We start from the raw sequence: 115,343 nt of genomic DNA, 5'->3' as shown, positions 1-115,343 counted from the left end.
ATGCCCCCAGAAAAGCCATGAATTTGCCTGTAATTTCATCAGGGCAACCTGCTGATTTATTACGCTGGCATTGGGATAAAACTACCAAAGAACTCACTTGGCAGCGATTATAGATAGAGGCAAGCTGTTAAACATTTAAGAAAGCACATGAAAGCCGCTCCTAAATGATTTATCAGCATCTCTCTTCCTTGTCTCCCTTATCTCCCTTGTCTTTGTTGTTCACATATCAACTAGGACTGCTATATTCACAGCTTGATTGAATTGACTTGCCCCGACATACTCCCATAAAAAAAGAGTGGGAGGAGGCATACCAATCGCCTCATTCTCCCACTCAACATTTGCTGCTGTAGCGTCCAGGATAATGTATGAACATTGCCGTTTTATTTAGGGGGCTAAGTTGTGCGAAAATGGCAATATCTATACATTTTTAACCCTGGTTGCAGCAAATGTGAAGCCTGATTTATTCATCTATATTTTACAAATTAATTATCTATGATTTGCTATTAAATATATATAGCAATCAACAGTAAAATCGGTGTTTCATTTGCTAGGTAGACCCTGATAACAAAACCCTTGAAGTCGTTTATCTTTTATAAATTTAGCGTAGTTAATTAGAGTCAGGTTGCCATTTTGGCAGGTTTTTCAGCATTAACCAAAAACTTTGAGTGTTAATCACTCCAAAGCAGAATACATCAAATTTCCTGCTGAATCAGAATCAAAATTCATCGCAACCCGACTGGGAATCAAAAACGCGATCGCACAATATTTTTTCAACTCAGCAATCAAGCTTGATCAGAACTCTCAAAAACTATGCGCTGGTTTAACGGCTGAATTGGACGTGCATTATGGGGAAATAACTGGGAAAATTTAGCTATCTGTTCACTGGATACCTCAACGGGAGTTTCCATGATGTACCATGACACATTTTCGGAACAGGGTGGAGTTGTAAGAGAACCAGAATAAGTGAGAAATCTGCGTTCTGTTGGTAAAAGTTCAGCAGCGTTGATGATGGTATCTTTTAGCTGATTTTCCTTTCCCTGGGTTTGGGGTACAGCATCCCAAATTTTTTGCAGATGGGGGTGAAACTCTCCGGCTTTTAAGAATACGCCAACCACTGCTAAATTACCTGCTTGACTGCGGTGAACGAAATGCAGTTCCATATTGTATTCTGCGCCATTGAGGTGGTGTTCGCTGGGGTGGTGGAAATGGAACTGAAGCAGCTGATAAACTTGGCGATCGCTTTCTATATAACTTCCTGGTTGATAATTAATTTGAATCGTTTTACCGTTATTAATTAAACTTAAGGGTGTTGGCTGATATTTAACTATTAATAAATCTTGATTATTTTTAGCAAGACTTTTAACACTATCAAATTGTAAATTAATTGGTGTTTGTCTTTTACCTGTATAACAAAGTTGAAAATCTGGTGAAAGTTTACCCCAATATTCTGGCCCTTGTTTGCCGATATATCCCCAATTTGTTGCGGCTGCTGCTGGGGAAGTTAAACAACTAGAAACAGAAGTTCCCACAGCAGTCATCCCCATTAATTGTAGTAGCCGCCGTCTGTTGAAAATCTTACTCATACCAATTTTTGGATGTGGGATTAACAGCGTTGATTAATTTTTAGTACTTAGCCAATTGCTAGGGTAGCCAGAAATTAGGCAAGATAGACTTACTTACATTACGTACAGTTTCGTTGAGCGATCGCCCAATTTTAATATGTACTTCATCTTCATGTACAGGTAAAATTTCAGCAGATTGACCCTCCCCTAAATAAGACATCACAAAATTCGCCGCTTCTAAACCTGTAACATAAGCTTTTTCTTGCGACCATGAACCGTGACGGTTAATAATCCAATCACCACTCATGAATACATTGGCAAAACTTGTCCTAGCTGGCAACATATAACGATAACTACCCGGTGCAAAGTGCGTGACCGCATTTGGTAAGCGAATTACACTGCTATCAATTACTTTCGCTTGTTTGAATCCAGGTACACAAGTTGCTAAATAATTCTGCACAATTGGAATTATTTCTTCATCACTCAAACCAATAAACTGATTAGCATGATAAAAATCTGCTTCAATTACCGTTCCTGGTTCATCGTGATATTCATCATGTAAAGCATTCAAATCAAAAAATGTCCATCCAGTAGTTGCATCAAAACCAAAGCAAGCATTAGAAGGACGGGGAATATCAATTTTCCGGTCAAACCATAAGCGTGTTGCTAAAACATCAATTGCACCTAAATTATTCAGATTCCGAAACTCTTCTCGGTTTTGCAAACTAGGACTAGAAGAAACAATTTTCTTCATTCCAGTTACCCCAACCGCAAAAATTACCGCATCAGCGTTAAATACTTCATCACCACAAACTACACCAGTGGCGCGATTTTGCTCATCAATAATTAAGTCAGTTACACGATGTTTTGCGAATACTTTACCGCCAGCTTTTTCAATTTTTTCTACCCAAGGACGGAAGATTTTTTCGCCTACAGTTCCGCGACACCAAACCACATCAAAATTCGGCTGATGCGCCAAAATAAAATAATAAAGCATTCCTAATGTGGCGGCGGCAGAACATTGTTCACCAGGGGCGAATAAGCCTACTAACAACATCGGCTCAAAGGCATCACGATAAAGTCTAGCAGATACACCAAAATCTTTGAACAATTCCCGCGCGGTAACAGAATCATAACGCCGCCAAGCTGCATCGGAATTATCAAAATCAACCACAGCATACAGTAAAGGTAAGGCGCTGAGACGGTCAATTAATGGCAATCGCTGAAAGTGCGTATAGAGAAATGTGCCAAGAGGTGCGGGTAGTTGGGGTAATTCTTGAAAAATGGGTGATTCTACTTCTAAGCCGGCGGGTGAATATTGAGCAGAACGAGTCCAGGTAGTGAAGGGGTTAATATCTAATTCGTTGATTAGGGCAAAAATATTTTTGTAAGGATACCAAAAACCATGAATCCCAGCTTCTACAGATTTCCCCCCAGGAGTTTTCCAACCTGCAACAAGTCCGCCAGGATAGGGGCCTGCTTCCAGAAGTGTCACATTGTATCCTTGCTTGGCTAAATGGTAGGTTGCGCCTAAACCAGCCCAACCCGCACCCACGACTACTACATTTTTTTGTTGTGACGCTTCTACCATTTTGCTCTCCAATTGTTGCAGCCCATCAATAATGTATACGAACTTGCGTTCAGAGGGAGAGGGAAGAGAAGATTAATTCAGCTAATCACCGATTTTTGATGATGCCAAAATTTGAGGAACAACTAGAATTTATTTATGCCAGCGATCGCAACCAATGGCGGGAGTGGTTAGGCAAAAATCATCTCACTTCCCCTGGTATCTGGTTAGTTTATTACAAAGTCAAAAGTGGTCAACCCAGCGTCAGATATAGCGAAGCAGTTCAAGAAGCTTTATGTTTTGGGTGGATTGATAGTAAAGTTAAATCTTTAGATGAAAACCGCTATCAGCAAATTTTTACACCACGCAAACCCAAAAGCGTTTGGTCAAAATTAAATAAGCAATACATTGAAGAGTTAATTGCAGCAGGTTTAATGACAGAATTTGGTCTGGCTAAAATTGCTGATGCGAAAGAAGATGGCTCATGGACTTCTTTAGATGCGATCGAAGCATTAATCATTCCTCTAGATTTGCAACAAGCTTTAGCAGCCAACTCTTGGGCTAACCTCAATTTTGCAGCCTTTAGTAATTCCACCAAGAAAAACATTCTTTTTTGGATTGAAAATGCCAAACGTCCAGAAACTAGGTTAAAGAGAATTGAGCAAACCGTAACTTCAGCCACGCAAAACAGAAATCCATTGAGCCGTTAGTTTAAAATTTGTAGCTTAAAACTTGAATCACCTTATCTTCTGGTAACTTGCCAGGAGTGATGGTAATGGTGTCACTGTTGCTACGGCGGACGGTGATCCCTTGCACCAAATTGAGAAATTCATCCAAAGGTGATATGTCACAAGCATTTGCATCAGCAGCTTGGGTGCGGTAGTGAGTCGGAATTACCACTTTGGGATTTAACACCTCTATTGCTTGTTTAGCTTCCTCGGCATTATAAGCTTTCGCACTACCGCCTACAGGAATAAACACCACATCAGGACGACCCATGAGAATTTTTTGTTCAAGGGTAATGGGTGCAGCAATTCCGCCTAGATGTAAGATATTAATTCCTGCTTGTTGCCAACTCCAGGCGGTATTTTTGCCGAATTGTCTTCCACCTTTGCGATCGTGATCTGTGGAAATTCCTTGAAATTTTATCCCCTGAAAATCATAAACGCCAGCTTCGTATACTAGTTTAGGATTCCCTGGTAAATCTTCTACTGCGCCTTCGTCTAATAATTGACTGCTAATTAAGACCAAGTTTGCACTCACTTTTGGCGCACGATAACCAGCAGTACAACCAACTGTGCGGAAGGGATTGGCAAGAATTTTTACTCCGCCACCAGAAATTAGAAAGCAAGTATGACCCAACCACTGAACTGATAAACCGCCAGACTGTGCGTCAGCTTCAGAGTGAGAACCTAAAGTAGAAACTAAAGCTGTGACTAACCCCGCCCCAGCATAGCCCATCAATTGTCGCCGTTTCATTAATCACTCTCTCGTCGGTAATTGTTCCAGAAAGTTTCGCAATAACTGTTTTCCTGAAGAAGTTAGCACACTTTCTGGGTGAAACTGGACTCCTTGGATGTGAGGATAGTTCCGATGGCGCACTCCCATAATTGTGCCATCTTCAACCCAAGCCGTGATTTCTAACACTTCGGGGCAAGTTTCGCGGTCAATCACCAAACTATGATATCTGGTGGCGGTCATCGGATTTTCTATTCCTTGAAAAACTCCCACATCAGTGTGTGTTACCTGGGAAGTTTTGCCGTGCATTAACTCTGGAGCAGAGACGATTTTACCACCAAATACTTGACCAATACTTTGATGCCCCAAGCACACACCTAAAATTGGCAAGCTTGGTCCGAGTTTTTCAATCAAATCCAGCGATATACCCGCATCTTCTGGGCGGCCAGGCCCAGGTGAAATTACCACAAGGTCGGGTTGTAAATCTTGGATTTCTACGATGGTAATTTTATCGTTGCGAAAAACTTGAATGTCTGATGCTATGGGAAACTCTGCTGCTAGTTCTCCTAAATACTGCACCAAATTGTATGTAAAACTGTCGTAATTATCAATGACTACAATCACGGCCTAGACTCCTGGTGATCATTACCAGATTCTAGCCGTCAGCGTCAGTAATTATGTCATTCAAGGTTGAGAAATTTTTATGGATAAGTTTGACTAATATCTAAACTTAAAACTTGGACATAATTAATATGATTAATGGCGGTAGCAATAAGGTACAAGCTACTAAGATAGCGACTAAAGCAGAAACAAGCACCGCACCCGCCGCACAGTCTTTAGCTACTTTGGCTAATTCGTGGTAGGTCTGCTTGACTGTTAAATCTACCAAAGATTCGATCGCAGTGTTGAGTAGTTCGAGTGCGAGAACTAAGCCGCTAGTAATCCCAATGACAGCGATTTCCACAGGTGACAAATGCAAGAATATGCTTAATGCGATCGCCAAAGCACAAAAACTCACATGAATCCGAAAATTGCGTTGAGTCTGAAAACTGTAAGTAATACCAGCCCAAGCATACTTAAAGCTCACAAATAAATTAGCAGCAACTTGCCACGAAAATTCCCTTTCCTTAGTGATCAGTGATGATAACTTGTTTGGCGGTGGAGGAGAAACTTGTTGGGACATAAGCTAAAAAATAGAACAATATGTTGAGGTCAACTGGGAATTTTTGCTGATTGTACTCATCCAATCAACTTTTCGGCAATTTTCTACACGAGTATTATAAAAGGATGCCTAAAAATTAACATCGACAGACATAAAAACTTTAATATTCTATGTCAATATCAATACCCACTGTCTCCAGTAATATTACCTGCTGCTTTAGCATTTGCATTAAACTCTCATCATCAGGATGATCCCAGCCCAAAAGGTGTAACAGCCCATGCGCGGCTAACCAAGTTAACTCAGTTAATAAACTATGCCCTTGTTGTTGGGCTTGGCGTTGGGCGGTAGTTACCGAAATCACAATATCACCTAAATACACAGGTTCATCCTCCATTTCCGCATAGTCTGGAAAATCCGTTTCTAATGCAGCGAAGGCTAACACATCTGTAGGTTTATCTTGATGTCGATATTGAGCATTTAATGATTGAATTTCTGCATCGTCTGTTAAACGCAGCCCTATTTCATAGCTTGGTGCTGGCGGTAAATCAGATTGAAGATTTTCTAACCAGCGATGAAACCAATTCTCCCAAGTTTCCGCCTCAACATTGACAGCCAATTCGGGGGAAGAATCAGAAAAAATATCTTGTAAATTTAGTTCAACTTGTACCAAGTACAAACACTCCTCAGCAATGCAGGATTTTGCTTGGCCTTTAACGGGTCAGGTAAGCAAGACCAATTAAAACAGCTAATAGCCCCACAGTCGATAACAAAAAATGTTTTATGGAAGTACCGCCCTTGCGTACCATATTCCGCATCGCAAGTTTGACGTAGCTTGGTTGGGGTTCCGTTGAGGGAGAGTCACTCATAATAATTTCGTAACCAACTCTTTTATATATAAATGTAACAGTTTCCTTACATTTCTCTTGCCATTTTGTCTATTTTCGGTTGACTAGGTGTCAGGGTGCAATATATTGCACCCAGCGACTGAAGTCGCGGCTACACAAACAAAACCCGCTTACGCGGGTTACAAACCATTGATTGTGCTAGTCCGAGGACTTAGTTTGTGTAGCTACGAATTCCATTCATTGGGGTTAGGTTGCAAGATATGTGCTTACACCCCTGCACCCTTTCACCCTTACCCCCAACAGTTCATTAACCAGAACTACTATCGACTAGCTGATTTTCTTGCCGCAGGTAGGCTTGGATGAACATATCGAGGTCGCCGTTCATCACATCAGCGATCGCAGTTGTTTCGGAATTGGTACGCAAATCCTTTACCATCTGGTAAGGATGAAATACGTAGTTGCGAATTTGATTACCCCAGGAAGCTTCCACCATATCACCACGAATTTGGGCAATTTCTTGCGCCTTTTGTTCACGGGCGATAACTAACAGCTTGGCTTTGAGACGGGCGAGGGCTTTTTCTTTATTTTGCAGCTGCGATCGCTCTTCTGTACAGCGCACAGCCAGACCAGTGGGTAAATGCACAATTCGGACTGCCGTTTCTACTTTGTTAACGTTCTGTCCACCTTTACCACCAGCCCTGGATGTGGTAACTTCCAAATCTTTTTCTGGAATATCCAACTGCACAGAATTATCTATTTGGGGCATGACTTCCACCCCAGCAAAACTAGTTTGCCGTTTGCCATTGGCATTAAAAGGTGAAATCCGCACTAAGCGATGTGTACCTGTTTCTGACCGCAGATAGCCATAGGCATAACGCCCAGTAATTTCTAAAGTTGCTGATTTAATCCCCGCTTCATCACCCTCAGATTCTTCACTGAGTGCTACTTTATAACCATGTGCTTCTGCCCAACGGGTGTACATCCGCAGTAGCATAAATGCCCAATCTTGAGCATCTGTACCCCCCGCACCAGCGTTAATTGTCAACACTGCCCCTTCCGCATCGTAAGGGCCAGAAAGTAGCTGTTGTAACTCCCACTGGTCAAGGTCACGGTTGAGCTTAGTGATAGTAGATTCCGCTTCTTGCAGTAGAGACTCGTCGGTTTCTAACTCCAACAGTTCCACCACTGCTTTAGTATCTTCTAAACTGGCTCGCCACTGGTTGTAAGTATCCAAGTGGGATTTGAGTTCGTTAAGTTCTTGCAGGGTTTTTTGGGCTTCCGATTGATTTTCCCAAAATTCTGGCTGTGCTGAAATTTGTTCTAAGTCGTGAATTTTCGCTGTCAGTGCAGGTACGTCAAAGATAGTCCTGAGTTTTACCCAGGCGGCTAGACAACGTTTCGATTTCGCGTTTGAGTTCTAAGACTTCCATAGTGCTTGCTAATTTAGAGCTACTTGGATAGATTTCCTAAGTTTGCTCTTGAGATTTTATTTGTTTTTTTGATTTTAGCGGCAGTTGAGCAAATTCTCTTGCTGTGACCAAATATTTACATTGCACAGCAATGAAAAAACCGTGGCTAGTAATTTTGCACCACGGTTAAAAATTTATTAAATTTTTCTATTTATCGTTACTTAATCACGACCATTGAGGGCAATCAGCAACCGTAAGATAAAGACAAACAAGTTGATGTAAGTCAAATACATCGACAAAGCCGCAGGCAGGTATTGGTCGTTGCGGTAAGTACGGGGCAGAATATAGAAGTCTACAACTGATACGCCCACAAACAAAAATACGCCTAAACCAGAAATACCAATTTCTAGCCAAGTTGGGGTATAAACACCAAACAAAGCAAAGAGAAATTGGACTGCACAAACCACAATCAAGGCGATAACACCGAGACTGATGGTTTTTGTCAAAGCCATTCCGTCTTGTTCAGACAAATTTGAACCAACTTGACGGGCAACAATAAAGGTGACACCGCAACCAAGGGCGGCTAACCCGATGCCTTGAATACCAACACCTTGGGTTCTTAAAGCGACAAATACTAAACCACTGAGAGTATAACCCGACAAAAGGCTATAGGTTGCCAATAAAGGCAGGGCAATACCCTTATTGCCTTTTTCCGCAACATTTTGGGCAACGAAGAACAGAATTAATTCTAAAATTACCGCACCAATAAAGGTCGGGAAGAAAATTTCAGGGTTAGTACGGATAACGCCTAAACCACCGTAGGTTCCCAAGGCAGTTAGAACAAGACCACCACCAACGTAAGGTAAGGCATTGGCGATGACATTGGGGCCGATGAGGGCTTGGGTTCTAGCGTCTCGGATAGCTTCACGAAAGTTACTTGTATTGCTCATACTTGAGTTTTTCGCGCAAAAAAGTTCTGTATATTCCTATTCTTACCAAGATTTTCATTTATCAGCTAGGGGATTTTGTGCTTAACCTTAGCCTGCATCATTGTTACAAAATAATTCAGCCGTCGAAATTCAGAATCCGGAAGCAATTGTTGATGAGACTTCAGTTTACAAACTTAGCTGTGGTTAGGTTTGAGGAATTTCATTAGTTTTTGTAATCAACAATTTGTGAGATAAATATTAATTTTAATATTTTGCAATATTTTTATTTTTCAGGAGAAATATAGTTAAATCAAAAATTTCAACTGCTGATTTTTGGGATATTGCCGACTATGGCTAAATATTTCTGGATAAGTCCAGCATTTAACTACAAAAATATCTAGGTTTGCTACAAAAAATAAATATTAATTAACTCAGCAAGTTCATAGATAAAACACTAATCACCTGCAACAACTGAGTTAGGAAAATCATGCGTAAAAACACTGAATACCAGAGATAGAGCCGAATTAAGTTCAGTGGAACGACGATGGTTTAATCAGCGTGGTCTAAGGAAAATAATTACAGCTTTGAAGAACTATATACGCAACTCCGTTTTTCTAGGAAAAGGAGTTAATACAAAGGAATTGATATGGCAGCAATTGAGTCTTCTATGCGAATTGATGGGATAGAGTTATTACACTTATACCACCAGAACCCCTCAATTAAACTTCGTAATCAACTTGTACAGTTACATACTGGCTTAGTGCGAAAGATGGCTCATAAATTTAGCCATCAATGTAATGAACCTTATGAAGATTTAGAGCAAATCGGTTATTTTGGTTTAATTAGAGCAATTGAGCGTTTTGATCCCAGTCAAGGATATGCGTTTAGTTCCTTTGCTGTACCATATATTCGTGGCGAGATGCTACATTTCTTGCGCGATCGCAGTACACTGTTAAAAATTCCTCGTCGTTGGCAAGAATTGTACAATGAAGGCCAAAAAATTCGCAAAGAATTAGCATTATCTTTAGGTCGTCCTCCCAAAGATTCAGAAATTGCTAAGATACTGAAGGTTTCTGTACAAGAATGGCAAGAGACAAAGTTAGCTGCCCAAAATCGGATGCCTTTGAGTTTGGATGCGACAGCAGTTCACTATGTTGATTGTCAAATTACTTTAGGTGAAGCATTACCTTGTCCTCGTTCTGCGGTGATGCAGCAACAAGAAGAAGAACGCCAACAACTCCAAGGGGCAATTAATATGCTAGAAGATAAACCCCGGATGGCAGTAGAAATGGTCTTCTTAAAAGAACTTTCACGCAAAGATGCCGCTAAAAACATTGGTACTAGTCCAATGACCGTGACACGGTATCTGCAAAAGGGCATTAATGATTTGATTAATTATTTGCAGCCTCAAGCTGTAGCTTCAGGGTCTTGATGTTTGCTACTACCAAATTACTGACAGGAAAACTCTATAACTCCGATCGCTTCTAACTAATAAACCAAGTTCTGGATTTAAGTACTTAGACAAGATTAATTAATAACATTGTTTTCCTGTTAAATATTCTCTATCTCAACACATAAATTTAATCTTGCCCAACCACTTATCGCTATCCCTAAACTGGTGAAGTACAGCCATATAGATTTAACCGCCAATTGAAGAGGATAAATGCAGATGAGGAAACACGATATTACTCTAGATGTTTAGTAGTAGTTGTCATGGGCATATAAATCAGGGTGCAGTCTCTCAAAAGAATTTCATCTATTCAAATAAATTTTAGGAATTTAAGCCTGCACGTTGAAAGATAACGTTAGGGCTAATTTCCAACTCTGGGAACAAGTCATCAGTAATTAATTGATGATGGCGGTATGTGATAGGTAAGGAAGCTGGGACAAATACAGTGATAGTTCTGGCTTTTGTATCGACTACCCAAACACGCGAAACACCTGCGTTGAGATAATCTGTGGCTTTTTCGGCCATGTCTCCAAAAGTTTGTCCGGGTGAGATAATTTCAATCACTAATTCGGGCGCAACCGGACAAGCTTCATCTTGCAACCAATCAGCAGCAAGGCGGTTGTAAGAAATATATGTCAAATCAGGTATAGGTATCCAATCTTGTTGATTTCGGGTTAATTTGATTGCCCACTCAACTACTACTCGCCCTTTTTTTTCTGCCCATATAGACAATATTATAAATAAAGCGCCAGTCGTCGCACCATGAAAAAATTTTGGTGACATTTCATCATTTTTATATTTCGGAACAGCTTGACCATCAATAAGTTCGTATGTAACATCACCTTCAGGAAGTGCGAGAAACTCTTCCACAGTTAGGCTTTGATTAGAAGACTGAACCATAGGTTTAAAAAGTGCTGAGTTTAAATGGCTGCGGTGTATACACAAATCTGGGTTGAGTGCATCTATCCCGCCTCGGAATTAATTCCGAGTCTTACAGCACAAGTCCTCTGAAGAGGACTCAACTAGAAATTTATTCCAGTCCACGCTTTGTGGACTTTGGCTATGAGCCTGGAACTTTAGTTCAAGGCGGGATAGGCTTTCATACTACAAATTTTTGACTTGTATGTACACGGCAGGTTAGATGGGGAGTGATCAATGACCATTGATCATTGACTAACTACCGTGATTTTAGATCAGCGATCGCACCTCTGGTCATGGCGGCAATGGCTTTATCTGTGGCTTTCGGCAAATGATAATATTTACCGCCGGCTGTTTGGGCTAATTCTTTGGCAAAGCCGGTGGAAACAAACTTACTTTCCGTATCAATTACCAATAGTTGCATTCCCAAAGCCCGAAATCTGCCAGCAATTTCTAATAACTCGCCTTTAATATCCGGTTTTTCTCCTGGTTCCTGGGGTTCGCCTAAAGAACGCCCTAACGGAATATTACCCCGGCCATCAGTGATGGCTACCACTACAACTTGCCCAATATCGCCACTCATCTGGGCGTTCAAACCAACACGTACAGCTTGGGTCAAACCATGCGCCAAGGGTGAACCGCCACCACAAGGTAATCTTTCTAAACGGTTTTTTGCTAAAGCGATAGAACGTGTTGGGGGTAATAACACTTCCGCCTGTTCTCCCCGGAAAGGAATCAAGGCTACTTGGTCACGGTTTTGGTAAGCCTCAGTTAACAGTTGCATAACTGCACCCTTAGCTGACTGCATCCGGTTCAAAGCCATCGAGCCAGAAGCATCTACTACAAATACTACCAATGCCCCGGCTTTGCGAACCAAGCGTTTTGAGCGAATATCACCTTGCTCAACAATTACTTTTCTGTTTGGTTGTCGCTCACGCCGTGCTTTTTGATAAGGTGCAGCAGCTCGCAGGGTAGCATCTACGGCGATGCGCCGGACTTTGCCTTTGGGTAACATCGGTTTGACGTAACGTCCCCGGTCTTCGGAGAAAATTAAGCTGCGACTTCCAGATTTACCTTGACGTTGGGACATTTGGGCAAAATACAGCACGCTTTCATCCAGAATTACACCTTCTGGGTCAAAGATAAATTCTTCGGGGATGCTTGGTGGTTCTTGGTTTTCTGGTTCTTCGGGTTGGTCTTCTTCTTTGTCTTCCTCTTCCTCTTGTTGGTCTTGTTCTGACTCGTCTTGGTTTTGTGGTGGTGGTGGGGGAGGAGGTGGCGGTGGTTGGTCGGGTGGTGGTGTTTGGACTACAGTTGCCCTTGGTACAATTACTAACTCAACAGCGCGACGTAAATCATCGGCGTTAACGGTGGTGCGTCCTTCTAAGGCGGCGGCGGCTTTGGCGACGCGCACTGCAAATAATTCAGCGCGGTGTCCTTGGACACCACCGCGAATGGCTTCATTAACTAAGTAAGCGATTTGGTCGTGGGTGATGGTGACTTCCTTTAACCATTCCCGCGCCAGGATAATTTGGGTTTTCAGTCCGTCGAGGTCTTCGCTGTACTGCTGAAGAAATTCTTGGGGAGATTTGGAAAACGCGATCGCTTGTTCTACTGCTTCTACTCGTTGATCTAAACCGAGTACACCATCAGCCGAGAGGGCGATCGCAATTCTATCCAGTAAATGTTCCCGTAATGCGCCTTCTTCGGGGTTGTAGGTAGCAATAAATAATGCTCTGCAAGGATGTTGAACACTAATACCTTCGCGCTCAATTTGGTTGCGACCTTCAGATAATACTGTTAAAAGTTGATTGGAAATTTGGTCATCTAATAAATTGATTTCGTCTACATACAGCACACCCCGGTTAGCAGAGGCGAGTAACCCAGGCTGAAAAACTGTATCCCCTTGCTTCACCGATTGTTCCACATCTACAGAACCTAAAAGTCGGTCTTCTGTAACACCGAGAGGAATCTGGACAAAGGGCGCAGGAATAATTTGTGTAGGGATATCCTGAATATCTTTCTCGGCGTATTCGGCTAACAGTAAATCGTCCCATTCTTCGGGGCGGGTGGGATCACAGTTGCTAATCGAATCAGGAACAACTTCAATTGGCGGGAGTAAGGCGTGAATAGCACGCGCCATGACAGATTTTGCCGTACCGCGACGACCTGCGATCGCCACTCCTCCCAAACCAGGATCGACTGCTGCTAACAGCAAGGCTAATTTTATCGCTTCTTGACCGACTACGGCAGTCAAGGGAAAAGAGGCGATCGTTGGAGTGATAGTAGGCGCAGGCATTGTTTGCAAAAATGATTATGAAGGCAGGAGGTTACTGAGCGTAGCCGAAGTAAGGCAGGAGGCAGGAGGTAAGATTTTCTAATATTATTTCTGCTTTGCTTCACTGGTCTCGGTTTTTAGCATATCAATTTCTGGCGCTATCTTGCCGATTCCCTAATCTAAACTAAATGGGGCAAATTCTATTTGTCCGAATAGCATATTTTTGTCTACTGCTGACAAAATTTTATTATTGGTGCGATTGTTATTTAAACAACGACATACCCATTGCGCCACATCCGCACGATGGATACTGCCAACAATGCTTGTATCTTCAGTTAAAACGCCATTACCCGTGGCTGGTTCTGTTTTCAATCCACCAGGACGAATAATAGTATATGTGAGTCCACTGGCAATTAAATATTGTTCAGCTTTGTCTTTTTCGACTAAAACTGATTGCAGCGCCGCCAATGCTTGGGGAGATAATGCGCCAACACTATTACCAGTCCCAATGGAAGTCACTAAAATAAATTTTTGGACTTTGGCTTTGATGGCTGCATCAATGAGATTTTTATTCGCTGGGTAATCTGGTTTTTCTGTATCTGTCGGTAAACCGCCAATAGTACTAATAACAGTGTGGATGGGTTCATTAGTGAGCATAGCTGCTTCCACATCACTAACATTCATCGCATCACCCAAAATTGTCTTCACACCCGTTGCTTGTAATTCAGTCGCAGCCGTTTCAGTTCTCAACAGTGCTTTGACTTTGAGTTGTTGTGCTGTTAAACAGTTGGCGATTTCTCTGCCAACACCACGACTTGCCCCAGCCAGAAAAATATATGATTCACTTGTCATAACGAATTGCGGAACTACTAAATTACTTCTGCTCCAGGGATTGTATCAAATTGTGAACATTCTTGAGGCTGAGATGAAACCGCAACTCAGTATGTATCCTCAATGATTGACAAACATCTCTACCTTGTCTTCCTTGTCCCCCTTGTCTCCCCTATCTCCGTTATTCACACATCAAATAGGACTGCTATATCTTCATCTTGTTGGATTTCGCTATCGCTCCACCCAACCTACTTTTATATTGGAGTTATTTTTAATACTTAAAATGCAGTAGAGTATTTTTACTTAATCCCATCGTAGGAGGTATTTTTGCTGGCGATCGTGCGATTCTAGCAAGTAACTCTATATAGAGAACGACAGATGACCAACACATCGCAAGATATCAGAGTAATATCTACCACGAGAATTTGGGGAATCACAGTGTGTATTTTAACAGTTTGTATTCCGCTTTCGGCTGTGACGAGAAGTGGAGCGTTGTTACCTTTAGCTGCTCTTGGGAGTGCTACAGCCGGAACGATCGCTATTTGGCGGAATGATGAGAAAAAATCGCCTGCTGGTGCTTTGCAACCACAGCAATTAGAACTATTAGAGCAAAGAATAGCCAATTTAGAAACAATAGTCAGTCATGAAGAATTTGATTTACAGATGAAAATTAAACAGCTAGAAACCAGCGATCGCAATCATCATTCTGTTTCCTAAACTCCTATTGTCTCAAGCCTTTTTGCAGTTTGTTAGTATACACAATTGTGGAAAATATTTCTGCCACTTTTAGAGCATAATCTCTCTAATTTAGTAAAAATAGCTATCATCAACCAAAATGCCCAAAACTCTGCCAATAACCTGCGAGTTCTGCTTAAATCATACTAGTCTTGGTTAAGATTACTGTTTCTAGAAAACAGTATCTTCTTCTCTAGTTCCGATAGAATTATTGGACATCATAGAACTCTATCTAACTCATACCCAATACCGATTTGAGATTTTAGGAGCAAGTTTTGACTAAAAGTCTTTTTGCAAAATCTCAAAGAAGCTTGCTGATCCCAAGGTGGTATCAATTAGATCATTATGCTGAGATTTGAGTGATCTTTACACACTGAACTTTACAGATACATCTCCATAAATGTGTTCTGTTAGACTGCGAAGATTACCGAATTTTTATTTTACTAGAAGTTATAAACTTGAGTAATTACGTTGGTATAGCTTACCGTAGGTATGCAAAATTGTATCGCTGGAATGCAGATGGATTGGATTAGCTTACTTCAAGCCCAGCAAGCTGATTTCCTTCAACGTATTAAAAAACCTAAAACTTACGACCTATCTTTACTGGACAGTCAAGTTAAAGGTTGTCACAGCGAAATTATGGCGTTTTGGGGTGATTCATTGGCAAAAATCCAAGAATTATCACGCCAACAAGCCGAAATTATCGCCAAAAATCCGCCGCCCATCCCGCCAGAATATCCTGAACCGCCTGATTGGGTGATTCCTTATCCCAAACACTTTCAACAACAAGCACAAGATTATCTTTTGCGCGAGCAAATTGTTGAACAAGTGATGGCGGAACGGCTGGGTAAGATAGTGAAAAAGTTGCCCCAAGACACTATTCAAAATATGGTGTTAGATGATGAAGGCAATTTACGCAGCGAAAGTAAATTTACATACTGCCTAGCTGATAGTCCAAAACACAGCGTGTTAGTTTATGCTGCCGATGGCGAAAGTTTTAACGGTATCAAGAAAGATAAAATTAGGTGGACAGTCACTCAAGATGACTTACGCAACCACCAAGTTTTAATTTTCTTGTGTCTGTTTTATCCTTCTAATGGCAAATTAGGCTATGAAAAGCACGCTGTAATTGCTGGGTTTTTGCCGAGTAATCAACTGGAACTCTCGGAAACTAAATCTTATGTGACTCCTAGTAGCCTGTTATATGCAGGGGGATTAAGTTGGTATTTAGAGTCACTCACAGCGAAAAAGACTACTAAAAAAGATATATTGCTAACAGTTGAAGAGCAAGCGATCGCCGAAAGCATTCAAATTGTCTCATCAGATCATCCCCAAAAAGAAATCATTGGTGATTGGGAATTTTGGCAAACATTAAAAGGTCATACTAGAGGGATTTATTGCCTTGATTTTGCTTCCCGTTGTCACAATGGCAATGTCACCCCGATTTTAGCTAGTGGGAGTCGCGGCGAAACCAAACTCTGGGATTTAAGCAAAGGAGAATTAATTGATACATTATCTGAAGCGCCTTGGATAGCTTCAGGGTTAGTGGATGATGTAAACTCTATATCTTTTAGCCCCGATGGTCATACATTAGTCAGTGTTGGTGCAGATTCGACAGTGAAAATTTGGCACGTCGGCGCACCAGAATTGATTGATATCCTGCACAAACATAATGGTGTAGTGCGCTGTACTGCTTTTACCCCAGATGGGCGGATGGTAGCCACTGGTGGCGATGATCGAAAAGTTCTGTTTTGGGATTTAATGCAGCGTCAGGTAGCGATCGCTCTATCTTTAGATGATACAGCCGCCCATGCCCTGGCCTTGAGTCCCGACGGCAAAACCTTGGTGACTGGTAGTTACCGCAAAATCAAAGTCTGGAAAACAGCCCAACTTTCAGAATGTAGCACCCTGCAAGAAATCGAACCACTGCACAGCTTAACCGGACATTCTCACATTGTGCGTTCCCTAACTATTAGTATTGATGGACAGTGGTTAATTAGTGGTAGCTGGGATCAGACAATTAAAATCTGGCATTTAGAGACAGGGAGATTAATTCGCACCCTCAAAGGTCATACTGATCGAGTATATGCGATCGCCCTCAGTCCAGATGAGCAAATTATCGCCAGTGGTAGTGCAGATAAAACCATTAAACTCTGGCATTTCAACACCGGAGAATTGCTAGGCACATTTACCGGACATAGCAATATAGTCACATCCCTAGCCTTCACAACTTCTGGTGATATGTTAGTCAGTGCCAGCTTAGATAAAACCATTAAAATCTGGCAGCGTAGTTAATAATTACAATGGATTTTATCGCTATCTCTCCAGCTAATTTACTAGCTTCCTATTCCCTACAGGTAAGGGCGAAGGCTACGCCCTTACTGAGATTTTTTCAAAAATTAATAAAATTGCAGCTTTTCAACCAAAACTTTCTGCCCACTTTGAAAATTAGAACAGTCTAACTTTGTCGTCAGTCGGAAGTTTAACAAATCATAGCGAGGTTTACCATCTGGACGATTAGCTCTTGGTGGGATATCGAGTGCTTCGATTAAACAACCGCCAATTGTCGAATCTGGAGTTACCCTAAAATTCACCCCCGGTAACTCAAAGTGCTTGACCACGATATTCCGCAAATCACGAGAATGCTGAATAACAAACTCCACTTCAACTTCGATATCAGCTAGAAATTCCATATTTCCCACACTTAGTAAAATAAATAAATGTAGGTTAGATGAAACTCAGTGTAACTTAACCATGCCAAGATTATCAAATGTTGAGTTGTGCGATCGCTCCAACCAATCTACCATATAAAAATTAACAGGAGAAATGACAATGGTCAGCAGCCTGAAAGAACTAATTGATGAGCCAGAATTAGGTCATAGTAAAGACCCAGAAGAAAAGTTTATCAGTAGTGGTGTGAGTTGGGACAGTTATGAATCGCTATTGGCGAAACTAGAAAATAACTCTCATTACCGTGTTAATTATTTAGATGGAATATTAGAAATCGTGTCACCGTCAATCAGACATGAAAAAATCAAAACGAATTTAGGGATGTTGTTAGAGCGTTTTTTCTATAGCAAGCGCATTCGGTTTGTACCGATGGGAAGTTCTACTTTTAAAAATAAAGCCAGAAAAGCTGGTGCAGAACCAGACGAATGTTATTGTATAGGCGAAGAGAAAAAAGTACCAGATTTAGCAATAGAAGTAGTTTTGACAAGTGGTAGTGTGAGCAAACTAGAAATCTACCGTAGATTAGGAGTTGCAGAAGTCTGGTTTTGGGAAAGAAATCAGTTTAAGTTATATCATTTACGAGACAATTCTCAGGAAGAGCAAGCCACTGTTTACCCTGAGACTTATGGGTATGAACCTCTCTCTCAAAGTGAAATACTGCCAGAATTAGATATTTCTTTGCTAGAACAATGTCTGACAATTTCAGATTCAATTCAAGCTATTGATGAATTTGAGCAAGGATTGAAAGCAGCCGATGAGCCAAAGTCATAGAGATGCGATCGCTGATTTTTGGGATTACTTCTATCTAGGGAATTAATTTTTACTAAACTGATTATACATATAGTGTTTACGAGTCTACTGAGGTACAAATTTATCTGCGTCCATTTGCGGTTCATTATTCTTCTTCATACCTCACTAGAGCAAGAAACGCTATAACCCTTACCATTTATAAATTAGATGGCAGATACATATCCAATAAGTAGTTAAACATAATTAATTACACAAAGTCATTGCGAATGGAGCGAAGCGAAATGAAGCAATCGCAAGGGCTGGGATTGCTTCGCTTCGCTCGCAATGACTGTAATTAATTTTGCGTGGTTACTTATTAAGAGTGACAGATAATCAGGATGCAGTTACAACTGACACTATACAAATACAATCCAGATTAGAAACATGAGTGAAAGTACATCTTTAACACAGCAGTGGTTAGCTGAAATTCAAGCACTCAAACGCCAATTAGCAGAACAGAGACTTGATTTAGAGTCGGCTTGGGAAAGTGCGGAAAAATGGCGCAAACTCTACAACACAGAAGCAGAACAACGCCGGACAGACGCGCATTTATTCCAACAAACGATCGCATCTCTCAAAGCCAATATTCACAAACTCCAAGGTATTGAAGCCGCAACACTGGCTGATGGTAAAGCAGTTGAAGCCATTCAAGCTGAAATTACTCAAATCCAAACGCTGGAAGAATTGCAGACAAAATTGATTGCAGCGATTAAAGAACGCGATCGCCTTTTACAAGCCTTGAAAACTGAACAAGAAAGTCACGCTCAAACACGCAAAAGTCTGACTACCGCCTTGGGTGATGCTATTGATAGCTTGGCACGAGAACGCAGCGCCGCAGAACAGGAGAGATGAGATTGTGTTCAGCACAAGACTGAGCGTGAAGAGCGCAGGGGGAGCAGCACCTCGACTTCGCTCGGCGACCGGGTGCAGGGGAGCAGGGGAGAGGGTTGTTTTTAATGACTCAAGACCAAGGACGAATGTAATTTAGATGAGTTTGAACTTGTCAAAGCTTCATTAATACTGGTCATGAATAACTGATTTAAAGAAATGCCTGATGCTTTTGCCATACAGGGAATTACACTTTTAGTAGCAAAAGAACAATATAAACCTGCTTCTAAAAACCAAGGTTCTCCCTGGGGATCAATGCGGAAATCAAATAAACTGTAGTGGCGACAACCCAAAGCTTGATGGCATTTTTTAGCCACTTGCTGAACTTTTGTGGTGATGGGGTCGTGAGTATCAACAATCCAGGCTGTGATATTGTCTTTGGCGGTTAGATACAAGTTACCATCATCGTTTTTGCGGAGTTTATCATCATAGTTACGGATGGGTTTTTTCTGGGAGTCTACCAAATACTCTTCTAAAGGTAAACCGATTAGTTCCCCATCTTTCACCAAAATGCCACATCTAACTTCGCGTCCGAGTTCGATAAATTCTTCGACAATAACCTCAGAAGCGTATTCAAAAGCTTGTTTCAATGCAGCATCATATTCAGCCACATCTTTGACTAAGGCTATACCTAGAGAGTTATCCGAAGTTGCAGGTTTAACAACTGCTGGCGGTGAAATTGTCGGTTTGTCTCCTGGGCGGAGGAGTTCACCACGCGGTACTTTTACCCCAGCCGCAGCGACAATTGCTTTGGCTTTGGCTTTGTGGGATGCGATCGCCATCACATCTGGAGTATTACCGATGTAAGGAATTTTCAGTACGTCAAATAAAGCGCGGTAGTGAGTCATTCCCGGAATACAAAACATTTGTGGTAACACCAGGTCAATGTTTTGTGTAGTAATAAACTCGATCGCTGCAAACAAAGTCATCGGTTTGGCAACAGCAATATCCTCTAAGCTGAGAGATTGAGGAAATCGCCACAAACCATCGGGTGTGATGTATGCAATCTGAAAATCGTAGCGCGATCGCTCTGCGGTTGCTGTTAAACAATCTTGAGCATAAAGGCGTGACAATTCATAGTGAAAATCATCGTATGCAGAGCCAACTAAATGCAAAATCCGCAGTAAAGACATAATTTTTGTAAAAATAGAACAGAGTTTTTGCAGAGATGTAAAAATACTAGGATGTAATTCTATCCAGTTCATTCAGAATATTACTATCTATATCAATGTCAAATTTCCGAGCAAAATGAGCAGATGATTTCAGTAGATTTGGCAAGTCTTCCATCAGTAATGTTTTTGGATGACAACCTCCATTTGACCAATCAATATATCTGAGACGGTCATTTTTTAGCTTCAGATGAAGCGCATTAGCAAGTATAGTCTGAAAATAAGACTCATCTGCATATTTAATCTGCCTGTAGTACAAGGTTAAGGCATTTTTTTGACTATGGAAATCGATAATGTAGCGAGCAGCTTGGCGATTGCCACAAAACCATTGACTACCACTAAAGCAAGCAGTTTTTTTTGAAAAAGGCAATAAAGGTTTTGTTAATAGTGGATGTTCTAAGGATATTTTGAAATTTTTTAGATAATTACATGATAATGACTTTGTACAGTATCGTTTATAAGAATTTTTCAGCCATAACATATTTTGTTCTAAATCTTGTTTATAAGTCTTATAGGTGATTCGCTCATACTGAATATAAGCATCATAGGGACTTGAGGTTAAATCATCTAATATTTGCCTTGCACTTTTAAGAGGATAGTCTGCGCCACTCAGTAATATAAACCAATCCGGCGCATCTGCTACCTCGTACATTAGTTTAAGAGCTTGCACAGTCGCTTCAACAATAGAAAATTCTCCCCATTTAGTCTGTAAGTGAGGGCGAACAAATAAAACATTCTTCGACAATTTATCCCTAGATAAATCACATTTGTCAAAATCATGATGACAAACAATTAACGGATAATTAAACATACTATTTAATTTGTCGATCAACCGATAAATTTGTAGTGGTTTCGCATGAGTTAGTAAAATAAACCCAATAGAATTATGAGAAATATTAGGCATTTTTCAGGCACTATTTTTACTTTTATAGATAAATTCAAATTCTTAATCGCCGTCTAATTCCACCAATTTACCAATATTGAAATCAATTTTTACCCAACCTTTGAGTTGTTGCAAATTCTGGAGTAAAAGTAACGGAATTTGCCAATGATGCAAAGTCAAAAATGGTAAAGGATCATCAAGATTGTAAATAGCATCAGTACCCTGGATTATGGTCTTAACTGCTGTTTGTAATTGCTGCCAAGAACGAATACCAGTTAACCGCCAAATTTCGTGATATATCCAGTAAGTCGGCTTGCTACTTGCCAAAGGTTCTAGAGGTGCAGGTAGGGGAGTTTGCTCAAAATAAGCCTCGGCTACACCAGGATGATTGTAAAACATGGTAATTGCCGAATGAGTCCGGGGATTGCATTCAATGGCGTAAACTGTACCGTCTTCAGCTTGGATAAAGTCAAAAGAAACTTGTCCCGTCAGCCGCAAACTCTTGACAAAATGTTGTATCCATGAACGAATTTGGGGATTTTCGACGTTTTCATAGTTAATTTGAAACGCCGAAGAGTTACAACAGCAATGTAATCTGAGTTCCCCATCCCGGACTGTACTATGGGTACAAAACTCCTTACCAGGGATAAACTCTTGCATAATCCAAGGTGTTTCGGGGCTGATGGGTAAACTGTTAACAAAAGCGGCGGTTTCTTCTGGGGTGTCGCAGGGAAGTTTGGTTAAATTCAGGCGGCGAACGGAGTCGTAAGGAATACTTTTAAGGATATATTTGCGGGTTTCTTGGCTAAAATCAAAATTAATTACTTGTTGAGGGTCAGTAATTTTAAAAGATTTAGGTACAGATAAACCAAGCGATCGCGCTTTATCAGTAAAGGCAAATTTATCATCTAGCATCTTGGTAATATCTGCATCAAAGTGAAACACTTCGCAGTATTTTGCTAGTTCTGGCTTGGCTAAAGAGTCATAGTAACTAGCTACAGGACTGCACACAGGGACATAAACGTCAACATTTTCTTGTTTGACGATTTCCACTAGCGCCTGAATGTAGGCTTCTGGGTCTTTTTGTGGAGCCGGAACTGTATAAAAACGACTCACAGCTTGAGAAAATCTATGTCCAGATAACCAATATTTGTGACTTTCAATCAAAATTACTCTGTGTCCAGCCTTATGGAAGGAGCGAGCCAGTTGCAAAGCTTTGGTCATCTTGGCTCCACTTACCAAGATAGTTCGGGGGTGAGCCGCGACGACAGTTTTTGTAAACAAACGGCGCACCAGACCCCACAGCAAAGCTATCAGCACCATCAAAGCATTCAACGGCAAGGCTAAGAGTAATAATGTCAGAGTGCCAAAAGTCTTGAATAGAGCTAAAATTTTTACTCCCGCACCCGTGGAAGGCGTTGATACAGGTACAGATAAAGATATTGATTGTGACATCAGTATTTCCTTTGTGTTGATGGTAGAGACGTTGTGATATAACGTCTCTACTGCTTTACGCCACTTTTCTAATTAAGGTGACACCATCGCGGATGGGTAACAAAACTTGCTCAACACGCACATCAGCAGCCACAACCGAGTTAAAATAGGCGATCGCTTCACCGTTAGCAGTGCGTTGTTCTGGTGGTAGGTAAGCTTGTCCTTGCAACAAGGTGTTATCCACACAAATCAAACCATCAGGAGCGAGTAAATCCTGATCCAAAATCATCTGGAAGTAATCAACATACTCCTTTTTATCGGCATCGATGAAGATTAAATCAAATGATTCTTTTCTGGCTGCTAGTTTGCGGAGGGTTTCTAAAGCTGGTGCAACTTCGACAATGATTTTTTTGCCGTCCGGGGATTCGTCAAAGCAAGTTTGAGCAAATTGGGCAACATAAGCATCTACTTCGCAAGCAATGAGTTGTCCGTCACTGGGTAATGCTTCCGCCATCGCTAAGGCCGAATAGCCGGTAAACATTCCCACTTCGAGAATGCGCTTGGCTTTGGTAAGATGCACCAACATTTTCAAGGTCTGCCCTTCCAGATGTCCAGAGAGCATTTCCTGTTCTAGTTGACGTACTGTTTCCCCATCACTAAAGCGTTTACTCCAGTCTTCTTGGCTGGTTTTTTTGGCTAATGCTGCTAAGGCGCTTGATTCTGGGGTGGTGCATTCATCCAAGTAAGGATCTAAACCAGCAGCTAACTGCACTGACTGGCGTAGCGCATCTAATATCTCGGCGGGAATATTTTGCTGTTGTGCTAATTTCAGGGTTTGCTGTAACTGGGCTACTAAGATGCTGTGGGGCGTGATTGGTCTAGGGGTTGGGAGTTGTACAACACTGGTCATCTTTTTACACCCCTAATAATTGCACTTCTTGAGGTTCAATGTAGGCATCAATGCCAGCACCACCACGAGGATATTCAGCACACAGACGTTTATGTTCAGCTAAGGCTAAATCTAGTTCTTCACGAGTCAAGTCATTAACAAAGAAACACTCACCAATAGGACGCGGCATGGCGGCGCGTTGTTTACCATCTCTAGTGAGGCTAATAGATTTAGTAGCATACCAAAGTAAATCTTCATCTAGCAGAGGGTGATCTAGAGATAGACCGATACGACTCATCAAGCCTAAAATGCGATCGCGCTCTTGTAAAGAAATATAACCCCGGCGGGCGGCAATAGTCGCAGATAAAGCCATATCGATATTGACCGCGTGACCGTGATATAAAGGTACTTGCGGCGCTAATTCTAGGGTAGGACTCCAAGTGTGACCGTAGGCAATGACGCGATCAAGGTCTATTTCATGCAGGTTGGGAGTCTCTAACTCCAGCATGGTTTTGATGGCTTCGTAGTTAACTTTATGGGCAATCTCTTTGATTTCTGCTGTGCCATTCACATAGCCAAAATGAGTCTTCAACAGTTCTTCGCCATATTCGTATAGCAGTTCAAAGACTTGTGAGTTAGCAACTACAGCAATTTTGACTAACTCCGCCATTCCGTTGCGGACTTGAGCCGTGGGTAAGGTTTGCAAAAATGAAAAATCCAGAATTACCTTCAAAGGTGCATGATAAGCACCCAGGCGATTTTTCAATTTGCGATGGTTCACCGCTACCTTAATTGCTACACCTGCATCGATTAAGCCAATTAATGTAGTCGGAATGCGAATATAGTTACTCTTGCGACGATAAGCAGCACAGGCAAACCCAGCGACATCAGTAATTAGACCACCACCAATAACTAAAACTGGTTCCTTACGCACTAAGCCAAAGTCGGCAAAAGCATCAATAATTTTTTCAAAACTCTCCAGGTTTTTCCCTGGCTCAGTGATGATGATCGGAAATACTGTCAGTGCGATTTCATAATGCTGGAAATATGACTTAATCTGTTCGCCATAAAGTTCATAAACATTGGCATCAATTACAGCCAAACAGCGACCAAACTTTGCATAGCTATCGGCAATTTCTCTGTTTTGAATATCAAATGTACCGTTCACATAGACAAGACTAAAATCGATCTTCTCGTAGCCTTGGACGTGAAACGCAGTTTCTGTTGCTTCAAACGATGCTTGAACTGTATTCATGTATTTTCGCTGTCAGCTTTTTTAGAGATCAGCCCTGTATTGTCGCGTGATCCCCAGAATCAAGGCAAGGACAGTTAAGACAGTTAAGAAATTTAAAGAAAAAAATTTATCTGTTTGCGATCGCTCCCCCAACCCCAAGAGTTGAAAAAAATTACCAATAAGTATAAAGTAAGTTTTGGAAACTCATTGCTCACATTGAGCTATAAAGCCGCGCATCTAAGAATATGCGGCTCAATATTTACTAAATTTTCTCAATTAAGATGTTTTAATTGCCCATGTCAGATAAAACACAAATAGTTTACCTAAATGACAAGATTTTCCAGTAATCCAAGAGCATGACAAAAGCAACCACAGCATCACCAATAAACTGGCATAAACCCAAAATTTCGCCATTCCTGGGGCTGATTTTAGGTATACTGATTCTGCTGACTTGCTTAGTGTTTAGTGTCACTTTAGGTGCAGCAGAAATACCGACAAATAAGATTTTGGCATCCTTTATCATTTTTGATGGGTCTTATGAACATCTGGTCATTCAGACAGTGAGATTACCGCGATCGCTCATCGCCTTGCTGGTAGGATCAGCCTTGGCAGTTGCGGGTGCATTAATGCAAGGTTTGACACGCAACCCCTTGGCAGATCCCGGAATTTTAGGTATTGAGTCAGGAGCCGCATTAGCTGTAGTCGCCACAACCTTTGTTTTTGGTAGCTCTTCCCTAAATGTTTTAACTATCGTGGCTTTTTTAGGTGCAGGTGTGACAGCAGTGTTAGTCTACCTGATTGGTTCCTTGGGTAAAGGCGGAGCCACCCCACTGAATCTCACCATTGCAGGCGCAGCAATTACCGCCCTGATTTCCTCAGTGATGACGGCAATGCTTATAGTTAGCCAAAGAACCTTAGAAGAAATTCGATTTTGGTTAGCTGGTTCATTAGCTGGCCGCGATATCAATATATTATTCTCAGCATTACCTTTTGTCGTGATTGGCTTAGTCCTAGCTTTTGCCCTAGGTAGACAAATTACCACCATGAGTCTAGGTGAAGATGTGGCTAAAGGCTTGGGTCAACAAACGGGTTGGGTGAAAATTACAACTGCCATCAGCGTAGTTTTACTGGCGGGAAGTTCTGTATCTTTAGCTGGGCCAGTTGGCTTTATTGGCTTAATTGTTCCCCATATTGTGCGGTTTTTTATCAAAGCTGATTACCGTTGGATTTTGCCTTATTCCGCAGTCTTGGGTGCAACTTTACTGTTAATTGCAGATATCGCGGCGCGTGTCTTACTCAAACCCCAAGAAATACCAGTGGGAGTTATGACAGCCTTGGTTGGCGCACCCTTTTTTGTCTACTTGGCTAAATCGAAGGTAAGAAAATGAAATTGGATTGGCTTGTATTTCGTTCTGAAACGATATCTTTGCGGATTGACCGCCGTGTGCCACCAATGCTGTTATGTTTGGCAGTGGGGCTTGTGGTGGCGATGGTGATGAATTTAGGACAGGGTGAATATCCGATTTCTCCCTTAGATATCGTCAAAACTGTATTGGGTATAGATACAGGCAACCCAGATCATGCTTTTGTGATTGATAATCTGCGTCTACCCCGTACCCTAATAGCTGTCATGGTGGGAATGGCGCTGGCGGTGGCTGGGACTATCTTTCAAGGCATCACACGCAACCCATTAGCTGACCCCAGTATTATTGGGATTAATGCAGGCGCAAGTTTAGCGGCAGTTGCCGTAATTGTACTCTTACCAGCAGCACCGATTTATGCCTTGCCTTTATCAGCCTTTGGCGGTGCTTTATTGATGGCTGGATTAATTTACTCTTTAGCTTGGAACAATGGTAGTTCCCCCGTTTTATTTATTTTAATGGGCGTGGGATTGTCTGCGATCGCCAGCGCATTCACCAGTTTGATGATTACCTTTGGCAATATTTATAGTGTCAGTGATGCCTTGGTGTGGTTAGCGGGTAGTGTTTACGGACGCACATGGGAACAAGTCTTTTCCTTTTTACCTTGGTTAATCGTTTTTGTGCCGATGGCATTGATATTAGCTAGACAGTTGAACGCCTTAAATTTGGGGGATGATGTCGCCAAAGGTTTAGGAACTCGCGTGGAATGGCAACGGGGTTTACTGGTACTAGTCGGTGTCGCCTTAGCTGGTGCAGCAGTCGCCACAGCAGGAATGATTGGTTTTGTAGGATTAATTGCACCCCATATCGGCAGACAGTTAGTAGGTACAAATCATCAAGGCTTGATTCCTACCTCGACATTATTGGGAGGAATGTTAGTTGTAATAGCAGACTTTCTAGGAAGAACAATTTTTGCACCCATTGAAATTCCTTGTGGCATTGTAACGGCTGCCGTCGGTGCGCCTTATTTCCTCTATTTGTTAATTCGTAATCGGAAGAAATAGCTTTGTGAACTAGTACAAAAAGGCAAAAATAAAAAGTAAAAATTTAACTTATATCACAAGCTTTTCACTAATTTGAGATAGCATCTTTATTTCTGCCGCATTTTAATAGATGAAAATCCGATTTTAATTAATTTTAAGATGGTAAAAAACATGAAAGGATTATCAACAAAAAGTTTATCTTTAGCTTATGATGGTGCGCCAATTATTCGTGACCTGAATTTAGCAATTCCTGGTGGTAAGATTAGTGCTTTAGTCGGTGCAAATGGTTGTGGTAAATCCACCTTATTAAGAGGGTTAGCCAGACTTTTAAAACCTTATGGTGGTACAGTTTATCTTGATGGTCAATCTATTTTTAATCTTTCTACCAAAGAAGTAGCCCAACAATTGGGAATCTTGCCGCAAAACCCACTAGCGCCCGAAGGGCTAACCGTCCGAGATTTGGTAGGACAAGGACGTTACCCTTATCAAAACTGGTTGCAGCAATGGTCAGAAAAAGATGAAAAAATTGTCCAACAAGCACTAGAAATTACCAATTTATTAGATTTAGCAAATCGAGCCTTAGATACTTTATCTGGTGGACAAAGACAACGTGCTTGGATTGCAATGGCATTAGCACAAGATACAGATATTTTATTATTAGATGAACCGACTACTTTTTTAGATTTAGCGCATCAAATAGAAGTATTAGATTTGTTATATGAATTGAACCAGCATCAAGGACGAACTGTTGTAATGGTGCTGCATGATTTAAATCAAGCTTGTCGTTATGCAGATTATTTAGTGGCTGTCAAACAAGGAAGAATTTTTACGGCTGGAGAACCACAAAATGTTATGACAGAGGAGATGGTACAAGAAGTATTTGGCTTAGAATGTCGGATTGTGCCTGATCCAATTGTCGGAACACCGATGTGTGTTCCCATCGGGCGTAAGGGTATGAGAATGTGCAATTCTTGATGAGTGAATCACAGTATCTACAGGAATTCGGTTTGATTTCTGAATTTATTTGTGTAGGTAGGGAATGGGGAGTCGGGAGTAGGAAAGTGCCTACACAGTCATCGGATATTTTTTTAGTTGGAAGTCAACAGCAGATTATTACCGCTAAAGGTTGAGTATAATCACAATTGCTGTTAAATCTGACTCCAAACTATGAAAATTTATCGGGAAGACTTAGATTGGGCGGTTTCCCAAGGCTTAATTACAGAAGAACAAGCCAGTGCGTTGTGGAATGCACTTTCCCTGAGAAACAGTGAACGCCCACAGTTTAATTTTGTCAATGTTAGTTATTACTTTGGGGCGTTAATTGTGATCTCAGCCATGACTTGGTTCATGACATTAGCATGGGAATCATTTGGTGGCGTAGGTATTTTTTTGTTAGCCAGTATTTATGCCTTTTGCTTTGTGCTTGCCGGCAGCAATCTTTGGTGGCGACAACAAATGAAAATTCCTGGAGGTTTGCTATTTACCATTGCAGTTTGCTTGACTCCTTTAGCAATTTACGGACTACAACGTGCAACCGGATTTTGGATTCAAGATAACCCCGGTACATATCAAGATTTTTATACTTGGATTAAAGGCAGTTGGTTTTTGATGGAGTTAGGAACTATTATCGCGGGTTTAATTGCTATCAAGTTTGTGCGGTTTCCTTTTTTGATAGCCCCCATCGCCTTTTCGCTATATTTTATGTCTATGGATATCACACCATTATTATTTGGCGAAAAAACCTACAATTGGCAGTTAAGGTTAGTAGTTTCTGTATGGTTTGGGATTGCTTGTATTGTGATTGCTTATCTGGTAGATATCCGCACCCGCAGACGCGATGGAGATTATGCTTTTTGGCTATATTTATTTGGGTTAATGGCCTTTTGGTGGGGTCTAACTTTAATGGGAGACAGTAATGAATTGCAAAAATTTATCTATTGTTTGATTAATTTAGGGTTAATGTTATTGTCGGTTTTATTAAGGCGAAAAGTTTTTATTGTGTTTGGGGGTATGGGTGTTTTTGGTTATTTAGGACATCTAGCTTATAGCATCTTTAAAAATGCCCTTTTATTTCCGGTTGCACTCACAGTTTTGGGAATATTTATTATCTATTTAGGAACTTTATATCAACGCAATAGTAGGAATATTGAAGCTTTTCTAGAACGGTTATTACCCGAAAATGTGAGACGCTTTTTACCTAGAGAGTAATAATTTTTTGGTAAGAAAGCAAGCCCTAAGTAAGTCCCCATAATTGAGTGATACAGAACACAAGAGTTTTTTGTTCAGGACTTCAACACAAAGATTGTCTTTTCTTCAGATTTGTAATTAGATAAGATTACCAAGCTGAAGCAATGGGAACAGCAAATGGAAAGATGAACATTAACTAGCTATTCCCAATTCCCCATTTCCCTTTGAAGTAAAAACATGGCAACAAAAATCCCCGTTACAGTAATTACAGGCTTCTTAGGTAGTGGTAAAACCAGCCTAATTCGCCACCTCTTACAAAATAACCAAGGTCGTCGCATCGCCGTTTTAGTCAACGAATTTGGTGAATTGGGTATTGATGGCGAGTTGTTGAAATCTTGTCAAATCTGCCCCGAAGATGAAACTGGCGGGAATAATATTTTTGAGTTAACCAATGGCTGTTTGTGCTGTACTGTGCAGGAAGAGTTTTATCCCACAATGCAAGAGTTAATCAAGCGGCGGGACAACATTGACTGCATTGTGATTGAAACATCTGGGTTAGCTTTACCAAAACCATTGGTTAAAGCCTTTCGTTGGCAAGAAATTCGCAATGCTGCAACCGTAGATGCAGTCATTACAGTAGTGGACTGTGCAGCCGTAGCGGCTGGGACATTTGCCAGTGATTTAGACGCGATCGCTGCCCAACGTCAAGCAGATGATAGTCTAGAACATGAGACACCCTTGCAAGAGTTATTTGAAGACCAACTCGCCTGTGCAGATTTAGTCGTGTTGAGTAAAACTGACTTAGTAGATACGGCAAGCAAAGCACAAGTCGAGCAATTAGTCAAACAAGAATTGCCCAGAGTAGTGAAAATAGTCGAGAGCGATCGCGGCCAAATCGATCCAGCCGTATTATTAGGATTACAAGCCGCCGTCGAAGATAATTTAGATAGCCGTCCTAGCCATCACGACAGCGAAGTAGACCACCACCACGACGACGAAATCACCTCAACACACGTCATTTTAGACCGCACCTTTGACCCCGAAAAACTCCAACAACAATTGCAAAATCTGGTAAATCAACAAGAAATTTACCGCATCAAAGGCTTTGTCGCAGTTGCCAATAAACCTATGCGCTTAGTCTTGCAAGGCGTAGGAAACCGCTTTGAAAAATTTTATGACCGTCCTTGGCAAGCAACAGAAACAAGGCAAACTCGTTTAGTCTTTATCGGCCGTGATTTGAACTCCACAGAAATAGAATCGCAACTGGTCGCTTTGTAGGGTAGACGGCAATACGGTTCGGATAAGAAGTGTAGGCAAGCAAGGGTGCAGGGGTGAAAGGGGGAATTGAAAGTACGCTCTCTCCTGCACCTGAAGCTCCTCCGCCCCCCTGCTCACCTCAACAGATACATTTGTTAACCGAACCGTATTGGGGTAGACGGTAGGACTTACGCAAAAAAACGAAAAAATAAGGTTTTAGAACAGGGTAGACGGCAATACGGTTCGGTTAAGAAACTTATTTGTGTAGGCAAGCAAGGGTGCAGGGGTGAAAGGGGGAAGGAAGGTACGCTCTCCCCTGCACCTGAAGCTCCTCCGCCCCCCTGCTCACCTCAACAGATACATTTGTTAACCGAACCGTATTGGGGTACAGGGGTATGAGGGTGTAAGTATTCAAAACCCTTACACCCCATACCCTTACACCCCTACACCCAATCTTGGTGCGTAAGTCCTAAGTATGTCAAAGTTTCAACTTCAATTGCAACTCATCTTTAATGCGGTTGAGAATGGAGGCTTCATCGAGATTCGCTAAAATTTTGCTGATGACTGCTTTTGGCCCTTCTGGCCCCCAAGTTGCACCATTGGCTAAATAAGCTTTTGTGACTTGGCCAATACCATAAGAAGAGACACCAGCCACGCCTGCTTGGGTGAGTGCAACGGTGACATAAGGTGCTAAGGTGGCACCTGCTGTAGCTGGTGCAGAAATACCAAGTAAGGTTTTCAAACCACTCAAGCCCAAGTTGGCTAGTAATTCACTTACACCAATACCACCCATACTCAAGGCTATTCTTTGCAATAGTTTCACAGCGCCAGCTTCAGTCATGGGGATGGCATAGAGTTTCGATAAACCTAAAATCAAAGCAATATCAATAGCGATACTACTCAGTATATCTACGACTGTCACCGGATTGAGAGCGATCGCTAGGGCTTTAGCCATCACCGCTTTCCAAATCAATTGATTGGCGTTCTGTTCTCGAATTAAAAGTTTGCGTTGTACTAGTTGCTCATTTACAGTGTCAGCATACAACATCGAGTTCAGCGCCACTAAAGCTTTACCTTCCCGTTGCAAAATCTCTAATATCTTCAGCTTGAGTTCTTCGACTTGGGCGTTTCCGGGACGCAATTGCAAACCCCGACTACCATCAGGGCGAACTACCGCCGTTTTTACCAAGGGTGAGGCGGCTGACATGACAATTTCTAAAGGCGTGAGTAATTCTTTTACCCGTTCATCTCGAATTTTTTCATAAATTGCCAAGCGATCGGCGGCGGGATATTGGTCAACTTTGTTAAACACCAAAATTATCGGTTTCCCCGCTTCTCGCAATTGGGAAAGGGCTTGGTGTTCTATCTTTGTCATGTCTCCCGAAATCACAAACAAAATCAAATCAGCTTGTTTGGCGATTTGTTCTGCTAAGGCGGCGCGAGTATCACCATCAACTTCATCTAACCCAGGGGTATCAATTAGTTCTACCTGAGATTGACCCACACTTGGTAAAGTCACACGCAAAGCTCGTTCATTTGTGCCAATGATTTCTTCGTGAATACTCCAATTAACTCTTTGGGCTGCACGAGTTACACCGTGTAAAGGGCCTGTTTCAAATACTGGTTGTCCCACCAAAGCATTCAACAGCGATGATTTACCCCGTCCTACCATCCCAAAAGCCGCAATCTGCACAACCATCCGGTCTAACTTGGCCAGCATAGTTTCTAAATCAGCCAGTTCGGTTTCTAAGCCTGCTTTTTCTTGTGGTGTCAGGTCAAGATTAGCTACCAAGTTTCGCAGTGCTGTTTGGGCTTGTTTGTAATTCAGTTCCGCTTGAATATCTTCAAAGCTAAAAATGGCACTATCTAGTTCTTCCTCCCAGTTAGGCGAATTACTTTGGTCGGGTTCTGGCAATTTAGAAGGCATGTTAACCGGAGATTTTTGATTTACCTCATTTTTATACTAGTTATTTTTTACAGGATATGGGGTGATAATATTCACTGTTCAGGCTGCTTTCACCATCCACACCAGAAAACTCAAGATTTTCTCCACCGGAGGCAGGGGATAATCACTAAAATCAATGGTGACTGTTTGCCCTTCGAGTTTGAGAAATCGCCATTGCGTGCCACTGCTGACAGTACCGTAAATGCTTGTGATAGGCTGTCCTTTGGCTTCATTGAATCTTTGTGCAGCCACCATTTCTGCAATACATTGTCCGAGTCCTGATTTTAAATCTGATTTTTTCGCTTCAACAATTACAATTGCGGGTGCTTCCACTGTTAACTGTTCAGGCGAACGACTAATGAGGAAGTCACAGACACCATTAAGTCCAATACTCGCATCAACGTTAAACTCTTCCCCTGAAAACACGCTGATGGACGAATGGAGAATGCGGCGTACTTCTAACAGTACAGGATTGATAATTACTTCAGAACGGGCTTTTTCTGTATCAACTGCGATCGCCCAAGGTAAATCCTCTAAAATAGCTTGCAGTCGAGGGCTGGGATGCACAGGTTCGATATTTTCCGGGAAAAATCGTACTCCCTCTACAATCATCAGGCGAAAATCTTGTTTCAACCTGTCAATAGTAAATTGACTATAAGGCATAAGCTATGTTGAGTTTAAATTGCACATTCTTTATAGGACTTACGCAATAACCCTCTCAAATCCTCTTAACTTCGTGTCCTACCCTGCGGGAAGCCGCTATCGCGTCTATGCGTTCTTTGCGGTACCCTGCGGGAAGCCGCTTGCGCGTCTACGTTTTTTCATGATTTTGCGTAAGTCCTGCTTTAGTTGAGACTGTCATCAGTTATTAGTCATTAGTCATTAGTCATTTGTATTGACCAAAGGACAAGGGACAAATAACCAAGGACAAACTTTTTAGATATTAGAGTCTTATTCTTGATGAGTGTGATACCTAGTAATTCTATGTCATCTTTTCCCGTCGCATCGGGTGATCCGAAAAAGTAGTAGAGTGAAGAGTGCATCTATTAGCGTTAGGAATTTGACTACATCACCTGTGCGGAAAATTGTTATTGCCGGTAACTGGAAAATGTTTAAAACCCAGGCAGAGACTCAAGATTTCTTGCGAGGGTTTCTGCCTCATTTAGACAACACGCCCGATGAGCGAGAAATATTATTGTGTCCTCCATTCACCGATTTAAGCATTTTGTCTCAAAGTTTGCATGGTAGCCGTGTACAACTTGGAGCGCAGAATGTTCATTGGGAAGACTCTGGAGCTTATACTGGTGAAATTGCCGCTCCGATGCTGACAGAAATTGGTGTCCGTTATGTAATTGTCGGTCATAGCGAACGACGGCAATTTTTTGGTGAAACGGATGAGACAGTTAATCTACGTCTGAAAGCTGCTCAAAAACACGGTTTAACCCCAGTTTTATGTGTAGGGGAAACAAAACAACAACGCGATTTAGGGCAAACTGAATCACTAATTACTACTCAGCTAGAACATGACCTAGTAAATGTAGATCAAGATAATTTAGTGATTGCTTATGAACCCATTTGGGCAATTGGGACTGGTGACACCTGTGAAGCGACAGAAGCTAACCGAGTTATTGGCTTAATTCGCAGTCAGTTAAAAAACCCCAATGTTCCGATTCAATATGGCGGCTCAGTCAAGCCAAATAATATTGATGAGATCATGGCTCAACCAGAAATTGACGGCGTGCTTGTGGGAGGAGCTAGTCTGGAAGCTGAAAGTTTTGCCCGGATTGTCAACTATCAATAGTCTTATATGTAACGCCTTTTCCCTGGCAGCGCCAGGGAATGGGTTTAACTAAGTTAAAAGTCAAAAGAATCAGACTTTATCGCTTTGTCTAGGACTCATATTTGATTTATGAAAAAAATCAGTACACTCAGATCAGGCTGCTTTCCTACTCCCTACTCCCCATTCCCTACTCCCTGCCTACACAAATAGATTCAGAAATCAAATCGGATTCCTATATGCCCAGTAATTTAACTATTCGTGGGCGTTGTTTTGCCTGGGGACAACGCACTTATTTAATGGGTGTGCTGAATGTGACACCTGATAGTTTTAGTGATGGCGGGGATTTTAATAGTACAAATGCGGCTTTGGCTCAAGCCCAAGCAATGGTGGCGGCTGGTGCTGACATGATTGACGTTGGTGGGCAATCAACGCGGCCAGGGGCAGAGCAAATTAGTTTGGCGGAAGAATTAGAGCGAGTTATCCCCATCATCAAGGCAATACGCTCGGAAATGACAGTGCCAATTTCTGTAGATACAACTAGAGCTTATGTAGCAAAAGCAGCAATAGAAGCTGGGGCAGATATTGTGAATGATATTTCCGGCGGGACATTTGATGATGAGATGTTGCCGACAGTGGCGAGTTTAGGTGTGCCGATAGTGTTGATGCACATTCGGGGAACACCAGAAACAATGCAACAAATGACAGATTATGAAGATTTACTAAGAGAAATTGCGAGTTTTTTAACAGAACAAATTTTGGCCGCAACCAAGGCAGGTATCGACCAAGCAAAAATTATTATTGATCCTGGGATTGGTTTTGCTAAGAATTATGAGCAGAATTTAGAGATTTTGCGTAACTTGCGATCGCTCACACAATTAAAGTGTCCCATCTTAGCAGGCGTATCTCGTAAAAGTTTTATTGGTCGCATTCTCAATCAACCAAATCCCAAAGCCCGCATCTGGGGAACAGCAGCCGCTTGTTGTGCTGCTATTGCTAATGGTGCGGATATTCTGCGAATTCACGATGTCAAAGAAATGCGTGAAGTCTCGCTAGTTGCGGATACGTTTTTTAGGTAAAAGGGATAGGGGTTAGTACAAGAAGGCAAAAGTAAAAAGTCAAAAGGAAAAAGAAAGAATAGTGATACCACAAGCCTTTTAGAAATTCCAGATGGTCTGTTTATTTACGCCGCACTGTACTAGAGGCTAGGGGCTAGTATTTTTGACTCAGCACTCACACTTCTACTTCTCCTGTCGGAGACGCTGCGCGAACACTCAGCATAGGACACTCAGCACTCAGCACTCAGCACTCAGCACTTTTTTAAGCTTGACCATTCCCATTGCCTTCAGTACCTACCGTATCACCCAGCATTTGATCTAATGCGCCTTCAGAGACGCTGGGGTTGAGAAATACGATTTTGGCATTGTTACTAGCGCCAAGTTTTTGACTAGCTTCTAGATGTTCTTGAGCTACTAAATAGCGGAGAATGTCTTTGGTTTCTGGTTTAGCAGTGATGGCTTCTGAAAGAATGCGGATAGATTCTTTGGTGGCTTCGGCGCGTTTAATAGCAGCTTGTCTATCACCTTCAGCTTCTAAAATAACAGCTTGTTTTTTAATTTCCGCCGCTTGTTGTTCTGCCATTGATTTCTGGACACTTTCTGGGGGTGTAATGCTTTGAATATCCACCCGGATAATCTTCACGCCCCATTTTTTACTAGTTTCATTCACAATCTGCAACAGCGATTGATTCATTTGATTTCGGGCAGAAGTTGTTTCTGCTAGGCTTCTGTCGGCAATGTGGGTACGGAGTTCGACGGTGACTAAGTTAGAAAGAGCCACTTGCACATCTTCAACTTTATAAAAGCTGTCTTCCATACTGGTAATTTGCCAAGTGACAACACCGTCTACTTCTAAATAAACGTTATCTTTAGTAATTACTTTCTGGGGCTTAATGTCTAAAATCTGTTCTCTGGTGGTGTCTTCCATCACAATCTGATCCACCAAAGGCACGATAAAGTTTAAGCCTGGTCTGAGTGTGCGGTGTCTTTGTCCTAAGCGTTCAACTAAGGCTTCATTACCTTCATTAATAATTTTGGCTGACCCTAACGCATAGCCTACAAGGGCTAAGACTATAGCAATAATTGGCTCCATAGATGCTCCTATTTAGCAATTGGGAGAATTAACTGTTAAGGATATGGTATTTGTCCTACCTTTTAGTCTAGTCTCTTGAGTTTGTGCTTTTATACGCACTCGCTCACAAACCTAGCATCTGTGTATTTGCTACGTTTTAAGCAGATAAAACTGATTGGCAGAATGCGATCGTTATTAAAGCACCTTGATAACATACTGGCAAGAAATTTACCGTATAATATCTTGTCCGGTAAAAAACTGATCATCAAGACCGCAGCACCTCGACTCCGCTCGGCGACCACCTCGACTCCGCTCGGTGACTACCTCGACTTCGCTCGGTGAGCGGGTTGGCAGCTTTGATTACCATGAACATGGTGCAATTTAAATGATGATCAGGTTATGAGAATTCAGTTTGGGGATTTTATTCTGAATTCTGACTCCTGCTGATTCACTTCACTGCCAAATCTAGCCAAGGTTTGACATTAGTTGGTAAGTCGGCGTTCAGGCGTAGAGGGATTTCTGGTGTTGATAGAGACTGTGCATAAGCGGCTGTTAAAAATGGTTGGTAAGTTTTCGCTTCAGGGGTGAGTTGCTTGACAAAAGCTAAACTGACACCGCGCAGGAGTTGGCGCAAGGCTTGGGTTTCTGCACCGCGCTTTTCTTTGACAATTGTGGAAGCTTCGCCTGCTGAATATGTGGGGTCAAGAATACTTAAATGAGTTGCACCAATGGCGGTTAATAAATATTTATTACCCTTTAACTGGCTAAAAGGTCGGATTTGGTGATTTAAGGCAGGGGTTAAGGCATCTTCAGTTGAAGTCAAAATTAATACAGGCTTGTTAATCTGAGAAAGTCCCTGTTTACCAAAAAGTTTACCTGTGAGGGGGTTAAGAGCGATCGCACTTTTAACTCGTTCATCCCGCAACTGAAGTTTGTTTTCTTTTAGAGATGCGGCGGCGCACTGTAACCAATCACCAAGGGGATCAACCAAACTCAAGGAAGTTTTACAAAATTGTCGCACTTCTCCTAAATTAAGTTCTCCACCCACCAAAGCTAAAGCTGTATAACCCCCCAAGGAATGACCAATTACAGACACTTTTTCTGTGTTGAGTTTGCCTTGCAATTGCCCTGGCTGCTTATTAAGATTTGCCAGTTCGTTGAGTAAAAAGCTCACATCCTTGGGTCGCTCAATAAATTCTGTTGCTGGGAGTAATTTGGCTAAATTTCCTTGGTTGGCGGCGTTATTAATTGCTGCACCATTACTTCCAGGATGTTCAATAGCAGCAACAGTAATGCCATAACCAGCTAAATGACGCGCTAAATAGCTGGCAAATCTCCGGTTAGCACCAAAGCCGTGGGAAATTACTACTAATGGTGCTGTAGTGTCGGTTTTTTGACTCCAGTAAATATCTACTGGGATACTGCGTTGACGCTGTTTGTCTGGGAAGGTGAGAGTCTGCTGTTCTACTGCTTCTTGACCAGTGGCTGCCGGGTCGAAACTTGGTTGAAAAGGTGTGTTGGTTTTAACTGTTAAATTTCGGGCTAGGATACTACCGAGGGCTTGGCTTTGTAAGTTGTTGGGGTTAAATTCTGTAGCAATTTGTAATAATTGAGTTGCATCCAGGTCAATATTTTCTGTGGGATAAGCTTTGAGGAAACTGACCACGCTCAAACCATTCACTTGACGCAACCCGATACTCATTGTTGCTTGTAGGCTTTCGACGCTACTACCGGGAATAGCTGCGGCTAAGGATGTAATTAACTGTTTACCTTGGGGTAAGAGAACTAATTCATCAACAAATTTGTCGGCAAATTTAGGATCTACTTGGACTCGTCGATTGAGTAAGCCGCGTAATTCTGGAGTAAATAAAGATTCGTAAGCTTGGAGAGTTTGGGATAATGTTCCAGTTTTAGCAAATTTTTCGATATCCGCGATCGCCACAGATTGCTGGAACAGTCCGAAACGAATAGTTATTGTTTCTGCGGCTAAAGTAGCGGGTATTGCCCAAACCCAACCCAACACAAGACTCGCACTAAACAACAATCCTTGCAAGGGTTTTTTCTTGCAAGGATGATTTTTGGGAAACTGCAAAGAACCTGCCATTTTCTTTGAACCAAAAGATTACCAGCTATGGGGACGTATAAACCATGATTATTGTCCCCAATTTTTAGCTGTATCTTGAATTAAACTTAAAGTCCAAATAATCTGAGGAAATTAAAGATAATTCCAAAGGGACTAGCGATCGCACCTAAAGTTTCACTAGTCTTAGTCAGACCATTACGACTCACTACTATCACATCATTATTTCGCAGAATGGGATTAGTCGCCTCATTAATACCATCAGCAAAATTGATTTTGACTACCCGTTTGGTGACAGAACCATCAGGATTTAGTCGAATCAAATCTACAGCCCCTCTGCTGGCGCGGGCATCATTAAAACCACCAGCAGCTAATAGAGCTTGGTTTAAAGAACTATTCGGTTTAAGGTCTGTAGAGCCTGGCCGTTTAACTTCACCCACCACACCAACTTGGATAGTGTTTGGAGATAAAGTTGTATTCGCCAATTGAGTTGCTTCTGCGGCAGTAAGATCAGTAGCAGTGGGGATAACAATCGTATCTCCGTCCTGGACGATAATATCTTGATTGACATCACCACTCTGGAGTAATTGCCAGAGATTAATATCAATAGTCTGTTCACTACCAGTTCTGGTGGGGCGGCGGAGTTTCAGACTGCGAATATCTGCTTGTCCGGTGATTCCACCCGCTAATTGAATGGCTCTGGTGACAGTAGGTAAACCACCTGCTCCTCCTTCTGCACCACCGCCACCTGTCGTCACCAAGTAAGAACCGGGACGGTTAACTTCACCAATAATGGCGACTGTGCGGGGTGTGCTGGGACTAGCTGCAAAGTTGCTGGCGGCTAAATTACGGGCTTCAGCTTTGTCGAAGCTAGACGCAGTTGGAACAAAGATGGTATCACCATCCCGTAATGTAATATCTTGACCGACTTGACCAGTTTGTACAGCCTCTTTTAAGTTGAGGGTAACGCGCTGTTCCCCGCTTCTGCCGACTTTGCGTCGTACTTCTACTTGGGTGACATCTGCGGCTAGAGTTACACCTTGGGCTGTCGTTAACGCTGCTAATACGGTTGGGTATTGTACGCCAGGGTTATCTCCTGCACCACCACTGAGGGTGAGAGTATAAGAACCTGGTCTTGTGACTTCTCCCGCCACAAAAATGTTAATCGGGCGGGATGATAACAGGTTGACAGAAATTAACGGTCGTTTGAGATAGCGGGAGTACCTTCTAGCAATTTCATCCGATGCTTGTTCAGTGGTTAAACCCTGCAATGGCACACTACCAATTAAAGGTAAAGTAATGGCTCCACCGGGAGGAATTTGATATTCTCCTGTGTATTCTGGTACTTCAAATACATTCACCCGGATGCGATCGCCGCCACCCAAAGTATAAGTTGTATCTAATTGTTGAGATGTTGCTGGTGAGACTTGTTGTAGCGTTGGGATAACAGGTGTTCTATTCGGCGGGATTGTTTGTGAAGTTGGAATTACTGGCTTTGCAGTTGGTAATACTGGTTGTCCCTGAGCTAGGCTGACGGGCGACACAGCGAAATTGATAGCTGTGCAAAAAGCCACACCCATAGATGACTGGGTGAGGAATTTCAATAAACCTGTGTTAAACATATTTACCTTAGACTCTGAGACTACGATCGGCAAAGTACTGTCTAAACATTTTAATCTTGACTATACTTAAGTATTCTTGTTCCCCGACAATCTTATTTTCCTTGAAGGATACTCTTTTCCGGAAGCATAATTATTTATGAGATTTGAATTTTTGATAAAGTTAGCTTAAAGACTAACTTACTGAGACACGGATTCAGCATTTATTAATACAGGTTTTGATAGCAATTTACAATCTACGTAAGTGATTCAGATCCCCGACTTCTTAAAGAAGTCAGGGATCTGAAATCGAAAATTTAAAATGAGTTATTGAATATCAAAAATTACTGAACAGATGTATTTTGCTGTTGAATCTTTTGAATAAAAAAGTCTTCTAAGGAATGTCGCGCTAAATCAAAAGAAATAATTTTACCTTCCATTAAGCGAAGACTATCGAGAAAATCATAGTAGTCCTCTGCTAAAGTGCCTTGCCAAGAACCATTATGGCTAAATGTCAAGTTAGATAGCCATTTGTGCAGCACTTCTTTGTCACCACCTTTACCTTTGATTTGGTAAGCATGATTATTGCCTAACAATTCATCCAGAGAACCAGCACAAACTAATTCACCTTTGGCGAGAATGGCGATGCGATCGCAAATTTGCTCAACTTCACTCAGAATGTGACTATTAAAAAAGATAGTCTTCCCGGCGGCTTTTAACCCTAAAATAATCTCACGCATTTGGTAGCGTCCCAGGGGGTCAAGACCAGACATCGGTTCATCCAGAAATATCACTTCTGGGTCATTAACTAACGCCTGCGCCATACCCACACGCTGTAACATACCCTTAGAATAACGCCGCATTTGTTTTTTGCGGGCATCTGCTACAGGTAAACCGACTAATTCTAACAGTTCTGGAATGCGCTTACGCTGGAAACTCCTCGGAATTTGGAAGATTCCCGCCGCTAACTCTAAAAATTCCCAGCCAGTGAGATAATCATATAAATAAGGGTTTTCTGGCAGATAGCCGATACTTTGCTTGACTTGGCGATCGCCCAATGGTTTACCTAATAATAATCCCCGTCCCGCCGTTGGACGAATAATTCCCAACAACAATTTTAATAAAGTCGTTTTCCCCGCACCATTCGGCCCCAACAACCCAAAAGTTTCGCCCTGATAAACCGTCAAAGAACAGCCTTTGAGAGATACTATCTTTTGATTCAACCAAAAGCCAGTACGATAAACTTTTCGCAAATCAAAAGTTGCAACAACTGGCGGAACACTCGTAGGTTGCGGTTGAGATTCTGGAGTATCAATAACAGATGTCATTGTCAAAAATTAAGAGAATGTTTAGAAAAGTTCTTGGCATTAAGACAACAGAGCAATGGCAAATGAGACAGGAAGCCAACACTTACCGCTTGCAGAAGTGTTGGTACTTCACTATCAGTACCTTTATAATAGACAAATTAAAAAATGGCACGTTTTTCTGAAATTCTCAGAAGCTATAGCAATCGTATTTGATTTGTGAAAATCGAGATGCTCAGATCCCCAACTTCTTCAAGAAATCGGGGATATTTTGGTTAATGAATGATGTAGAACTGCTATATTTATAAGGTAAATATTTAAGTAGGGTGTGTTACGGCTATACAAGGATTTTAGAAATGAAGAGAGTGATAATTAGCCGTAACGCAGCATCTTTCTCTACCAGACTGACATTCGCACTTATGGAGAGAATAAAGCGATATTACCTACCAGTCTAGTACATAAATCATAGATGATTCATATATTTCCAATTTTTTGAAGTTAATTTGATTTATACTTCAGTTTTAAACATAAAATTATCAGGTTAAATATAAATGATATGGCATTAGCAATAATAATAGGCAAGGCTTGTAAAGTAATGCCATAAATTAACCACAATAATAAACCACTCATAAATGTAATCAACATTACAAAAGATACATCTTTTGCTGATTTGCTTTTCCATATTTTAAACATCTGGGGCAGAAATGCAATGGTAGTTAATCCCCCAGCAACTAACCCTAAAATTGTCAAAAAATCCATATTAGACTGATATTTAACAGTTTATCAGGATAATTTTAACATGATTTTATATTTTCACTTATTATTTCTTAGCTTTTATTTTTTTTAGATAACATTTAGCCCATTCATAGCGATTCGGGTCTTTATTTAATAAGTAAATTGCGGCTTTATGACGGTTTTCCTCATCTTTTATGCTGCGAAATATTCGTTTTATTTCATCATCGATATCTCCAGGTTTAGCCCCACGTTTTATTGCTTCATCAAAGTAATAATCACCTTTACTATATTCAAAACGATCGTAATAAATTGCGCCCAGCAATGTATAAGGTTGATAACTATCTGAATGAAAATCTATAGCTTTTTTTGCACATTTTTCAGCCTCATCTAAGTTATTCATATCTCTAAATGCTCCACCCCTAGTAACTAAAATTGCTGACTTTAGCTTATTTTCTTTGACTTTATTCAAATCTAATTCAGTTACTCTTAATGCCTGTTCTGGCTCATTAGCCTTACGCCAATAACTACTAGCATTAGGTATATTCCAGTTATTACCAGTCCGCATAATTTCTTGCTCATAAAACTCCGCTTCTAATCTAGAGTGTGCAGTTGCAATCTTGCCCTCACGAGACAACATATTTTGTTCTATTAACTGAGTGACTAATACAATATCGAGACGTTCTTTTTTCTCTAGTTTTAGCATGATTTCATAAAAGGGGTGCATTGGTAGATTAGGTTCTATCAATCCATATTTTCTTTTGAGAATAGCGTAGTGCTTCTGTTGAGCTAAAACAATGATATCTTCGCGTCCGTTATTTTTCAGCCATTCAATTTCTAAATCATTAGGTAACTCTTCTAAATGTATCTTAGATTTTAGAAGAGAGATATATTGTTCATTGGCAATTTGTATAGTGTCAGTGAGCTTGCGTTTTTTGAGAAAGTTAATATCTTGCTCACGTAACTTATGTTCTCTCTCCAGATTTTTAAGAATTTTATACAAATGACTCTTGGGTGATGAGTCTTCATATTGATGTGCTTTATACTTAAGTTTTAAATTTTTAAATTCTCGTGTTTTTTCTAACTCTTGAGCAATAGTAATTGTTTCAGTTAGCCCTTTTTTTTCTAACCATTTTAATTCTGAATCACTTAATATTTCATCACTATCTAGCTTTTGTAAAATAGAGTATAATGGACTAGATAATGATATATCTATATGTTTATCTGCGTGATAAGTTATTTTTAACTGAACAAATTTTGTTTGCTTTTCTGCCTCTTGTTGCTCAAAAATTTTGACAGTTTCAAATAGTTCTCTTTTTTGCAACCATTCCAACTCAAGATGGTTGATTGTTTGCTTATTCTCCAGTTTATTGAGAATTTTATACAGTGGGCTATAAGATGATAAACCTTGATATTTAGTAGCTTGGTACTTTTTCTTCAAAGTAAAAAAATGGTTTTCTAATTTCATCTTATTAATCAGAGAAATTATCACACCAAGGTGATTATTTTTTAGCCATTCAAGCTCAGAATCAGTAAGTGCTTTTTCTGAGTGAAGCTTCCACAGAATTGGGTAAAGAGTGGTACTAATATTTTGAAAATCTCTCAAATTTTTAGGTACTTGATACTGAGATTTAAGATAGGAAAACTCATTTTCTAATTTTTTAAGTTCGTCTAAATTAGATTGTTGCTGTTGGTAAATAGTTTCAAAAGTTTGAAAAAGTGCTTGCTCTTTTAACCAATCAAATTCTAGCTCAGTTAACTCAATACATAAATTAGCTTTTCGTAGTATGAGATATAGCAGGCTAGATGGTGAAGTATCTTGATAATTAGTTGCTTGATATTTAGACTTGAGTGCAGTGAAGTGTTTAAGCCGAATTTCCGATTCTGTATCCATATTGATAGTAGATGCGATCGCACTTAGTTAAAGGTGTTATTCGCTACTATAGCAACAGTACAAAAAAAGGGCGAGTAAAATATCCGCCCAGCAATCTTAAGTATTTACCGCATTTATCAAAGTCTTGATTACAACACCTTACACTGTCCGTGATTTCGCAATAAATGGTCACATAGCACCAGCGCCACCATTGCTTCTACCATTGGTACAGCACGGGGTAACACACAAGGATCATGTCTGCCTTTGCCGGCTAATACTGTTTCTTCACCTTCATGAGTTACTGTTTTTTGTTCTTTTCTAATAGTGGCGGTGGGTTTAAAAGCAACTCGTAAAATGATATTTTCGCCGTTGGAAATACCGCCTTGAATACCACCAGAACGATTAGTTACAGTCCGAATTTCACCATTTTCATCAATATAAAATTCGTCGTTATGTTCAATGCCTGTTAATAATGTCCCAGCAAAACCAGAACCAATTTCAAAACCTTTACTAGCAGGAAGTGACATCACGGCTTTAGCAATATCAGCTTCTAACTTATCAAATACTGGTTCGCCTAAACCTTTCGGTACGTTACGAGCAACACACTCTACCACACCGCCAATAGAATCACCTTGTCTGCCAGTTTGCTCAATTAACTCAATCATGCGATTGGCGCATTCTGCATCAGGACAGCGAACAATGTTGCTTTCTACTTGTTCTAAAGTGACGGTATTAGGGTCAACAATGCCTTCTAAATCTTTGATGCGTTTGACATAACCAATCACTTCTAGATTAGCAACTTGTCGGAGAATTTTTTTAGCGATCGCACCTGCGGCGACTCTACCAATTGTCTCACGCGCCGAAGACCTACCGCCGCCTTGCCAATTCCGAATTCCGTATTTAGCATCATAGGTTGCATCTGCATGGGAAGGACGATATTTCACCGCCATCTCATCATAGTCTTGCGATCGCGTGTCTTTATTCCGCACTAAAATTGCGATCGGTGTACCTAGAGTTTTTCCTTCAAACACCCCAGACAAAATCTCACAGGTGTCTGCTTCCTTGCGCGGCGTGGTAATCTTACTTTGTCCTGGCCGCCGCCTGTCTAACTCAAACTGAATTTCTGCTGCTGTGATTTCCAGTTGCGGAGGACAACCATCAATGACAACTCCCACACCGCCGCCGTGGGATTCACCAAAAGTAGTAATGCGAAACAGATGCCCAAAAGTATTGCCCATGATTGTGAGGAAAAAGGATAAGGCTTATGTATTTTACCGAGAGTTCTTGCAAATGTTAAGTTTCAAGAATCAGGGATAAGGAGGGAAACACATCAAAGTAACGCTATGGGGAGCCACTGCGTTGCGGAGATTCCCCCCGTTGTAGCAAGTGGCGTGGATTTAGGAGGATCTACTAGTTTTAAATACAACACTAAAAAGTTTTCAGACTTCCAGTCTGAGGTGTTTATTAATTACTGAATTGTGCAATTTTTTGGAATATCCTAAGTTTAACTCTGCACGTTGTAATGACAGCAATTCAAGACATTACGATAGTCACACTCCGGAATTGCTATCACTTAACTTGAAGTTAGAAATAGAAACTAGATTGCTCTAGTCAGGTTATCTCTGTTTGTGTAAATCCTGGGAAAAATTACAAGTGCAAATATCGTAATTGAGTAGTTTGCACGTTTTCAAACTCACAAAGTGAAATAAATCACTGTTAATACTCCAACTCAGTTGAGAGAAGTTCAGCAGCAAGAGGTCTCATCTCCTCTAGGCACAAAGGTATAGAAATGTATGAATGAAGGTGATAAAAATCCTCACATTCCTACGCCTTCAGACCTAGCAGTAAGATCCAACCTTGGTACGTAGCTACTTTATTAGTCTCACCTGATACTGGTATTGGTGTATTGGCAGACCATCCTTGTAGATATCGCATAAACAACTAGGAATTGTTTTGGCAATTTGTAGTGTTTATCAAAACTACAACAATATTTTTTGCGTTGTTAGAAGGTGATGCAGAATGCGAACCCAAACTAGTAATGTTGGAATTCGTCGCTCAGGAAATTTTTTTACAGGTGTGGCGCTGCTGTTAGCAACTTTTTTCTCCTCGGCGCTACCAACAACGGCTGATCCCAATTCTGTGATAGCAGCCGCCGCCTCACTCAATAACAACAACATTCAAATATCTGACAGTCGGCAACTGTCTCAAACTCGCCGCATTGAAATTGATTTATCTCAGCAGCGTTTAAACGCCTGGGATGGCCAAAAGCTAGTTTATTCCTTCCCTGTATCTACTGGTAAACGAGCTACCCCTACACCCATTGGTAGATTTCATATTCAGTCGAAACATCGCACTAATAGAATGCGGGGTAGAGGTTACGACATTCCTGATGTTCCTTATACAATGTATTTTTATGAAGGTTATGCAATTCATGGTGCTTATTGGCATAACCGTTTTGGCACTCCCGTCAGCCACGGTTGTGTGAATTTACCAGTCAAGCAGGCGCGGAAATTGTACAACTGGACAAAGCCAGGAACGTTAGTAATTGTGAAACGCTAAATCTCTAGGAATTAGGCAGTAATAAGACTTACGCACAAAGATGTTCTGTGGAAACTGGGTGTAAGGGTGATGTTTTGCTCACGGTAGAGGCGAAAAACCATTCGCCCCTACTGATTTAATTCAACGGTTCAATAATAGTGCGTAAGCCATTGTTAGTGAGATTTTTTAACATTTCATCAGCGTTATAACGATTACTAAAAACGCCTGCTTGCATCACCCTGCGCCCTTTCCAGATGGTAGAAAATGCACCAGGGGCGACAAATTTTACTAATTCCTGTTCTTGTTCGTTGGCTACTTCAACAATGACGCGGTAACGTGTGTTGTTGGTAGGCGGTAAATAACTTTGAGTGTATGTATTTGTATTGGTTTGGGGAAGCGGGACTTTTCGCAGGTTGGCAGTATTACCTAGGGGAACGTTACCATCAGGAACGGGTAACAAAGCTGCACTACCGGGAGAAATGGTTGTATTGGGGACTGACGCAGGTGCAGTAAATTCAATGGTGTTTCTGTCAATCTGCACGTAGTTGAACTGTGATGATGCTGGTTGGGCTGTAGAAGCCGGCGGGGGGTTTGTTGCTGGTTGGGTTCCTACTAAGCTGCTGGGAACTGGGAAGCCGCCACGGGGAGGAGTTAGTTGTAGTTGTTGGGGGGATTTGGGTTTGATGGTTGTAGTGGGTAATTTGGCGACGGGATTGGGTGTGGGAGCAACTTCAGTGGGAGAAACAGTAATTTCTGGATTGGTGGGAATAGTTGAAATAGTTGTGTTTGGTGTGGTTGGTTGGGGGTTATCTACAACAGTCGTAGCTGGCGCGTTCAGATCGACTTTACCTGTAATTTTGTTGCTAGTTAAAGTATTGCCAGTGGCAGCGATCGCCTGTTGAACTGCACTAGCATTGATATCATAGCGGGCATTATTACGAAATTCATTACCACCAGCTTCTGTAGTATTACCTACGTCTGGCATAGCTTGGGCGATCGCTACTAAACCATCTTCTTTACTATCGGCAATCACATTATTGCGGACAATGGGACGGGCTTTGCCTTGGACTAAAATTCCCGAACGATTGTTTTGTATTTGATTACCCATAACCACAGGCGCGGCATTTTGGGTAATATTTACGCCATAACCAGTTTCTTGAAAAACATTGTCTTGCACTTTTGCCTGAGAAGTACCACTCAGGGTAATACCATTAGCTCCGTTTCGATAAAAATAATTTTTACTAATTGTCGGTGCGCCATTACCACTCACCGCTACACCGTCTTGGGTACTTCCTATAAATGTATTTTCAGAGACTACAGGGTTACTTGATTCAATCCACAAACCATAACCACGGGGATTAGCATTCGTCACACTCACCCCTGCTAATTCAGTTTGATTTGCACCCACAATCGTGACATTCTGTCCGCCATAACTGCGGCTCAGGTACAATCCACCACCTTGAATTGTAATTCCACTACCTTTGTTAGCTGCATCACCTTGAATGGAAATCCCAGGGCGCAGTATTAAAGGAAAGGTTTCTCCAGTTTCTTCACTGTAATTACCCGGAGCCAGCATAATGACTGTATTGCCTTGAGCAACACGCAAAGCTTGGGTAATAGTTTTTAACGGTGTGCGATCGCTACCATTACCTGTGGTGTCATCCCCGATACTTGGGTTGACAAACAGTACATTAACCTGAGAAATTGGTCTTTCACCCAGGGGCATTCTATTCGGTAGAGATGGCATCTGAGCAACGGCACTATTATTAATTGCCAGCAAAGTTAAACTCGCCACTCCCATACCAAACATACACAGCAAAAGTGAGTAACCAAAAGCTATCGGTATAGCTAAGTTTAAAGATGGATGCAGTTGATCAATGGTTATCAGCTTGAGCGCCAGTCTATAATGTTGACCTGATACATTGGGGGACACCATTTTTACCATACTCCTAAGAAATAACAATAAAGTCTTATACCCTTAGACAGTAATATGTCGATAATGTTACCCACAATATTGACCTATTGGCTATTTTAAAGACAAAGTAATTAATGAAGAAAGTGGGGAGTCGGGAATAGGGAATGGGAAATTAGTTTTCTTAATGCCCAAACCCAATTTCCAGTACTCAACTCTTAATATCTCTTGCTTAGTAAATTAATGATGCTAAAAACATTGCATATATGAAAGAGGCTGACTATTATGAAAGCACTAATGGAGTTGTGGTAATGGTCGAGCCGTATAGCCAACAAGAGCAAATACAGCAAATTGTTTACCGCATATTAGATGCTAATTTAGACCGCACTCGTGAAGGTTTACGCATCATCGAGGAGTGGTGTCGTTTTGGTTTGAATAATGCCCAGTTAGCAGGAGAATGTAAATACCTGCGACAAGAGTTAGCAAAGTGGCATACAGCAGAAATCCGGGCAGCGCGAGATACAGTAGGTGATATCGGCACTGATTTATCTCATCCCCAAGAAGAACAACGCGCTAGTATTAAGTCGCTGTTGCAAGCTAACTTTTGCCGTGTTCAAGAAGCATTGCGGGTGTTGGAAGAATATGGCAAGCTATATAGCTCCAATATGGGCAAAGCTTTTAAGCAGATGCGCTATCGGGTTTATACCCTAGAAAGTAGTTTAATGGGGTATCAACGTCATCAGTTATTGTGGCGATCGCATTTATATTTAGTCACATCTCCATCAGACAATTTATTCGCCACGGTAGAATCTGCACTCAAAGGCGGATTGACTTTAGTCCAGTACCGCGATAAAAATTCCGATGATACTGTGCGGCTGGAACAAGCAACTATACTCAGACAGCTATGTCATGCTTATGGCGCTTTGCTGATTATGAACGATCGCGTCGATTTAGCCTTAGCTGTAGATGCTGATGGTGTACATCTAGGGCAACAAGATATGCCTATAGCCTTGGCGCGTCAATTATTGGGGCCACAGCGCATAATTGGCCGTTCTACCACTAATTCGGAAGAAATGCACAGAGCCATTAACGAAGGTGCAGATTATATCGGTGTCGGCCCTATTTACGAAACTCCCACCAAAGCAGGTAAAGCCGCATCTGGCTTAGAATATGTCCGCTACGCCGCCCAAAATAGCCCTATCCCTTGGTTTGCCATTGGCGGCATTGATGCCAATAATATCAATGATGTCATTGATGCTGGTGCCGAAAGGGTAGCAGTAGTGCGATCGCTTATGCAAGCCGAACAGCCAACGCTTGTTACCCAATACTTGCTGTCTCAACTAAATCGCGTCAGACCACAATCAGAAATCATTCAAAATTAAACTTACTCAGCACTCAGCACTCAGCACTTACTTATGTCCGAGCAAATTACCCTTCAGGTAAATGGAGAAACCCGCAGTTGTTCATCTCCATCGTTGTTACCCGATTTACTACAACAATTGGGTTTCAATCCGCGCTTAGTGGCGGTGGAGTATAACGGGGAAATTTTGCATCGCCAATTTTGGTCACAAACGATTGTACAGCCAGGCGATCGCTTGGAAGTTGTTACCATTGTCGGCGGTGGTTAATTTTCTTGATAAAGCATCCGGTGAAGAGTTTTGCGCCTCGCTAATTCTTTACCTTTGCGACCGAGTTGTTCGCGCAATTGCTGGTTTTGACACAAGCGTTTAAAGGCTTGAAAAACTTCATAGCCAGATTTTGGGTTGACTAAAATACCGTTTTCTTCGTGACTCACTACCTCAATCACAGAACCTAACCGGGAAGCAATTACAGGCTTACCAAAGTAACTGGCTTCTAGATATGTCACCCCAAAACCATCAATAAATCTCGCTTTGCTATCATTCACAGTCAGCATCGCAAAGATATCACAAGCCCCATAATAACCTGCTAACTCGCTTTCAGGTACGTGACCAGCAAAGTGTACCCGTTGGTCTACCCGCAAACGTTGTGCAAGAGTCTGCAATTCCGACTCACCCGCACCTTGACCACAAATTATATAGTGAACATCTATCCCAACAGTCAGTAACAAGGGGAGATTCTCAATTACTCGTTCAAAGCTTTTCGGTTTTACTAGTCTTCCCACGGAAAGAATGACAATTGCTGTTTCGGGAATGTTGTAAATTTGGCGTATCTTGACCCGTAAATCATCAAGATGACTTGGGCTTGTCCCGGCGCTAAATTTTTCTGGTCTAACTATGGGATGAATAACATGGGTAGGAGTTTGTAACCGGAATGCGTTTCTGAGGTAATCTCTTGTAAAGGCGCTGTTACAAACAATGCCTGTGGCACGGGATAATGTTAACTTAAAGAGCGATCGCCATAAAGGATTGCCCAAAACAGAGCGAATATCAAAACCGTGTAAATAAATAAAAAAACGGATAGGTAATAGATAGCTCAATAATAATATTGAGGGAAACTCGTAACTGTGTCCCCATTCTATATAACGATAGTGATAGCGAAAATAAAGTTTAATTGCTAATACAAATGAGCCAACTAAATTCATCAACGGCTGGAAAATATTTCCCCAAAATTTTCCTAGCCAGTATTGAGAATTAGGCCAGCGATAGACAGGAAACTGTTGTGTCTCATCAAATTTTTTATCGCCCGCACAACTAGCCGCCAACACAATAATCCGTTCTGGATCTTGCACACAACGGTTATAGATATATTCGCTAATCACTGCTTCTTGTGGTAAAAATTGACGCGATATTACTAAAATATCTGGACATGCTGTTTGTTCTCTAATGTTTGGCGCTAGTTGAGAAATATGTTCCATGTTAATTTTTGTATTTTGATGTAAATAATGTTTTAGTTTTGCATGTTTAATTTAACTAGATTCTTACTAATAAATTAGCTTTGCTTACTAAATACTTTGAGACTGATTATCATCATCACTTAGGCATTTCGATATCAATCAAAGTACACCTCATACTTGACATTTCAGCAACATCAACTAATTGCTTAATAATAGTTATCATCATCAATAACTTACTGAAATTGTACAGTAGAAAACCCACTAATCTAAGTTTTTGTGGTAATAAATTTGCTCGACTAATTCTGATTAATCTTGGTGCTATTTATACTATATCTACATATATATAGAATCGCAATTGATTTTTATCTTCCCAATAGATATGGGAATGCGGTTGATTTTCCCAATCTACTTGTGTGGTGCGCGAAGCGCGATAGGCAGTGAGTAGGAAAAAGTATTTTTTCTCTAAATCAAATGTGATTTATGTATATATTTATTTTTGTAATAATTGATGCCATTTTGTGAATACATAAACATCAATTTTGGTAATTGAAATTATCTTTATTAGTAGACATTAGTACAGAAGCCTGATCTCAGGTATTGATTTTTTTTAAATCAAATATGAGTGCGATATTAGCCTTATAGTCTAACTTAAATTATTCAGTATGGGTAGCCACACTGGCAAATAGTTTGCATAGTACCAGACTTCAGTCTGTTCGCGTAGCGTGCGCCTTAGCGCAGGGTTGAATGCTGAAAGTGGATGCACCCATCTTTAGCCTGACTTTTAGGGCAATTATTAATTGATCCCAAAGTTCCTAAGCTCTAGCAGAAGTTCCAAGGTACGGTAATCTACTACAGAAATCCCCCCTCCGTCTGCTGTGTACCTGGGATAAGTCGCGGTAAATTGAAGATGTAGCAACAGTTAATGATGTTACAGAAAGCTACTGCCAATACAATACTCGCTTACTAGTCGCGGGCTGGCATCAGCTACATACCGCAAAATCCTATCAACAATAGGATGCAATCATCAGCAATAAAATTTTTCAAGCGACTGTGTTATGCGTAAAAAACTACAACAAACCATCAAACCACTGTTAAAAACCTTCTTTGTCCTCAGCTTAGTATTAGCTTTAGCATTAGGTCATGCTGACGGAGCCTTAGCGGCTCGCAGTGGTGGTCGTATCGGTGGCGGTTCATTTAGAGTTCCTTCGAGCCGCACTTATACACCTCGTACCTACGCACCTCCTGGTGGTGGCGGATATTATGCACCTTATCCTGGTGGTGGTTTCGGCTTTCCGTTCCTATTACCGTTTTGGGGTATTGGCGGCGGATTTGGCGGTCTATTTACAATTCTAATTTTTATTGCGATCGCTAACTTCCTGGTTCAAAGTTTCCGTCGTGCTAACAGTGGCGGAATTGATGAAGTTGGTTATAACAGCAACCCCAATGTTTCTGTAACTCGCTTGCAAGTTGGTTTGTTAGCTCAAGCCCGCGATTTGCAACCCGCACTCAACAAAATTGCTGAACTGGCTGATACTAACTCTCCCGAAGGTAGAGCCGCAGTTGTGCAAGAAACTAGTCTAGCTTTACTCCGCCATCCAGAATATTGGGTCTATGGAGGTGGTGGTACACAACAAGCTAAATTAAATTCTGCGGAAAGCCAATTCAATCGTTTAGCCTTGGCAGAACGTAGCAAATTTAGTGAAGAAACTCTTTCTAACGTTAATAACCAACTCAAAGCTGCTTTAGCAAAAGAAGCCTTACCTGCTAGTGATGAACTCGACAACCCAACTCGCCTCTTTACTGAAGGCCCTGGGGAATATATTATCGTTACTTTGTTAGCAGCAACTCTCGGTAAATTTGAAATTCCCGCCATCAACTCTGCTGACGACTTACGCCAAGCCTTGCGCCAAATGGGTAGCATTCCTGGTGAACAATTGTTAGCAATTGAAGTTTTATGGACTCCTCAAGCTGAAGGTGATACCTTAACTTCTGATGATTTGTTCGCAGAATATCCTGATTTGAAATTGATGTAAGCAGAAGTCAGAAGCCAGAATTAAAAACCCGCCCAAGATGGTTAATTCATTCCTGCAAGCGGGTTTTTTCATGAATATATTTTTATAACGGAATTACCCATAAAAACGAAGGAAAGTGAAACAGTAAGTAGTTAAACATAATTAATTACACAAAGTCATTGCGAATGGAGCGAAGCGAAATGAAGCAATCGCAAGGGCTGGGATTGCTTCGCTTCGCTCGCAATGACTGTAATTAATTTTGCGTGGTTACTTATAAGGTGGTGTGGGAGAGATTTTATGCTATTCTTTGACTGGTTTTATAGGAAATTTCATATAAAATGGAAGATGATGGAGACATTATAGAAATTCCTTTACGACCTCTTGTTTGGATGGGAGACTCTCTCAAAAATATCCGCTCATTTCCTGAAGAGGTGCGTGCATCAGTAGGGTATGCACTGCAATTAGTACAAGCCGGGGAAACACCAATGGATGCCAAGCCTTTTAAGGGGGTTGGAAGTGGTGTGTATGAAATCGTCAAACGCTACGATACGGATACTTACAGGGCTGTTTATGCGGTAAAGATTGGAGAAAAAATCTATGTCCTGCACGCTTTTCAAAAAAAATCAAAGCAGGGTATTAAAACTCCACAGGCTGATGTTGACCTGATTAAACAACGTTATAAGGACGCAGTGGCAAGGGAGAAACAACAATGACACAAGAACCAGTTTTTGAAGAAAGCAGTGGCAATGTGTTCGCTGACCTCGGTTTGTCAAATGCAGATGAACTTTTTACCAGGGGCAAAATGGGGATTCAGGTACTCCGCCTGCTGAAACAGCGTAACCTTAAACAGCGTGAAATCAGCGAACTTCTTGGCATTCCGCAGCCAGAAGTATCTCATCTAATGAAAGGAGAGTTTCAACGGTTCAGTGAGGGAAAACTGCTCATTTTCCTGAAGCGACTTGATACTGAAATTACCTTGCATCTTCGTTCTCGTCACACTCAGGGCGAATTTGTTGAAACTGTCATATCACTATAGTCTAAGATTGACTGCCTCGAAGGGGCTTGATCAAAGCTGTAGAGACTTTGTATGCAAAGTCTCTACAACAACAGATAACTTGCATCTTCATCAAGAAGTGCTTTCTATCTTTTTACCTCCTAGCTTGAAAGTGCTGAGTACAAATACTAGTCTAACTTTCAGACAAGGCTCATAAAATAAGTTTCATCAGGATTGCTTTGTTACAAGCATGGTACTAGTACAAGTCGGCGTAAATACACAGACCGCACTTCGACTACGCTCAGTGAGCATCTGGAATTACAAAAAGGCTTGTGGTATCACTATTCTTTCTTTTTCCTTTTTCCTTTTGACTTTTACCTTGTTGTACTAGCTTTTATCCTTGAAAGAATCTAGCCACTCTTTAACTTGTTCGCGGGCGATATCGCGTCCACCTAAACCAAAAGCTAAAGCAATAGCAACAGCGATCGCACCGAGTAATAAACCAAATGCTAAATTGACAATATCGCTGGCAACCCCAATTTGTTGTAATGCCATTGCCGAAACTAGTGCAATAATAGAAATTCTGGCTACTTGAGCCAAAATCTTTGCTTGGCGATCGCCGGAACTACTAATTAAATTAAAGGCGAGATTTGCCAGAAATAATCCGATCGCAAACACAATTAATCCGGCAATAATCCGCCCCAAAATAATTAAAATGCCAGTTACCAATGTTGTCAGAGCCGGAATATTTAAAATATTCACTGCTGCCACAGTGGCAAATAGCAGAATGCCGACTAAAGTAATAATGCCAGCAATTTCTGATGGTGTGCGGAGTGGGGTTAATGGTTGTGCTTCGGTCTGTACTTCTTGTCTAGCAGGTGAGGGTAAACCTAGTACGGCAAAAATATTATTAAAGCCCAAACTAGTCAAAACACTAGTGACTAAATCGCCGACAAAACGCCCGATAAAAAAGGCGACAATTAAGATAGCTACGGCGGTGAAAATAGCAGGCAAACTATTTAAAATCTGTTGCAGCATAGTAATTGCTGGTACAGATATCGCCTCAATTCTTAAAGCATTCAGGGCGGCGATCGCTACAGGAATCAAAATTAAAACATAAACAATGGTGCCGATAATTGTCGATAAAGACTGTGCGCCCATTGCTGATGAAAGTCCAAACCGACTACCTAAATAATCGATACCCGTTGTGGCTAACAAATTAGTCACAATTCGGCGGACAATATTTGCTAAAAACCACCCCAACACCGCAATTAAAATTGCTGCCAAAATATTGGGCAGAATTGAAAGAATTTCGGTAATTAAGGCTTGTACTGGTAAAAGTGCCTGTCGGAGTCCTAGAGTATCAAGAACTGGTGCCAGAAACAGTAAGAAGATAAACCAATATAAAGCATTAGCGATCGTCTCACTTAAAGAAATGTGATCGAGGCTGATATTATCTTCCGACGTTTCTTGATTTAACCGCTCATCTAATTTGAGTGCCTGCAATCCTCGCAATGTCACAAGTTTGATAATACTTGCTAACACCCAAGCCACCCCTAACAGAATGCCTGCACCCAAAACTTTTGGCAAAAAGCCTATTAGTTGGTCAAGGAAATTATTCAGGGGTCGAGAAGCAACTTCCAGTCCTAGCGCCTGTAAAGCAGCTACTACCGTGATGAGAATAATGCTCCATAAGACCAAACTAGAGATGAACTTCTCAACTTGAGGAACATCTCTGCGTCCTGTAACCCCCGCCGCAATGCGATTATCAATGTCTGTGCGATTCAGGATGCTTCTAGTGATTGCCGCTATCACCAAAGCAACCAGTATCCCTACCAACAAAATCGCTACAGCACCTAGCAATCTTGGTGTATATAGAATTACCTGTTGTCCAATTCCTTGCAGATCCGCAATTCCTTGGTTTAAGTTTGGTTGATCTAACGGCAGATTAGGTGATTGTCCTAACAATTCCTGCCCTTTTATCGACAAACCCATGTCTATCAACCGGGTTATCCCTGGCCAAGTTGTGTTCATGGTTTCTTTGGTATTAAGTTTATGTGTTTGCCAAAAATACTTGTGAACTCAGTAGAGTAGATTTGAGGATGCCAAATTACACTCTAGTAAGTTTACGTGAATTTTGCGTATCAATTTACCAGTAAATATATCTAGACAATTGATAGATAGGCTAATTTGTTACAAATAACAAAATATTGACGCACAAAATTGTTGACACTGGGTGCAAGGGTGTGAGATGTAAGGGTTTTGTTCAGTTAAGACTTTGTTGGGTTTCGCGATCGCTCCACTCAACCTACTTTTCTGCCTGCTGCCTTCTGCTATAACAAGCCATTTTGAGTTAATCTAAGGGCAGCGACAGGATTAGTAAGCTGGCATGACCCAAGTTTTTGAACAATCAATTCAAATTAACGCCACAGCCGCAATTGTAGAACGCTGCATTACCGATTTAGGTTTGATGCACCGTTGGCTAAATCCTGCTTTGCGCTGCGAACCTATAGGTGAGGTTTGGAGTACGGATATAGGCGGTCAAAGTCGGTTTATTATTCAAATTCCTGTGGTGAAACCAACTCTAAAAAGTGTGGTCGTCGAACGACAACCGGGTTTAGTGGTTTGGGAATTTCAGGGATTTTTTCAAGGACGCGATCGCTGGGAATGTCAACCAGTAGCAAAGGGAACATGCTTACTCAATCGCTTCGAGTTTGTGATTCCTAATCCCATTGTGAGTTGGGGATTTAATAATTTTGCTGCATCGTGGACAAAACAAGATATGCAAGCCCAATTACGCCGCCTTAAACGGGTTGCAGAAGAAGTACAAATTGGTCAATAATCAATCTCCGTATTCCAGTAGATACTGTCAGCACTTAAGTATCATTGCGCTTGACTGTCTTGGTTTATTCTGAAAAATTTGCGTATTCTCTCAGCCGTCAATTACGCAAATGCGCTGATCCTTCAATTACCCATCTTCATAAATTCAGCAAAATCACGGTTACATTGAACTGGGGTTCTGATCAAAACTGCCAATATCCAGTTTATTAGGGTGCAACTTATGACTAGCCCTGCGATGAAATTTATTAGAGTCAATCTGGAAATGGCAAAAGAAGTAGCCCATAAATGGGAGCAAGCTTCATATAGTCAAACCAGTGCTTACTGTTTGGATATCTTAAAAGAACTAGGATTTCCTAGTACTGAACTACCTGTTAACTTGCAAACTCGTGAAGAACAGTTAAATTTCATCGCAGGCTTTGCTTCTTATGCGTTTGGGGAGGTACAAAATGTCCAAGGCGCTAGTTGAAGACTTGTTTAATGAGCCAGAATGGGCAGAAGAAACTGCTGTACCAGCAACAGATAGGGAATTATTACTGCTCACAGAAAGAATTTCTAGTTTTGAAATTCCTCTGCAAGTATTTTTGCAAGCTGTAGCGATCGCGGCTTACGATTGTGCATCCGCCTTCCGTTATGCTGATAATTATTTAATGACTCATCACAAGAATAAGCGAAAGAATCTGCGTGTTTTCAAGCCTTTGCGTAATTTTGAGAATAACTGAAATTATACATACCCAAATCTTGCCCCTCTAAGCGTCTCTTTAGAGGGGTTTTGTTTTTGCTTATCAGAGGTTAGAGGTTAGAGGTTATACCATTTCACTTTAAACATGATACAGATATGCAACCAGCGCCTCGACTTCTCCTGACGGAGACGCTGCGCGAACGCTCGGCGATCGCAAAGCAAGCAGAGGCTCAGAGAAGGTGATTTGTATCAGTAATTGCGTGAATTGGTATTAGAGGTTAGAGGTTAGGGATTTTTCTAAAGTATCTAATCCCCAGTCCCTAATCCCCTAGCCCCTCTTTCCCCACCATTTCAACAAATTCTAAAAAAATTGTAAATATCACTCCAAAATTAGATAAAATGTATTGCCACTCTGCCATCTGTTCTCATGACCTCATCTGCGTCGTTCGACACATTAGAGTCTCTGCAAGCTGATATTGTTGACTTAATCGATCGCTTACCGACGTTAAAAAATCGGCAATATATCCAACAGACACTTGCTACTATCATCCGTCTAGCCGATAGTGACATTGATCGTCTGGATTGGAAGATATTATCGGCTGCTTTAGCGGATATGGAGCGAGGCTTCGAGTTATTTTACAATTACCGACACGTACGTAAAGTAACTATATTTGGTTCTGCCCGTCTCTCTGAAGAAACGCCAGAATACAAAATGGCGTTGGAATTTGGTCGCGCTGTGACTCAACTGGGATTTATGGTAATGACAGGCGGCGGTGGCGGGATTATGCAAGCAGGTCATGAAGGTGCTGGGCGAGAAAATTCTTTTGGCTTAAATATTCAGTTACCTTTTGAACAGCAAGCAAATCCAATTATTGAAGGTGATCCAAAGTTAATTCACTTTAAGTATTTTTTCACCCGCAAGCTATTCCTCCTCAAAGAAAGTGATGCGGTGGCGCTATTTCCTGGCGGATTCGGCACTCAAGATGAAGCTTTTGAGTGTATGACTTTAAGCCAAACAGGTAAATTTGGCCCTGTACCTTTAGTATTAATTGACCATCCCGGCGGTGATTATTGGCGGTCTTGGAGCGATTATATTGATCAACAACTGGTGCAGAAAGGTCTTGTTAGCCCAGAAGACCCTAGTTTGTACACTGTGACAGATAACTTGGAAGTAGCTTGCAATGCCATTACAGGTTTTTACAAGGTTTATCACTCCAGCCGCTACGTTAGTAATCAGTTGGTGATTCGTTTAAGTTGCGATTTGTCAGATGCGGAAGTGGAACAATTGAATGCTGAATTTAGCGATATTCTAGTCAAAGGCAAAATTGAAAAAAGTCAAGCATTACCCCAAGAAGCTCAAGACGAAACGGCGGATTTACCTCGGTTAATTCTGCACTTCAATCAACGGGATTTAGGGCGGTTATATCAGATGATTGCCACAATTAACCAAATGGGTAGTCCTTCCCAAGAGGAAATAGCACATCCTGAAAGGAAGTAGAAAGTGCTGAGTGCTGAGTGGGAATAGACAAGGTAGAGGGGGTAGACAAGGTAGAGGGGGGTAGAAAGATTGCTCCCTTGTCTCCCTTGTCTCCCTTCCCTTGTCCCCCTTGTCTCCCTTGTCTCCCTTATCCCCTGCCCATAGTGCTGAGTGCTGAGTAGTAACCTAATATTTTCAAGGATAGCAGCAGAAGACTTTTACCTCTGTAACCTATAACCTGTAACCTACTAAGCATAAATTTGACTCACACAAAAGCGATCGCGCCCTTGGGCTTTAGCTTGGTAAAGGGCTTGATCTGCGGCTTCAATTAAATCTAAAGGCTGCAAATCAGCAGTGGGAATTACAGTCGCAATTCCAATACTTAAGGTGACATATTCTTTGACTGTTGATGCCAAATGGGGAATATTGAACTGTTTAACAGTATTATGAATTGCTTGGGCAACCTGAATAGCACCTCGTTCGTTAGTGTTGGGTAAGATAACGGCGAATTCTTCACCCCCATAACGAGCGACTAAATCTGTATTGCGTTTAAGATTTTGTTGAAAAGCTTGGGCTACAAGGCGTAAACAATCATCTCCTGCCCGATGACCGTAGGTATCATTATATTTTTTGAAATAGTCAACGTCACATAATAGTAGTGAAATACAACCTTGCTCTCTGATGAGATATTGCCAGACACTTTGCAGTTTACTCTCAAAACAGCGACGATTGGCAATTTGAGTTAATGGATCAACCATTGCGATGTTTTCTAGTTGCTGGTTAGCAAGTCGTAATTTTTGATATAGTTCCGATTGCTGAATTGCGATCGCTAGTTGTGTCGCTAGTTGTTGCAGTAGTTCACTTTCCCAGGCTTGCCAATGGCGGGGGGCGCTACAATGATGAGCGATTAACAAACCCCAAAGGCGATCGCTTTGTAAAATTGGCACAACTAGTTTAGCTCTGACTTGAAATTTTTCGAGTAACTGCACATGACAATCAGTCAATCCGGCTGTGTAAATATCTGAAGTAGCTTTAATTTGACCTTGTTGGTAATATTTTCCCTGGGTGTCTACAAAATATTGGTCTGTAATTTCCATAGTTAAAATCGCTTCCCAATCTGCGGCTACAGATTCAGTCACCACTACACCACTCCAATTGGACTGAAAACGGTAAATAATCACGCGATCAGTTTGCAGAAATTCTCTAACTTCGGCGACAGTTGTGTTTAAAATTACCTCTAAATCTAAGGATTGGCGGATGTGTTGGGCGATCGCCGCAATCATCCGTTCTCGTTGGGCTTGCTGTTGTAGTGCTAGTTCAGCTTGTTTGTGGGCTGTGATATTTGTAAATGATGCTACTACTGCGTAAGGTTTTGATTGATGGGGATGAAACAAGGGCTGAGAATTAATTGAAATCCATGTCAAACTGCCATCAGGTTTATAAATGCCTACAATCACATTAAACTGGGGTTGCCCTGTACGTAATGTCACCAAAGCCGGACAATTTTCCCTCGGAAAGGGTGAACCATCTTCATAAATCGCTCGCCATCGTGGATCAATAGCAGCTTTTCCCTTAATTTGCTCAGATGTCAAACCCAAAATTCTTTCGGCACTTTTGTTACAGGCTGTAATGCTACCATCGGCTTGCTGTAATATAATGCCTTCTGCCATTGTGGTAATGACTGAGCGATAGCTTTGTTCACTATTTTTGAGTGAATTTTCTGTCTGTAGGCGATCGCTAATATCTTCAAAAACATATAGTCGCCCAAAGTATTGATCCTGAGTATCTCGAATTTGGCTAGAAAAGCGCCGAATTGTCCGTCCATCAACAAACAAAATTTTATCTTCCACTACCGTACGATTTTCCTCAGACTGTAACGGTTTACAGGATTCTATAAATGCAGGTAAATCGGCTATTAGCGGTATGCACTCAGGGATAATATCATTATTTTTCAATAAACCAAGGCGCATTTGCGTTTCTAAATGCTCCAGCCCCCAAATTTTACAGAAGCGTTGATTAAAATACAAAATTTCGTCGGTGCGATTGTCAACTACCAAAAACCCTAGTACAGATGTGTCTGTCAAAGAACTTAACAATGCTTCCCGCCAGCGCAACTCTGCTTCGGCGCGTTGGCTTTTTTCCCAAGCTGCTTGCTGTTGATTTGCCAAAATCAGGGAATTTTCAATCACCGACTCACGGGTGCGTCGTATGTCTATCTCGATGGGATGGCTGGATTCGACAATTCCTTCCACCAACATTGCCATCCGTCCAGGCTTGATTTTAACCCCAGAACAAAAACAGCGCACAGCAACAGTTTCCCCATCTCGGTAAAATGTCCAGCTTTCAGTGATGGTTTTTCCCTGTTGAAATTCTTGCAGATATTTTTTCTCAGCTATCCACCTCAGTTCGGGAACATTACTAAAGTTGCGATTGAGCAATTCTTCCTGAATGGGAATGTTCCAAAGACGAAGTGATGCTTTGTTTGCCCACCACATCTGCATTCTTTCCAAATCATAAATCCAAATTGGAGTTTGTAATCTCTCAAATGCCTTCAATTCTGCGACAGAGATATGTTTTGGCAATGCCACTTGTCTTTTGATGGTTACTGGATACTTTTTAAAGTCAAGTTTTTGTGATGTTTATCTATGACTAAATTAGGTGTGAGAATCTGTTTCAGGATAACCGCAAAGCTTGAATAGATACTGAAAGCTATGAATATATTACATGATTTAGCTAATTAAGTAAATTGACTGAGTTTACTTGTATGAGAATGATTATAACTACAACATACCTGAATTTAAAATTAAGTTCAAGCCCATAATTGGATATTTATTCAAAACTTTAAATGCCAATTCACAAAGTTTATTGATTCAAATTAATGTAATATTGTGTTGCAAAAACTAACTATTTCTCCCGCAGGTATACTTTAGTTTCAACAGTTGAGACTTTTGCAGTTATTGTGATATGGCAATCCGATTTAATTTCTGAACTTACTTGTGAAAGAGGGGAACAGGAAACACTTCTCCTGTCAGGATGCTAGGCGAACGACAAGCTCATTGCATCGCAGGGAACAGGGAATAGAAACTTTATTGAGTTTTTTTCAGAAATTAAATAAGAGTTCTATATTTGCCAAATGATAACTGCAAAAGCTTGATTTGAGAATTATTTTTCTCAAAGACTAGCTATATATTAACATCACAGCTTGACAAGACTGCCAATTGAAAAAAATGTCCTGTTATACCGTTTCACTATTCTTAGCTACGCAATTTTATTTAATGCTTGTTGAACGATTTTACGAACCACCGAGTTTTCATCTGCTAAACATTGGTTTAGGGCTTCTACGGCGCGGTAATTTCCTACATTGCCTAATGCTAATGCGGCTGCACCACGCACATGATCATCTTCATCTTTGAGCATTGTAATTAAAGCATCTACAACCCTAGAATCATCAATTTTTTCTAGAGCTTGAACAGCAGTTAAACGTAAATCTGCATTTGGATTCTGCAAAATATTGAGCAGAGGCTCAACGGCTTTAGTTTCTCTTCTGTTTCCGAGAAAAGAAATACTCATTTTACGTAGCCAATTATCTTCACTGGCTAATACTAAAATCAACAAATCAACTATTTGCGGATTGACAATCTTAGCGATCGCTGAAATTATGTTCATTTGGATGCGACTTTCAGAATCTTGCATCAACTGGGCTAAAATTGGGATTAAGTCAGGATATTGACGGGTAAAGAGAGTCTCAATTACTTGCTGAGTTGCTTGCTCAGAACGTAGCCAATCTCTGTTGATGGCTTGTAATAAACCTTCCCGATCTCTGAGAAATTCCACCAAAATATCTGTAGTTCTAGAATCATCAATAAGCCGTAAAGCATGAACCACAGCTAATTTGACGTGAGGAAAACTAGAAACATCTATGAGAAAACTACCATTGCTGCGAAAAACTGCACTCAAAGGTTCTATAGCTCTGACATCGCCAAACTTTCCTAATGCTGAGGCGATCGCACGACAAGCAGTAGAATGATTTTGATAACTCAATACTTCAATTAACGGTTCAATCGCTTGAGTATCGCCAAATTCAGCCAGCGCCCATGCTGCGTCGGCTCGCACAAAAAAATCTGAGTCTTGCAAACACTGAATTAGCGGTTCAACGGCTCGACTATCTCCCAACTTTATCAATGATTTAATTGCATTTGTTCTGACTTTACTAGAGGGATGGTTTAAAACTTGTAACAGTGGCTCAACTGCTCGAATATCGCCTAATTCACCTAACTTTTGTGCCGCCAGAGCATGACCAGCATTATCATACAGTATATTTTGTAAACCAATTACTAACGGTTCCGCACCAACTTGATTAGCTAAACCCAAATTCGCTAAATTATCTAACGTATTAGCTGCCATTTCTTGCAACATCCCAGCATCAGGACTCAATGGCGCAGCTTGCAAAGCCTGGATTAATTCTTCTAGCGCATTCGGATGAGATAAATCAACTTCACTCGCAACTGTTGGCGGCTCAGGATTGTAAGATTCATTCGTAGTTGATTTTACTCTGCCTCGATAGTTATACTTACGGTGAATTTCTACAACTTTTTGTTCGTCTGTCTCCATGTATCCTTCATCATCAAGATCATAAGCACCAGTTTCGTAACACTCTGCCGTTGCCAGCATTAAATCTGTTAAACTATCCCAGCGAATTTCTTCAATGCCACATTCTGGATCGATAAACCAAACAGGTGCAGAATCTTCTCCTGTAACAATAGCGTATCTATAATCACCATTAAAATCTAATATCGTTAGCCACTGCGGATTCCAATCAAAGCCCCAACTTAAAAAGTCTGCGTACCATTTCAACGCCTCTTGCAAAGAGAAAAAATTGTCAAACTTAGGAACTACATAGCCACAACTCAAGCTTTGGCAACCATTATGCCACCCGTAAAACTCGTATAATTCTTCTGGCAAGCGATAAGGAAAATTTTCAACAATTGCGTCTATTTCTTGGCGAGTTAATCCAGGTGCTAAACTCAAAGCAAATTCAGGTTGATGACTCACTAACCAAGTCTCGATTCTATCCAGTGCATCTGTTAAAAGAGACATAAAAATTCCAATGATTGTATCTTTATAATTCCCAAATTCCCAAGACTAAAAATTTCTATAAGATAAACTAATTAGGTAAAATTCATCTGAAAAGTTTTACGATTAAATTGTTTAAGTCCTGCTATAAATATTAGTATTTGCTATCCATAGTAATCCTCAACAATTCACAAACCTATCTCCCTTGCCTACCTTGTCTACCTTGTCCCTCTGACTCACATATCAAATAAAATCGCTATAGCTTAGAAATCAAAACAGTCTAACAATTGTCAAGTCAAATAAATAACAAATAAAAATTTCTTCTACCGACTACCAGATTAGGAATAGACCAGTTATGATTACCCAATGCTGATGAGCATAAAAAAGCCTGTATATTAGCACAGTAAATCACGAATCATATCGTAGAATTTGGGGAGTAAGAAATGCTGGAATTATTAAGTTCGGGTTTGGTTTCTCTGTGGCTGGAAATGGCTGGGGTGGAAATTAAGCCTTCTGATGCTTTAGAAGCATTAGCTGGGCAAGCAAACCCTGGCTTGGTTCTGGCTGCTGATCCCAACCCCACCGGCGTAACTACCGTCCAGCAATACTTACAAGGACTAGTTAAATCTAAATTAGTTGCCCAAAATTTAGCCGAAAGCCAAGGAGTTTGGTTACAGTCTGGGCCAATACTCATGGCTAATCATCAAGGAACAACACCATTACCGGCTGCTTCGTTAACCAAGATTGCCACTTCCCTAGTTTCGTTAAAAACTTGGGGGCCAGACCATCAATTTGAAACTTTAATAGGGACTACTGGGCCTGTAGTCAATGGCGTAGTGCAGGGTGATTTGGTCATTGCTGGTGGTGGCGACCCGATGTTTGTCTGGGAAGAAGCGATCGCCCTGGGCAATACACTCAATAAAATGGGCATTAAGCAAGTAAAAGGGAACTTGGTGATTACAGGCAATTTTGCCATGAATTTTCAGCGTCACCCCCTACTGGCTGGTCAAATGGTGAAGCAAGCACTAAACCATAAAACTTGGACTCGTCCAGCTAATTACATCTACTCCATCATGCCCAAAGGCACACCCAAACCAGAAGTTGTAATTACAGGTGCTGTCAAAGTTGCCCCTCAAACACCCCAACAAACCTTGCTAGTGCGTCATAAATCTTTGCCCTTGCGCCAATTGCTCAAAGAAATGAACGTTTACAGCAATAACGAAATGGCACAGATGCTGGCAGAATCAGTAGGTGGTGCAGGTGTAGTGCAATCAACAGCAGCTTATCTGGCGCGAGTACCTGAGTCAGAAATTCAATTAATCAATGGTTCTGGACTCGGCCCAGAAAATCGCATTTCTCCCAGGGCTGTTTGTGCGATGTTAATGGCAATTCAACAGCAAGCAGCAGCACACAACCTGAATTTAGCAGATTTGTTTCCGATGTCTGGGTTTGATCGTCGGGGAACATTACACAGCAGACACATGCCCGTCGGTACTGTGATGAAAACTGGTACACTTCGTGATGTGAGTGCATTAGCTGGTGTCATCCCAACACGCGATCGCGGTTTAGTTTGGTTTGCTATCCTCAACCGTGGCCCCTTCGTCTCAAATTACCGCATAGAACAAGATAAGTTCTTGCAAAGTCTTGTGAAAGAACTAGAAGTAGTTCCCGCAATTCCCACCGCTATTACTCCCCACTCACCCGCTAACTCTTTACCAGAACTAGGTGCTACTAGTCGCAACGAAATTTTGTATAGAGGTTAGTCAAAAACCGTAGAGTATCTTTTTTGGTGAATTATTTGTGATCTAAAATTGGCTCTACGGATAAATCTTCAGTTAATTTTCTTGGTATGGGTGCGATCGCAAATGGTTCTGCAAGCTTCATTAATTATCATTACCAGCCCATATCAACAGTTTTCTGCCAAAAACATATTGACTATACCAATCTTTTTCTTTTTTTACTGCGTTTTTCAGAGGTTGGAATTTTTCTTGTTGATTTGCATCATTTTTTGTCTCTTCTTGCAACTGTAATGCTCTCTCAAGAACTTGCTTGATGGATTCTTCCATCGGATCATGTTTACCACTTTCGTACTCTTGGTTTTCTTCTAGCTTGTCCCAATCATGGCCACCCTTCATCTTAGGTAAAGCAATAATTTGTTGGATGAGTCCATCCAAATTTTTCTTTCCAGTGCCACTATGAAGCTGATCAATAACATCGCTAGTTTTCACAAAATTACTTTTTTCGGCATTAGCTTCTGCCCCTATTCTGATTTGCTGTTTCTCGCTTGTAAAATGAATAATCACATTACCTTTTGTCTTCAGATAAGGAACTACAATCTTTGGAGTATTAGACAGTTGTCCATCTGCACTGACTGAGCTAGAAGCAATATAAGCATTAATTGAACCAATGACACCACCAATCTCCTGACCCATATCTGTAATCATGTTATCAATGAGTTGAGTAATGTTATTGTCTGCATCTATATGTGTCAAAGCATATACAATTTCTCCTGCTTGATTATTTGCAGACATCGCCAAAGCTGTACAAGGGCCAGCACCTGTCGTTACTAATCCACTAATTTCTGCAAAGTTTTTTGTGACGTGATAGTAACTTTGTGGAACAACAATATCTTGAGCTAATTTATTTTTTATTGTCTCATCCTTAAAATGAGCATCGGCAGTAAACTGTTTACACGCTTGCTCAAACTCTTCTTTGCTTATGCTTTCTCTATATTCTTCATATTCATTGCCTTTGGCTTTTGCAATCCTATTCAGACCTAGTTGTATTAGTTTCCAACCATTTTTATACTTTTTCTTAAATTCGTTTTCTTCTTGTACTGTAATTCTTTGAATTTGCTTTTCGGCTCTACCAACAGATACTATTTCTCTATCTTCTAATTTTTGGACTTTTCCTGAGCCAGTTTGCTGCACTACATGAGTCAATTCATGGGCGATTAATTCCTGTCCACCTCTACTTCCCGGCTCATAATTTCCTTGGCGAAAGAAAATATCTTGACCTGTGGTAAATGCTTTTGCCTGAATTGATTGATTCATCTGGTCAGACTGAGCATCTGTATGAATTTTCACGCCACTGAAATCAGCCCCAAATGCTTGTTCCATTGGTTCTTTGATAGTCTCTGCAAGCGGCTGTCCGCTACCTTGCATTCGTTGGATGGAGGCTTCTAAATCTGGTGTTGCACTTTTTTCATTTATATTTGATAGCCGTTGTATGAACGATTTTTTTCTGATTTCTGCTTCTGGTTGTGACTGTGCCTGTAATGGTGGAGTTTCTGAAGAATTGATTTGCTGTACTACATCTTGTGCTAGTTTGTCAGCTTCTTGTTCATATTTATCTCCAGGTTCACCAATGCTAAGTTTCATCTGGATTCTTGGCGGTGGCGGTGGTTGATAGCCAGGGGGAAAAATTGGAATATTGGCAAGATTGTTAACAGGTGTTGTTTGTGATTTTGCTTGTAAATCTGCTGGTTTTTGTTCTGCTTCTTCGGTTTGGGGTTGGATGACAAAGCGACGTGGTGCAAATTGATTTGCTGGTGCATCATGATTTGTAGATGATTGACCTTTACTGGTTTGTCGCTTATACATTTTTCTTCTCCAGATATTTTTGCCAACACAAAACACACCGTATTTTTGCGGCAGAAGGTTTGTCAAAATTTGGCACTATCTTACTGAAGAAAAATAGCGATCGCCAAAATCGACACTATTGTTCATATATCATTTGCTACTAACATCAGGATGGCAGTTAATCGAACCTGCAACTGTGGCGAAAATTGGTAAATATTCTAATTCTGCGGTTGACTCTACCATTGCAACTAATCCATAAACAAGGTGATGACATTGCCAACAAACTTGATATTGTGTAATGGGCAGTTCAACATCAGGCGGTTGAAACACAAAAATATCTAATCTCGCTGAATAGTTATCAATTTTTGTTTGTGTTTGAGAAATTATTTCAAACTGTTCTGGCTGTAATTTTTGTAAGGGTAATTGTAGTAATTCATCTGAAAGTTCTATAAAGTTTTGTTCGTGTTGTTCTGTTTCTGGAATAACAATTTTTTTAATAAAAATTTGGGGATTATGTGCTGATTGTGCAGGATAAAAATATCCTTCGGTATGCTCATCTAAATGATGATTGGCAATTTTTTGCCAAGTTTGAGGAATTTCTAGTGAGATATTAAGTTTTTCACTAAAATGACGCTCAAATATCAATGAGTTATTCATATAACTACTCATATAGCAATCATAAATGGTTTACAAATATCTATCTTCCTTGTCTCCCTTGTCTATTTTATTTGGATATCAAATAGGAAGGCTATCGGATTATTCTTGGTTGTTCTTAGAGAAGAAATTAGTGGCAGTTTCATAAAGAGATGACGCACCAGAAGCGATCGCACTTCCAGCTTTAGATGCACCAGAAGCGATCGCATTTCCGGCTATTGATGCACCAGAAGCGATCGCATTTCCGGCTATTGATGCACCAGAAGCGATCGCATTTCCGGCTATTGATGCACCAGAGGCGATTGCATTTCCGGCTATTGATGCACCAGAGGCGATCGCACTTCCGGCGGTTTTCACACCTTGGTAAGCTAATCTGGTGGGAACTTCTACTGCTGTCCCTGCTAATCCCGCCGCACCCACTAACAAGCCACCCGCAACAGCAGTACCTTTATTGAGTGCCATCATTCTACCTGCTTCGACTAATCGAGATTTTGTATAAGGACGAGTGGCATTTTCCATCATGGTGATATTTTTAGCATGACTACCATGACCTCCTTCACCGACGATATCTTCAGTATTTAATAGCTGAGAGGTGTGTGCTTGTTTGATTCTGGCGAGTGTAGAGAAATTTGCTAATCCTGAAGTTTCTAGATCATGTTCAAAAAATGTGCCTTTGAGATGTTCTCCTCCGGCTAAATCTACAATATCGCCTTTAGCAATGTGATGAACTACCTCTGGTCTTTCTTCTTCTGGAAGCGATTCAATATTGTTGTGATATTGTTTGGCATTAGGCGCGGCGGATTGAAATGTTACCAGTCGTCTCACCAAAGTTGGATGAGTACCAACAAAATGTTGAGCTAATGCGCCGCCTAAACTGTGACCTGTAACATCTATTTTGCCTGATTTTGAAACGAGACTACCGATGTAACCTGTGGGAACTTCTTTGAGTAAATTCTGAATCCCACCATGTCCAGGAGAGTTAATATCTAAATCTTGCCACGCTGTTGCTAAATCACTGGTTCCACGAAACGCCAACACAGGGTGCTTTCCGGCTGTGACTCCTTGTTCTGTCGGTAACAATAATCCATAATTCAATCCCTGACCAGCATTGACGACATTACCATCAGGAAACCATTGTTCGTGAAATCCTTGTTCTCTCAACCATTCTTTATCTTGATCTGTCAAAACGTCGTCATAAATCAAGCCATGACCAATTTTTTCTAAATCGATATCTTGGGGGTTAATTGGCGTTGTCCCATCTTGAACTTGAGTAGGGTCAATGTCTCGGTTGAGAATCTGATTTTGACTGCGCTGAATAGCCATGACAACAGGTATATCAAGCCGTTGCATAGCTTCCTTAACCACAGTTTCAGTTTCTTGTTCAGATTTATCTCCTGGTTCACCAATTGCAAGTTTCATCTGAAGGCGTGGCGGTGGCGGTGGTTGATAACCAGGAGGAAAAACGGGGATGTTGGCAAAGTTTTTTGAAGAAATTGATGTATTATTTTTAACTGCCTGGGGTTGTAAATTGGGCGTTTGGGTGCTATCCTCTGCTTCGGTGGAGACAACAAAAGGACGGGGTGCAAATGGATTAACTATTGCATCGGAGTGATTTGGAGAAGTTTTAGCTGCTTTGGGTTGTCTGTGATACATTGTTATCCTCCAGATATTTCTGTGCAGCAGAACAACCACCGTCGGTTTGCGGTAAAATTGTTGTCAAAGTTTGGCACTATCTTACTGAAGATAATTAGCGATCGCTCATATTGATACTCTTGTTTACATAGATAGCGATCACCCTCAAAAATCCTAAAGCAATTTTTACTAACTATCTGTTATCCTCAGCCAACTAAAAATTTATTTGATCTCAGAAATCTTTACTGAGGAGATGATTAGAATTGTTGACATACTTGCAGCAATTCTTTGGAGTCTTGTGTTTTTGTTTCGTCGCGGGTTCCCGGCCCTACATTGTACTTGTCGCCCTTGTTCTTGAAGCCAGGTCTTTTTAATTCTTTGCTACTGGTAATATGTACATGCCATTCTGGATTGATACGTAGACGCTGTACAGCATTGAAGTAGAAAGTATATGCAGTATCCTCTGTACCTGTAAGTTCAGGAACTTTGTATGTTCCACCCTCCACTACGATGGCTTTACTTTTAATCAGAGTAATCAAAGTTTTGATATTAATTGTTGATTTATCCTGCATATCATTCCAGTTGCTTGCCAAAGTAGTCAGTGCTTCTGTGTCGTTTACCTCACCTTTAGCCAGCACACTTAACGCAGTTTTTCGAGCTTCTTGGCTGTATCCTTGTAGAGAATTCAGGACTACTGTTAAGTTCCATTCTTTATTTTGACAGGTTGTGGCACATTTTTTGATTATCTGAGCCTCTTCCGTTATGTTTTGAAAAAGAAGTAGTTGTTCGGCAGTAACACCGAGTTCTTTCAATTTTTCTTGCTCTGCATTTGCTTTTTCAATCGCTACAATCGCCTCTTTTATTCTGTCCTTATCTATTGGAGTTGGAACGAGATCGTTTCCTTCGTCATCCCAGCTATCAGATTCTTCTCTACGTAACCATTCTTCAAGTTTTTCTTTTGGGGCATTTTTTATGTCTTCTTCTGTGACATCACTGGTATCATTTAGTGTGTCTTTAAACCTTTGGATAGCTTGCTCATAAGATTTTGATATCTTTAACGTACCACCACTTTGCTGCACTACATGAGTCAATTCATGGGCGATTAATTCCTGTCCTCCACGGTTTCCTGGCTGATATTCTCCTTGGCGAAAGAAAATATCTTTTCCTGTGGTGAAAGCTTTTGCTTGAATTGATTGGTTTAACTCGTCAGATTGAGCATCAGCATGAATCCTGACAGCACTAAAATCAGCGCCAAAGGCTTGTTCCATTGGTTCTTTGATACTTTCTGTTAGTGGCTGTCCGCTACTTCTGGCTTGTTGGATTGACTGTTCTAAATCAGGTTTTGCAGTCATTCCACCTGCACCAGACAAACGCTGCACTATTGGTTTCATACGGACTTCTTCTTCTTCCGGTGCTGCTTCACGCTGAATGTTACCGGAGATGGGTTTCATACGGACTTCTTCTTCTTCCGGTGCTACTTCACGCTGAATTTGTTGAGTTTCTGGTGCATTAATTTGCTGAACAACATCTGCTGCTAACCTATCTGCTTCCTGTTCGTATTTGTCACCCGGTTGACCAATGGTAAGCTTCATTTGAATAGGTGATGGTTGCAGAGTCACACTGCTAGGAAATACAGATATATTTGGCAGGTTTCTTTTATTGCCTGATTTAGCCTGCAAATCAGAGGTTTGGTTGTTGGTGATTTCTTCATCTGGCTGGACGACAAAACGGCGTGGTGCGAATTGATTGGTGGTTGAGGTTTCAGCAGAATTTGTCGAAGTTTTTTTTGTTTTGTATTGTCTTGTATACATTTACTCAACTCTCCCAATCTGTGAAGTAGTAGTTAATCATCCAGACGTAGTTAGTATCAATTTTGGCATTATTTTTGAGGAATTAGTTAGCGATCGCTACCATTGTTCACAGAGTTAAAAGCAGGCGATCGCATTTTAATTTACTACCTGAAATATAATTCTGCTAAATCCAACCTTTGACCTCAGCATCTGTCAACTGTCGTTCTAATTTTGCGTATTCACTCTTAGCAGCTTGTAAAATATATTTCATTTCTACCGATTCCCCAGCATCGGCGGCTAAAAAGGCGGCATTCAGGGCAATGTTACGAATATTACCACCAGATACATTCAATTTTGCCAATTTACTAAAGTCTAAATCTTGGGTGGGTGTTTGCTGCGGAAAGATGCGTTGCCAAATCTCGTTGCGTTGGGTGACATCGGGGAAGGGAAACTGGACGATAAACCGAATCCGGCGCAGAAATGCTTGGTCTAAGGAAGCTTTTAAGTTGGTGGTGAGAATCGCTAATCCTCGGTAAGATTCCATACGTTGGAGTAAGTAGCCGACTTCAATATTAGCGTGGCGATCGTGGCTGTCTTTCACTTCGCTACGCTTACCAAATAAGGCATCTGCTTCATCAAACAGCAAAATTGCGCCGCCTGCTTCTGCTGCATCAAATACGCGGCGTAAGTTTTTCTCTGTCTCGCCAATATATTTACTCACAACTTGGCTTAAATCTATACGGTATAAATCTAAACGCAGTTCATTAGCTATGACTTCAGCAGCCATTGTCTTACCTGTACCACTAGCACCCGCAAATAAGGCACTAATCCCTAAACCTCTACCGCCTTTGTTGCCAAATCCCCACTGTTCATAGACTTTAGCCCGTTGTCGGACATGGGCTGCAATATCGCGTAAAACTTGGCGTTGGGCTTCTGGTAAAACTAAATCATCCCAAGTGACACCTGATTCAATTGGTTGGGCTAATTCATCTAAACGCGATCGCGCTTGAGAACGGCAGGTATCCCATAATAGAGTGCTGAGTGCTGAGTGCTGAGTGCTGAGTGAGGAGTGGGGAGTGGGGAGTGGGGAGTGGGGAGTGGGGAGTTGATTGGTGAGTTTTGATTTGCCTATGGCTTCTGTGCAAACTGTATGAATAGTGACGGCACTGAGGCTGAAGTGAGAAACTAGGGTATCTACATGACCGTTGAGGCTGGTAGCTACTTCACCTAAAGCATTTTGCCAGATGGCGCGTTGTTCGTCTGTGCTGGGTTTGGGAACGTCGATCGCAATTATTGGTTTTTGGGTACATCGCCTGCGTTCACGGCTAATAATAATGAGGGGACTGGAGATATTTGTCATCAAACGAGCGATCGCACTTTCTTTGGCAGCATCGTTACTATCACTTTCCTCACAATCTAATAGTAGTACGCTGTTGGTGAGCATAGCTTCTCGATCCCACAGCCGCAATAAATCATTGATTTCGTTGGTTCGCAGGTTAGTAATTGCACCTGCTGACATGATGTATAAATTAAGATTAAGTAGCTGACAAGCTGTAGAGGCGATCGCTTTTTTACTACTTACTTCATCCCCACATAATTGAATGATTGGTAAGGTTGTTTCTCCTCTAGTATTTGCCCAAGTTGTTGCTAATTGTTCTGCCAAAATCTGATGGGAATTTACATGGGCAATATTTTGAGGTTCCAGAAATTTCACCACACCTTGTAATCTCTCATCCAAATTATTCAACCCTAGTAAATAATGTAAAATTCGCTCATCAATTCGTAAGGGACTGAGATTCAATCCAGAACCTTCCGCAATTTGAATTAACTGCCAACGTCGTAAAGGTGCATCAGGTGTTAAAGCATTCCAATGTGCTTGGGGTAAAACTAATGTAGCCAACATAAAATTTGGATAAGGTTTACCCACACCACCTGGTGCATTGGTACATGAAAAACCCCAATTTGGGTCTAATTCCATACCAACGCACAATAGTAAAATATAACGTTCAAAATCTGTCAAACTAAAAATCCGACAAAGATTATTCAGTGCAGCATTATTCCAAGTATTTTTAGCATTCAATTCTAATGGGAAATTTTCTGGATTATTTTCTAATAAATTCCGAACTACAGCTAGTTCATTCATCAAATAATTATAATTATTGACTTGTAATTGCATTTAGTATTTATCCTTCTTTGAAAATTTATAGCGATTTTTTCTTGAGTAAAATACAAATTCATCCGCGTTTATCTGCGGTTAATTATTGTTTCCTGTACCTCACTGATTCGAGAACCGCTATAGCTATTTTCTATAACAATCCTAAATCATTCATAAATATCTATCGTTAATATCAAAATCTGACAAACCTAACCCCCTAGCCCTTTCAAGGGCAGGTTTTTAAACCTTCGATAAATAGTTGAGAATATTCTCAATTATGAAACGTAGTTTTAACTGTTCAGACAATAATTTTGGTTTTAAAAGCCCAAAAATTTGTCTAATAAAAAAAGCCTGCCCTTGAAAGACCCCCTAGCCCCCTTCCCTCGTAGGGAAGGGGGATTTAAAAGCCTCTCTCCGCTTCGGGGAGAGGTTTGGAGAGGGGTTTTTAATATCTTTCATAACTTTCCAAACATCCTCTAAGAAATAACAACTACTGGCCCGATATATTGTTCAAATGTGGGACTGTTAGAGTCTGTATCAACTGTGAATAAACTTTCTGCACCATCTACAATCAACCGGACTAAATAACTTCCTGGTAAACAATCATGAATTGCAAAGGTAATTGAGTTGGAACTATTGCGGCGATTTTTGGTTTTATCAGTAGAATAACCAGTAAATTGGGTGAGGGAAAGTTCTGTTAAAACTAACGTTACTTGTTGTGTTTTCTCAATGTTTAAGTTAACAGTAATAGTGATATCTGCCGATCGCGGTTCATTGCCTCTACCATGTACATTAGATACAGTGATATCTAAAATAGTCGGGCGTAATAAGAAAGGTACAACATTAGAATTTACCTTAGCTTGGGGATGAATTACTTGTAAACTCTGGACACCAGCCCTGAGAGATTCTACCGGGATAGTAGCCAGATTTAAGGTAATTTGCTTGTCTGTCACATCTTGGGGAGTGGTTGTGATATCACCGATGCGGACTTGGGTAATATCTGCGCTTAATTTATTTCCTTGAATTAATAATGTACTGTCAGCCAGAATTAAGGATGTAGCTGCATATTGGGTTTGCCAAATTTTTGCTATTTCTTCTACTACTTTGATTTGGGCGATCACAGGTTGATATGGTGTAACATGACGCTGAAGATTGCGGACAGGTAAGGGTTTTTTCGGAAGTTCACCGCTATCGATTAACACCACACTGGCTTTATAAGCTAATGATAAAGCATAAGGTGTTTGAAAAAATACCGTCCAAATTTTGGAAATTTCTTCGATATTCAAATCAACGGGAGAAATGGCGATCGCTTCTACTTGTTCGGCTAAATTAGAATCAGCTAAAAATGTCAAAGTTGCATCGCTGACGGTTTCTTGAATCATTGCTTGGGTAAGAATCGATTTGCTGTTGAAGGTGCGAACAACACTACCCATAAGGCGCTGCGGTTCTAGTTCTACATCGTTACCGTAACAAGTCAACAAGTAGTATAAATCTAAACCTGTTTGCTGGCGTTTAGTATATTTCTCATCAGAATAGCGTTGTCTTAAATCAGCACTCCGCCAAGCACTATTCAGGAGAATATCGTAAAGATAGATATTCACTCCTGCTTCTGGTGTCGCATTATTCAAGCGGTCTGGTCTTAGGGTTGTCACCCGCGCACCATCCACATCTATTTGAACACTAGCTTGCAATGTTCTTTGCAAAGTTGCGGTGACAGTGGCGATGGCTAAATGGTTACTCATTGTTATAGTGCTGAGTGCTGAGTGCTGAGTGAATTTTTATAGTGTTAGGTAATGAAGAAAGTGAGACATGAAAGTTTTTGAAAGTAAAAAGTAATGATTTTAGTTGAATAATATTTAACAACTTGTCTCTCAACATTTTTCTCATAAACTCCTGGTTATTATTCATATATTACTCAGCACTCAGCACTTTCAACTCAGCACTTAATCATGGACAAACCAAACCGAGTTTTAAAGCTTTGACAATAGCTTGGGTGCGGCTGGTGACGCTTAATTTTTCAAAGATGGCTGTTAAATGTGCTTTGACTGTGGCGACTGTAATATATAAATGGCCTGCGATTTGTTCGTTAGAAGCACCTTGAACTAACCAATTTAAAACTTCTTGTTCTCTTTCTGTGAGATGAATACAATGATTACCAAAGTTTAATGAATTGCCTGTGTAGTAGTGAAATAATCTAAAAAAGGCAGTGGCGACGGCTGGTGGTAAATAAACTTGATGATTAATGACAGTATTGATAGCTTCGCACAATTGGGTTGCTAATTGGTCTTTAAATACATAACCACAAGCACCAGCCTGCATAGCACGAAATATCCATTCATCTTGTTGATGAGCAGATAATATTAATACTTTGCCGTTATAAGATAATTCTCCCAGACGGTTTAGGGCGGTAATGCCGTTTTCTGGTGGTAATTCTAAATCTAGTAAGATTAACGCTGGATGTTGTTCAACAGTTAATTTTACTGCTTGTTCAACAGATGCAGCTTCTCCAATTACATTTAATCCTATATTACTGCTACTTGTATAAAAGTTTAATAAGGTGCGTATTCCTTGACGAAAATGCGGTTCGTCATCAACAAGTAGAATCGAGATTACCTCTTTTTTAGGATTCATGGTAGTGTGCCTGGGATATTTAAGAGAAGTCAGGAGTCTAAAATCTGAATTAGCAGACCATCTGAAACTGTGAGAAGCTGGCAATATAGCGTTGCTCGGTTGAGTACAGTAAAGAGATAGAGGCTAGAAGCTAGATGAATATATTTCATTGGAATAAAAAACGCTATATTAAATCTGATTGCTTTTTACTTTTACCTTTTTACTTTTGCCTTTTATAGGGTAATGTAAAGGAAAATTGAGCGCCACCTGTGGGAAGATTTTCTGCCCATAAGTTACCTTGATGTGCCAAGATAATTTTTTGGGCGATCGCTAGTCCTAAACCTGTACCACCGAATCGTCGAGAATAATAAGGCTTAAATATTTGCTTCAAATCTTCTGGTGCAATTCCCGAACCGCGATCGCAAATTTCTATTAACACTTCATGACTATAAGCGCACCAATTACAAGTGATTGTCCCACCAGTTGGACTAAAATGAATCGCATTTCCTAATAAATTATCAAACACCTGTTTCATCTGCCAGTTATCTACTGTGACATATACAGGCTCTTCAGGATATTGAATGGTTAAGTTTTTTTCTGTTAGTAAGTGCTGTAAAGTTTTAATACATTCCCTAGTAATTGTTTGCAAATTATATTTTTTTAAGTTTAAGTTTGCCCGTTGTCCCCGGTAAAGTAAATCAGTTAATTTCGCACTCAACTCATCGACAGTTTGGCGAATCAAGATTGCTTGTTCTTGTAAACTACCCTCTGGTAATGCCAAGCGCAGATTTTCAGCATAGAGATTAATCAATGCTAAAGGATTTCTCAGTTGATGTTCTGCTTGTCCGAGAATTTGAGATAAAGCTAAGATTTCTTGTTGTTGTTGCGATCGCTCTCGACAAATCACTAAATAATTACTTAATATTTGAGCATTCCCCAGCAGTAACTGTTGCTGTTCCGCAGACAGCAATTTATGAGTACATATCAATATATATTCGCCGATTGCCAAACTCTGTTTACTTATCCGACAAACATAGCTATGATAAACGCCGGATACTGCCAATTCCGTAACTTGTAGAACTGGTAAATCATCTCGCCACCAAGTTTCTGCTTGCAAATATGCAAAATCTGGATGGAATTTCCCAGACGTAAAAGAATTTGTTTGGTCATCCTGTGTCATCTGCACAGAACATAAATCTTCTGTGCTATACTCTGCCACTATCTGCCGTTTTTCTGTTGCTAAATCGTAATAAACCGTCCAGATAGCCACATTTGGCAACAAGGCTTTTAATTGTTGAATATTCAGCTGACAAATTTGGTAAAAATTTAACTCTGGCAGTTTATTTTCTAAATTGTTTACCAACCAAGGTCGCGGCAATTGAGAGGTTAATTTTTGTGTAGCCACCCTCATCCTATTTTACACTCCGAAACACTATAGCAACTCAGAAGCATTAGAAATGCTACCCAATCTCAAATATTTTTGCTTGGAGAAATTATGCTTCTTACTGTATAAATACGGACGAAATCAGCTTACTCTACAGCTTGTAAAATTGGGGAATTTAAAACAATAATTTTACAATATCGACCAAAGTCTAATAAACGCTAGACATCTAGATCCCTAAGCTAGAAAGAGTTAGCCCAATAGTGGCAAATTAGCCAACAAAAAAGCCTGATTCCAAGGTTTATTTTGTGCTGTCAGCCCTCCACCTTCCAATACGGTTCGGTTAAGATCCCCCCGCCTACGGCGACCCCCTTAAAAAGGGAGTAAAAGATAATTTTCAGCCCCCCTTTTTAAGGGGGGTTGGGGGGATCTCAAAATACTAAAACGTTAGCCGAACCGTATTGCGCCAACTTCCGTAAGTCTTGTAGCAAAGTAGTTGCTTTTTGCTTGCGGAACTCTGGTAAGAACGCTTCAATCTCCATAGATTCATACTGGCGGTAAAAACCTACCAGCCAGAGTGATTAAGGGAGCATTTCAGTCACCCTGCTGTTGTGTTTTATGATCCCAGCTGCTACCCAGACTTTAGCAAAAATTTTAGCTGGCGGGATTTCCCTGCTCAGTACAGAGCAAATTGATTTCAACCATCCTGGTGTGAAACAGAATATCAACCCTAGACTGAATTTATATTGTTACAACATTCAAGAAAGTGTTGACAAACAACAGTCTAATTGTCAGCAACCGGCAGACAAAAGGAAATTATTCTTATTAACACCAAGGTGGTTTGAACTCTCATTTTTGGTAAGTGCTTGGGATTTTACCAGTTTAAGTGAACAGCGTATCTTATCCGAGGCATTAATACTACTTTTGCATCATCATTCATTACGAGAAGAGGTGCTGGCTCCAGCACTGCGCGGTCATGGCGAATTAGCAATGACCGTTTCTGCTATTCATCCTTTGGATGCTGCGGCTTTGTGGAATGCGTTAGGAGTACCATTGCGTCCAGCTTTGTATGTGACATTAACAATTCCCCTAAACCTGGATAGTGATTTTGTCACTGAGCCAAGTTTGGTTGACTTTTCAAAACCAACAAAAAAAGTATGAAGTGGGAAGAGAGGCTAGGGGTTAGAGGTTAGAGGCTAGTATTTTTACTTTTAACTCAGCACTCAGCACTTCAAAAAATAGGAAAACCAAGTGTTATGCCAAGATTAGATTATTTTGCACCTGGTGTCTACGTTGAAGAAGTAGACCGAGGTAGTCGCCCCATAGAAGGGGTAAGTACGAATATCGCCGGCTTTATCGGTTTTACCGAAGATGTCAGAGGCGATGCGGAATTGTTTAAACCGATGCTGGTGACATCGTGGAACGAATATTTAGAATACTTTGCTAAACAAGGTTCTGATGGTTACACCGATTTTGATGCTTATTTACCTTTTGCGGTAAATGGTTGGTTCCTCAACGGTGGTGGACGTTGTTGGGTAGCGAGTATCGGTACAAAACTACCCGGTTCTCAGCCACCACCGCCAGAAGAAACCGCCTTAAAAATTCGCACCAGTGGGAACCGTCCTGCTTTAAGTTTTGCCCTTAAGCCTGCTGAAGATGATGATGACGGTGATGCAGAAGGCAGAATTAACGTTTCTGTAACGGAAAGTGAACCGCGTCCGCCAGAAAACCCAGAAGCAGAACCACCCGCAAATACTGGTGAATTTTTCAAAGTCTTAATTAGCCGCAACGGTGAAATTCTAGAAGAATACGACCACTTATCCATGAACCCGCAAATTGATGCGGCTGTGGGTAGTTATGCGGTGACAGCTTTGCAAGATTCGCAATTTGTCACGGTTGCGGACTTAGAAACACCAGGACAACCCCTGTCTCGCCGTCCAGCTAACGGTAATTACGAAGTTAGTCCACCGCCAGTAGTTTCCACCCCTGACCGTTTCCCCAGAGATGTGCAAGGTGTGAGAGACGATCGCACCGGGATGCAAGGTATCTTTGAAATTGATGAAGTTACCATGATTGCTTTCCCTGATTTGATGCGGGCTTATCAAAACGGCATCTTGGATTTAGATCAAGTCCACGGCATCATGGAAGCGATGGTGAGTATGTGTGAAAATACTGCCCCCAACCGGATGGTAGTATTAGACCCACCCCCATGTAAAGGCGGTGGCGCGGCTGTACCTCCCACCCAGGTGAAGCCCCAGCATATTGCTCAGTGGTTGAGTGCATTTAATAGGCGATCGCAATTTGCCGCCCTCTACTATCCTTGGATTAAAGTCCCCAACCCCCGTAACGGTGGTAGACCAATTTTAATTCCTCCCGCCGGTCACATGCTGGGCGTTTGGTGTCGCACCGATGAAACTCGCGGTGTCTACAAAGCACCCGCCAACGATACACCCAGAGGAGTCATTGGTTTAGCCTACGAAACCAACCTCCGCGAACAAGAATTACTCAACCCTCTAGGTATTAACTGTATCCGTACTTTCCCCAACCGTGGTATCCGCATTTGGGGCGCTCGCACATTGGTCGAACCAGATAACGTGCAATGGCGTTATATCAGTGTCCGCCGCTTGATGAGCTATATCGAGAAATCCGTAGAACTCGGTACTCAATGGGTAGTATTTGAACCCAACGACCAAGACTTATGGGCGCGTGTGACTCGTACCGTCAGTAACTTCCTAGAAAGACTCTGGCGGGAAGGTGCTTTATTTGGTGCTTCGGCTGCGGAAGCTTTTTACGTCAAATGCGACTCCAGCATTAATACCCACGAAACCATGATGTTGGGGCGGTTGTACATCGAAGTTGGTGTTTGTCCTGTGCGTCCGGCGGAATTTGTCATCTTCCGCTTTAGTCAATGGTCTCCTAACCAATAAAAGTAGGTGCAGAGGTGTAAGGGAAACCATATTCCCCTACACCCTCACACCCTTGTACCCTCTATTACAAACTAAGGAACTACAAAGATGCCTGAATTAAAACCAATTGCTGCTAGTAATTTCTACTTTGAAATTGATGGCATGACCGATATGGCTTTTAGCAAAATTGGTGGTGTCAAATTTGAAGCTAAAGTCAAAGGTCAAGATAAACCTTTAATGTCTACAAAAGGTGGCGTTACTGTCAGACAAATTAACTCGGCTGGATTTGAAGGACTATTTACAATTGACGTTTCTACCCTTATGAGTGGGGATAGTGATAGCACCAGCAAAAAAATGTATGATTGGTTTAAAAAATGTATGCCCAAAACTGAAAAAGGTGAAGGCAAATGGGCAGACAGTAAAAAAACTGGAGCTATAGTTGCCTACGATACTGATGGCAATGAAGTAATGCGTTGGGAATTAAAAGAAGCTTGGCCTTCTCAATATAAAATCGGAGATTTAGATGTGAATGGCAACGATTATATTGAAGAAACTTACACTTTAACTTGTGAAAATATGAATCGCAAAAAATAGATTTTGCCTAATTTTTAGTTAATTAATTATTACCTATTTATCTGGAGGTTGATTTATGCCAGAGTATATCTCTAATGCCAAGTTCTACTGGGAAGCTGACGGACTGACAGAAATTTTAATTCAGAAAATCAGTGGAATGCAAATGAAAATGATAGTTGCAGGTGGAGATGCACCTATTGGTGTCACCAAAGATGGTAAAACTCAAACCCAAGCTACTATCGGTGGTGTAGAATGCTCAGAAATCACCATTGAGTGTGTAGCAACTGCTGATTCTAAACAACTGCTTGATTGGTATAACAAATGCCATGCTGAAGCTCTTTCAGGTGGTAAATCAGAAGGACGCAAGAGCCGGAAATTAGGTAAACTTTCTATCTATGATGGCGAGCAAGAAAAAATTCAATACGAATTTACAGATGTCTTTCCTACCAGCTACGGAACAGGTGATTTTACAGCAGGTAGTGGTGATTTATTAACTGAAACAGTCACAGTTGGTTTTACTTATTTTGAAAGGAAGAAGTAAGTAGAAGTGTGAAGTGTGAAGTGTGAAGTGTGAAGTGTGAAGTATGAAATTAAAATCATACCTTTTGCCTCCTACCTTCCCACTTCAGACTTTTATTTCATATTTTATATAGTAAAATATATGGCTGACTTTCCCGAAATTCTGACGAATAGCCGATTTTATCTGGAATTAAAGCTTACTGGTAGCCAAGAACCTGTGGATGGCTATTTTATGGAATGCCAAGGTTTTCAAACTACACAAAAAGTAATAGAAATTTCCGAAGTTACTCCCCAAACTTGGGGGAAAAGTGGTAATACAAGTGGTAGAATTATCACTACAAAAATCCCTGGTAATATATCTTATTCTAATATTGTGTTACGGCGTGGTTTAACTATTTCTATGACTATGTGGAATTGGTTAGCGGCTGTACAAGAAAGTAAATGGGGTGACGAAAGACGTGATGGTTCTTTGGTCATTTATAATCAAGCTGCGGAAGAAAAATTTAGATTAGAATTTAAAAATGCTTGGCCTGCTAATTATAAAATTAATGATGTGAGTGCCTCTGGTAGTGAACATGAAATTGAAGAAATAGAAGTAGTAGTAGAAGAATTAAAACGAGTAAAAGTAGCATAGAATGTTGCAAACTGAATTTGAATTTACTTTACCGAAAGGGTATCTTGATGCAGATGGTAATTTACACCGTAAAGGTGTGATGCGTTTATCCAGAGCGATGGATGAAATTATTCCTTTACGTGACCCCCGTGTAAAGTCAAATCCAGCTTATGCAACAGTCATTATTTTATCTCGTGTCATTACTAAATTAGGTGCTTTAGATGAAGTGACACCTGCGGTTGTGGAAGATTTTTTCGCCTGTGATTTAAGCTATTTACAAAATTTTTATCGTCAAATTAATGAATTAGAAGAAGTGGGGAGTGGAGAGTAGGAAATAGGGAGTAGAAGAAAATCACAAATGACAAATAATAAATAACCAATGACAAGCATTTATACAGAATTTAACTTTACTCTTCCTAGAGGTTTATTAGATGCTGAGGGGAATTTGCATCGCCAAGGTGTGATGCGGTTGGCGACAGCAAAGGATGAAATCATTGTCCAAAAAAATCGGGCTGCTCAGGAAAATGTCACTTATGCTGCTATTGTTATGCTCTCACAAGTAATTACTCGTTTGGGAGATTTAACAGAAATTACTCCAAGTTTACTGGAAAATCTTTTCTCTAAAGATTTGGCATATTTGCGAGAGTTTTACAATCGAATTAATCAGCAAGGCGATGCAGAAATTCCTGTCCAGTGTCCCCAATGTCAGACTAAATTTCAAGTGGGGTTGGCTTTAGCGGGGGAATCATAGGCTACCCCTCAGATTTACTACATGAGGAGGTAGCCTGTATTGCATTTCATTTCCACTGGAGTTTAGCAGATATTATCACTTTAGAACATTCTGAGCGTCAACGCTGGGTGAATGAAATCGGTAAAATAGTCCAGCCAGAGTAACTGAGAAACTTTATATCATATAGGCAAATTTTTGGGTACATACTTTAGGAAGATGCCCTACTATTTAACTCGGTCTAAATTTATTCTGGTGTGTCAAATAACTGCTTTCTACAGAGGTTTAGCTCAAGGCTAAACCTTTTTTATGATTGATGGTGTTGTAAGAAAATAAACGCTACAAAATAACTGGTTATTTCAGAATAAATTTTACCATAAATCTCAGATGCAACTAAATTGTTTCTATCCTTAGACAGATAGGTGAAATATATTATGTTCAAAATTAATAGGGTAATCATAAATGATTTATCAAAGTCTCCCTTGTCTTCGTTATTCGCATATCATAATTTCTAATTTTTGTACACAACTAGAAGGAAGATGAACTACATCTAGTAAGGAGATAAATTATCTAGATATGGTAAACACCTGGTATATATGGGCTTGGCTAATGTCCAAGCCTTTTTCATATTTTTGAGACAAATAAATTTATTTTAAAAGTAGTAATTATTAAAATATTTGCTGTATTTATATTATGTAATATGCCTGCAATTTATGTGTTATTTAGAAGTGGTTACTTTTTGTCTTAAGCTCATATCAATTTGCCTGTTGTTTAGGTACATCCTCAAGATAGATGAGGTCTATGAAAGAAAATCATAAATTAATTGAGTACGTTGTTAAGCACAGCAATTTTTAAGGTTTGGCTCTTGACCAAACCTTTTTTGTTGTTTGATTTTTGGAAAAATATATTTATGTTTATTGATGGGTAGTTTAAGCCGAAAAAGATAATTTTTGATTTTTGTATTATCAGTTATTTAATTATTTGTATACATCCTTTAGAGAGATGAACTAACGGATGACCTGGGATAAATTAAGCTTGGTGTAGTAAATGCTTGGTATACATAAAGGCTTGGTTCACCCAAGCCTTTTTTTGTACATCTTTGCAGTGTCATATTATGACGAAATCTGAGCTTACCTGTTTGGCGATCGCACACAAGTCAATCACACTCAGAATATTCACTCAAGTTTATTACATCCGTAATTTTATCCGAGTTTACAAAAAATTGTTGAAATACTTACATTTTGCTTTATAGTACTACGTGTCAAGCAAATAGTCTAGCAAGTAAACTGTTGAAGTTTCATTAAGACAACCAATATTTAGACTTTCCGTGGGAATCATATAGACAATTCCGCTAACAACGACTAGAGGTGATTACATCCGATGAATTTATGTAAATTCCCGGTAATCTTACTTAACTAAACATTACATTATGTCGGATTTGGACAAAGCTGATTTTTTTTAAGTGTAACCACTGAGAAAAATCTAGTTAAATTTTGCTAATTTAGCAGTGTTCTTTAAGATTTGCTTATCTAAAAGTTGATGAAAAGTCAGGGGATAGTTTTAATTTTTACTGTTGGTAAAGTTAACTCTCCTGATGCTGACAATTTCAACAGCAGTAATTAATTTAACTTTTCATTACCCATATAAATAAAAGATGTAAATGTCAACAGCCACAGCATCAAGTTACGATCCCCTAAATTTAAACTTAAGTATTTGTAGTATTTTTGACGCAAGAACTGAGTTTTATGGGGAATAGTAACTAAAAATGTACGAATTTATATGAAACGTCTTGAATGTAGCTGAAGTAAATGCAAAATCTAACTCCTATGAGTAGTCACCGGTTAATCCAAAAACTACATCCACTATCTTTATTAGCACAGCTAACTAGTCGGCGTGCGACGGGTTGCTTACGTGTATTTACTGGTTCAACTTCATGGTCAATTCATCTTGAAGAAGGTAAACTGACTTATGCTTCTTCATCTGATAAGGTGTTTGAGAGGCTTGATAATCAGTTGCGGCGCTTGAGTTTAAATATTCCCTCGCTCAATAGTGCAACTCGCGTCCAAATGCGACTGATGTTTGAACCAGCCAATGAAAATCTGTCAATTCCATATCCAGATTACCAAGCAATTTGTTGGTTAGTAGAGCAGCGTTACATTAGTTCTATGCAAGCAGCTACTTTAGTAGACGAATTAGCTAAAGAGGTGCTGGAATCATTTTTAATTTTAAAAGAAGGAACCTACGAATTTTATCCTGACAGTTCCTGGAATGAACTACCAAAATTCTGCCAGTTAGACTTGCGTTTGCTAGTGGAATATTGCCAAAGACAACTACGACATCGTTACCATACCCAGCAACCAGCGAATGTTGCTAAAGGTTCGCCAGTTTTACCCTCAATTAATGCGCTATCGCAGAAAAAGACATTAACCAAAAATAACAATTTTGACTCTGGCGAAAATGGCAATCAAAAACATATCAAGCCACGGGAAAGAAATAGCTTATGTACAGTTGCCTGTATTGATGATAGTCAAACTGTATTAAATTCTATCAAATTATTTTTAGATGAAAATACATTTTCAGTGGTGACAATTAATGATCCAGTTAAGGCATTAATGCAGATTCTCCGCAGTAAGCCTGACTTGATTTTGCTAGATGTTGAAATGCCTAACTTAGATGGTTATGAACTTTGTTCATTGTTACGTAGGCATTCAGCCTTTAAAAATACCCCCATCATTATGGTGACTGGAAGGACAGGATTTATTGATAGAGCAAAAGCCAAAATGGTCAGATCATCTGGCTATTTAACTAAACCTTTTACTCAATCAGAATTGCTGAAAATTGTGTTTAAACATATTAAATAATACTGTCTTAACTACAATAAGGAGAATTAGGAGTGAGTTTAACTTTGGTTGGCACAATTTTAATTGTTGAAGATTCACCCAGCGAATTAGAATTGATGAGCCATTATCTCAAAGAAAGTGGCTATAACGTTATCAAAGCTAGTGGTGCAAAAGAAGCTTTAGAGCAAGCTATTTCACAAACGCCAGATGTGATTGTAACTGATGTTGTGATGCCAGGAATGAGCGGTTTTGAGTTGTGCCGTTCACTGAAAAAAAATCCCGCAACCCAAAAGTTACCCATAGTTATTTGTAGCTCCAAAAATCTCGAAATTGATAGATTATGGGCTATGAAACAAGGGGCAGATGTGTATCTGACTAAACCATACACCAGAGAACAGTTATTAAGAGCTATTAAATCAGTGGTGCTTTAATCAATGAATAATACTAACGTCATCCTTGCGGAAAAACCACTCCAAAATCATCTAGGAGATGGCTATTTAAAGTTTCAGCTAAATCAACAAACGGCGGCAATATTGGCAATGAATCACACTCAAGAAGCCGTGATTTTGCCTGTAGAAGCGATAACACCTATGCCCAATATGCCGGGATGTATTTTAGGCTTAATGAATTGGCGTAGTCGAATAATTTGGGCGATTGATTTACCCCGAATGCTGAATTTAGAAGCGATAGATACAAGAAGACAACAGTATAACGTCATTGTGATTAAAGCAGAATCACTGCTTTTAGGTTTAGTTGTACAAGAAATTAAGGGAACAACTAAAATTTTGGTTGACGAGATTCATTCCCCAATTGGACAAGTAGCATCTAGTTTAGTTCCTTATTTGCGCGGATGTGTTGTACAGCAAGAAGAAATTTTACTGGCGTTAGATGCACAAGCAATTGTGCAGTCTTCTATTCTCCGCAGTGATTAAGTTATCTGATAACAGATAACTTTAAATATTTTTTGATGTACCTATGCAGGAGAAGTTCAGCATGTTTAATAAAACTGACACGGCTAAGAGTGGTGATGGAATAAATCGTGCTTCGTTAATTGCATCTAGCAAGGTTTCTGAGAATAAGATATCTCTGAAGACTAGTTCTCAGACAGTTACTTCTGATGGCGAAACACAGCCGAATTTGGGTGGGAATTTTAAAAGGCTGAGTTTAGAAACTAAAGCCACAATTTTAGCGATCGCCATCAGTACTATACCAGCCTTATTCATTGGTGCGATCGCCTACCATCTAACCAGTAAATCCTTAACCAAACAAATTACCCAATCTCAAACGACGGAAGCTGTTGATTTAACTGAGAAAGTTAACCGCTTTATGTCCGACAGATATGGAGATATTCAAATCCTGGCTAACTCGCCTTTATTTGCCAAGGGCAACCTCACCAGCAATACTAATAATTCAGAAAAGCAGGCGTTACTCGATAAAATCCTCACCAATTATCAAAATTATAATAGTATTGCGGTCTTTGATACCGAAGGCAATGTGATTGTTCAATCTTCGGGTGAACCGATAGAGAACCAAAAAGACAATAGTTATTTTCAGGCGACACTACTCAAAGATGCGGCTGTGATTATACAGCCAGAAAAGTCTAGTGATATTTATCTTGCTGCCCCAATTAAAAATAGCACCACAGGTAAAACTTTAGGCATAGTCAGAACTAGTCTCCCAACCAAAGCTTTAGCCGAAACCCTCAAAAACTATGCTGTGAATGGCTATCAATATGCTTTAATAGATAACTCTGGCAAAGTTTTCTTAAGTTCACGCCCAGAATTATTAGGCAAAGAAGCAAAAGCCGAATATCCTGGTTTAGCCAAAATTCTCACCACCAATAATATTGCTACACTCACAACCGTTCCCCAAAGCCAGCGTAAACGGCAATTAATTAGTTACGTCCCAGCACCCAAAATTGCAGGTTTATCTGATTTAAATTGGCAAGTATTACTCATCAATGATGCGGCAATTTTATACGGTACACAACAACAATTGTTGTGGATTGTCACGATTGGCATAGCCTTGATTGGAATAATTGTAGCAGCGATCGCAGCTTGGTTAGCCAAACGTACCACACAGCCCATCATCAATGCCACCGCCGCCGTCGCCAAACTCGGACAAGGTGAACTCAACACCCGCCTCGCCTCCCAAAGAGAAGACGAATTAGGCGTATTAAGTGCCAATATTGATCACATGGCTGCCAAATTGCAGGTATTAGTCAACGAACAAGTTGAAATTGACCATACCAAAACCATCATTCAAGCCACATCCCCAGAAGAACGCCCCACACAAGAAGCCTTACAACTGCAACTCTTAGAACTACTCAACGACATCGAAGGTGCAGCTAGAGGTGACTTAACAGTCCGCGCAGATGTTACAGATGGCGAAATTGGCACTGTGGCTGACTTTTTCAACTCTATTGTCGAGAGTTTGCGGGATATCGTCACCCAAGTTAAACAAGCAGCTACCCAAGTCAACACGGCTATTGGTTCCAACGAAACAGCTATTCAAAAACTTGCAGACGAAGCCCTGGTACAAGCCGAGGAAATTAACCGCGCCTTAGATGCTGTGGATAATATGACTCATTCTATGCAAGCAGTAGCCAATAGTGCGGAACAAGCCGCTACCGTGGCGAATAACGCCGCCCAAAATGCTTCTAAGAGTGAAGAAGCGATGTATTTAACAGTGCAGAATATTCTGTCTCTGCGGGAAACTGTCGGCGAAACTGCCCAAAAAGTTAAACGTTTAGGCGAGTCTTCCCAACAAATTTCTCGCGTCGTCTCTTTAATTAATCAAATTGCCATGCAAACCAACTTACTCGCCATCAACGCAGGTATCGAAGCCGCCCGCGCAGGTGAAGAAGGACAAGGTTTTGCTGTGGTAGCCGAAGAAGTAGGTGAGTTAGCAGCCCGTAGCGCCGCAGCTACCCAAGAAATTGAACAAATTGTCGAGAACATTCAACGAGAAACCAGCGCCGTTGTGCAGGCGATGGAAATTGGTACTACCCAAGTTGGTGAAGGTGCGCGGGTAGTAGAAGAAGCCAAACAAAATCTCGGACAGATTTTTGATGTTTCTCGTCAAATTGATTCTTTAGTACAGTCTATTTCTTCTGCAACTGCATCTCAAGTGCAAACATCGCAAACTGTCAGCTTGTTAATGCAAGAAATCGCTGCCATTTCTCAGCGTACCAGAGATTCTTCTAGCTCTGTTTGCCAATCTCTCAAACAAACTGTCGAAATTTCTCATAAGTTGCAAGAGACTGTTGAGACTTTTAAAGTGAATTGATTTTGTCACTTGTCCTTTGTTGACGAATGACAAATGACAAGTGACTAATGACCAATGACTAATTATTAAAAATCATGTCACAAGATAAAGAATTAGAAATCCAGATGCAATTTCTGGAAGAAGCCACAGATTACCTCAATACCTTAGAGGCAGTCTTACTAGAAATCGATACCAGCCATCGTATAGATTTAGAAAAAATTAATGGCGCACTCCGCGCTGCCCACTCTATTAAAGGTGGTGCGGCAATGATGGGATTTCGGGTGTTAAGTGATTTAGCACACCGTTTAGAAGATGCCTTTAAAGTTTTAAAAACCCGCAAAAGTTCTTTAGAAATTGACCAACAATTGCAAAGTTTATTACTTTCAGCAATTGATTGGATGCGGCAAATTGTTGAATTATTATCAACCCAAAGTGCTATAGAAGAAGAATGGTTAACGAGTTTTTGTTATCCTGTTTTTGATGAACTTTATCAACGTTTGGGTGATCCTACTCCCGAAGATGCGACAACAATGTTGTCCCCAGAAGATGGACAGAATATTATTCCTTTATTATTTGAAACTGAAGTTGAAGGTTGTCTGCAACGTTTAGAAGCTGTGTTGGCTGATAGTCAACAACCTTGCTTGCAAGAAGAAGTGGCGATTATGGCGGCGGAATTAGGCGGTTTGGGAGAAATGCTGCAATTGTCAGCCTTTAGCCAACTGTGTGATTCTATCAAACAAACAATAGAATCTGCCGCACCAGAGCGCATCTCAGACATTGCTCAGATAGCATTGCAAACATGGCGGCGATCGCAAGCTTTAGTTTTAACCAATCAACTCGATAGTCTACCTAGGGCAATTGAGTTGAGTGAAATACCAACTACTTCCACAACTTATAATCAAACTGCGCCACTGTCAACCGCAGATGCCATCGCTCAATTCTTGGCGACAGATAACGGCGTTCACCCAGAAATAGAATTAGTCGAAATACCTGTAATTCACCAAGAAATCGAAATAGCTGCAAGTAATTTTGTACCTGTAGAAGCAGATATTCATCCTGTGAATCTGCCGGAAATTAACAATATTATTGCTGAACATAAAACTGAATTAATTGCTCCCAGCAAAGACCGCGAACATTCCGAAAATACAGTCCGAGTTCCTAGTAAACAACTAGAACAAATTAATGATTTATTTAGTGAACTAATTGTCCAGAGAAACGGACTGCATTCGCAACTAGAAAAATTACGTAAACTCTCACGTAATCTCGGACAGAGAGTGCAGAATCTGGATAGAGAAAATCAAGAATTACGCATGGCGTATAACCGTGTGATATCAGCTAGTATCCGGCAAAATAACAGTTCAGAAATAGATACTCAGCACTCAGTACTCACTACTCAGCCCTTATCCACCACGCATCACTCTCTCGAAGAAATTCATTTGCGATCGCAAGATATCGCCGAAACAATTGTCCAGGTGCAAGAAGTCTCCACCGACATTCAATTAAGTGCCGATGATGCCGATTTAATTGCTCGCAAATTAAACAAAACATCCAAGCAATTACAAACCAAACTCAATCAAGTGCGGATGCGACCAATTTCCGAATTAGTCGAGCGTTTTCCCAGAGCCATCCGCGACTTAAATGTCGAGTATGGCAAAAATGTCCAGCTAAAAATTGAAGGCGGTAATACTTTAATTGAACGCAGCATTTTAGAAGCATTAAATGACCCCTTAATGCACTTATTAAGAAATGCTTTTGATCATGGCATTGAAGAACCAGCCACCCGCCACCACTTAGGTAAACCAGAACAAGGATTAATCGAAATTCACGCCACTCATCGCAGTAATCGAACTATTATTAGTATGCGCGATGATGGACGCGGAATTTCTTTAGAAAAAATTCGTTCTCGCGCCTTAGCAATGGGGTTAGATAGTTCATTATTAGAAAGTGCCAGTGATGATGAACTACTATCGCTAATCTTTGAACCAGGGTTTAGTACCTCCGAAACAGTCACCGCCTTATCTGGCCGTGGTGTAGGAATGGATGTGGTACGCAACAACCTGAAACTGGTACGCGGCGATATCACAGTTGACACAGAACCCGGCGTTGGTACAACTTTTACCTTATCAGTACCCTTTACCTTATCTGTGGCGAGAGTGCTGTTAGTCGAAACAGGTAAAATATTGCTGGCATTTCCCACCGATGTCATCTCAGAAGTATTTTTACTCCAAAGCGATCGCATCATCTCAATGGGAGGTAGCGAAGTCATCAACTGGCAAGGTACAATGCTGCCATTAATTCGCCTGGGACAATATCTGGAATTTAACTGTCCCCGCTACGACAGTCCCGAACTGGAAACTCCCGCCGCCATCAACGCCAACAGCGTCTTAATCGTTAAAGGTAACAATCAAACCGTTGCCATTCAAGTAGACCGTTGCTGGGGTGAACAAGAAGTAGCCATCCGCCAAGTTGAAGGGAATATACCCTTACCAGAAGGCTTTAGTAACTGCACAATTCTCGGTGATGGCAGAGTTGTGGCCTTAGTCAGTGCGAATGAATTACTCTATTGGATTGCTACCAATCAAAATACCCCGAAAAACAATCAATTACCCTCCGTCCGATTAAAAACACCCTTCCTGTTCGTTGACAGCGAAAAACTCGCAGCCTTACCTCCCAAGCCCAAAGGCAAGATTTTAATCATCGATGACTCTATTAACGTCCGCCGTTTCTTAGCACTTACCTTAGAAAAAGGTGGCTATCAAGTAGAACAAGCCAAAGACGGACAAGACGCTTTAGAAAAACTCGAAACAGGCTTACAAATTGCCGCCGTCATTTGTGATATTGAAATGCCGCGTCTGGACGGGTATGGATTTTTAGGCAAAGTCAAAAACAATGGTGATTTGAAAAATATCCCCGTTGCCATGCTGACTTCCCGTAGCAGCGATAAACATCGCCGAATGGCAATGCAGCTAGGTGCTAGGGCTTATTTTTCTAAACCTTATAATGAGCAAGAACTACTCCGTACCCTAGAACAACTCATTGGTAATATAGCCGAGAGTGCAGCTTCTAATTAAATAGGACTTACAGCACTGAGGATTCAGTAATGAGTCATAAATTTACTTATGACTCATTACTCATTACTGCGATCGCGGGAATTTTCCCTCCTTTCTCTAAAATCAAGTAGAGACGTTGTATACAACGTCTCTAGCACAACTGATCTTAATGCTTCAGTCCTGTTTTATCTTGAAGGATGTTAACCGATATTAACCTTGACTACTTTTTGTTTTTCTGCTTCTGATTTTGGCAAAGTTAACCGCAGAATACCATCTTTATATTCCGCTTCTACTTTGTCATGTTGAACTAAAGAAGGTAATGGAATTATTCTTTGAAATCTGCCATAACGGAATTCCGAACGACTGATGCCTTTTTCCTCAATTTTAGTTTCAGATTTACGTTCACCACTAATAGAAACTGCTTCTGGTGTAACTTCAACATTGATATCTTTGGCATCTAGTCCTGGTACTTCTAGCCGCAGATGAATGGTATCGTCTGTTTCTTCAATTTCAGCAGCCGGGACAAAATTAAATGCTGTTCTTTCACCACCATTTGTAGGTGTTAGTCTGTCAAACAAACGATTCATTTGCCTTTGTAAAGTTTCCAGTTCTCGGAATGGTTCTAGGCGTTCAATATCACGAAACGGTTCCCAACGAATAAGTGCCATATCTATCACCCCTAAAATGAAAGATTTGGGATAATGAAGCTTAATTACAGGCTTATTTGTCGGTCAGTAATAGTTGAATCTTTTTGGAATATCAAGCCTAATCTCAAGCTTCTTGATTACACTTTAGCTTAAAATATTCTAGCTAGAGGTTCGGTTTTATAACAAAGTGCGATCGCAATAACCGTACCCACTTAATATAGTTTTGATTTTGTACCTTTTCGCTCAGTAAAGTTAGTTTCGCTTTTTCTAAGTAATGGGGGTAGTGAGTAATAAGTAATGAGTTAAAAGTTATGCCGTAACTATAGGACTTACGCAATAACCCTCTTAAATCCTCTTAACTTCGTGTCCTTTGCGCTCTTTGCGGTTCGTTTTTTCATGATTTTGCGTAAGTCCTGAACTATATCAAACTCTTCTAACTTTGTGTTCTAACCTGCGGGTAGCCGAAGAAAACGTCTACGCTTTTTCATGATTTTGCCTAAGTCTTATAAATAATACCTTTTCTTGTTGAAGATGCACTTTATTCTCTGCTTTGGCGCTTCATGAAGAATTGGTATAAGGGGTATTTATCATTACTCCTTACTCTTGGCTGTAACCCTCGTCTCGTTGAACAAGATATTACTATTAATTTATTTGATACTAGCACGCTCTATGTGTGTATTCTATTGATCAAAGTTTAGCTGAATAGAGATTTAGTGTGTGTAAGTGGGCAAACTAAATATATAGCAATCCTATTTGATTTTTAAATTATTGGTTGAGGCTGGGAATAGGGAGTAGGGAGTGGGGAGTAGATTTGTTTGTAATTCATTTAGGGTTGCTATAGCTTGTGATGTGTTGACACCTAAATTGGGTTAACACAGTGATCACTTATGCAGTCAGACCAAAAATAAGGACTGCATCAAGAGTACAGGGGTATAGGTTGTAGATAAACGGAAATCTTACACCCATATCAACAGGAAACTTTCTACCTAAGTTCTGAGAATCATCAATAAAACTGATAATGAGGTGTTATGTTTCAAGTTGTTGTAGGACACAGTAATGATCCTGATTCTGAAAATGCGATCGCAGAAGTTATTCAAAAATGTACCACCTCTCTCGGTGGGTTAGTTCCCCAAGCGGGAATTTTATTCAGTGCGATTGACTTTGAACATACTTTAATTTTGCAACATATTCAACGAATTTTTCCAGGAATTCAGTTAATTGGTGGCACTACGAATGGTGAAATATCCTCAATTTTGGAATTTCAACAAGATTCTTTAACTTTAATGCTCTTTGCTACAGACGAAGTGGAAATTTACGCAGGTGTGGGACGAGAAGCATCGAAAAATCCGGCTTTGTCTGCTCAACAAGCGATCGCTCAAGCAACAGCCCATACTACATCAACACCACAATTATGCTTGACCTTTCCCGATAGTTTAACCAGTAATGGAGTGTTAATTTTAGAAGGTTTAAAACAAAGTCTTGGAGGGCAGATTCCCATTATTGGCGGTATGTCTGCTGATGATTATACCTTTGACAAAACCTACCAATTTTTTCAAGATGAAGTTTTAAATGATTCAATTCCAGTATTAATATTTTGTGGAAAATTATTATTTTCCCACGGAGTCGCTAGTGGCTGGACTCCCATTAGTCAACGTAGTTGTGTCACAAAAGTAGATGGTAATGTCGTCTATGAAATTGATGGACAACGTGCATTAGATTTCTATCAGCACTATCTAGGCGAAGAACGATTTACAGCCAACTATGCAATTCACGCCCTAGCCGTTTTTGAGGATCAAGAACATTTTTATATGCGTGCGCCCAATGGCTACGATCAAGAATCTGGTAGTGTGACTTTTTTCTCAGATATTCCCGAACAAGCTATTGTCCAGATTACTGATGCAAACCGTCAAGATATTCTATTAGCTTCTGAGGCATCTTTAAAAAATGCTCTTGTTAATTATCCTGGGTTAGAACCAACTGCGGCTTTACTTATATCTTGTGCTGCTAGACGGCGAATTTTGGGAACTATGGCTAGTGAAGAGTATAAACTTGTCAAAACTCACTTACCACCAACCTTACCTTGCTGTGGTTTTTATGCTTATGGTGAAATTGCACCTTTGATGACTAAAGGCCAAACTCAATTTCATAACAAAACCTTTGTCACACTGCTAATGGGAACAAAATGAGTAATGGACGTATGGATGATTATCCTAATTCCATACAAATGCAAGAGTTGGAAAAGACAAACCGAATCTTGCGAAAAAAGTTGGAACGCTGCGAAACTGAACGTCGGCAGGTAGAATCTGATATTGCGACTAAAGAATTTTTACTCAAAAAAGTCATTTGTGAGTTAGAAACTTCACAGAATAATTTACAGCAAAGAAGCCAAGAGTTAGAAAATACTTTATATAGTTTGCATCAAATGCAAGTTCAGATGGTTCAAAGCGAAAAAATGTCGGCTTTGGGTCAAATGGTAGCGGGTATTGCTCACGAGATTAACAATCCTGTAAGCTTTATTTACGGCAATCTCAGTCATATCCAGGGCTATGTTGATGACTTGCTGCGTCTGCTTCAACTTTATCAGCATTACTTTCCTAACCCGCCAGCCGAAATTCAAAAAGAAAGTCACATCATTGATTTAGAGTTTCTCAAACAAGATGTCACTAAGGTACTGTACTCAATGAATATTGGGACAGAACGCATTCGGGAAATAGTATTATCACTCAGGAACTTTTCTCGGTTAGATGAAAGTGAGTTCAAAGCAGTTGATATTCATGAAGGAATTGATAGCACATTGTTGATTTTGCAACACCGTCTGAAAGCTAATGAGCAAAACCCAGAAATCTTAATTATTAAAGAATATGGTGATTTACCAGATGTAGAGTGCTACGCTGGGCAGATGAATCAGGTATTTATGAATATTCTGGTAAATGCCCTTGATGCGATCGCAGAATTTAATACCAAACGAACTTATCAAGCAATCGAGAATCATCCCAGTTGCATTACAATCCGTACTGACGTAATTGATTCCAAGTGGGTCAAAATTGCGATCGCTGATAATGCCAATGGCATTCCCGCCGCCATTCAGACACAAATTTTTAACCCATTTTTCACCACAAAACCTATTGGTAAGGGAACAGGAATGGGACTGGCTATCAGTTACCAAATTGTTACCGAAAAACATGGCGGTAAGTTAGAATTTTTTTCGACACCCGGACAAGGAACAGAATTTGTCATTCAAATTCCTCTCAGACAATCTCTTAATTAGTTCCATTGCATAGCCTCCAGGCAATATTTATCAGGACTTACGCACAAAGATTGTCTATGAAGATTGGGTGTAAGGGTGTAAGGGTGTGTGGCGTAAGGGTTTTAGATATATACACCCCTATACCCTGTACCCTTGCACCCTCGCCAAAACCCTTGATTTTTCGTTTTTATGCGTAAGTCCTATTTATTTCACTTCAACATCAAAATTTAGAATGATTATTGAGCAGAAATCAACTAAAAAAGCCTGGGCAGGGGCAATATCTCAACCAGCAACAGAATTTCCTCTCACACCATTACCAATTCTCTCTGGCAAAATCCCAGAAGGTTTACGCGGCACACTCTACCGCAATGGCCCAGGACGTTTAGAACGGGGCAATATCCATGTAGGACACTGGTTTGACGGCGATGGGGCAATTCTCGCAGTTAATTTTAATGCTGCTGGAGCCACAGGAGTTTATCGTTATGTACAAACTGCGGGTTATCAAGCCGAAACCGCCGCCGGGAAATGGCTTTACGGCAATTATGGTATGACTGCACCGGGGGCAATTTGGCATCAATGGCGCAAACCAGTAAAAAATGCTGCGAATACTTCTGTATTGGCTTTACCAGATAAACTCTTAGCACTTTGGGAAGGTGGACATCCCCACAGACTTGATTTAGCCACCTTAGAAACTCAAGGTTTAGATGATTTAGGTGGTTTAAAGCCGGGATTATTTTATTCTGCTCACCCAAAGGTTGATTTTTCAACACAGGAGATTTTTAATTTTGGTGTGAGTCTGGGGTTAAATGCCACGCTGAATGTTTACAAAAGTGATAGGACTGGCAAAATTATTCAAAAAGCTCAGTTTCCATTAACAGGTTTGCCGCTAATTCATGATTTTGTTTTAGCAGGACAATATCTGGTGTTTTTTATTCCAGCCGTGCGGTTGAATTTGTTACCTATCGTTTTGGGAACCAGCAGTTATAGTGATGCACTCAAGTGGCGACCAAATTTAGGCACACAAATTTTAGTCATTGACCGTGAAACTTTGACTTTAGTCAGTCACGGAGAAACTGAAGCTTGGTATCAATGGCATTTTGCCAATGGTTATGTTGATTCTAGCGGCGCAGTAATTGTGGATTTTACCCGCTATGATGACTTTCAAACTAATCAATATCTTCAAGAAGTTGTGGCTGGAAAAACTCAGACAACTGCCAAAAATACATTGACGCGAGTTGTGCTGCAACCCCAAACTGGCAAGGTGACAACAATTGAAACTTTATTAGACCGGACTGGCGAGTTTCCCAATGTACCAGCGCCAAATGTTGGGCAGAACTCGCGCTACACCTATATGAGTTTATTTCGTCAAGGTACAGATATTAGTCAAGAATTATTAAATGCGATCGCCCGTTTTGATCACAATACCCATACCCTCACCGAGACCAACCTGGGCGAAAATCGTTATCCTTCAGAACCCTTAGCTGTGCAAGATATTCATAACCCGCAACAAAGTTGGGTACTCACTGTTGTCTATGATGGCAATTCTCATACTAGCGAAGTTTGGATCTTTGATAGCGATCGCCTGGACGCAGAACCAGTCTGTAAATTAGGTTTACCCAGCGTTATTCCCCACAGTTTCCACGGCACATGGAAAGCTGCATCATCAACCTAACTCGAAGCACTCGTATAAAAACGCAAAGCAAACCGCCACCACTTAGTAGACAGCCAAAACAAAACAATTGCTAACACCAGCGCACCTATCAACCAACTAAACTGCACTCGTCCCAGCATCGCTTCTGCTGGCACAGTGGTTAAAAAAGTCACTGGTACTACAAAGGTAAAGAAAAAGCGGTAAGCTGCGGGGTAAGCCACCATTGGATATCTACCAGCCTCCAACAAACCCCGCAGCACTTCCGTGGCATTGTAAATTTTCACAAACCAAATGCTAGTAGCTCCCAGCATAAACCACAAGCTATAAAGAATTACTATCCCAAATAACAAAGGTACGGCACTTAGGAGATAATTATCAATTCCCAAGCCCAGGCGATTGCCTGCATAGCCAATAATCAAACTACCTAAAATTAGATCCGGTAATCCCCACGGTGAAAGAGTATGAGTAGATAGCCAAAATTGACTGCGAATCGGTTTGAGGAGTACAAAATCTAAAGTCCCTACCTGCACATGACTCACAATTTTATTTAAATTCGGAGCCAAAAATGTCGCAGAAAAACCTTGTAGAATCGTAAAAATTCCCAACACAATCAAAGCTGCTTCCCATGACCAACCCGCAAAAGTATAGCCAGTACGATAAAACAAAAACAAGCTAAAAATACTTCCGCCTAAATTACCCAAACTAGTAAGTGCAGCAACTACAAAGTTAAGTCGATACTCCATCTCTGCCGCTAAGGAGGTAGTCCAAAATAGCCGGATTAATTTCCAATATCTACTCATCTTCGTCTAACATCTCATTACACAATTAATTTAGCAACTGACACAACCTTTATAATCTGAATCACATAATAATTTTACTTAATGACAATATAGCAATCCTAAAGGATGTATAAACATCTATCTCCCTTGTCTCTGTTATTCACACATCAACTAAAACTGCTATATATAGGACTCATATTTGATTTATGAAAAAAATCAGTACACCCAGGTCAAGCTTCTTTTCTACTCCCTACTCCCCATTCCCTACTCCCTGCCTATCGCGCTTGCGCTGCGCTTCGCGCACCACACAACTAGATTCAGAAATCAAATCGGATTCCTATATATAATTGCTTATTCTTGAAAACGTGAGGTTTTATGCACTTTGATTTACCAGAATTAATTAAATCTATCGGCTACTTTGGAGTCTGGGCAATAATTTTTGCTGAATCAGGATTACTTATTGGTTTTTTTCTTCCAGGCGATAGTTTATTATTTACAGCCGGATTTGTGGCTTCTCAGCATTTACTGAATATTTGGGTTTTAATTATTGGTGCATTTATTTGTGCAGTTTTAGGCGACAACATTGGTTACACTACGGGGCATAGATTTGGCAGAAAATTATTTCAGAAAGAAGATTCTTTATTTTTTCATAAAAAACACGTCGTTAAAACGCAGAAATTCTATCAAAAACATGGCAAAAAAACTATTGTTTTAGCTAGGTTTGTTCCGATAGTGCGGACTTTTGCCCCAATTGTTGCTGGCTTGGGTGCTATGCAGTATCAAACTTTTATGTTTTATAACCTCATCGGTGGCTTTTTTTGGACTGTGGGGATGACTTTATTAGGCTTTTTCTTAGGAAAAACTTTACCTGCTGAACAAGTAGATAAATATTTGTTGCCGATTATTGGAATGATTATTGTGATTTCTTTAGTCCCTTCGATTGTGCATCTAGTTCAAGAAAACCGAGCTAAAAACTAGTAAATTGGATTATTGGTATTGCGATCGCTTAAACGTCAACTAGAATTTCTGTCTGAGTATATGTAAGGTGTGTTAGGCGCAAGCTGTAACGCACCAAAAGCTTTTCTATTAGATGTGTGTTACGCTGTCGCCAACATATCCTACGTGTATTTCACAAATTAAATATGAGTCTTGTATACCAATACAGTTCAGTTAAGGCAACAACTTAGACTGGTGTAGGTTGAGTGGAGGAACGGAACCCAACATTCACGCATACTTTGTTGGGTTACGCTATCGCTACACCCAACCTACTATTCTTATACCAATTTAAGAAAAGAATGCAACAGATAGAAATAAAGAAAGTCTTACTGGAGCTAGATTTCTTAATTGCGAATTGCGAATTGCGAATTGGTATTATTACTCATGCTGTACCTCACTTACTTCAAAAGTGCTGTAATTTCTGTCTTCAGGAGAATGAACTCTCAACGCCTGAGAATAAAAATAAATTTATGAATGCTTGGAACATCAATCTCTATCTCTTACGGGAAAACCTGCTGTTTTTTACAGTTTCCACATTTTTGATTGGGGTAATTAGTTGGGGCTGGAAAAACGCCAAGCCATATACTGTACCTTTACCTTTTCCTTGGTGGTATAAGTGGTGGTTTTTAACGATGCAAATACTCGGTGTACTACTACCACTACTAATTATGCTCCTGTGGGGCGTATGGTGGAAACAGGGCATCGTGTTAGCTGTACTGGGCTGGTACTTTATTATCTTGGTTTGGCAAATTTTTTTTGAAACCTTCACCCTGAGAAAACTACAACATGTTGTCTGGGTAATGGTTCCCTATATCTACCTCCCCTATCGTTTTTGGCAACTTTACGAAGGTTTGACGCTGTTGGGTTCTCAGACAGAACTACTTTGGGTGCGATATTTACTGATTTTGGAACTGGTGCTATGGATTGTCAATTACGCCATAGATGTAGTCCAACTTCCTCGGCTATTTCGCTGGGAAGTTAATTCAGCGCCTGTAATTAGTGATAATTGATAAATAGTATCAACTAGATTGAAAATATTTATGATCAGGCTAGAAACTCTGAGTGTTGGAGTTATGCTTGCTGTCGTAAACTGATAAATACAGCAAAATGCAACAAACAATCTCAAAAACTTGCATTCTTTAACAGCCTCATTTACAGTCAAGATAGATTCTCTAAAGTTCAATTATGTAGATAAAACTCTAGTTTTATCTACAAACAGTATCTTATCTTACATTTAGGAATTTTTTTAAACTCTTTTTTTAATCATTTATTGAGAAAAATTTGCAATATGATACTTAAAATTAGAACTTTACAAGTGAGCGACTTCCGGGAACTGTACAAAATACGGAAAGAATCGCTATCTAAAGACAAGATGCTACTCTTGTACACTCGCCACAGTCATAATTTAATCAAAAATTTAAACTTTTTCCTGAAAAGTACAGCAATAACTTTTTGGAATTTAGCTGACAATATTGTAGAGATTTTATTAACTAGACAGTTTTTGTTGAGAAAGAATGTTATAAAGTGGCAGTTTGCTTTTAAGCCGTAAATGCAGATTATTTTTGTTTATCTTGTGGAGATGAATAAATTGTAGTCATCAACACAATTTTGTTTACGCCTTCATTATCTGTAAAGCCAACAAACGAGATAAGTTCGATGAATACCTTTTTTTGTTCTGACTATGCGCGACAAGTAGGTGAAGAATTAATTGGTAGTGCTACCAATTACGAAACATATATTTTAGTTGAGTGTCCACCACCTTGGACTACAGAAGCTTTTAATTCTCGTTGGGTTCCTAAAAACTTACAACTTTTGGTAGAAGAAATTACCCGTGCAAAACTACCAATTAGATTTCTGTTAATTGCTAATGATGTATCCCATAAAGCAGACGAAACAACACTGTTAATTTATCAAAAAAAGCAGGGTTTAAGTCATGGATACTGTAAGTATGAATTTCACTTACCAAATATTGAGTTAGTCGCAGGTGTTGTCAAAAAATGGTTAGCACATAGCACTACTGATTATCAAGTATATACAGACGCAACAAGAGATATTTTAGTGTGTACTCATGGTAGTCATGATAAATGCTGTGCTAGATATGGCAATCCTTTTTACTTCCACGCTGCTCATACTGTAGCTGATTTGCAATTAGATAATGTGCGCTTGTGGAAATCTAGTCATTTTGGCGGACACCGTTTTGCACCAACAGCCATCGACTTACCAGAAGGCAGATATTATGGTGTTCTTGACCAAGAAACATTCCAAGCAATATTAACCCGTACTGGCGACATTCACTGTTTGGAAAAAGTTTATCGCGGGTGGGGAATTTTACCAACTCAGTTACAGGTTTTAGAACGAGAATTAATCTTACATCATGGCTGGGATTGGTTTAATTACAAAGTCTCCGGCAAAATCCTGGAACAAAGTTTAGATAATCAGACATTTCTTGGTGAAATCAGTTGCGAAAGTCCTGATGGTTCTCTCTATACCTATCAAGCTCAACTCATTCAGGATAGTCATAAATCTATTAAACTCAGAAGTGCTTGTAATTCTCAAAAAGAGTCAGTATTAGTTAAATATGCTATAGCTAATGTCTGGCTATCCTCTACAAAGGTGGTTAGTTTTGCTCAATAAGAATTCCAGGGTTACTCATCTACCAATAATTATGTTTATTGATAAAAATTGAGTTAATAATCAAAGAAATAAGTAGAAATCAGATTACCGAAGTGTGGATACTGAGCGCAGTCGAAGTATCCACACTTTGGCAAGCTCAGTGCATCGATTCGCTCAACTTTCTTCTAGTCGTCTTATTGAGCATTGAGCGTTCGCGTAGCGTCTCCCTTGGGGAGAAGTCGAAATGCGTCTTGTTCACCTACTTCTCATATATATATAGCAATCCTAAATCATTTGTGAAATTCTCTTTCTTTTCTTCCTTCTCTTTCTTTGTGTCCTACCCTTCGGGAAGCCGCTATCGCGTCTATGCGCCCTTTGCGGTTCGTTAAAAATAATAATTTTTTACAACTCAGATAGGATTGCTATAGTGTAGAAGTTTATATTTCCACTCTATAGAATCATGAGATTAAATTCCTAACATCTGTAAGTTGTGTAAGGTTGCATACATCCCTCCTTGTTCTAACAGTTCTTCGTGGCTACCTTGTTCAATTAATTCACCCCGCTTGAGAACAAAGATGCGGTCTACGTTGCGGATTGTAGATAGGCGGTGAGCAATAATAATTGCAGTACGTCTGACTAAAAGTTGATTGAGTGACTGCTGAATTAATGCTTCTGTATTCACATCTAAACTAGCGGTTGCTTCGTCTAATACAAGAATTTGGGGGCTACGAATAGCAGCACGGGCGAAGGCTAATAGTTGTTTCTGCCCACTAGAAAGGTTCGTGCCGCGTTCTCGCAATTGAGTATTGTAACCTTGGGGTAATTCTTCAATAAACTGAGCAATGTTGGTGTTTTGTGCAGCTAATTCAATTTCCTCGAATGTATATCTATCTCCGAGAGTGATGTTACTTTTGACATCGCCAGCAAATAAAAAGCCTTCTTGTAAAATTACGGCCATATAGCGGCGTAAGTCTGCCTGGGGAACTTCTCGAATATCTACTCCATCAATTAAAATCCGTCCTTGGGTGGGTTCATAAAGGCGACACAACAGGCGAATAATGGAACTTTTACCTGCGCCTGTGGGGCCGACTAAGGCGATTTTTTCACCGGGACGAATTACAAAGTCTAAGTCTTTGATGACAAAATCATCGTCTTTGTAAGCAAACCAGACATGCTCAAAGCGAATTTCTCCTAATTCTGGGGCTGAATTGAAGGTTTGTGCTTCCATTTCAGCAATGATTTCGTCTATGTAACCGAAGCTATGATCAAAAACTGAGAAGCGTTGATTATTAAGATCGCGGATTTCTATCGGTTCATCTAAAATATCGTTAATTCGTTCAATCGCCGTAAAGCCCGCTTGAATAACGGTAAATTTCTCTGCAAAATCTCGCAATGGGTCAAATAATCTCTGGGCATACAGAATAAATGCAGACAAGACACCAAATGTCAAGCTTTGTTCTAAAAGTAACCAACCACCCATCCACAATACACCAGCGATCGCAACTAAGCCAATCCATTCCAAGGTAGCTGAAACGGCTGAATCATAAAATATGGTTTGATCCATTTGGTCAACGTAGCGGTTGTTAACAGTACGAAACAACTCTGCGTTAATTTTTTCTCGCCGAAACAACTGCACTACATTAATCCCAACAATATTTTCTTGTAGCTGGGAATTTAACAAAGAGAGTTCATCTCGCGCTTTGTAATTGGCTTTGCGGTACTGTTGTTGAAAGTAAATAATTAACCAGGTAACAGGTAACAAGATTAACAGCAGCAAACAAGCAAGTTGCCACTGAATAGACAACATAATCCCAATAATCACCACCATCGAAAATATATCGGAGACGATGCCAATTGCTCCAGTGGAAAATACATCTCCCAAAATTTCTACATCACTGGTGAGTCTGGTAATTAATTTGCCAACTGGTGTACGGTCAAAAAAGCGGACTGCCAAAGATGTGACATGCTTAAACAAGTCCTGTCGAATGGCGGCTGTGATATTTTGTCCTAATTTCTGGAGTAGATAGCCTTGAATACTGGTGAAAAATAATCGGGTGACAATGGCAACCAATATAAAGCCTTCCAGAATATTGATGCCTTGCCATAACGGCAGATTCCTGAGAAACTCATAAGTACTTGGCTCATTGCGAATCAGAGAAATAGCTTGCCCAATCAACAATGGTTGTATGGCACTTGCTAAGGCGATCGGCACAAGCAAGATTATTGCCAAAGTCAGCAATCTAAGATGACGGCGGGCATAGGGAACTAAACGTAAAAATAATCGCCAGTCATTGCTATGCGATCGCTCTCTTCTGTAAGATTTTTTTCGGGGTTGGTAGATGCTCATAATGGGAGCATGAAATTAATTGGATTTTGCACTGGGAAAACACGCTTATTTAATGTAGCACCCACACCTGCGGTTTAATGATATGTCAGAGATAGAAACTCCCAGGCTGCGGTTAAGACACTTCGTCACAGATGACTTTGATGATCTGTTCCGTATATACAGTGATACAGAAGTCATGAAATACCTCTCCCCAAGAAATAAGGAGCAAACACAAGCCAGCTTACACAAACATATCCAGCATTGGCAACAACATAATTTTGGTATGTGGGCAGTAGTTTACAAAGATAACGGTAAACTGATTGGGCGTTGCGGGCTAGGTTTTTTGGACAATACCTCAGAAGTTGAACTGGGTTACGTGTTGGATAAATCTTACTGGAATATGGGAATTTGCACGGAAGCCGCCACCGCAACAATAAAATATGGGTTTGCAGAAGCTAGATTAAATCGTATAGTAGCGATTGCTCATCCAGACAACATCGCCTCAGTGCGTGTCATTCAAAAAGTTGGCATGAAATACGAAAAAAACGCCCGTTTCTACAATGTAGATGTGGTTTACTATGCACTCAACCAAGAAGCGTGGCAATTGAGACAATTTAGCTAAACATTTAATTGCGATCACTACTCAACAGCACAAAATCAAAAATGCTTGCGATCACCTCCACAATTTACCATAGCGATCGCTTGATACTCTCAGTCATTAGAACACAACCCCGACTCAACAAGCGGGGTTGTAATGTTAAGTTATGCAGTAAAAATTTGTCGAATTAAAATACTCATCACTTCATCAGAGTCTTCTGCGGGTAATAATGGACTCCAATCTCCGACATTTGCATAACCAATCGCCTGCAAGTAATGTATTGTGCTGGTGACTGCTTTGGGCGAACCAATCAACAAATGTTTAATTCGTTCTCTTTTAGAAAATGACTGGGGTGGAACAGGTTGTTGATTGTCGGGATTTTCTCTCTCTTGTGCCATGATAGTAATCGACTCCTATTTAGGTGTTGAAAGAAAGGCGATTGCGGACTCTTCCCGGAGGGCGATCGCCTTTCTCATATCTTTATATTACAGTATAATTTTATACTTGTCAATTGCTAAAACAAAAATATTGACAACAAAATTGTCCTTCTAATTAAGACAATTAGAGGATTTTGTCAGATTTGTACTGTGTATAATATTTTGTTGTGTACAGTACCTAAAATAAAGATGAGCGATCGCATTTGGGGAAATCAAGCGATCGCAAAATCAGTATAGTGTCTAACATCCTGTGGATAAAAAGCTAAAACAATTTTATCTTTGGGAATTCCTGCGGCTACGAGTTCATTGGCAATGCCATATTCAGTACCGTCACGCTGAATCCAAATTTTTCCATCAATAATTTCAATATGGATAATACAACCATGAACTCTTTCTTCTCCCTCCCATCCCAAAGTCATGACTATGTAATTAGTAGCTGTGCGATCAATGATCAGCTTTATTTCTAATTGACGGTTAGCATAAGGTACTTTTATATATTCATTCAGAATCTTGTCAATGATTTTTTGATATTTTTCTAAGGTATCCATTGCACAATTACCTCTTGCTTTGTGTCAAATACAACTAAACGTAGACGGTTCTTTTTTAATAAAATTTTGCCGAATTAAATTAATTTGAATGATCTTGTATAGCTTGATGAATTTCTTCGATAATTGGATCTTGCCCATAAGTTTTATCTTTCTATAAAAACACATAACCTGTGATGAAATTCTACACTTTTCTGGAATTTAGGGTGTTGGTGTTGATTTTGCTTATGATCTGGCCAGTAGGATGTGTTAGCGTCAGCGTAACGCATCACCAGATATCTCCTACAATTTTTTCAGAAATCAAATCGGATTCCCATATTAAATCCACTTCCTGTTCACTGATAACTGATTATGAATGAACAGCGCCAGCAAGCATATCTTAATCTAATTCAAACCCTGCTAAATTGCCCTAGTGGAGAAGAACCGGGGATATTAACAGCAAATAAAGAATTGCTGGATGCAGGTTTTGTGCAGGTGGTAGCAGCAGTAGCAGAGCATTTTGCACAGCAGGGAGAGGAGAACACCGCTAATTGGTTGAGGAATTTAACTGCATATCTCACCTCAGAAACTCCTGCCATCACTGAAGCAGATATAGAAACTTACGAGGAATTTATCTTAGAAGTATTGCAAGCAACAGCAGAAAGTAACGGCGATCCTCAAGTAATTCACCCCTTGCTGGATGCTAACACCGATAAACTCAACCTTATTTTTGCAGAATTATTGCGGCGTTGGGCAACCAATACCCTAGCAGAAGCAGAACCAGATACAGCAGTAAACATCGCCTTATTAATTAATAAATTGAGTAATCGGATTAGTGATTTTCCATTGGGTAGCAAAGCCAACAACATAGAAATTGCCATCACTGGTTATGAAACCACCCTCAATTTATATACCCGTAGAGCTTTTCCCGAACAATGGGCAGCTACGCAAAATAATCTTGGGATTGCTTACTCATACAGAATATTAGGAGAACGAGCTAAGAATATTGAAAAAGCAATCGCTGCTTATACTATGGCTTTAGAGGTTAGAACCCGCAAAACTTTTCCTGAAAAATGGGCAGCTACGCAAAGTAATTTGGGAGTTGCTTACTCATACAGAATATTAGGGGATAGAGCAGATAATATCGAATTAGCAATTGCAGCTTATACTGCGGCTCTAGAAATATATACCCGTAGAGCCTTTCCTGAAAAATGGGCAGGTACACAAAGTAATTTGGGGAGTGCTTACTCATATAGAATACTGGGAGAAAATTCTGAGAATTTAGAGTTAGCAATTGCGGCTCATAGTGCTGCCTTGGAAGTATATACTCGTAGTGCTTTTCCTGTAGATTGGGCAGGTACGCAAAATAATTTGGGAGAAGCTTACCGTAACAGAATATTGGGAAAAGAGACAGAAAACCTCGAAAAAGCAATTGCAGCTTATACTGCGGCTTTAGAAGTATATACTCATAGCACCTTTCCCGAACAATGGGCAACTACGCAAAATAATCTGGGGGCTGCTTACAGTCAAAGAGTATCAGAAGAGCAGGCAGAAAATATCGAAAAAGCAATCGCAGCTTATAGAGCAGCTCTGGAAGTATATACCCGCACAGCCTTTCCTGATGAATGGGCAACTATGCAAAATAATTTGGGAGTTGCTTACCGTAACAGAATATTAGGAAATAGAGCCGAGAATATTAAAAATGTGGTTTCTGCTTATACTGCTGCACTCCAAGTACATACCCGCATCACCTTTCCTCAATACCATGCAGAAACTTTGTTAAATCTTGGCAGGTTATACCAAGAAGAAAAACAATTTGACTCAGCTTACAATACTTTTACCCAAGCAATAGAAACTATCGAAACCTTACGACAGGTTATTATTTCAGGCGGAGAAGCCAAGCGTAAACAAGCTGAGGAATGGAATACACTTTATCGGCGAATGATGGAAGTTTGTCTAGCCTTGAAGAAAGACACAGCAGCTATTGAATATGTCGAGCGTAGCAAAACTCGTAATTTAGTAGAACTTATCCTCGAACGTGACAGCAAAACTATCTTTCCTCCAGAAGTTTTCACTCAACTAGAACAACTCCGAGACGAAATCGCCAGTAAACAATATCAACTCCAAAACGGCAAAGCTGAAAACCCAACTGCTTTAGCTCAACATCTCCAAAAATTGCGACAGCAACGCAACAACTTACAAGATAAATATCTGCCTGTTGGTTCTAGTTTCAAGTTTGATCAATTCCAAGAAACCTTAGATGCAAATACAGCAATTATAGAATGGTACATTGCCTCAGATAAAATTCTCGCTTTTATTATCAAACCTCACGGACAAAAATTAACAGTTTGGCAATCTCAACCAGAAGATTTAGCTGCTTTCATCAATTGGGTAAATGAATATCTAGGCGACTACTACAGACAAAAAGACAAATGGCGGAATCAGTTAGAAGAACGATTGCAAGAATTAGCTAATATTCTAAACATTGAGGAAATATTAAACCTAGCCCAAATACCCAAAAACTACAAATTAATCTTGATTCCTCATCGCTCCTTACACCTACTACCGCTTCATGCTTTACCTGTAGGTGAATCATGTTTAATCGACTTATTCCCCAACGGCGTGAGTTATGCACCCAGTTGTCAACTACTGCAACAAGTACAACAGCGTAAACGCCCAGATTTTCAATCCCTGTTTGCGATTCAAAACCCAACAGGCGATTTAAACTATACAGATTTAGAAGTACAAGTTATTCAAAGCTACTTTAATACTGCCAACGTCCTGAAAAGAACAGATGCTACACTTACCACAATTAATAATTCTGACTTAAATACTTACCACTGCGCCCATTTTAGCTGTCACGGGTTTTTTAACTTAACAAATGCTGGTAAATCAGCATTAATTTTGGCAAATTCACCCGTCACAGATACACCAACAAAACCTGATTCCGAACGTTATCTAAATGTAAGAGCAGGGGAAACTCACGATTTAGAAAAATGTCTTACCCTAGATAAAATCTTCGCTCTCAAATTAGAAAAATGTCGCCTCGTCACCCTTTCCGCTTGCGAAACTGGATTGATTGATTTTGATAATTCCAGCGATGAATATATTGGTTTACCTAGTGGTTTTCTGTTAGCAGGTAGTCAAGCTGTAGTCAGTAGCTTGTGGAAAGTTGACGATTTATCTACAGCATTTTTGATGATGAAATTTTATGAAAATCTGCAAACCCTAAATAGTGTCTCCCTTGCACTCAATCAAGCACAGCAATGGTTGAGAAATTTAACAACAGAGGAATTTGAAGCACTATTGGTTAAATACGATTCACAAATTGAAGAAATTTTTGCTCAACTCCCAGAAGAAAAGCGTTTAGTTGCAAGAGCAATATTAAGAAGAATGTGCAGGCGTAAACCCCATCCTTTTGCAGCACCATTTTACTGGGCAGGATTTACAGCTACAGGGCTTTAACAGTGAACAGTAAACTGTTAGGGACTTGTGTAAACCGAGTTTCGACTTTGCTCAACTCTCGACCCTTGAGGGTTGAGCGAAGCGATGCACTGAGCTTGTCGAAGTGTCGAAACCCGTCTGGTTGCAACCTTATTAACCCCCAGATCCCTTAACAGAATCAACTGATAACTGAATTTAAGGTTCAGGTTTGACAGTTTCACAAAACTGCTTTTTCCCAATTTTGGCAACATAAATAACTACGGGAGTTGCCAAGGCTATAGGAATATTACCACTTGCTGCAAGGGTGGCGATCGCCGCAGTCAAGACTCCCGTCATTAATTCGTCAAATTCTTCTTGACAAATGATATTGCTGAGTTTTTCGGCTAATTTTTCTAAAAAATTAAAATCCCCTCTCAAGCTAACTTCTGCATCCGTTGTCTCAACAGCAATTAACTGTGTAGCCGCTTCCAAATTTCCCTTACAATCTTCTATTGCATCCAAAGCGGCTAAAGCCTCTGGACTATCTACCAACTGGCTGCGAAACTGAGCAATTTCCTCTGGTGTAAGGGTAATCATTTAATAGTTTGAACAATAAATAAAGACACGAAATACTCAGCAATTATACATTGAATGCCTAATCTGAAGATACCGAGTCAAAAACCTCCTGCGCTGTTAATTTCAACTCCGGGAAAGTCGGCGATATAATACGGTTTGTTCCTCTAAACGGAGTCATCTGATATTCTCCGTCAATTAACTCGCACACAAAAATGGTAGGTTGTTTGGGATTACCAATAAATTTGCGCCCGCCCAGTGCAGCATAATCAACAATCCAATATTCTGGGATACCCATACCTTCATAGTCACGAAGTTTATCGTAGTAATCATCCTGCCAATTGGTTGAAACTACTTCAACTATTAGTTTTACCGAAGTCGCGTTTTGAATAACAGATTCTTTTTTCCAGCGTGTCTCAGTATCGATAGTTTCTTGATTTAACACAATAATGTCCGGTTCATATCCAGACTTGTCGCGGTGCGGCTTGATAATAGATTCTTTAGGAATAGTCCAAATGCTACGCTTACCCATCTCTCTAATTGTGATGAGTAATTCTTCAATCAAAAAACCAGCTAAATCAGAATGTTCGCCTGTAGGTTTAGGCATTTCGACAATCACCCCATCATGCAATTCGTAACGAACTTCTGATTTTTCGGGATACCATTCGATAAACTCATCAAAGGTGTATAACTTTGGTTCAGCTTGGGTTTGGGTCATCAGTTAACGCCTCCAAATAGTACTTGACCCTTAACTTGCCCAAAATCACACTGGGTTGAGCAAGCTTGATAGCTATTACAGCCAAACACTTGCTCAACCTCAGAGATTTTTAACGCATAGTCACGAATTCTTCAGCCGAAGTTGGATGAATACCGACAGTTGCATCAAAATCAGCTTTGGTAGCACCCATCTTAACAGCGATCGCTACTCCTTGAATAATCTCAGCCGCACTATTCCCCACCATGTGCGCCCCTACGACCTTATCAGTATTCTGATCAACGATCAGCTTCATCAAGGTTTTTTCATCTTTACCTGTCAGAGTGTAATACATTGGGCGAAAGCGCGATCGGTAAATTTTCACCGCATCCCCGTATTTTTCTCTCGCTTCCGCTTCCGTTAAACCAACAGTTGCAGCTTCCGGTGTCGTGAAAATAGCTGTCGGCACATTAGCATAACTCATAATTCGAGATTTACCACCAAACACCGTATCTGCCAACGCTCGACCTTCATTAATCGCAACAGGAGTCAAATTAATTTTATTTGTACAATCTCCCACTGCATAGATATTTTCTTCATGGGTGCGACTGTACTCATCTACCAAAATTGCCCCATCTCGATGCTGAACTGTGGTATTTTCTAAACCAAGATGTTGGGTATTGGGTTTACGACCAACAGCCGCTAAACTCACAGCATCAGCAACTACTGTTTCCTCACTATCTCCACTACCTTTGACTGTAACCTTTACACCTTCTGCACTTTTATCAATAGCAATTAGTTCAATATTATTCAGAATCCGAATACCGTGGTTAATCATCGACTGCTGAATTTCACTGCGGATATCTTCATCAAAACCACGCAAAATCTTATCTCCACGAATCACCTGTGTAACTTCACTACCTAATCCCTTTAAAATACAGGCAAATTCGCAACCAATATAACCTCCACCTAAAATTACGATGCGCTTGGGTTGTTCTTTGAGGTGAAAAATATCATCAGAAGTAATCGCATGTTCAATTCCCAAAATATTTGGTCTGACAGGCTTTCCACCAACAGCAATTAGTACTTTATCTGCGGTGACTTGGCGTTCCCCAACAATAATAGTGTGAGGGTCAACAAATTTACCATATCCTTGCAACACCTCAACTTTGGAATTATCCAACATTCTTTGGTAAATTCCATTCAGGCGGGTTACTTCATTGTTCACCACCGTAATCATCTTTTCCCAATCTAAATTACTCTCAACAGGACTCCAACCATACCCTTGAGATTCTGCAAATACATCAGGAAAATGAGAAGCATAAACCATCAATTTTTTAGGAACACAGCCACGATTAACGCAGGTTCCACCCAGTCTATCAAACTCGGCAATTCCCACTTTAGCGCCATATTCTGCCGCCCTTCTAGCAGTGGCAATTCCTCCAGAACCTGCACCAATTACGAATAAATCAAAATCGTAACTCATGTCTCCCCCATGAATAATTACTAATGCGTAATGCGTAACTCGCAATTAAATTAACGATTACGAATTACGCATTATCAACTACAAATTATTGTATTTAAGCAGTTACAGGTGTCTTTGCTTCCTTGAGGTAAGCCAGCATTGTATCTGCGTCTGAAACTTCAAAAGGATCGGTAGGACAGTTATCTAAAAACCCTGGTTCAATGAAAATCTTTTCAATTTTGCCATCATCAACCACCATTGAGTAACGCCAAGAGCGCATCCCAAAGCCCAGGTTAGACTTATCCACTAACATACCCATTTTGCGAGTAAACTCGCCATTACCATCAGGAAGTAAAAATACTTTATTTGCGCCTTGTTGTTTACCCCATTGGAACATGACAAAGGCATCATTTACAGAAATACAAATTATTTCATCAACGCCTAAAGCTTTGAATTCATCATATAGTTCTTCATAGCGTGGCAAATGGGAAGTAGAACAAGTAGGAGTAAAAGCTCCTGGTAAAGAGAAGACTACAACACGCTTGCCACCAAAAATATCTTGAGTAGTGCGGTCTTGCCAACGGTAAGGATTAGGCCCAGGTACAGACTCGTCACGCACACGGGTTTTAAATAAAACGTCAGGAACTCTGTCGATAACAGCCATATTTACCTCTTCAGCAGTTTATGTATGGGCGGTTAATTAAATTCTGCCATGTAAGTCAGAATAATTCTGATTTAAGAAATATGCAATAGTCATAAATACTTAAAAATCATAAATTTCCAAGCACACTTTCCAGTGAGTCAATACAGATGCTTGAAACTTAAGTCAAGACAATAAAAACCAAAACAAGCCGTCCAGAGGTTTTCACCCCAATGAGGTAAATTCATCTAGTCCCTAGCCTCTATCAACTTGTACTGGAATCAACCGAAAAACGCTGTCATAAAAGTACTTATGCCAGTATCACACCTCAACTATTACTGGTAATACTCGCAAAAGTCCTGTTATCCAACTATCTTCATACTCAAATCCAACCACTTTGACTGAGTAATCGGCGCACTACTAGAGATGTAATCAACACCCGTCGCCGCTAAATCAGCAATACTCTCTAAAGTGACATTTCCCGAAGCTTCAATTTTTACAAGACTATTGTGTTGACGAATCAGAGACACAGCTTCACGCACCATATCCAGACCCATATTGTCCAACATAATAATGTCGGCTTTATACTCTAATGCTTCTTTTACCTGCTCTATCGTTTCAGTTTCCACTTCAATCGTCAACGGATAAGGTATTTGAGAACGAATCCGGGTAATTGCTTCTTTAATCCCACCAGCCGCAGCAATATGGTTGTCCTTAATCATCACAGCATCATCCAACCCCATACGGTGATTGATCGCACCTCCCACAGCAGTTGCATACTTTTCTAAGATTCTTAACCCTGGTGTGGTTTTGCGTGTATCTACAAACTGAACTGGGAAATCTGCAATTTCCTCTACATATTTATAAGTTAACGTAGCAATCCCACTCAAACGCATCGCCAAGTTTAGTGCGACCCGTTCCCCCATCAGTAGTGCATCTAATGACCCATGAATTTCAGCTATTACTTGTCCAGGTTCACAAAATTCACCGTCAGCCACAATAGTCGTAAAGCTAGTTTCTTCATTTAAAAGCTGAAAGACCCTTGCTGCTACTGGTAGTCCCGCAATGATTCCTGGTGCTTTCGCCAGCCATTTTGCTGTTTTTAAGGTCGAATTTGAACTGAGGAGGGGATTGGTGGTGCGATCGCCCCGACCAATATCTTCCAACAACCAGCCACGCAATAGCGGATCTAACACTAGCCAAGGCGGTAAAACACCAACTTTATTCACGACCGTACTATTTCTCGAATCACTTTCAGAAATACTATACCCTAAAACCTATATCTCATAAGCTTTTTAGCAATATCACAAAAAAATTCCGAAAAACTTTTAGAGAAGAGGTTGACAGTGAGGGGAAGGTTAGTTATATTGGATAAGTGCCTGAGAGAGGGGGCGCTGCAAAGCGAAGCTCGCTCGAAGGGAACCGAACCATGAAAAGATTATAGTTTGAAAGCAATAATAACACAAGTAGCCTGCGTCAAGTAAATAAAATAACCGGGCTAAGGTTAAAAAAGAGTAGCCAAGAAAGGAATCAAAACGGAGAGTTTGATCCTGGCTCAGGATGAACGCTGGCGGTATGCTTAACACATGCAAGTCGAACGGAATCTTTAGGGATTTAGTGGCGGACGGGTGAGTAACGCGTGAG

The 115,343-nt window shown here is 40.5% G+C and carries 96 protein-coding genes and 1 rRNA gene (1 of these 97 running past the window's edge); 47 read left to right on the top strand and 50 right to left on the bottom strand.

The window, feature by feature from the left end; all coding sequences use genetic code 11:
- Positions 1–113 carry the 3' end of an N-acetylglucosamine-6-phosphate deacetylase gene (gene nagA, locus H6G28_RS14720; protein ID WP_190594570.1) on the top strand. Its footprint begins 1,057 nt before the window's first position, so 113 of the gene's 1,170 nt are visible here — the last part of the coding sequence; the start codon falls outside the window, past its left edge; its stop codon occupies positions 111–113.
- A 669-nt stretch (positions 114–782) separates the two neighbouring features.
- On the opposite strand, the gene H6G28_RS14715 is transcribed toward nagA, so the two are convergent.
- Both H6G28_RS14715 and H6G28_RS14710 read right to left on the bottom strand, forming a co-directional pair.
- Entirely contained in the window at positions 783–1,583 is an 801-nt protein-coding gene (locus tag H6G28_RS14715; protein ID WP_190594985.1) for a carbonic anhydrase, read from the bottom strand.
- 58 nt (positions 1,584–1,641) lie between these two features.
- Positions 1,642–3,153: a hydroxysqualene dehydroxylase gene (locus H6G28_RS14710; RefSeq protein ID WP_190671642.1), complete on the bottom strand. Its 1,512-nt coding sequence runs from the start codon at positions 3,151–3,153 to the stop codon at positions 1,642–1,644.
- A 101-nt stretch (positions 3,154–3,254) separates the two neighbouring features.
- On the opposite strand from H6G28_RS14710, the gene H6G28_RS14705 reads away from it, so the two are divergent.
- Positions 3,255–3,839: a YdeI/OmpD-associated family protein gene (locus H6G28_RS14705; RefSeq protein ID WP_190594987.1), complete on the top strand. Its 585-nt coding sequence runs from the start codon at positions 3,255–3,257 to the stop codon at positions 3,837–3,839.
- Position 3,840: 1 nt separating this feature from the next.
- Here H6G28_RS14705 and H6G28_RS14700 read toward each other — a convergent pair whose 3' ends face one another.
- From H6G28_RS14700 to H6G28_RS14670, 7 genes are all read right to left on the bottom strand, one after another.
- Positions 3,841–4,608: an MBL fold metallo-hydrolase gene (locus tag H6G28_RS14700; protein WP_190671640.1), complete on the bottom strand. Its 768-nt coding sequence runs from the start codon at positions 4,606–4,608 to the stop codon at positions 3,841–3,843.
- A gap of 3 nt (positions 4,609–4,611) precedes the next feature.
- A complete protein-coding gene (locus H6G28_RS14695) occupies positions 4,612–5,211 on the bottom strand; it encodes an anthranilate synthase component II (RefSeq protein WP_190671638.1) in 600 nt (199 codons plus the stop codon).
- A gap of 106 nt (positions 5,212–5,317) precedes the next feature.
- The gene (locus tag H6G28_RS14690; protein WP_190594990.1) at positions 5,318–5,770 is read right to left on the bottom strand and encodes a diacylglycerol kinase family protein; all 453 of its coding nucleotides are present in this window, start codon (positions 5,768–5,770) and stop codon (positions 5,318–5,320) included.
- A gap of 139 nt (positions 5,771–5,909) precedes the next feature.
- A complete protein-coding gene (ybeY, locus tag H6G28_RS14685) occupies positions 5,910–6,419 on the bottom strand; it encodes an rRNA maturation RNase YbeY (RefSeq protein WP_190594991.1) in 510 nt (169 codons plus the stop codon).
- 40 nt (positions 6,420–6,459) lie between these two features.
- Positions 6,460–6,615, bottom strand: a complete 156-nt coding sequence (locus tag H6G28_RS14680; RefSeq protein ID WP_083468722.1) for a DUF3285 domain-containing protein — start codon at positions 6,613–6,615, stop codon at positions 6,460–6,462.
- A gap of 286 nt (positions 6,616–6,901) precedes the next feature.
- Positions 6,902–8,024 (bottom strand): peptide chain release factor 2 gene (gene prfB, locus H6G28_RS14675; protein ID WP_190594992.1). Its coding sequence is split into 2 segments (ribosomal slippage): positions 6,902–7,951 and positions 7,953–8,024, totalling 1,122 coding nucleotides; the frame shifts between segments, so codons are not numbered across the junction.
- A 200-nt stretch (positions 8,025–8,224) separates the two neighbouring features.
- A complete protein-coding gene (locus tag H6G28_RS14670) occupies positions 8,225–8,953 on the bottom strand; it encodes a Bax inhibitor-1/YccA family protein (RefSeq protein ID WP_190671636.1) in 729 nt (242 codons plus the stop codon).
- A 625-nt stretch (positions 8,954–9,578) separates the two neighbouring features.
- On the opposite strand from H6G28_RS14670, the gene H6G28_RS14665 reads away from it, so the two are divergent.
- The gene (locus tag H6G28_RS14665) at positions 9,579–10,364 is read left to right on the top strand and encodes an RNA polymerase sigma factor SigF (protein ID WP_190594994.1); all 786 of its coding nucleotides are present in this window, start codon (positions 9,579–9,581) and stop codon (positions 10,362–10,364) included.
- A 339-nt stretch (positions 10,365–10,703) separates the two neighbouring features.
- On the opposite strand, the gene H6G28_RS14660 is transcribed toward H6G28_RS14665, so the two are convergent.
- The 3 genes from H6G28_RS14660 to H6G28_RS14650 all read right to left on the bottom strand — a co-directional run bounded on the left by H6G28_RS14660 (position 10,704) and on the right by H6G28_RS14650 (position 14,430).
- Entirely contained in the window at positions 10,704–11,282 is a 579-nt protein-coding gene (locus tag H6G28_RS14660; RefSeq protein WP_190671634.1) for a Uma2 family endonuclease, read from the bottom strand.
- Positions 11,283–11,559: 277 nt separating this feature from the next.
- Positions 11,560–13,599 (bottom strand): magnesium chelatase ATPase subunit D, encoded by a 2,040-nt coding sequence (gene bchD, locus H6G28_RS14655; RefSeq protein ID WP_190671632.1) that lies wholly within the window; start codon positions 13,597–13,599, stop codon positions 11,560–11,562.
- A 153-nt stretch (positions 13,600–13,752) separates the two neighbouring features.
- Positions 13,753–14,430 carry an SDR family oxidoreductase gene (locus H6G28_RS14650; protein WP_190671630.1) on the bottom strand — a complete coding sequence of 226 codons (678 nt, stop codon included), beginning with the start codon at positions 14,428–14,430 and terminating at the stop codon, positions 13,753–13,755.
- Positions 14,431–14,787: 357 nt separating this feature from the next.
- Between H6G28_RS14650 and H6G28_RS14645 the strand changes: the two genes are divergently transcribed.
- Positions 14,788–15,126, top strand: a complete 339-nt coding sequence (locus tag H6G28_RS14645; RefSeq protein WP_190594998.1) for a hypothetical protein — start codon at positions 14,788–14,790, stop codon at positions 15,124–15,126.
- A gap of 510 nt (positions 15,127–15,636) precedes the next feature.
- The gene (locus tag H6G28_RS14640; protein ID WP_190671628.1) at positions 15,637–17,439 is read left to right on the top strand and encodes a WD40 repeat domain-containing protein; all 1,803 of its coding nucleotides are present in this window, start codon (positions 15,637–15,639) and stop codon (positions 17,437–17,439) included.
- A gap of 104 nt (positions 17,440–17,543) precedes the next feature.
- On the opposite strand, the gene H6G28_RS14635 is transcribed toward H6G28_RS14640, so the two are convergent.
- The gene (locus tag H6G28_RS14635; protein WP_190671626.1) at positions 17,544–17,837 is read right to left on the bottom strand and encodes a hypothetical protein; all 294 of its coding nucleotides are present in this window, start codon (positions 17,835–17,837) and stop codon (positions 17,544–17,546) included.
- Between the two features lie 139 nt (positions 17,838–17,976).
- Here H6G28_RS14635 and H6G28_RS14630 point away from each other — a divergent pair, with 139 nt between their 5' ends.
- Positions 17,977–18,645: a Uma2 family endonuclease gene (locus H6G28_RS14630; RefSeq protein WP_190595002.1), complete on the top strand. Its 669-nt coding sequence runs from the start codon at positions 17,977–17,979 to the stop codon at positions 18,643–18,645.
- Between the two features lie 402 nt (positions 18,646–19,047).
- A complete protein-coding gene (locus tag H6G28_RS14625; RefSeq protein ID WP_190595003.1) occupies positions 19,048–19,515 on the top strand; it encodes a hypothetical protein in 468 nt (155 codons plus the stop codon).
- A 101-nt stretch (positions 19,516–19,616) separates the two neighbouring features.
- Here the strand turns inward: H6G28_RS14625 and H6G28_RS14620 are convergent, their stop codons facing one another.
- The 5 genes from H6G28_RS14620 to H6G28_RS14600 are packed head-to-tail and all read right to left on the bottom strand — an operon-like array spanning position 19,617 to position 25,181.
- Positions 19,617–20,684 (bottom strand): D-alanine--D-alanine ligase family protein, encoded by a 1,068-nt coding sequence (locus tag H6G28_RS14620; RefSeq protein ID WP_190671742.1) that lies wholly within the window; start codon positions 20,682–20,684, stop codon positions 19,617–19,619.
- 46 nt (positions 20,685–20,730) lie between these two features.
- On the bottom strand, positions 20,731–21,624 hold the full coding sequence (locus H6G28_RS14615) for a beta-1,6-N-acetylglucosaminyltransferase (RefSeq protein WP_190671624.1): 894 nt from the start codon (positions 21,622–21,624) through the stop codon (positions 20,731–20,733).
- 42 nt (positions 21,625–21,666) lie between these two features.
- Positions 21,667–23,058, bottom strand: a complete 1,392-nt coding sequence (locus tag H6G28_RS14610; RefSeq protein ID WP_190671622.1) for an ATP-grasp domain-containing protein — start codon at positions 23,056–23,058, stop codon at positions 21,667–21,669.
- A 55-nt stretch (positions 23,059–23,113) separates the two neighbouring features.
- Positions 23,114–23,947: an O-methyltransferase gene (locus H6G28_RS14605; RefSeq protein WP_190592512.1), complete on the bottom strand. Its 834-nt coding sequence runs from the start codon at positions 23,945–23,947 to the stop codon at positions 23,114–23,116.
- 4 nt (positions 23,948–23,951) lie between these two features.
- Entirely contained in the window at positions 23,952–25,181 is a 1,230-nt protein-coding gene (locus tag H6G28_RS14600) for a sedoheptulose 7-phosphate cyclase (RefSeq protein ID WP_190671620.1), read from the bottom strand.
- A gap of 335 nt (positions 25,182–25,516) precedes the next feature.
- Between H6G28_RS14600 and H6G28_RS14595 the strand changes: the two genes are divergently transcribed.
- The 5 genes from H6G28_RS14595 (at position 25,517) to cobW (ending at position 31,029) form a co-directional block, all read left to right on the top strand.
- Positions 25,517–26,548: a FecCD family ABC transporter permease gene (locus tag H6G28_RS14595; RefSeq protein ID WP_190592514.1), complete on the top strand. Its 1,032-nt coding sequence runs from the start codon at positions 25,517–25,519 to the stop codon at positions 26,546–26,548.
- Entirely contained in the window at positions 26,545–27,585 is a 1,041-nt protein-coding gene (locus H6G28_RS14590; RefSeq protein ID WP_190671618.1) for a FecCD family ABC transporter permease, read from the top strand. The genes H6G28_RS14595 and H6G28_RS14590 overlap by 4 nt, the downstream gene beginning before the upstream one ends.
- A 150-nt stretch (positions 27,586–27,735) precedes the next feature.
- Entirely contained in the window at positions 27,736–28,539 is an 804-nt protein-coding gene (locus H6G28_RS14585) for an ABC transporter ATP-binding protein (protein ID WP_190592516.1), read from the top strand.
- Between the two features lie 192 nt (positions 28,540–28,731).
- Positions 28,732–29,772, top strand: coding sequence for a DUF2157 domain-containing protein (locus H6G28_RS14580; RefSeq protein WP_190671616.1), 1,041 nt, complete (start codon positions 28,732–28,734; stop codon positions 29,770–29,772).
- Between the two features lie 216 nt (positions 29,773–29,988).
- Complete coding sequence (gene cobW / locus H6G28_RS14575; protein WP_190671614.1) at positions 29,989–31,029, top strand: cobalamin biosynthesis protein CobW; 1,041 nt, start codon at positions 29,989–29,991, stop codon at positions 31,027–31,029.
- Between the two features lie 457 nt (positions 31,030–31,486).
- Here the strand turns inward: cobW and H6G28_RS14570 are convergent, their stop codons facing one another.
- Positions 31,487–32,935 carry a GTP-binding protein gene (locus H6G28_RS14570; protein ID WP_190671612.1) on the bottom strand — a complete coding sequence of 483 codons (1,449 nt, stop codon included), beginning with the start codon at positions 32,933–32,935 and terminating at the stop codon, positions 31,487–31,489.
- A gap of 78 nt (positions 32,936–33,013) precedes the next feature.
- Positions 33,014–33,616, bottom strand: a complete 603-nt coding sequence (locus tag H6G28_RS14565) for a hypothetical protein (RefSeq protein WP_190671610.1) — start codon at positions 33,614–33,616, stop codon at positions 33,014–33,016.
- 412 nt (positions 33,617–34,028) lie between these two features.
- Here H6G28_RS14565 and tpiA point away from each other — a divergent pair, with 412 nt between their 5' ends.
- A complete protein-coding gene (gene tpiA, locus H6G28_RS14560; protein WP_190671738.1) occupies positions 34,029–34,754 on the top strand; it encodes a triose-phosphate isomerase in 726 nt (241 codons plus the stop codon).
- 215 nt (positions 34,755–34,969) lie between these two features.
- Positions 34,970–35,809, top strand: a complete 840-nt coding sequence (gene folP / locus H6G28_RS14555) for a dihydropteroate synthase (protein WP_190671608.1) — start codon at positions 34,970–34,972, stop codon at positions 35,807–35,809.
- Positions 35,810–36,050: 241 nt separating this feature from the next.
- Here the strand turns inward: folP and H6G28_RS14550 are convergent, their stop codons facing one another.
- The 7 genes from H6G28_RS14550 to aroC form a co-directional block, all read right to left on the bottom strand.
- A complete protein-coding gene (locus H6G28_RS14550) occupies positions 36,051–36,881 on the bottom strand; it encodes an SPFH domain-containing protein (protein WP_190592522.1) in 831 nt (276 codons plus the stop codon).
- 427 nt (positions 36,882–37,308) lie between these two features.
- The gene (locus H6G28_RS14545) at positions 37,309–38,964 is read right to left on the bottom strand and encodes an alpha/beta hydrolase (RefSeq protein ID WP_190671606.1); all 1,656 of its coding nucleotides are present in this window, start codon (positions 38,962–38,964) and stop codon (positions 37,309–37,311) included.
- Between the two features lie 86 nt (positions 38,965–39,050).
- Positions 39,051–40,562, bottom strand: a complete 1,512-nt coding sequence (locus H6G28_RS14540) for a polysaccharide biosynthesis/export family protein (protein WP_190592524.1) — start codon at positions 40,560–40,562, stop codon at positions 39,051–39,053.
- 320 nt (positions 40,563–40,882) lie between these two features.
- Complete coding sequence (locus H6G28_RS14535) at positions 40,883–41,866, bottom strand: ABC transporter ATP-binding protein (RefSeq protein WP_190671604.1); 984 nt, start codon at positions 41,864–41,866, stop codon at positions 40,883–40,885.
- 474 nt (positions 41,867–42,340) lie between these two features.
- On the bottom strand, positions 42,341–42,601 hold the full coding sequence (locus H6G28_RS14530) for an SWEET family sugar transporter (RefSeq protein ID WP_190671602.1): 261 nt from the start codon (positions 42,599–42,601) through the stop codon (positions 42,341–42,343).
- Positions 42,602–42,662: 61 nt separating this feature from the next.
- A complete protein-coding gene (locus H6G28_RS14525; protein WP_190592527.1) occupies positions 42,663–44,468 on the bottom strand; it encodes a tetratricopeptide repeat protein in 1,806 nt (601 codons plus the stop codon).
- A gap of 128 nt (positions 44,469–44,596) precedes the next feature.
- Entirely contained in the window at positions 44,597–45,685 is a 1,089-nt protein-coding gene (gene aroC / locus H6G28_RS14520) for a chorismate synthase (protein WP_190671600.1), read from the bottom strand.
- Positions 45,686–46,466: 781 nt separating this feature from the next.
- On the opposite strand from aroC, the gene H6G28_RS14515 reads away from it, so the two are divergent.
- A complete protein-coding gene (locus tag H6G28_RS14515) occupies positions 46,467–47,006 on the top strand; it encodes a L,D-transpeptidase (RefSeq protein WP_190671591.1) in 540 nt (179 codons plus the stop codon).
- A 115-nt stretch (positions 47,007–47,121) separates the two neighbouring features.
- Here H6G28_RS14515 and H6G28_RS14510 read toward each other — a convergent pair whose 3' ends face one another.
- Positions 47,122–48,921 (bottom strand): DUF1565 domain-containing protein, encoded by a 1,800-nt coding sequence (locus H6G28_RS14510; RefSeq protein WP_190671589.1) that lies wholly within the window; start codon positions 48,919–48,921, stop codon positions 47,122–47,124.
- 242 nt (positions 48,922–49,163) lie between these two features.
- Between H6G28_RS14510 and H6G28_RS14505 the strand changes: the two genes are divergently transcribed.
- Both H6G28_RS14505 and thiS read left to right on the top strand, forming a co-directional pair.
- Positions 49,164–50,279: a thiamine phosphate synthase gene (locus tag H6G28_RS14505; RefSeq protein ID WP_190592531.1), complete on the top strand. Its 1,116-nt coding sequence runs from the start codon at positions 49,164–49,166 to the stop codon at positions 50,277–50,279.
- A gap of 33 nt (positions 50,280–50,312) precedes the next feature.
- On the top strand, positions 50,313–50,525 hold the full coding sequence (gene thiS / locus H6G28_RS14500) for a sulfur carrier protein ThiS (protein WP_190592532.1): 213 nt from the start codon (positions 50,313–50,315) through the stop codon (positions 50,523–50,525).
- Here thiS and H6G28_RS14495 read toward each other — a convergent pair.
- Complete coding sequence (locus H6G28_RS14495) at positions 50,522–51,733, bottom strand: glycosyltransferase family 4 protein (RefSeq protein WP_190671588.1); 1,212 nt, start codon at positions 51,731–51,733, stop codon at positions 50,522–50,524. The two genes, thiS and H6G28_RS14495, sit on opposite strands and share 4 nt — an antisense overlap.
- Positions 51,734–52,767: 1,034 nt before the next feature.
- On the opposite strand from H6G28_RS14495, the gene H6G28_RS14490 reads away from it, so the two are divergent.
- The 3 genes from H6G28_RS14490 (at position 52,768) to H6G28_RS14480 (ending at position 54,760) form a co-directional block, all read left to right on the top strand.
- A complete protein-coding gene (locus tag H6G28_RS14490) occupies positions 52,768–53,745 on the top strand; it encodes a DUF1517 domain-containing protein (protein WP_190592534.1) in 978 nt (325 codons plus the stop codon).
- Between the two features lie 317 nt (positions 53,746–54,062).
- A complete protein-coding gene (locus H6G28_RS14485) occupies positions 54,063–54,437 on the top strand; it encodes a type II toxin-antitoxin system RelE/ParE family toxin (protein WP_190671585.1) in 375 nt (124 codons plus the stop codon).
- Positions 54,434–54,760: a helix-turn-helix domain-containing protein gene (locus tag H6G28_RS14480; RefSeq protein WP_190671583.1), complete on the top strand. Its 327-nt coding sequence runs from the start codon at positions 54,434–54,436 to the stop codon at positions 54,758–54,760. Before H6G28_RS14485 ends, H6G28_RS14480 begins: the two co-directional genes overlap by 4 nt.
- Positions 54,761–55,105: 345 nt before the next feature.
- On the opposite strand, the gene H6G28_RS14475 is transcribed toward H6G28_RS14480, so the two are convergent.
- Positions 55,106–56,752, bottom strand: a complete 1,647-nt coding sequence (locus H6G28_RS14475) for a mechanosensitive ion channel (RefSeq protein ID WP_190671581.1) — start codon at positions 56,750–56,752, stop codon at positions 55,106–55,108.
- Between the two features lie 355 nt (positions 56,753–57,107).
- On the opposite strand from H6G28_RS14475, the gene H6G28_RS14470 reads away from it, so the two are divergent.
- The 4 genes from H6G28_RS14470 to H6G28_RS14455 all read left to right on the top strand — a co-directional run bounded on the left by H6G28_RS14470 (position 57,108) and on the right by H6G28_RS14455 (position 59,736).
- Complete coding sequence (locus H6G28_RS14470; RefSeq protein ID WP_190592537.1) at positions 57,108–57,560, top strand: SRPBCC family protein; 453 nt, start codon at positions 57,108–57,110, stop codon at positions 57,558–57,560.
- A gap of 219 nt (positions 57,561–57,779) precedes the next feature.
- Positions 57,780–58,025 carry a hypothetical protein gene (locus H6G28_RS14465; protein WP_062297687.1) on the top strand — a complete coding sequence of 82 codons (246 nt, stop codon included), beginning with the start codon at positions 57,780–57,782 and terminating at the stop codon, positions 58,023–58,025.
- Complete coding sequence (locus H6G28_RS14460; RefSeq protein ID WP_190592538.1) at positions 58,006–58,278, top strand: hypothetical protein; 273 nt, start codon at positions 58,006–58,008, stop codon at positions 58,276–58,278. The genes H6G28_RS14465 and H6G28_RS14460 overlap by 20 nt, the downstream gene beginning before the upstream one ends.
- Before the next feature lie 387 nt (positions 58,279–58,665).
- Complete coding sequence (locus H6G28_RS14455; protein ID WP_190671579.1) at positions 58,666–59,736, top strand: LOG family protein; 1,071 nt, start codon at positions 58,666–58,668, stop codon at positions 59,734–59,736.
- Positions 59,737–59,963: 227 nt separating this feature from the next.
- On the opposite strand, the gene H6G28_RS14450 is transcribed toward H6G28_RS14455, so the two are convergent.
- The gene (locus tag H6G28_RS14450) at positions 59,964–62,303 is read right to left on the bottom strand and encodes a sensor domain-containing diguanylate cyclase (protein WP_199332851.1); all 2,340 of its coding nucleotides are present in this window, start codon (positions 62,301–62,303) and stop codon (positions 59,964–59,966) included.
- A gap of 670 nt (positions 62,304–62,973) precedes the next feature.
- The gene (locus tag H6G28_RS14445; protein ID WP_190671577.1) at positions 62,974–64,812 is read right to left on the bottom strand and encodes a HEAT repeat domain-containing protein; all 1,839 of its coding nucleotides are present in this window, start codon (positions 64,810–64,812) and stop codon (positions 62,974–62,976) included.
- Positions 64,813–65,231: 419 nt separating this feature from the next.
- Between H6G28_RS14445 and H6G28_RS14440 the strand changes: the two genes are divergently transcribed.
- Positions 65,232–66,551 (top strand): D-alanyl-D-alanine carboxypeptidase, encoded by a 1,320-nt coding sequence (locus H6G28_RS14440; protein WP_190671575.1) that lies wholly within the window; start codon positions 65,232–65,234, stop codon positions 66,549–66,551.
- A gap of 120 nt (positions 66,552–66,671) precedes the next feature.
- Here H6G28_RS14440 and H6G28_RS14435 read toward each other — a convergent pair whose 3' ends face one another.
- The 8 genes from H6G28_RS14435 to H6G28_RS14400 all read right to left on the bottom strand — a co-directional run bounded on the left by H6G28_RS14435 (position 66,672) and on the right by H6G28_RS14400 (position 78,621).
- On the bottom strand, positions 66,672–68,390 hold the full coding sequence (locus tag H6G28_RS14435) for an eCIS core domain-containing protein (protein ID WP_190671573.1): 1,719 nt from the start codon (positions 68,388–68,390) through the stop codon (positions 66,672–66,674).
- A gap of 129 nt (positions 68,391–68,519) precedes the next feature.
- Positions 68,520–69,026, bottom strand: a complete 507-nt coding sequence (locus H6G28_RS14430; RefSeq protein ID WP_190671571.1) for a hypothetical protein — start codon at positions 69,024–69,026, stop codon at positions 68,520–68,522.
- A 99-nt stretch (positions 69,027–69,125) separates the two neighbouring features.
- Positions 69,126–70,676: a hypothetical protein gene (locus tag H6G28_RS14425; protein ID WP_190671569.1), complete on the bottom strand. Its 1,551-nt coding sequence runs from the start codon at positions 70,674–70,676 to the stop codon at positions 69,126–69,128.
- Positions 70,677–70,912: 236 nt separating this feature from the next.
- Positions 70,913–72,466 (bottom strand): eCIS core domain-containing protein, encoded by a 1,554-nt coding sequence (locus H6G28_RS14420; RefSeq protein WP_190671567.1) that lies wholly within the window; start codon positions 72,464–72,466, stop codon positions 70,913–70,915.
- A 163-nt stretch (positions 72,467–72,629) separates the two neighbouring features.
- A complete protein-coding gene (locus H6G28_RS14415) occupies positions 72,630–74,621 on the bottom strand; it encodes an ATP-binding protein (protein ID WP_190671565.1) in 1,992 nt (663 codons plus the stop codon).
- 455 nt (positions 74,622–75,076) lie between these two features.
- Positions 75,077–76,342 (bottom strand): Pvc16 family protein, encoded by a 1,266-nt coding sequence (locus H6G28_RS14410; RefSeq protein ID WP_190671563.1) that lies wholly within the window; start codon positions 76,340–76,342, stop codon positions 75,077–75,079.
- Positions 76,343–76,547: 205 nt separating this feature from the next.
- Positions 76,548–77,231, bottom strand: coding sequence for a response regulator (locus tag H6G28_RS14405; protein WP_190592548.1), 684 nt, complete (start codon positions 77,229–77,231; stop codon positions 76,548–76,550).
- Positions 77,232–77,430: 199 nt separating this feature from the next.
- Positions 77,431–78,621, bottom strand: a complete 1,191-nt coding sequence (locus H6G28_RS14400) for a sensor histidine kinase (RefSeq protein ID WP_190671561.1) — start codon at positions 78,619–78,621, stop codon at positions 77,431–77,433.
- A gap of 588 nt (positions 78,622–79,209) precedes the next feature.
- Between H6G28_RS14400 and H6G28_RS14395 the strand changes: the two genes are divergently transcribed.
- The 13 genes from H6G28_RS14395 to H6G28_RS14340 all read left to right on the top strand — a co-directional run bounded on the left by H6G28_RS14395 (position 79,210) and on the right by H6G28_RS14340 (position 93,107).
- Positions 79,210–79,752: a Pvc16 family protein gene (locus H6G28_RS14395; protein WP_190671559.1), complete on the top strand. Its 543-nt coding sequence runs from the start codon at positions 79,210–79,212 to the stop codon at positions 79,750–79,752.
- Positions 79,753–79,847: 95 nt separating this feature from the next.
- Positions 79,848–81,518, top strand: coding sequence for a phage tail sheath family protein (locus H6G28_RS14390; RefSeq protein ID WP_190671557.1), 1,671 nt, complete (start codon positions 79,848–79,850; stop codon positions 81,516–81,518).
- Positions 81,519–81,605: 87 nt separating this feature from the next.
- A complete protein-coding gene (locus H6G28_RS14385) occupies positions 81,606–82,091 on the top strand; it encodes a phage tail protein (RefSeq protein ID WP_190592552.1) in 486 nt (161 codons plus the stop codon).
- 55 nt (positions 82,092–82,146) lie between these two features.
- Positions 82,147–82,611 (top strand): phage tail protein, encoded by a 465-nt coding sequence (locus H6G28_RS14380; RefSeq protein WP_190592553.1) that lies wholly within the window; start codon positions 82,147–82,149, stop codon positions 82,609–82,611.
- A gap of 120 nt (positions 82,612–82,731) precedes the next feature.
- Entirely contained in the window at positions 82,732–83,223 is a 492-nt protein-coding gene (locus H6G28_RS14375) for a phage tail protein (protein ID WP_190592554.1), read from the top strand.
- 1 nt (position 83,224) lies between these two features.
- Positions 83,225–83,533, top strand: coding sequence for a hypothetical protein (locus H6G28_RS14370; RefSeq protein ID WP_190592555.1), 309 nt, complete (start codon positions 83,225–83,227; stop codon positions 83,531–83,533).
- 48 nt (positions 83,534–83,581) lie between these two features.
- Positions 83,582–83,953 (top strand): phage tail assembly protein, encoded by a 372-nt coding sequence (locus H6G28_RS14365; RefSeq protein WP_190671555.1) that lies wholly within the window; start codon positions 83,582–83,584, stop codon positions 83,951–83,953.
- The gene (locus H6G28_RS37655) at positions 83,917–84,096 is read left to right on the top strand and encodes a DUF6760 family protein (protein ID WP_313934165.1); all 180 of its coding nucleotides are present in this window, start codon (positions 83,917–83,919) and stop codon (positions 84,094–84,096) included. The genes H6G28_RS14365 and H6G28_RS37655 overlap by 37 nt, the downstream gene beginning before the upstream one ends.
- Positions 84,097–85,737: 1,641 nt before the next feature.
- The gene (locus H6G28_RS14360; protein WP_190671553.1) at positions 85,738–86,790 is read left to right on the top strand and encodes a response regulator; all 1,053 of its coding nucleotides are present in this window, start codon (positions 85,738–85,740) and stop codon (positions 86,788–86,790) included.
- A 32-nt stretch (positions 86,791–86,822) separates the two neighbouring features.
- Complete coding sequence (locus H6G28_RS14355; RefSeq protein ID WP_190592559.1) at positions 86,823–87,200, top strand: response regulator; 378 nt, start codon at positions 86,823–86,825, stop codon at positions 87,198–87,200.
- A gap of 3 nt (positions 87,201–87,203) precedes the next feature.
- A complete protein-coding gene (locus H6G28_RS14350; RefSeq protein WP_190592560.1) occupies positions 87,204–87,701 on the top strand; it encodes a chemotaxis protein CheW in 498 nt (165 codons plus the stop codon).
- Between the two features lie 61 nt (positions 87,702–87,762).
- Positions 87,763–90,057, top strand: a complete 2,295-nt coding sequence (locus H6G28_RS14345) for a methyl-accepting chemotaxis protein (protein ID WP_190671551.1) — start codon at positions 87,763–87,765, stop codon at positions 90,055–90,057.
- Between the two features lie 74 nt (positions 90,058–90,131).
- Complete coding sequence (locus tag H6G28_RS14340; RefSeq protein ID WP_190592562.1) at positions 90,132–93,107, top strand: hybrid sensor histidine kinase/response regulator; 2,976 nt, start codon at positions 90,132–90,134, stop codon at positions 93,105–93,107.
- Positions 93,108–93,286: 179 nt separating this feature from the next.
- On the opposite strand, the gene H6G28_RS14335 is transcribed toward H6G28_RS14340, so the two are convergent.
- Positions 93,287–93,754, bottom strand: a complete 468-nt coding sequence (locus tag H6G28_RS14335; RefSeq protein WP_190592563.1) for an Hsp20/alpha crystallin family protein — start codon at positions 93,752–93,754, stop codon at positions 93,287–93,289.
- Between the two features lie 1,007 nt (positions 93,755–94,761).
- On the opposite strand from H6G28_RS14335, the gene H6G28_RS14330 reads away from it, so the two are divergent.
- The 3 genes from H6G28_RS14330 (at position 94,762) to H6G28_RS14320 (ending at position 98,652) form a co-directional block, all read left to right on the top strand.
- Positions 94,762–95,919, top strand: a complete 1,158-nt coding sequence (locus H6G28_RS14330; protein WP_190671549.1) for an FIST signal transduction protein — start codon at positions 94,762–94,764, stop codon at positions 95,917–95,919.
- Complete coding sequence (locus H6G28_RS14325) at positions 95,916–97,001, top strand: sensor histidine kinase (RefSeq protein ID WP_397329576.1); 1,086 nt, start codon at positions 95,916–95,918, stop codon at positions 96,999–97,001. The genes H6G28_RS14330 and H6G28_RS14325 overlap by 4 nt, the downstream gene beginning before the upstream one ends.
- A 211-nt stretch (positions 97,002–97,212) precedes the next feature.
- Positions 97,213–98,652 carry a carotenoid oxygenase family protein gene (locus tag H6G28_RS14320; RefSeq protein WP_190671546.1) on the top strand — a complete coding sequence of 480 codons (1,440 nt, stop codon included), beginning with the start codon at positions 97,213–97,215 and terminating at the stop codon, positions 98,650–98,652.
- Here the strand turns inward: H6G28_RS14320 and H6G28_RS14315 are convergent.
- On the bottom strand, positions 98,649–99,431 hold the full coding sequence (locus tag H6G28_RS14315) for an ABC transporter permease (protein ID WP_190592566.1): 783 nt from the start codon (positions 99,429–99,431) through the stop codon (positions 98,649–98,651). The genes H6G28_RS14320 and H6G28_RS14315 overlap by 4 nt on opposite strands.
- Before the next feature lie 354 nt (positions 99,432–99,785).
- On the opposite strand from H6G28_RS14315, the gene H6G28_RS14310 reads away from it, so the two are divergent.
- The 3 genes from H6G28_RS14310 to H6G28_RS14300 all read left to right on the top strand — a co-directional run bounded on the left by H6G28_RS14310 (position 99,786) and on the right by H6G28_RS14300 (position 103,040).
- Positions 99,786–100,388, top strand: a complete 603-nt coding sequence (locus tag H6G28_RS14310; protein WP_190592567.1) for a DedA family protein — start codon at positions 99,786–99,788, stop codon at positions 100,386–100,388.
- A gap of 488 nt (positions 100,389–100,876) precedes the next feature.
- The gene (locus tag H6G28_RS14305) at positions 100,877–101,416 is read left to right on the top strand and encodes a hypothetical protein (protein WP_190671544.1); all 540 of its coding nucleotides are present in this window, start codon (positions 100,877–100,879) and stop codon (positions 101,414–101,416) included.
- Between the two features lie 646 nt (positions 101,417–102,062).
- Entirely contained in the window at positions 102,063–103,040 is a 978-nt protein-coding gene (locus H6G28_RS14300; RefSeq protein WP_190592569.1) for a ferredoxin family protein, read from the top strand.
- Positions 103,041–103,485: 445 nt separating this feature from the next.
- Here H6G28_RS14300 and H6G28_RS14295 read toward each other — a convergent pair whose 3' ends face one another.
- Positions 103,486–105,366 carry an ABC transporter ATP-binding protein gene (locus H6G28_RS14295; protein WP_190592570.1) on the bottom strand — a complete coding sequence of 627 codons (1,881 nt, stop codon included), beginning with the start codon at positions 105,364–105,366 and terminating at the stop codon, positions 103,486–103,488.
- 82 nt (positions 105,367–105,448) lie between these two features.
- On the opposite strand from H6G28_RS14295, the gene H6G28_RS14290 reads away from it, so the two are divergent.
- Entirely contained in the window at positions 105,449–105,967 is a 519-nt protein-coding gene (locus tag H6G28_RS14290) for a GNAT family N-acetyltransferase (RefSeq protein WP_190592571.1), read from the top strand.
- Positions 105,968–106,107: 140 nt separating this feature from the next.
- Here H6G28_RS14290 and H6G28_RS14285 read toward each other — a convergent pair whose 3' ends face one another.
- Both H6G28_RS14285 and H6G28_RS14280 read right to left on the bottom strand, forming a co-directional pair.
- Entirely contained in the window at positions 106,108–106,341 is a 234-nt protein-coding gene (locus H6G28_RS14285; RefSeq protein WP_190671763.1) for a hypothetical protein, read from the bottom strand.
- A 251-nt stretch (positions 106,342–106,592) separates the two neighbouring features.
- Entirely contained in the window at positions 106,593–106,928 is a 336-nt protein-coding gene (locus tag H6G28_RS14280; protein ID WP_190671541.1) for a XisI protein, read from the bottom strand.
- A 348-nt stretch (positions 106,929–107,276) separates the two neighbouring features.
- On the opposite strand from H6G28_RS14280, the gene H6G28_RS14275 reads away from it, so the two are divergent.
- Positions 107,277–110,369, top strand: coding sequence for a CHAT domain-containing protein (locus tag H6G28_RS14275; RefSeq protein ID WP_190671539.1), 3,093 nt, complete (start codon positions 107,277–107,279; stop codon positions 110,367–110,369).
- Between the two features lie 174 nt (positions 110,370–110,543).
- Here H6G28_RS14275 and H6G28_RS14270 read toward each other — a convergent pair whose 3' ends face one another.
- From H6G28_RS14270 to nadC, 5 genes are all read right to left on the bottom strand, one after another.
- Positions 110,544–110,924 carry a hypothetical protein gene (locus tag H6G28_RS14270; protein WP_190671537.1) on the bottom strand — a complete coding sequence of 127 codons (381 nt, stop codon included), beginning with the start codon at positions 110,922–110,924 and terminating at the stop codon, positions 110,544–110,546.
- 58 nt (positions 110,925–110,982) lie between these two features.
- The gene (locus H6G28_RS14265; protein ID WP_190592574.1) at positions 110,983–111,618 is read right to left on the bottom strand and encodes a Uma2 family endonuclease; all 636 of its coding nucleotides are present in this window, start codon (positions 111,616–111,618) and stop codon (positions 110,983–110,985) included.
- 109 nt (positions 111,619–111,727) lie between these two features.
- Positions 111,728–113,080: a glutathione-disulfide reductase gene (gene gor, locus H6G28_RS14260; protein WP_190671535.1), complete on the bottom strand. Its 1,353-nt coding sequence runs from the start codon at positions 113,078–113,080 to the stop codon at positions 111,728–111,730.
- 94 nt (positions 113,081–113,174) lie between these two features.
- The gene (locus H6G28_RS14255) at positions 113,175–113,723 is read right to left on the bottom strand and encodes a peroxiredoxin (RefSeq protein WP_190592576.1); all 549 of its coding nucleotides are present in this window, start codon (positions 113,721–113,723) and stop codon (positions 113,175–113,177) included.
- A 338-nt stretch (positions 113,724–114,061) separates the two neighbouring features.
- The gene (gene nadC / locus H6G28_RS14250) at positions 114,062–114,928 is read right to left on the bottom strand and encodes a carboxylating nicotinate-nucleotide diphosphorylase (RefSeq protein ID WP_190671533.1); all 867 of its coding nucleotides are present in this window, start codon (positions 114,926–114,928) and stop codon (positions 114,062–114,064) included.
- A gap of 303 nt (positions 114,929–115,231) precedes the next feature.
- On the opposite strand from nadC, the gene H6G28_RS14245 reads away from it, so the two are divergent.
- Positions 115,232–115,343, top strand: a 16S ribosomal RNA gene (locus tag H6G28_RS14245); the annotation flags it as partial.

This window comes from Nostoc sp. FACHB-190 (assembly GCF_014696905.1).
Taxonomy (GTDB): Bacteria; Cyanobacteriota; Cyanobacteriia; order Cyanobacteriales; family Nostocaceae; genus Nostoc_B.
Note: the sequence above shows the minus strand (reverse complement) of the source record. Positions and strands in the feature narration are given on the sequence as shown.

Coding starts and splice junctions, on each gene's coding strand:
- H6G28_RS14715 (WP_190594985.1), bottom strand. CDS start 1,583: ATGAGTAAGATTTTCAACAGACGGCGGCTACTACAATTAATGGGGATG.
- H6G28_RS14710 (WP_190671642.1), bottom strand. CDS start 3,153: ATGGTAGAAGCGTCACAACAAAAAAATGTAGTAGTCGTGGGTGCGGGT.
- H6G28_RS14705 (WP_190594987.1), top strand. CDS start 3,255: ATGCCAAAATTTGAGGAACAACTAGAATTTATTTATGCCAGCGATCGC.
- H6G28_RS14700 (WP_190671640.1), bottom strand. CDS start 4,608: ATGAAACGGCGACAATTGATGGGCTATGCTGGGGCGGGGTTAGTCACA.
- H6G28_RS14690 (WP_190594990.1), bottom strand. CDS start 5,770: ATGTCCCAACAAGTTTCTCCTCCACCGCCAAACAAGTTATCATCACTG.
- H6G28_RS14680 (WP_083468722.1), bottom strand. CDS start 6,615: ATGAGTGACTCTCCCTCAACGGAACCCCAACCAAGCTACGTCAAACTT.
- H6G28_RS14670 (WP_190671636.1), bottom strand. CDS start 8,953: ATGAGCAATACAAGTAACTTTCGTGAAGCTATCCGAGACGCTAGAACC.
- H6G28_RS14665 (WP_190594994.1), top strand. CDS start 9,579: ATGGCAGCAATTGAGTCTTCTATGCGAATTGATGGGATAGAGTTATTA.
- H6G28_RS14660 (WP_190671634.1), bottom strand. CDS start 11,282: ATGGTTCAGTCTTCTAATCAAAGCCTAACTGTGGAAGAGTTTCTCGCA.
- bchD (WP_190671632.1), bottom strand. CDS start 13,599: ATGCCTGCGCCTACTATCACTCCAACGATCGCCTCTTTTCCCTTGACT.
- H6G28_RS14650 (WP_190671630.1), bottom strand. CDS start 14,430: ATGACAAGTGAATCATATATTTTTCTGGCTGGGGCAAGTCGTGGTGTT.
- H6G28_RS14645 (WP_190594998.1), top strand. CDS start 14,788: ATGACCAACACATCGCAAGATATCAGAGTAATATCTACCACGAGAATT.
- H6G28_RS14640 (WP_190671628.1), top strand. CDS start 15,637: ATGCAAAATTGTATCGCTGGAATGCAGATGGATTGGATTAGCTTACTT.
- H6G28_RS14635 (WP_190671626.1), bottom strand. CDS start 17,837: ATGGAATTTCTAGCTGATATCGAAGTTGAAGTGGAGTTTGTTATTCAG.
- H6G28_RS14630 (WP_190595002.1), top strand. CDS start 17,977: ATGGTCAGCAGCCTGAAAGAACTAATTGATGAGCCAGAATTAGGTCAT.
- H6G28_RS14625 (WP_190595003.1), top strand. CDS start 19,048: ATGAGTGAAAGTACATCTTTAACACAGCAGTGGTTAGCTGAAATTCAA.
- H6G28_RS14620 (WP_190671742.1), bottom strand. CDS start 20,684: ATGTCTTTACTGCGGATTTTGCATTTAGTTGGCTCTGCATACGATGAT.
- H6G28_RS14615 (WP_190671624.1), bottom strand. CDS start 21,624: ATGCCTAATATTTCTCATAATTCTATTGGGTTTATTTTACTAACTCAT.
- H6G28_RS14610 (WP_190671622.1), bottom strand. CDS start 23,058: ATGTCACAATCAATATCTTTATCTGTACCTGTATCAACGCCTTCCACG.
- H6G28_RS14605 (WP_190592512.1), bottom strand. CDS start 23,947: ATGACCAGTGTTGTACAACTCCCAACCCCTAGACCAATCACGCCCCAC.
- H6G28_RS14600 (WP_190671620.1), bottom strand. CDS start 25,181: ATGAATACAGTTCAAGCATCGTTTGAAGCAACAGAAACTGCGTTTCAC.
- H6G28_RS14595 (WP_190592514.1), top strand. CDS start 25,517: ATGACAAAAGCAACCACAGCATCACCAATAAACTGGCATAAACCCAAA.
- H6G28_RS14590 (WP_190671618.1), top strand. CDS start 26,545: ATGAAATTGGATTGGCTTGTATTTCGTTCTGAAACGATATCTTTGCGG.
- H6G28_RS14585 (WP_190592516.1), top strand. CDS start 27,736: ATGAAAGGATTATCAACAAAAAGTTTATCTTTAGCTTATGATGGTGCG.
- H6G28_RS14580 (WP_190671616.1), top strand. CDS start 28,732: ATGAAAATTTATCGGGAAGACTTAGATTGGGCGGTTTCCCAAGGCTTA.
- cobW (WP_190671614.1), top strand. CDS start 29,989: ATGGCAACAAAAATCCCCGTTACAGTAATTACAGGCTTCTTAGGTAGT.
- H6G28_RS14570 (WP_190671612.1), bottom strand. CDS start 32,935: ATGCCTTCTAAATTGCCAGAACCCGACCAAAGTAATTCGCCTAACTGG.
- H6G28_RS14565 (WP_190671610.1), bottom strand. CDS start 33,616: ATGCCTTATAGTCAATTTACTATTGACAGGTTGAAACAAGATTTTCGC.
- folP (WP_190671608.1), top strand. CDS start 34,970: ATGCCCAGTAATTTAACTATTCGTGGGCGTTGTTTTGCCTGGGGACAA.
- H6G28_RS14550 (WP_190592522.1), bottom strand. CDS start 36,881: ATGGAGCCAATTATTGCTATAGTCTTAGCCCTTGTAGGCTATGCGTTA.
- H6G28_RS14545 (WP_190671606.1), bottom strand. CDS start 38,964: ATGGCAGGTTCTTTGCAGTTTCCCAAAAATCATCCTTGCAAGAAAAAA.
- H6G28_RS14540 (WP_190592524.1), bottom strand. CDS start 40,562: ATGTTTAACACAGGTTTATTGAAATTCCTCACCCAGTCATCTATGGGT.
- H6G28_RS14535 (WP_190671604.1), bottom strand. CDS start 41,866: ATGACATCTGTTATTGATACTCCAGAATCTCAACCGCAACCTACGAGT.
- H6G28_RS14530 (WP_190671602.1), bottom strand. CDS start 42,601: ATGGATTTTTTGACAATTTTAGGGTTAGTTGCTGGGGGATTAACTACC.
- H6G28_RS14525 (WP_190592527.1), bottom strand. CDS start 44,468: ATGGATACAGAATCGGAAATTCGGCTTAAACACTTCACTGCACTCAAG.
- aroC (WP_190671600.1), bottom strand. CDS start 45,685: ATGGGCAATACTTTTGGGCATCTGTTTCGCATTACTACTTTTGGTGAA.
- H6G28_RS14515 (WP_190671591.1), top strand. CDS start 46,467: ATGCGAACCCAAACTAGTAATGTTGGAATTCGTCGCTCAGGAAATTTT.
- H6G28_RS14510 (WP_190671589.1), bottom strand. CDS start 48,921: ATGGTGTCCCCCAATGTATCAGGTCAACATTATAGACTGGCGCTCAAG.
- H6G28_RS14505 (WP_190592531.1), top strand. CDS start 49,164: ATGAAAGAGGCTGACTATTATGAAAGCACTAATGGAGTTGTGGTAATG.
- thiS (WP_190592532.1), top strand. CDS start 50,313: ATGTCCGAGCAAATTACCCTTCAGGTAAATGGAGAAACCCGCAGTTGT.
- H6G28_RS14495 (WP_190671588.1), bottom strand. CDS start 51,733: ATGGAACATATTTCTCAACTAGCGCCAAACATTAGAGAACAAACAGCA.
- H6G28_RS14490 (WP_190592534.1), top strand. CDS start 52,768: ATGCGTAAAAAACTACAACAAACCATCAAACCACTGTTAAAAACCTTC.
- H6G28_RS14485 (WP_190671585.1), top strand. CDS start 54,063: ATGGAAGATGATGGAGACATTATAGAAATTCCTTTACGACCTCTTGTT.
- H6G28_RS14480 (WP_190671583.1), top strand. CDS start 54,434: ATGACACAAGAACCAGTTTTTGAAGAAAGCAGTGGCAATGTGTTCGCT.
- H6G28_RS14475 (WP_190671581.1), bottom strand. CDS start 56,752: ATGAACACAACTTGGCCAGGGATAACCCGGTTGATAGACATGGGTTTG.
- H6G28_RS14470 (WP_190592537.1), top strand. CDS start 57,108: ATGACCCAAGTTTTTGAACAATCAATTCAAATTAACGCCACAGCCGCA.
- H6G28_RS14465 (WP_062297687.1), top strand. CDS start 57,780: ATGACTAGCCCTGCGATGAAATTTATTAGAGTCAATCTGGAAATGGCA.
- H6G28_RS14460 (WP_190592538.1), top strand. CDS start 58,006: ATGTCCAAGGCGCTAGTTGAAGACTTGTTTAATGAGCCAGAATGGGCA.
- H6G28_RS14455 (WP_190671579.1), top strand. CDS start 58,666: ATGACCTCATCTGCGTCGTTCGACACATTAGAGTCTCTGCAAGCTGAT.
- H6G28_RS14445 (WP_190671577.1), bottom strand. CDS start 64,812: ATGTCTCTTTTAACAGATGCACTGGATAGAATCGAGACTTGGTTAGTG.
- H6G28_RS14440 (WP_190671575.1), top strand. CDS start 65,232: ATGCTGGAATTATTAAGTTCGGGTTTGGTTTCTCTGTGGCTGGAAATG.
- H6G28_RS14435 (WP_190671573.1), bottom strand. CDS start 68,390: ATGTATAAGCGACAAACCAGTAAAGGTCAATCATCTACAAATCATGAT.
- H6G28_RS14430 (WP_190671571.1), bottom strand. CDS start 69,026: ATGAATAACTCATTGATATTTGAGCGTCATTTTAGTGAAAAACTTAAT.
- H6G28_RS14425 (WP_190671569.1), bottom strand. CDS start 70,676: ATGTATCACAGACAACCCAAAGCAGCTAAAACTTCTCCAAATCACTCC.
- H6G28_RS14420 (WP_190671567.1), bottom strand. CDS start 72,466: ATGTATACAAGACAATACAAAACAAAAAAAACTTCGACAAATTCTGCT.
- H6G28_RS14415 (WP_190671565.1), bottom strand. CDS start 74,621: ATGCAATTACAAGTCAATAATTATAATTATTTGATGAATGAACTAGCT.
- H6G28_RS14410 (WP_190671563.1), bottom strand. CDS start 76,342: ATGAGTAACCATTTAGCCATCGCCACTGTCACCGCAACTTTGCAAAGA.
- H6G28_RS14405 (WP_190592548.1), bottom strand. CDS start 77,231: ATGAATCCTAAAAAAGAGGTAATCTCGATTCTACTTGTTGATGACGAA.
- H6G28_RS14400 (WP_190671561.1), bottom strand. CDS start 78,621: ATGAGGGTGGCTACACAAAAATTAACCTCTCAATTGCCGCGACCTTGG.
- H6G28_RS14395 (WP_190671559.1), top strand. CDS start 79,210: ATGATCCCAGCTGCTACCCAGACTTTAGCAAAAATTTTAGCTGGCGGG.
- H6G28_RS14390 (WP_190671557.1), top strand. CDS start 79,848: ATGCCAAGATTAGATTATTTTGCACCTGGTGTCTACGTTGAAGAAGTA.
- H6G28_RS14385 (WP_190592552.1), top strand. CDS start 81,606: ATGCCTGAATTAAAACCAATTGCTGCTAGTAATTTCTACTTTGAAATT.
- H6G28_RS14380 (WP_190592553.1), top strand. CDS start 82,147: ATGCCAGAGTATATCTCTAATGCCAAGTTCTACTGGGAAGCTGACGGA.
- H6G28_RS14375 (WP_190592554.1), top strand. CDS start 82,732: ATGGCTGACTTTCCCGAAATTCTGACGAATAGCCGATTTTATCTGGAA.
- H6G28_RS14370 (WP_190592555.1), top strand. CDS start 83,225: ATGTTGCAAACTGAATTTGAATTTACTTTACCGAAAGGGTATCTTGAT.
- H6G28_RS14365 (WP_190671555.1), top strand. CDS start 83,582: ATGACAAGCATTTATACAGAATTTAACTTTACTCTTCCTAGAGGTTTA.
- H6G28_RS14360 (WP_190671553.1), top strand. CDS start 85,738: ATGCAAAATCTAACTCCTATGAGTAGTCACCGGTTAATCCAAAAACTA.
- H6G28_RS14350 (WP_190592560.1), top strand. CDS start 87,204: ATGAATAATACTAACGTCATCCTTGCGGAAAAACCACTCCAAAATCAT.
- H6G28_RS14345 (WP_190671551.1), top strand. CDS start 87,763: ATGTTTAATAAAACTGACACGGCTAAGAGTGGTGATGGAATAAATCGT.
- H6G28_RS14340 (WP_190592562.1), top strand. CDS start 90,132: ATGTCACAAGATAAAGAATTAGAAATCCAGATGCAATTTCTGGAAGAA.
- H6G28_RS14335 (WP_190592563.1), bottom strand. CDS start 93,754: ATGGCACTTATTCGTTGGGAACCGTTTCGTGATATTGAACGCCTAGAA.
- H6G28_RS14330 (WP_190671549.1), top strand. CDS start 94,762: ATGTTTCAAGTTGTTGTAGGACACAGTAATGATCCTGATTCTGAAAAT.
- H6G28_RS14325 (WP_397329576.1), top strand. CDS start 95,916: ATGAGTAATGGACGTATGGATGATTATCCTAATTCCATACAAATGCAA.
- H6G28_RS14320 (WP_190671546.1), top strand. CDS start 97,213: ATGATTATTGAGCAGAAATCAACTAAAAAAGCCTGGGCAGGGGCAATA.
- H6G28_RS14315 (WP_190592566.1), bottom strand. CDS start 99,431: ATGAGTAGATATTGGAAATTAATCCGGCTATTTTGGACTACCTCCTTA.
- H6G28_RS14310 (WP_190592567.1), top strand. CDS start 99,786: ATGCACTTTGATTTACCAGAATTAATTAAATCTATCGGCTACTTTGGA.
- H6G28_RS14305 (WP_190671544.1), top strand. CDS start 100,877: ATGAATGCTTGGAACATCAATCTCTATCTCTTACGGGAAAACCTGCTG.
- H6G28_RS14300 (WP_190592569.1), top strand. CDS start 102,063: ATGAATACCTTTTTTTGTTCTGACTATGCGCGACAAGTAGGTGAAGAA.
- H6G28_RS14295 (WP_190592570.1), bottom strand. CDS start 105,366: ATGAGCATCTACCAACCCCGAAAAAAATCTTACAGAAGAGAGCGATCG.
- H6G28_RS14290 (WP_190592571.1), top strand. CDS start 105,449: ATGTCAGAGATAGAAACTCCCAGGCTGCGGTTAAGACACTTCGTCACA.
- H6G28_RS14285 (WP_190671763.1), bottom strand. CDS start 106,341: ATGGCACAAGAGAGAGAAAATCCCGACAATCAACAACCTGTTCCACCC.
- H6G28_RS14280 (WP_190671541.1), bottom strand. CDS start 106,928: ATGGATACCTTAGAAAAATATCAAAAAATCATTGACAAGATTCTGAAT.
- H6G28_RS14275 (WP_190671539.1), top strand. CDS start 107,277: ATGAATGAACAGCGCCAGCAAGCATATCTTAATCTAATTCAAACCCTG.
- H6G28_RS14270 (WP_190671537.1), bottom strand. CDS start 110,924: ATGATTACCCTTACACCAGAGGAAATTGCTCAGTTTCGCAGCCAGTTG.
- H6G28_RS14265 (WP_190592574.1), bottom strand. CDS start 111,618: ATGACCCAAACCCAAGCTGAACCAAAGTTATACACCTTTGATGAGTTT.
- gor (WP_190671535.1), bottom strand. CDS start 113,080: ATGAGTTACGATTTTGATTTATTCGTAATTGGTGCAGGTTCTGGAGGA.
- H6G28_RS14255 (WP_190592576.1), bottom strand. CDS start 113,723: ATGGCTGTTATCGACAGAGTTCCTGACGTTTTATTTAAAACCCGTGTG.